General features: G+C 72.5%; 83 protein-coding genes and 1 pseudogene. 39 read left to right on the forward strand and 45 right to left on the reverse strand.

Annotated features, from left to right (window positions below):
• A partial coding sequence (locus E1300_RS09230; RefSeq protein ID WP_131756467.1) for an SDR family NAD(P)-dependent oxidoreductase occupies positions 1-1,822 on the forward strand: 1,822 nt, incomplete at its 5' end.
• A 142-nt stretch (positions 1,823-1,964) separates the two neighbouring features.
• Here E1300_RS09230 and E1300_RS09235 read toward each other — a convergent pair.
• The gene (locus tag E1300_RS09235) at positions 1,965-3,392 is read right to left on the reverse strand and encodes an NAD(P)/FAD-dependent oxidoreductase (RefSeq protein WP_131756468.1); all 1,428 of its coding nucleotides are present in this window, start codon (positions 3,390-3,392) and stop codon (positions 1,965-1,967) included.
• A 759-nt stretch (positions 3,393-4,151) separates the two neighbouring features.
• Between E1300_RS09235 and E1300_RS09240 the strand changes: the two genes are divergently transcribed.
• Together E1300_RS09240 and E1300_RS09245 are read left to right on the forward strand one after the other, a co-directional pair.
• The gene (locus E1300_RS09240; RefSeq protein ID WP_131756469.1) at positions 4,152-4,922 is read left to right on the forward strand and encodes an AfsR/SARP family transcriptional regulator; all 771 of its coding nucleotides are present in this window, start codon (positions 4,152-4,154) and stop codon (positions 4,920-4,922) included.
• Positions 4,923-5,544: 622 nt separating this feature from the next.
• The gene (locus E1300_RS09245; protein ID WP_165502756.1) at positions 5,545-8,319 is read left to right on the forward strand and encodes a helix-turn-helix transcriptional regulator; all 2,775 of its coding nucleotides are present in this window, start codon (positions 5,545-5,547) and stop codon (positions 8,317-8,319) included.
• Positions 8,320-8,356: 37 nt separating this feature from the next.
• Here the strand turns inward: E1300_RS09245 and E1300_RS09250 are convergent, their stop codons facing one another.
• On the reverse strand, positions 8,357-9,346 hold the full coding sequence (locus E1300_RS09250; RefSeq protein ID WP_131756471.1) for a LacI family DNA-binding transcriptional regulator: 990 nt from the start codon (positions 9,344-9,346) through the stop codon (positions 8,357-8,359).
• A gap of 390 nt (positions 9,347-9,736) precedes the next feature.
• On the opposite strand from E1300_RS09250, the gene E1300_RS09255 reads away from it, so the two are divergent.
• Positions 9,737-11,089, forward strand: coding sequence for a glycoside hydrolase family 16 protein (locus E1300_RS09255; protein WP_242619031.1), 1,353 nt, complete (start codon positions 9,737-9,739; stop codon positions 11,087-11,089).
• A 140-nt stretch (positions 11,090-11,229) separates the two neighbouring features.
• On the opposite strand, the gene E1300_RS09260 is transcribed toward E1300_RS09255, so the two are convergent.
• Both E1300_RS09260 and E1300_RS09265 read right to left on the reverse strand, forming a co-directional pair.
• Entirely contained in the window at positions 11,230-12,834 is a 1,605-nt protein-coding gene (locus E1300_RS09260) for an amidase (protein WP_131756473.1), read from the reverse strand.
• 157 nt (positions 12,835-12,991) lie between these two features.
• Positions 12,992-13,621, reverse strand: coding sequence for a TetR/AcrR family transcriptional regulator (locus E1300_RS09265; protein ID WP_242619032.1), 630 nt, complete (start codon positions 13,619-13,621; stop codon positions 12,992-12,994).
• Positions 13,622-13,813: 192 nt separating this feature from the next.
• Here E1300_RS09265 and E1300_RS09270 point away from each other — a divergent pair, with 192 nt between their 5' ends.
• Positions 13,814-14,350, forward strand: coding sequence for a dihydrofolate reductase family protein (locus E1300_RS09270; RefSeq protein ID WP_131756474.1), 537 nt, complete (start codon positions 13,814-13,816; stop codon positions 14,348-14,350).
• A 21-nt stretch (positions 14,351-14,371) separates the two neighbouring features.
• Here E1300_RS09270 and E1300_RS51390 read toward each other — a convergent pair whose 3' ends face one another.
• The 4 genes from E1300_RS51390 to E1300_RS09285 form a co-directional block, all read right to left on the reverse strand.
• Positions 14,372-14,740 carry a response regulator transcription factor gene (locus tag E1300_RS51390; protein WP_207399575.1) on the reverse strand — a complete coding sequence of 123 codons (369 nt, stop codon included), beginning with the start codon at positions 14,738-14,740 and terminating at the stop codon, positions 14,372-14,374.
• A complete protein-coding gene (locus E1300_RS51395; protein WP_242619036.1) occupies positions 14,734-15,600 on the reverse strand; it encodes a sensor histidine kinase in 867 nt (288 codons plus the stop codon). Before E1300_RS51395 ends, E1300_RS51390 begins: the two co-directional genes overlap by 7 nt.
• Before the next feature lie 50 nt (positions 15,601-15,650).
• Entirely contained in the window at positions 15,651-15,968 is a 318-nt protein-coding gene (locus tag E1300_RS09280; RefSeq protein ID WP_131756475.1) for a hypothetical protein, read from the reverse strand.
• Positions 15,969-16,323: 355 nt separating this feature from the next.
• On the reverse strand, positions 16,324-16,926 hold the full coding sequence (locus tag E1300_RS09285; RefSeq protein ID WP_131756476.1) for a dihydrofolate reductase family protein: 603 nt from the start codon (positions 16,924-16,926) through the stop codon (positions 16,324-16,326).
• 194 nt (positions 16,927-17,120) lie between these two features.
• Here E1300_RS09285 and E1300_RS09290 point away from each other — a divergent pair, with 194 nt between their 5' ends.
• The 3 genes from E1300_RS09290 to E1300_RS09300 all read left to right on the forward strand — a co-directional run bounded on the left by E1300_RS09290 (position 17,121) and on the right by E1300_RS09300 (position 18,902).
• A complete protein-coding gene (locus E1300_RS09290) occupies positions 17,121-17,501 on the forward strand; it encodes a hypothetical protein (protein ID WP_131756477.1) in 381 nt (126 codons plus the stop codon).
• A 209-nt stretch (positions 17,502-17,710) separates the two neighbouring features.
• Positions 17,711-18,310 (forward strand): dihydrofolate reductase family protein, encoded by a 600-nt coding sequence (locus tag E1300_RS09295; RefSeq protein ID WP_131756478.1) that lies wholly within the window; start codon positions 17,711-17,713, stop codon positions 18,308-18,310.
• 4 nt (positions 18,311-18,314) lie between these two features.
• Positions 18,315-18,902, forward strand: coding sequence for a dihydrofolate reductase family protein (locus tag E1300_RS09300; RefSeq protein ID WP_131756479.1), 588 nt, complete (start codon positions 18,315-18,317; stop codon positions 18,900-18,902).
• 90 nt (positions 18,903-18,992) lie between these two features.
• Here E1300_RS09300 and E1300_RS09305 read toward each other — a convergent pair whose 3' ends face one another.
• Positions 18,993-19,976, reverse strand: coding sequence for an ArsR/SmtB family transcription factor (locus E1300_RS09305; RefSeq protein ID WP_131756480.1), 984 nt, complete (start codon positions 19,974-19,976; stop codon positions 18,993-18,995).
• A 335-nt stretch (positions 19,977-20,311) separates the two neighbouring features.
• Between E1300_RS09305 and E1300_RS09310 the strand changes: the two genes are divergently transcribed.
• Positions 20,312-21,022 carry a hypothetical protein gene (locus E1300_RS09310; RefSeq protein WP_131756481.1) on the forward strand — a complete coding sequence of 237 codons (711 nt, stop codon included), beginning with the start codon at positions 20,312-20,314 and terminating at the stop codon, positions 21,020-21,022.
• A gap of 49 nt (positions 21,023-21,071) precedes the next feature.
• Here the strand turns inward: E1300_RS09310 and E1300_RS09315 are convergent, their stop codons facing one another.
• Positions 21,072-21,950: an NmrA family NAD(P)-binding protein gene (locus E1300_RS09315; RefSeq protein ID WP_131756482.1), complete on the reverse strand. Its 879-nt coding sequence runs from the start codon at positions 21,948-21,950 to the stop codon at positions 21,072-21,074.
• A 124-nt stretch (positions 21,951-22,074) separates the two neighbouring features.
• Between E1300_RS09315 and E1300_RS09320 the strand changes: the two genes are divergently transcribed.
• On the forward strand, positions 22,075-23,043 hold the full coding sequence (locus tag E1300_RS09320) for a LysR family transcriptional regulator (protein ID WP_131756483.1): 969 nt from the start codon (positions 22,075-22,077) through the stop codon (positions 23,041-23,043).
• Between the two features lie 75 nt (positions 23,044-23,118).
• Here E1300_RS09320 and E1300_RS09325 read toward each other — a convergent pair whose 3' ends face one another.
• The gene (locus E1300_RS09325; RefSeq protein ID WP_131756484.1) at positions 23,119-23,568 is read right to left on the reverse strand and encodes a hypothetical protein; all 450 of its coding nucleotides are present in this window, start codon (positions 23,566-23,568) and stop codon (positions 23,119-23,121) included.
• 367 nt (positions 23,569-23,935) lie between these two features.
• Here E1300_RS09325 and E1300_RS09330 point away from each other — a divergent pair, with 367 nt between their 5' ends.
• The gene (locus E1300_RS09330) at positions 23,936-24,790 is read left to right on the forward strand and encodes a methyltransferase domain-containing protein (RefSeq protein WP_207399577.1); all 855 of its coding nucleotides are present in this window, start codon (positions 23,936-23,938) and stop codon (positions 24,788-24,790) included.
• Between the two features lie 14 nt (positions 24,791-24,804).
• Here the strand turns inward: E1300_RS09330 and E1300_RS09335 are convergent, their stop codons facing one another.
• The 5 genes and pseudogenes from E1300_RS09335 to E1300_RS09350 form a co-directional block, all read right to left on the reverse strand.
• Positions 24,805-26,289 (reverse strand): aldehyde dehydrogenase family protein, encoded by a 1,485-nt coding sequence (locus E1300_RS09335; RefSeq protein WP_131756485.1) that lies wholly within the window; start codon positions 26,287-26,289, stop codon positions 24,805-24,807.
• Between the two features lie 49 nt (positions 26,290-26,338).
• Complete coding sequence (locus tag E1300_RS09340; RefSeq protein ID WP_131756486.1) at positions 26,339-27,160, reverse strand: NAD(P)-dependent oxidoreductase; 822 nt, start codon at positions 27,158-27,160, stop codon at positions 26,339-26,341.
• Positions 27,161-27,191: 31 nt separating this feature from the next.
• A complete protein-coding gene (locus E1300_RS53350; RefSeq protein ID WP_278045350.1) occupies positions 27,192-27,611 on the reverse strand; it encodes an SDR family oxidoreductase in 420 nt (139 codons plus the stop codon).
• Positions 27,612-27,717: 106 nt separating this feature from the next.
• Positions 27,718-27,963: pseudogene (locus E1300_RS53895) on the reverse strand (SDR family NAD(P)-dependent oxidoreductase); the annotation flags it as partial.
• Positions 27,960-28,745, reverse strand: a complete 786-nt coding sequence (locus E1300_RS09350; protein WP_131756487.1) for an SDR family oxidoreductase — start codon at positions 28,743-28,745, stop codon at positions 27,960-27,962. The gene E1300_RS09350 and the pseudogene E1300_RS53895, both read right to left, overlap by 4 nt.
• A 262-nt stretch (positions 28,746-29,007) precedes the next feature.
• On the opposite strand from E1300_RS09350, the gene E1300_RS09355 reads away from it, so the two are divergent.
• From E1300_RS09355 to E1300_RS09365, 3 genes are all read left to right on the forward strand, one after another.
• A complete protein-coding gene (locus E1300_RS09355) occupies positions 29,008-29,751 on the forward strand; it encodes a carboxymuconolactone decarboxylase family protein (RefSeq protein WP_242619037.1) in 744 nt (247 codons plus the stop codon).
• 5 nt (positions 29,752-29,756) lie between these two features.
• Complete coding sequence (locus tag E1300_RS09360; RefSeq protein WP_131756489.1) at positions 29,757-30,422, forward strand: TetR/AcrR family transcriptional regulator; 666 nt, start codon at positions 29,757-29,759, stop codon at positions 30,420-30,422.
• 131 nt (positions 30,423-30,553) lie between these two features.
• Positions 30,554-31,360, forward strand: a complete 807-nt coding sequence (locus E1300_RS09365; protein WP_131756490.1) for an SDR family NAD(P)-dependent oxidoreductase — start codon at positions 30,554-30,556, stop codon at positions 31,358-31,360.
• Positions 31,361-31,387: 27 nt separating this feature from the next.
• On the opposite strand, the gene E1300_RS09370 is transcribed toward E1300_RS09365, so the two are convergent.
• Positions 31,388-31,972, reverse strand: a complete 585-nt coding sequence (locus E1300_RS09370) for a TetR/AcrR family transcriptional regulator (RefSeq protein ID WP_131756491.1) — start codon at positions 31,970-31,972, stop codon at positions 31,388-31,390.
• A gap of 266 nt (positions 31,973-32,238) precedes the next feature.
• Here E1300_RS09370 and E1300_RS09375 point away from each other — a divergent pair, with 266 nt between their 5' ends.
• Positions 32,239-34,230 (forward strand): TolB-like translocation protein, encoded by a 1,992-nt coding sequence (locus E1300_RS09375; RefSeq protein ID WP_207399579.1) that lies wholly within the window; start codon positions 32,239-32,241, stop codon positions 34,228-34,230.
• Between the two features lie 33 nt (positions 34,231-34,263).
• On the opposite strand, the gene E1300_RS09380 is transcribed toward E1300_RS09375, so the two are convergent.
• Together E1300_RS09380 and uxaC are read right to left on the reverse strand one after the other, a co-directional pair.
• Positions 34,264-35,619 (reverse strand): mannitol dehydrogenase family protein, encoded by a 1,356-nt coding sequence (locus E1300_RS09380; protein ID WP_207399580.1) that lies wholly within the window; start codon positions 35,617-35,619, stop codon positions 34,264-34,266.
• A complete protein-coding gene (uxaC, locus tag E1300_RS09385) occupies positions 35,616-37,022 on the reverse strand; it encodes a glucuronate isomerase (protein WP_131756492.1) in 1,407 nt (468 codons plus the stop codon). The genes E1300_RS09380 and uxaC overlap by 4 nt, the downstream gene beginning before the upstream one ends.
• A 100-nt stretch (positions 37,023-37,122) precedes the next feature.
• Between uxaC and E1300_RS09390 the strand changes: the two genes are divergently transcribed.
• Complete coding sequence (locus E1300_RS09390) at positions 37,123-38,349, forward strand: lactate racemase domain-containing protein (protein WP_131756493.1); 1,227 nt, start codon at positions 37,123-37,125, stop codon at positions 38,347-38,349.
• Positions 38,349-39,569 (forward strand): nickel pincer cofactor biosynthesis protein LarC, encoded by a 1,221-nt coding sequence (larC, locus tag E1300_RS09395; protein ID WP_131756494.1) that lies wholly within the window; start codon positions 38,349-38,351, stop codon positions 39,567-39,569. Before E1300_RS09390 ends, larC begins: the two co-directional genes overlap by 1 nt.
• Before the next feature lie 19 nt (positions 39,570-39,588).
• On the opposite strand, the gene larB is transcribed toward larC, so the two are convergent.
• Together larB and larE are read right to left on the reverse strand one after the other, a co-directional pair.
• Positions 39,589-40,344 carry a nickel pincer cofactor biosynthesis protein LarB gene (gene larB / locus E1300_RS09400; RefSeq protein ID WP_306440646.1) on the reverse strand — a complete coding sequence of 252 codons (756 nt, stop codon included), beginning with the start codon at positions 40,342-40,344 and terminating at the stop codon, positions 39,589-39,591.
• Positions 40,253-41,098, reverse strand: a complete 846-nt coding sequence (gene larE / locus E1300_RS09405) for an ATP-dependent sacrificial sulfur transferase LarE (RefSeq protein WP_131756496.1) — start codon at positions 41,096-41,098, stop codon at positions 40,253-40,255. Before larE ends, larB begins: the two co-directional genes overlap by 92 nt.
• Before the next feature lie 232 nt (positions 41,099-41,330).
• Here larE and E1300_RS09410 point away from each other — a divergent pair, with 232 nt between their 5' ends.
• Positions 41,331-42,407, forward strand: a complete 1,077-nt coding sequence (locus tag E1300_RS09410) for a LacI family DNA-binding transcriptional regulator (protein ID WP_207399582.1) — start codon at positions 41,331-41,333, stop codon at positions 42,405-42,407.
• 30 nt (positions 42,408-42,437) lie between these two features.
• Here E1300_RS09410 and E1300_RS09415 read toward each other — a convergent pair whose 3' ends face one another.
• Positions 42,438-42,671 carry a ferredoxin gene (locus E1300_RS09415; RefSeq protein WP_131756498.1) on the reverse strand — a complete coding sequence of 78 codons (234 nt, stop codon included), beginning with the start codon at positions 42,669-42,671 and terminating at the stop codon, positions 42,438-42,440.
• Positions 42,668-43,870, reverse strand: a complete 1,203-nt coding sequence (locus E1300_RS09420; RefSeq protein WP_207399583.1) for a cytochrome P450 — start codon at positions 43,868-43,870, stop codon at positions 42,668-42,670. The genes E1300_RS09415 and E1300_RS09420 overlap by 4 nt, the downstream gene beginning before the upstream one ends.
• Before the next feature lie 130 nt (positions 43,871-44,000).
• Between E1300_RS09420 and E1300_RS09425 the strand changes: the two genes are divergently transcribed.
• Complete coding sequence (locus E1300_RS09425; RefSeq protein ID WP_131756499.1) at positions 44,001-44,594, forward strand: TetR/AcrR family transcriptional regulator; 594 nt, start codon at positions 44,001-44,003, stop codon at positions 44,592-44,594.
• A 33-nt stretch (positions 44,595-44,627) separates the two neighbouring features.
• Here the strand turns inward: E1300_RS09425 and E1300_RS09430 are convergent, their stop codons facing one another.
• The 6 genes from E1300_RS09430 to E1300_RS09455 all read right to left on the reverse strand — a co-directional run bounded on the left by E1300_RS09430 (position 44,628) and on the right by E1300_RS09455 (position 50,758).
• Positions 44,628-45,800: an alpha/beta hydrolase family protein gene (locus E1300_RS09430; protein WP_131756500.1), complete on the reverse strand. Its 1,173-nt coding sequence runs from the start codon at positions 45,798-45,800 to the stop codon at positions 44,628-44,630.
• A 108-nt stretch (positions 45,801-45,908) separates the two neighbouring features.
• Complete coding sequence (locus tag E1300_RS09435; RefSeq protein WP_207399584.1) at positions 45,909-46,667, reverse strand: SDR family NAD(P)-dependent oxidoreductase; 759 nt, start codon at positions 46,665-46,667, stop codon at positions 45,909-45,911.
• Positions 46,664-47,635, reverse strand: coding sequence for a fumarylacetoacetate hydrolase family protein (locus E1300_RS51410; protein ID WP_131756502.1), 972 nt, complete (start codon positions 47,633-47,635; stop codon positions 46,664-46,666). The genes E1300_RS09435 and E1300_RS51410 overlap by 4 nt, the downstream gene beginning before the upstream one ends.
• 13 nt (positions 47,636-47,648) lie before the next feature.
• Complete coding sequence (locus tag E1300_RS09445) at positions 47,649-48,587, reverse strand: VOC family protein (protein WP_131756503.1); 939 nt, start codon at positions 48,585-48,587, stop codon at positions 47,649-47,651.
• A gap of 25 nt (positions 48,588-48,612) precedes the next feature.
• On the reverse strand, positions 48,613-49,743 hold the full coding sequence (locus E1300_RS09450) for an FAD-dependent monooxygenase (RefSeq protein WP_131756504.1): 1,131 nt from the start codon (positions 49,741-49,743) through the stop codon (positions 48,613-48,615).
• A 22-nt stretch (positions 49,744-49,765) separates the two neighbouring features.
• Positions 49,766-50,758, reverse strand: a complete 993-nt coding sequence (locus tag E1300_RS09455; RefSeq protein ID WP_207399585.1) for a cyclase family protein — start codon at positions 50,756-50,758, stop codon at positions 49,766-49,768.
• Between the two features lie 135 nt (positions 50,759-50,893).
• On the opposite strand from E1300_RS09455, the gene E1300_RS09460 reads away from it, so the two are divergent.
• Entirely contained in the window at positions 50,894-51,847 is a 954-nt protein-coding gene (locus E1300_RS09460; RefSeq protein ID WP_131756505.1) for a LysR family transcriptional regulator, read from the forward strand.
• 150 nt (positions 51,848-51,997) lie between these two features.
• Here E1300_RS09460 and E1300_RS09465 read toward each other — a convergent pair whose 3' ends face one another.
• Together E1300_RS09465 and E1300_RS09470 are read right to left on the reverse strand one after the other, a co-directional pair.
• Entirely contained in the window at positions 51,998-54,700 is a 2,703-nt protein-coding gene (locus tag E1300_RS09465; RefSeq protein ID WP_131756506.1) for a beta-glucosidase family protein, read from the reverse strand.
• A gap of 381 nt (positions 54,701-55,081) precedes the next feature.
• The gene (locus tag E1300_RS09470) at positions 55,082-55,777 is read right to left on the reverse strand and encodes a FadR/GntR family transcriptional regulator (RefSeq protein ID WP_242619033.1); all 696 of its coding nucleotides are present in this window, start codon (positions 55,775-55,777) and stop codon (positions 55,082-55,084) included.
• A gap of 143 nt (positions 55,778-55,920) precedes the next feature.
• On the opposite strand from E1300_RS09470, the gene E1300_RS09475 reads away from it, so the two are divergent.
• The 10 genes from E1300_RS09475 (at position 55,921) to E1300_RS09520 (ending at position 67,186) form a co-directional block, all read left to right on the forward strand.
• The gene (locus tag E1300_RS09475; RefSeq protein ID WP_131756507.1) at positions 55,921-57,294 is read left to right on the forward strand and encodes an amidohydrolase family protein; all 1,374 of its coding nucleotides are present in this window, start codon (positions 55,921-55,923) and stop codon (positions 57,292-57,294) included.
• A gap of 23 nt (positions 57,295-57,317) precedes the next feature.
• Entirely contained in the window at positions 57,318-57,677 is a 360-nt protein-coding gene (locus E1300_RS09480; protein WP_131756508.1) for a cupin domain-containing protein, read from the forward strand.
• The gene (locus E1300_RS09485; RefSeq protein ID WP_131756509.1) at positions 57,674-58,672 is read left to right on the forward strand and encodes a cyclase family protein; all 999 of its coding nucleotides are present in this window, start codon (positions 57,674-57,676) and stop codon (positions 58,670-58,672) included. The genes E1300_RS09480 and E1300_RS09485 overlap by 4 nt, the downstream gene beginning before the upstream one ends.
• Before the next feature lie 176 nt (positions 58,673-58,848).
• Positions 58,849-60,432, forward strand: a complete 1,584-nt coding sequence (locus E1300_RS09490; RefSeq protein WP_165502757.1) for a bifunctional 3-(3-hydroxy-phenyl)propionate/3-hydroxycinnamic acid hydroxylase — start codon at positions 58,849-58,851, stop codon at positions 60,430-60,432.
• A 45-nt stretch (positions 60,433-60,477) separates the two neighbouring features.
• The gene (locus E1300_RS09495; protein WP_131756511.1) at positions 60,478-61,314 is read left to right on the forward strand and encodes an alpha/beta hydrolase; all 837 of its coding nucleotides are present in this window, start codon (positions 60,478-60,480) and stop codon (positions 61,312-61,314) included.
• On the forward strand, positions 61,311-62,219 hold the full coding sequence (locus E1300_RS09500) for a dioxygenase family protein (RefSeq protein WP_131756512.1): 909 nt from the start codon (positions 61,311-61,313) through the stop codon (positions 62,217-62,219). The genes E1300_RS09495 and E1300_RS09500 overlap by 4 nt, the downstream gene beginning before the upstream one ends.
• Positions 62,216-63,082, forward strand: a complete 867-nt coding sequence (locus tag E1300_RS09505; RefSeq protein WP_131756513.1) for a fumarylacetoacetate hydrolase family protein — start codon at positions 62,216-62,218, stop codon at positions 63,080-63,082. Before E1300_RS09500 ends, E1300_RS09505 begins: the two co-directional genes overlap by 4 nt.
• Positions 63,079-64,557, forward strand: coding sequence for a CoA-acylating methylmalonate-semialdehyde dehydrogenase (locus E1300_RS09510; protein ID WP_131756514.1), 1,479 nt, complete (start codon positions 63,079-63,081; stop codon positions 64,555-64,557). The genes E1300_RS09505 and E1300_RS09510 overlap by 4 nt, the downstream gene beginning before the upstream one ends.
• Positions 64,554-65,759 (forward strand): CaiB/BaiF CoA transferase family protein, encoded by a 1,206-nt coding sequence (locus E1300_RS09515; protein ID WP_242619034.1) that lies wholly within the window; start codon positions 64,554-64,556, stop codon positions 65,757-65,759. The genes E1300_RS09510 and E1300_RS09515 overlap by 4 nt, the downstream gene beginning before the upstream one ends.
• On the forward strand, positions 65,759-67,186 hold the full coding sequence (locus E1300_RS09520) for a carboxyl transferase domain-containing protein (protein ID WP_131756515.1): 1,428 nt from the start codon (positions 65,759-65,761) through the stop codon (positions 67,184-67,186). The genes E1300_RS09515 and E1300_RS09520 overlap by 1 nt, the downstream gene beginning before the upstream one ends.
• 49 nt (positions 67,187-67,235) lie before the next feature.
• Here the strand turns inward: E1300_RS09520 and E1300_RS09525 are convergent, their stop codons facing one another.
• The 3 genes from E1300_RS09525 to E1300_RS09535 all read right to left on the reverse strand — a co-directional run bounded on the left by E1300_RS09525 (position 67,236) and on the right by E1300_RS09535 (position 70,342).
• On the reverse strand, positions 67,236-68,225 hold the full coding sequence (locus E1300_RS09525; protein ID WP_131756516.1) for a substrate-binding domain-containing protein: 990 nt from the start codon (positions 68,223-68,225) through the stop codon (positions 67,236-67,238).
• On the reverse strand, positions 68,222-69,646 hold the full coding sequence (locus tag E1300_RS09530; RefSeq protein ID WP_165502758.1) for an MFS transporter: 1,425 nt from the start codon (positions 69,644-69,646) through the stop codon (positions 68,222-68,224). The genes E1300_RS09525 and E1300_RS09530 overlap by 4 nt, the downstream gene beginning before the upstream one ends.
• A gap of 96 nt (positions 69,647-69,742) precedes the next feature.
• On the reverse strand, positions 69,743-70,342 hold the full coding sequence (locus tag E1300_RS09535; protein ID WP_131756518.1) for a PadR family transcriptional regulator: 600 nt from the start codon (positions 70,340-70,342) through the stop codon (positions 69,743-69,745).
• A 180-nt stretch (positions 70,343-70,522) separates the two neighbouring features.
• Between E1300_RS09535 and E1300_RS09540 the strand changes: the two genes are divergently transcribed.
• Together E1300_RS09540 and E1300_RS09545 are read left to right on the forward strand one after the other, a co-directional pair.
• Positions 70,523-72,388, forward strand: coding sequence for a serine/threonine-protein kinase (locus E1300_RS09540; protein ID WP_165502759.1), 1,866 nt, complete (start codon positions 70,523-70,525; stop codon positions 72,386-72,388).
• Between the two features lie 239 nt (positions 72,389-72,627).
• Positions 72,628-73,029, forward strand: a complete 402-nt coding sequence (locus E1300_RS09545) for a hypothetical protein (protein ID WP_131756520.1) — start codon at positions 72,628-72,630, stop codon at positions 73,027-73,029.
• 43 nt (positions 73,030-73,072) lie between these two features.
• Here the strand turns inward: E1300_RS09545 and E1300_RS09550 are convergent, their stop codons facing one another.
• The 4 genes from E1300_RS09550 to E1300_RS09565 form a co-directional block, all read right to left on the reverse strand.
• Entirely contained in the window at positions 73,073-73,636 is a 564-nt protein-coding gene (locus tag E1300_RS09550; protein WP_442316420.1) for a DUF7691 family protein, read from the reverse strand.
• A gap of 159 nt (positions 73,637-73,795) precedes the next feature.
• The gene (locus E1300_RS09555; RefSeq protein ID WP_131756522.1) at positions 73,796-74,029 is read right to left on the reverse strand and encodes a chaplin; all 234 of its coding nucleotides are present in this window, start codon (positions 74,027-74,029) and stop codon (positions 73,796-73,798) included.
• 202 nt (positions 74,030-74,231) lie between these two features.
• Positions 74,232-75,470, reverse strand: a complete 1,239-nt coding sequence (locus tag E1300_RS09560; protein WP_131756523.1) for a PucR family transcriptional regulator — start codon at positions 75,468-75,470, stop codon at positions 74,232-74,234.
• A gap of 12 nt (positions 75,471-75,482) precedes the next feature.
• Positions 75,483-76,094, reverse strand: a complete 612-nt coding sequence (locus E1300_RS09565; RefSeq protein ID WP_207399586.1) for a TetR/AcrR family transcriptional regulator — start codon at positions 76,092-76,094, stop codon at positions 75,483-75,485.
• A gap of 178 nt (positions 76,095-76,272) precedes the next feature.
• Here E1300_RS09565 and E1300_RS09570 point away from each other — a divergent pair, with 178 nt between their 5' ends.
• The 4 genes from E1300_RS09570 (at position 76,273) to E1300_RS09585 (ending at position 79,614) form a co-directional block, all read left to right on the forward strand.
• Positions 76,273-77,907, forward strand: a complete 1,635-nt coding sequence (locus tag E1300_RS09570; protein WP_131756524.1) for a carboxylesterase/lipase family protein — start codon at positions 76,273-76,275, stop codon at positions 77,905-77,907.
• Between the two features lie 187 nt (positions 77,908-78,094).
• Positions 78,095-78,775, forward strand: a complete 681-nt coding sequence (locus E1300_RS09575) for a cutinase family protein (RefSeq protein ID WP_131756525.1) — start codon at positions 78,095-78,097, stop codon at positions 78,773-78,775.
• A gap of 147 nt (positions 78,776-78,922) precedes the next feature.
• Complete coding sequence (locus E1300_RS09580) at positions 78,923-79,312, forward strand: hypothetical protein (RefSeq protein WP_131756526.1); 390 nt, start codon at positions 78,923-78,925, stop codon at positions 79,310-79,312.
• Between the two features lie 77 nt (positions 79,313-79,389).
• Positions 79,390-79,614: a hypothetical protein gene (locus E1300_RS09585; RefSeq protein WP_131756527.1), complete on the forward strand. Its 225-nt coding sequence runs from the start codon at positions 79,390-79,392 to the stop codon at positions 79,612-79,614.
• Between the two features lie 83 nt (positions 79,615-79,697).
• Here E1300_RS09585 and E1300_RS09590 read toward each other — a convergent pair whose 3' ends face one another.
• The 7 genes from E1300_RS09590 to E1300_RS09620 all read right to left on the reverse strand — a co-directional run bounded on the left by E1300_RS09590 (position 79,698) and on the right by E1300_RS09620 (position 87,922).
• A complete protein-coding gene (locus tag E1300_RS09590; protein ID WP_131756528.1) occupies positions 79,698-80,852 on the reverse strand; it encodes a DUF5005 domain-containing protein in 1,155 nt (384 codons plus the stop codon).
• A 133-nt stretch (positions 80,853-80,985) separates the two neighbouring features.
• Positions 80,986-82,467 carry a CoA-acylating methylmalonate-semialdehyde dehydrogenase gene (locus tag E1300_RS09595; RefSeq protein WP_131756529.1) on the reverse strand — a complete coding sequence of 494 codons (1,482 nt, stop codon included), beginning with the start codon at positions 82,465-82,467 and terminating at the stop codon, positions 80,986-80,988.
• Between the two features lie 11 nt (positions 82,468-82,478).
• Positions 82,479-84,329, reverse strand: coding sequence for a 3D-(3,5/4)-trihydroxycyclohexane-1,2-dione acylhydrolase (decyclizing) (iolD, locus tag E1300_RS09600; RefSeq protein ID WP_131756530.1), 1,851 nt, complete (start codon positions 84,327-84,329; stop codon positions 82,479-82,481).
• Complete coding sequence (gene iolB, locus E1300_RS09605; protein ID WP_131756531.1) at positions 84,326-85,192, reverse strand: 5-deoxy-glucuronate isomerase; 867 nt, start codon at positions 85,190-85,192, stop codon at positions 84,326-84,328. The genes iolD and iolB overlap by 4 nt, the downstream gene beginning before the upstream one ends.
• On the reverse strand, positions 85,189-86,097 hold the full coding sequence (locus E1300_RS09610; protein ID WP_207399587.1) for a Cgl0159 family (beta/alpha)8-fold protein: 909 nt from the start codon (positions 86,095-86,097) through the stop codon (positions 85,189-85,191). The genes iolB and E1300_RS09610 overlap by 4 nt, the downstream gene beginning before the upstream one ends.
• Positions 86,094-87,044: a 5-dehydro-2-deoxygluconokinase gene (iolC, locus tag E1300_RS09615; protein ID WP_131756532.1), complete on the reverse strand. Its 951-nt coding sequence runs from the start codon at positions 87,042-87,044 to the stop codon at positions 86,094-86,096. The genes E1300_RS09610 and iolC overlap by 4 nt, the downstream gene beginning before the upstream one ends.
• Positions 87,041-87,922 carry a TIM barrel protein gene (locus tag E1300_RS09620; RefSeq protein WP_131756533.1) on the reverse strand — a complete coding sequence of 294 codons (882 nt, stop codon included), beginning with the start codon at positions 87,920-87,922 and terminating at the stop codon, positions 87,041-87,043. Before E1300_RS09620 ends, iolC begins: the two co-directional genes overlap by 4 nt.
• Positions 87,923-88,090: 168 nt before the next feature.
• Between E1300_RS09620 and E1300_RS09625 the strand changes: the two genes are divergently transcribed.
• The 3 genes from E1300_RS09625 to E1300_RS09635 form a co-directional block, all read left to right on the forward strand.
• Entirely contained in the window at positions 88,091-88,828 is a 738-nt protein-coding gene (locus E1300_RS09625; RefSeq protein ID WP_242619035.1) for a GntR family transcriptional regulator, read from the forward strand.
• A gap of 135 nt (positions 88,829-88,963) precedes the next feature.
• A complete protein-coding gene (locus E1300_RS09630; RefSeq protein ID WP_131756535.1) occupies positions 88,964-90,313 on the forward strand; it encodes a phytase in 1,350 nt (449 codons plus the stop codon).
• Between the two features lie 110 nt (positions 90,314-90,423).
• Positions 90,424-90,949: LacI family DNA-binding transcriptional regulator (locus E1300_RS09635; RefSeq protein WP_207399588.1), on the forward strand; the 526-nt coding region annotated here is incomplete at its 3' end.

Raw genomic sequence — 90,949 nt, forward strand, 5'->3', positions numbered from 1 at the left:
GGGGATGGCGGCGGTGCAGATCGCGCGTCATCTGGGTGCGGAGGTGTTCGCGACCGCGAGTCCGGCCAAGCATGCGGTGCTGGAGGAGATGGGCATCGATGGTGGGCATCGGGCGTCGTCGCGTGATGTGGGGTTCGAGCAGCGGTTCCGGGAGGCGACCGGTGGGCGTGGTGTGGATGTGGTGTTGAACGCGCTGGCCGGGGAGTTCACTGACGCGTCCCTGCGCCTGCTGGCCGAGGGTGGCCGGTTCGTGGAGATGGGCAAGACCGACGTCCGGGAGGACCCGGGCGTCTGGTACCGGGCGTTCGACGTGGTGGCGGACGCGGGCCCGGATCAGGTCGGAGTGATGCTCGGGCGCTTGGGCGAGCTGTTCGCCGAGGGCGTGCTCGAACCGCCGCCGACCCGGACGTGGCCGCTCGGACGGGCACGCCAGGCGATGCGCATGATGAGCCAGGGGCTCCACGTCGGCAAGGTGGTCCTGGACGTCCCGGCGGCGTTCGACCCCGACGGCACCGTGCTGATCACCGGTGGGACCGGCGCGCTGGGAGAGGCGGTCGCCGAGCATGTGGTCGGCGCTTGGGGTGCCCGGCACATCGTGCTGGTCAGCCGCCGCGGTGCCGATGCGCCTGGGGTGCGGGAGCTGGTGGACCGGCTCGAAGCCGAGGTGCGGGTCGTGGCGGCCGATGTGGGCGACCCCGCCGCGGTGGCGCGGGTGGTCGCCGGGATCGATCCGGCGCATCCCCTGACGGGGGTGATCCACGCGGCCGGGACGGTCGACGACGGCCTGATCGGTGATCTGACGCCGGATCGGCTGGCGGGTGTGTGGTCTGCCAAGGTGGATGGTCTGGTGAATCTGGATGCCGCGACCGCTGGTGCGCGGCTGGGCTTTTTCGTGGTGTTCTCCTCGGCGGCGGCGACGCTGGGCAGTCCCGGGCAGGCCAACTACGCGGCGGCCAACGCCTACTGCGACGCGTTCATGGCCCGCCGCCGCGCCGCCGGGCTGCCCGGACTGTCGATCGGCTGGGGACTGTGGGAACAGACCAGCGCCATGACCGGCCACCTCACCGACACCGACCTCGCCCGCATCCGGCGGGGCGGGCTGCGCCCGCTGGCGACCGGGCACGCGCTGGCGCTGCTGGACGAGGCGATGCGGGACGGACGCGCCCACCTGGCCGCCTTCGACCTGGATTCCGCCGCGCCGCCGGACGCCGTGCCGGCCGTCCTGCGCGACCTCGCCGCCGGGCCGGTGCGCAGGCGGACCGCGGCGAGCGCCCAGGCGCGTCCCGGAGACCTGGAGGCGGAGCTCGGTGCCCTGCCCCCCGCCGAGCGGGAGCGCGCCGTCCTCGCGCTCGTCCGCACCCATGCCGCCGCGACGCTCGGCCACCCCGACGCCGCCGCGGTGCACCCCGAGACCACGTTCAAGGACCTCGGCTTCGACTCCCTCACCGCGGTCGAGCTGCGCAACCGGCTCGCCGCGGCCACCGGCCTGCGCCTGCCCCCGGCGCTGGTGTTCGACTATCCGGATCCCGCCGCGCTGGCCGGATACCTGCACGGGCGGCTGTGCCCGGACGCCGCGGCGGCGCCCGCCCCGGCCGCCCTCGACGCCGCGCTCGGCGAGCTGGCGAGGCTGGAAGGCGTGCTCGCGGCCCTCCCCGCCGACGTCCTGGACTCCGGGGCGGTCACGGCGCGGCTGGAGGCGCTGCTCGGAACCTGGAAGGCAGGCCGCGGCCGCGCCAACGGCGGCAGCGCCGCCGAACGCCTGGACGAGGCGTCCCCCGACCAGGTGCTGGAGTTCATCGACAACGAGCTCGGGCTGTCCTGACCGGGGCGGGCCCGGAACGCACCTGGTCCGGCAGGCACCTGGTCCCGAACGCACCTGATCCCCGCCATCACCACTCGATGGCGGGGATCGGGTGCGCGTGGGCCGCGCCGGCGCCCGCGTCGTCGCCGGGCCGCCCCGGCTCTCAGCGGGCGCCGCGCAGCACCGGGGACCGCGGTTCCAGGTTCGCGATCGCCAGCTCCTCGGCGCTCAGCGGCGGACCGGCGAGCTCGGGAAGCCGCTCGGCCCGCTGGATCAGCGTGAAGAAGCGGCTGGTGCCGAGCTCGGACTGGGGAGCGCTCATGCTCAGCACGTCGGTGACCACGTCGGACACCTCGCGGGACAGCATCGATCCGCTGGCGACGAGGTCGACGAACTGGTGCACCGCCGACGATCCCAGGTTGAGCCGCGGATCGCTGGAGTGGTTGCGGCAGCCGACGTACTCCAGATCCTTGGACGCCGCCATGAGCCACGGGTCGTCCACGGTCTCGCCGATCGCCCGCTGCAGGTCGTGCGCCGCGCCGGGGCCGAGGCCGCCGCCGAGCCGCCGGTCCAGCACGGCCGCGGCACGGGCGGCGGCGCTCATCCCGTGACCGTGGATCGGGTTGAACGCCGCGAGCGAGTCGCCGAGGACGAGCAGGCCGTCCGGCCACCGGTCGAGCCGCTCGGGATAGAGCCGCCGGTTCGCCCCGATGCGCGACACGAAGACCGGGGTGATCGGCTCGACCGGAGCGATGAGCTGGGCGACGAGCGGATCGCGGAGCGACCGCGCGTAGGGGAGGAAGTCCTCCTCGGTGGTGGGCAGGTCCCCGCCGCGCGTGCAGGAGAGGGTCACCATCCAGCGGCCGCCCTCCTGGGGGAAGACCACCCCGAAGCGGCCCGGCCTGCGCTCCCGGTGGTCGGCGGCGACGTTGACGGCGGGGAAGCCGGCGGTCGCGCCGGGAGGCGCCACGAACTGCCTGGTGGAGTAGGCGATGCCCGCGTCGACGATGTCCACCTCGACGGGCGGGAGGCCGAGTGCCGACAGCCACTTGCGCAGCCCGGAGCCGCGTCCGGTGGCGTCGATCACCAGGTCCGCTTCGAGCACCTCCCGCGCGCCGTCGTCGAGGCCGTGCACCTCCACGCCGGACACCCGGGTGCCGTCGCCGGTCAGGGTGACGGCCTCGGTCCGCTGGCGCAGGGTGATCCGGTCGCTGGCCAGGACCTGCTCGCGGACCGTCCAGTCGAGCAGCGGCCTGCCGCACATGATGACGTACTGCCTCGGCGGGAAGCGGTGCTGCCAGCCGTGCGACGTCAGCGTCACCACGTCCTCGTGGAAACCGATCTTGCGTGCGCCGGCGGCCAGCACCCGGTCGATCGTGCCGGGCAGCAGGCTCTCGACGATGCGGGCGCCGCCCGACCACAGCACGTGGACGTGGCGGGCCTGGGGGAGGCCCTTGCGCTGCGCGGGACCGCCGGGGAGGACGTCGCGGTCCACCACGGTGACGGACTCCAGGTGACGGGCCAGCACGTGCGCGGCCAGCATCCCCGCCCAGCTCCCGCCGAGCACGATCCCATGACGAGGTTCGGTCACGCTGACGTCCCTTCGCTGAGGTGACATGGCATGCCCGCGAGCGAGGCGACGCGGTGTCCGACCATGGTCGCCGGGACCGCTTAAGCGGGACTTGGGCCGGCCGCGCGCGTTCTGTTTTGTCCTGCCAAAGCGCCGCCCGGGGTAATAGGGGTGCCTTCGGAACGTCCACTCGCGCGGCCCCTATCGCGGCCCGCGGGCGACGCCGCCCACCGGTCGGCGGACGAGCCGCCGAGCCCATGCCGAGGCTCGGGATCCCTGGTGGGAACGCTTTCGTGAAGCACTTCCGTCCGGTCACCGAAAGTGACCGCGCGCTGGTCGCGCGGCGGAAATCCGCACTCCAAAGATGATCTTGAAAGGTGTGGAAATCCCATGTCCGGGCCGCGCAAGTGGGTAGGGGGTCACGGCGATTCTACGGGTTGCTCGCGTTCGAGCGGCGACGGGGATAGGGGTTTTTATACGGGTACCAGTCCAGCCTGGTTCCCCGCATTATCGACAATGTGCCGGGGCCGGCGGCAACTGCTCCCTCTTTCACCCGTTGCCGCGCGGCGCAGTGGGCCGAGCCTGGGAAGGGGGGAAGCGACCGGACGTGATGTGGGCCTGATGCCGTTCGCGTCGGCAGAGCGTTTCCCCGGCGGATCGCCTGGAGGCCGGATCGCGGGCCCTCGCACGTCGCCCGACGGGATCCGCGGTACCGAAGTGACGGCGGTGGCGCGGTGCCGGCCCCATGGTGCTGAGCCCGATCCGGAGGAGAAGTGCATCGTGCGGTATGAAGTCCTCGGGCCCTTGCGGGTCGTCGACGGCGACGAGAGCTCCACCATCAGTGCGCGCAAGATAGAGACGGTGCTGGCCGTGCTGCTCATCCGCTGCGACCAGGTCGTGGCGCTCGACCGGCTCATCGACGAGATCTGGGACGACGCGCCGCCGCGGCGGGCGGTGGCGGGGCTGCACGTCTACATCTCGCAGGTCCGCAAGTTCCTCAGCAGGCCGGGACGGGAGGACAACCCCATCGTGACGCAGGCGCCCGGCTACCTGCTGCGCAGGGGCGACGCCGAGATCGACTTCCCCCTCTTCCTCGACGCGGCCGAGCGCGGACGGGCCCTGATGCGGGACCGGCGCTTCGAGGAGGCGGTCGCCTGCCTGGAGGCGGCGCTCGGTCTCTGGCGGGGCCCCGTGCTCGGCGACCTGCGCAGCGGGCCGATCATCGAGGGGTTCGTGACCTGGCTGACCGAGGCCCGGCTGGAGTCCCTGGAACTGCTGATCGAGGGCTGCCTGCGGCTCGGCCGGCACCGGGAGGTGATCGGCCGGCTGCACTCGCTGGTCGCGGAGAACCCGTTGCGCGAGACCTACTACCGCCAGCTCATGCTGGCCTTGTACCGGTCCGAGCGGCGGGCCGACGCGCTGCGGGTCTACCAGGCCGCGCGCACGATGCTCAGGGAGGAGCTCGGGCTGGAACCCTGCCGCGCGCTGCGCGACCTCCAGCAGGCGATCCTGACCGCCGACCAGCGGCTCGACCTCCGTGCCGCCTCGTGACGCCGCGGTGCCGGGCGGGTGCCGGGCACCGGGCCGCGGCCGCGGCGCCGCGCCCCCGGTTTGTGTCGAAATAGTTTCGGCTATCGTCCTAATTGCCTCTTCGTTATCATTCGGTTATGCGCTCGGCGGCGGCCTGCCGCCGGGTGCCGGCTGTCCGGTCCCATGAAACTTCCGCCGGTACCGCGTCTGAATAACGGGTTAAAGCGAAGTCGACGGGGAACGGTCGGCGCGCTCGACGTTCGGTGTACGTTTTGATCTTGCTGGTCGTGGTGTCGATCATGTATGGTCAGAAAGCGGTGGAAAGAATACCGGCTGCCCGTGCGCCCGCGTCGGCGTTCGGTAGTTTCCCGCCGTGCGCTCTTATCCGGCCCTCCTCGCCGAGCACGGTTCCGGCCTTCTCCGCGTCCGCATCGAAGCCCTACCGGCGGCCCGCCTTCCGGGTCCGGGCCGAACCATTCCCCCGGCACTACAACGAGACCGGTCGCGTCAGTCACGGACAAATCAGCGGCTTCACAGTGGCCCGCGAGGATGTAATTATCTATTGCTATCGCCGGTGCGGCGGTGTGTGTTCATGATCGCGTTCCCTCGCGGGGAGGTCCGTGCGATCTGTGGGGAGTTTCCTGTGCTGTTGATCGAGAGGAACGATGAACTGGCGGCTCTCCAGGGCCTGCTCGGAATTTCCCGGCAGGCCGGATACAAGGGCGCGGTGATCAGCGGCGGAATCGGCACCGGCAAGACCGCCCTGCTGCGCGCCTTCACGGACCGGGCGCTGGACTCGGGCGTGCTCGTGCTCTGCGCCGTCGCCTCCCGCGTCGAGCGGAACGTTCCGTTCGGCGTCCTGGAGCAGCTCTTCCGCAGCCCCGACCTGCCGGCCGCCGTGTCCGAGCGCGCCATGCGCTGGCTGGAGAGCGGCGGCTGGAACGCCCCGGGCCTCGACGGGGCGGCCGCCGCGCCGGTCGCCGACCAGGTCCCCACCCTCGTCCTGCGCGGCATCTGGCAGATCCTGCACGAGCTCGCCGACCACCGGCCCGTCCTGATCAGCGTGGACGAGGTGCACTACGCCGACGAGCTCTCCCTCCAGTGCCTGCTGTACCTGATCCGCCGGCTCCGGTCGGCGAGACTGCACGTCGTCTTCACCGAGAGCTCCCAGCTGAACGGAATGAACGCGACGCTGCACGGCGAATTCAACGATGAGGAATTCTTTCACCGGATCCGGCTGGAGCCGTTGACGAAGGCGGGCGTGGCCGAGATGCTCGCCGTCCACCTCGACGAGGACGCGGTGGACGACCTCGCCCCCACGTTCCACGAGGTGAGCGCCGGCTATCCGATACTCGTCCAGGCCCTCATCGAGGACTTCCGCGCCGGTTCACCGTCCCTTCCCGGAGAGATCGCGGCGGGCGAGGAGTTCCGCCGCGCGGTGCTGCGCTTCCTCCACCGGTTCGAGCCGCCGGTCATCGAAGTGGCACGTGCCATCGCGGTCCTGGACAGGCCCGCGCCGGGAGCGCTGCTCGGCCGGCTCCTCGGCATGGACGTGGAGTCGACCGTCCAGGCGGTGAACCTGCTGACGGCGGCGGAGGTCCTGGTGAACGGCTGCCTCAGGCACCCCGCGCTGCGGGCCGCGGTCCTGGGCGGCACACCGGCGACCGCCCGCCGCGCCACCCACGGCCGCATCGCCGAACTGCTGCACAACGAGGGCGTGGCCGCCCCGGAGGTGGCCTCCCACATCGTGGCCGCCGAACGCGTCGACGCGCCGTGGGTCCTCCCGATCCTCCGGGAGGCGGCGGACTACCTGCTGGCGCGCGACGAGGTGGACGAGGGCGTCAGCTACCTGCGGGCCGCCTACCGGATGAGCGACGGGCGGCAGCGCCAGGAGATCGCGTCCAGGCTGGTCAACGCCGAATGGCGGGTCGATCCGGGAACCGTCCTGCGCCGCCTGGACGAGCTCAGCGGGTACGTGCCGGACGACGGGGACGACCTCGCCTCGACGACCTACCTGCTCTGGCACGGGCGCCTGACCGAGGCCCTGGACATCATCGACGGGCACACCGGACGCGAAGAGGCCGAAGGCCTCACCGAGCTCGCCACCGCGGGGCTGTGGGGCGCCTACCTCTACCCCGGGCGGTTCAAGGACGCGCCCATCGAGTGGTGCACCGTCCCCGGCACCGGGCGCCGGCCCTCCGGCGCGGGGCCCGCCGCGCCGGGGCTGTCCCCGGAACTGTACGGCGCCGACCTGCTCATGGCCGAGCTGGCACGCGGCGACCAGCCGACGGCCCTGAACTGCGCCGAGAGCATCCTGGAGGGATGCCGTCTCAACGCCCGCACGCTCGCCCCGCTCACCGCGGCGCTGGCCGTCCTGATCTACAACGACAGGCTGGACGAGGCGTCCGCGTGGAGCGACTCCCTGCTGGCCGAGGCCGCCGACCGGCAGAGCCCGACCTGGCACGCGCTGTTCGCCGCGGAACGGGCGCTGGTCCAGGTCCGGCAGGGCCACCTGGCCGGCGCCGAGAGCCTCGCCGGGATCGCCCTCCAGCTGATCTCCCCGGAGAGCTGGGGCGTCGCCGTGGGGCTGCCGCTGTCCTCGCTCGTCCTGGCGAGGGTGGCGATGGGGAACCTGGCCGGGGCGGCGCAGGTCCTCGACCACCCGCTGCCCGAGGCGATGTTCCAGTCCCGCATGGGGGCGCACTACCTCTACGCGCGCGGCCGGTTCCACCTGGCGACCGAGCGCTACTGCGCGGCGCTCCACGACTTCCACGCCTGCGGCAGGCTCATGAGCGACTGGGGCATCGACCAGCCGGCCGTCGAGCCGTGGCGCAGCGGCGCGATCGAGGCGTACCTGAGACTGGGCGAGGCCGAGGAGGTCAGGCGGCTGGCCGAGGAGCAGCTCCGGCTCGTCCGGCCGGACCATCGCCGGGCCCTGGGGCTGACCCTGCGCTCCCGCGCCGCGACCTGCAGGCTGGAGGAGCGCTCGATGCTCCTCGACAAGGCCGCCAAGCTGCTCCAGGAATGCGGCGACCGGCTCGGGCTGGCGCAGACGCTGACCGACCAGAGCCGCGTCGCGGAATTAGCCGGTGAGCCCGAACGGGCACGGGACCTGGCCCGCGAGGCCCGCGCGCTGGTCCCCGGCGACCGGCCCGCGGTCCTCGACCACCCCCGCGGCGACGACGCCGGCCACGGCGCCTCCCCGGCCACGGCCACCCTGCCGCACAACCACCTGATCACCGAGCTCAGCCGCGCCGAGCGCCGGGTCGCCGCGCTCGCCGCCGCCGGGTACACCAACCGCGAGATCTCCGAGAAGCTCTACATCACGGTGAGCACGGTCGAACAGCACCTGACCAGGGTCTACCGCAAACTCAACGTCAAACGCATCGAGCTGCAGACCGTCCCCCTCGAATACTGACCCCCTTTCCGGCGGTGCCCGTGCCACCGGCGGCGCTTCAGGTGGAGTCGCGGACGATGAGCTCGACGGGGAAGATCACCGGTGTCGTGTCGTCCGCCCCGTCCAGGACCATCCGGACGATGGTCCTGGCGACCTCGGCGATCGGCTGGCGGACGGTGGTCAGCGGCGGGTCGGTGAAGCGGGCGGCGTCGATGTCGTCGAAGCCGACGACGGCGACGTCGTCGGGAACGCGGCGGCCCGCCCTGCGCAGGGCGTACAGGGCGCCGGTCGCCATCAGGTCGCTCGCGGCGAACACCGCGTCGAGGCCGGGATCGTCCTCAAGGAGCTGGGCCATCGCGGCCGCCCCCGACTCACGGGTGAAGTCGCCGATGGCGGCCAGCGACCGGCGGCCGGTACCGGAGAGGATCTCGCGGTAGCCGGCGAGCCGGTCCAGCCCCGCGGACATGTCGGGCGGTCCGCTGATGGTGGCGATGCGCCGCCGCCCCCTGTCCAGGAGGTGCTGCACGGCCGCCCGCGCGCCCCCGACGTTGTCGGCGTCGCAGTACGGGGGCCTGGCCGTGGACACCGGGCGGCCGTGCGACACCACGGGCACGCCCGTCCGCAGGAGGGCCGCGGGCAGGGGGTCCGCCCCGTGCAGGGACAGCAGGATGACGCCGTCCACGTGGCCGCCCGCGACGTACCGCTCGACCCTGGCCTGCCCGTCCGGAGAGGACGGCATCATCAGCACGGCCTGTCTGTCGGCCGTCTCCAGCTCCAGGCACACCGTGCGGATGACCTGGGAGAAGAAGGGATCGTCGGAGAAGACGCGCGCGGGCGGCTCGGAGACCACCAGCCCGATCGATCCCGTGCGCTGCGTGACGAGACTGCGCGCCGCCGGGTTCGGGACGTAGCCGAGTTCCTTCACCGCGCGCAGTACGGCCGTGCGGATGTCGGGGTTCACGGTGTCCGACCCGTTGACCACGCGCGACACCGTGGCGCGGGAGACCCCCGCCCTGGCCGCCACGGCCTCCAGCGTAGGACGCTTCATGCCGATGTTCCCCCGGGTCCGTCGCGGGTGATGCCGTCGTCGACTCGTCCAGAAGCGACCATACGAGACGGCGGTGGGATCTGCCGCATCGCTGCGCTGAACCGAGTATCAGAGAGCGCTCTCACAGAGAGCTCATCTACCTGGTATGAGCGTTGGAAAAACGATCCTTCAAGAGACTCGGTGAAGGGGCGGAAAAGGTATAACGCCTGCTCCGAGGTGCTTCCTGCTTCTGCTGCTGCGAGAGAGCGCTCTCTCAACCTTGACGGGTCTGGGTGGACGGGTGACATTGGCTCCAACCAGAGGGCAGGCACCCCGCGCCTGCTCCACCCAACTCTGGGAGGTCCCCCCGCCATGACCTCATCGAGACGTCCGCGACTCTGGCGTAGATGCGTGCTCGCCGTGGCCACCGCCGTGCTCCCGGCGGCGGTCGCGGCCGCCGCGCTGTCACCGGGAGCCGGCGCGTCCGTCCCACCGCCTCCGGACGGCTGGAGCCTGGTCTGGAGCGACGACTTCAACGGCTCGGCCGGTGCGCTCCCCTCGTCCGCGAACTGGATCATCGACACCGGCCACGCCTATCCGGGCGGTCCCGGCAACTGGGGCACCGGGGAGATCCAGCGGTACACCGCCGACCCCGCCAACGTCAGCCTGGACGGCGCCGGCAACCTGCGGATCACTCCGCTCAGGTCCTCCTCGGGAGAATGGACGTCGGCCCGCATCGAGACCCAGCGCACCGACTTCAAGCCCGCCGACGGCCGCGTCCTGCGCATCGAGGGACGCATCCAGATGCCCAACGTCACCGGCAACCAGGCCCTCGGCTACTGGCCGGCGTTCTGGGCGCTCGGCTCCCCGTACCGGGGCAACTACCAGAACTGGCCGGCGATCGGCGAGTTCGACATCATGGAGAACGTCAACGGGATCAACTCGGTCTGGGGCGTCCTGCACTGCGGCACCAATCCCGGTGGGGCGTGCAACGAGACCAGCGGTCTCGGCGCCAGCCGCGCGTGCCCCGGATCGTCCTGCCAGTCGGCGATGCACACCTACCGCTTCGAGTGGGACCGCAGCGTCAGCCCCAACCAGCTGCGCTGGTACGTGGACGGCCAGCAGTTCCACAGCATCGCCCAGAACCAGCTCGACGCCACCACGTGGGCGAACATGACCGGGCACAACGGCTACTTCCTGCTGCTCAACCTCGCCATGGGCGGCGCGTTCCCCAACGGTGTCGCCGGGCAGGGCACGCCCACCGCGGACACCGTCCCGGGACGGCCCCTGGTCGTCGACTACGTCGCGGTCTGGCAGAGCGGCGGTTCCAGCACGCCGCCGCCGAGCGGCTCCGTCGATGCCCGCTCGACCATCCAGGCGGAGAGCCGCCAGGCCGAGTCGGGCACGCAGCTTGAGACCACGACCGATTCCGGAGGCGGCCAGGACGTCGGCTACATCGGCAACGGCGACTGGCTGCGCTACGACGGCATCGACTTCGGCGGCACCCCGGCGACGCAGTTCAAGGCCAGGGTCGCCTCGGGCGCGGCGTCCGGGATCAGCGGCCTGGTGCAGGTCCGGCTGGACAGCCCGACGGGCCAGGTCCTGGGCAGCATGTCGGTCGGCAACACCGGCGGCTGGCAGAGCTGGCAGACGGTGCCCGCGAACATCTCGGGCGTGACCGGCACCCATACCGTCTACATCACCTTCAGCAGCGGCCAGCCGGCCGACTTCGTCAACCTCAACTGGTTCACCTTCTCCAGCTGAGGACCACCAGCGACCGCCGTCGAGCCGCCGGGGGCTCGACGACGCTCCATGGCCCCAGCCGAGCAGCGGTCGTCGCGCCGACACCGCCGCCTTCGTCCGTGACGGACACGACCGCGACCGGGGCGCACGCGCCCGTTGGCTCAGAAGCCGATGTCGGCAGGACGGTACGTGGGTGGACGGCGGACCCGGCTGGCCTGCTCGTAGGCGTAGGCGAGCCGGAGGAGGGTCGGTTCGCTCCAGGCCGTGCCCATGAAGGTCAGGCCGACCGGCAGGCCGAACGCGAAGCCCGCCGGGACGCTGATCGCGGGGTATCCGGCGAGTGCGGCGGGCGTGGACGCGCCGCCGCCGTAGGTGTCCCCGCGGATGAGGTCGATCTTGGCCGGCGGGCCGGTGGTCGGCATCACCAGCGCGTCCAGGCGGTGCCGCCGCAGGACGGCGTCGATGCCCTCGGCCCGTGACAACCGGTGGTTGGCGGCGAGGGCGTCGCGGTACTCCCGCTCGCCGTAGTCCAGGTCGCGCACGGCCTCCAGCCCGTCCTGCCGCACGTAGCGGAGCTCGCGGTCGGCGTGCGCGCGGTTGAAGGCGATCAGTCCGGCCAGGTCGCGGGGGTGGTCGCCGGGCGCGGCGGCCAGGTAGGCGTTCAGCGCGCGCTTGACCTCGTACGCCTGGACGACCACCGAGCTCGGCAGGTCCTCCAGCCGTTCGGCGGTCGGGATGTCGGCCGGGTCGACGATGGTCGCGCCCGCCTTGCGGAGCGTGGCGATCGCCTGCTCGGCGATCTCGTCGGCGTGGTGGTCGTAGCCGAAGTAGACCGTCCGCGGCACGCCGATGCGCGCTCCGCGCAACCCGTCCGGATCCAGGAAGCGGGTGTAGTCCCGGTGGAAGTGGCCGCGGCCTGCCTCGGTCGCGGGATCGCGGTCGTCGACGCCGGCGAGCACGCCGAGCATGGTCGCGGCATCGCGGACCGTGCGGGCGATAGGGCCGACGCTGTCCTGGCTCGGCACGCCGGGGATGACGCCGCCGCGCCCGACCAGGCCGACGGTCGGTTTCACCCCGACGACGCAGTTCGCCGAGGACGGATCGATGATCGAGCCGTTGGTCTCGGTGCCGATCGCGGCGACGCACAGGCCGGCCGCGGCGGCCGCGGCGCTGCCGGAACTGGACTCGTTCGGCGACCGGTCCAGCTTGTAGGGGTTGCGGGTCTGCCCGCCCCGGGCGCTCCATCCGGCATGGTGGGTGAGCGACATCCCGCCGGCCCACTCGCTCAGGTTCGTCTTGCCGAGAATGATCGCGCCCGCCGCGCGCAGCCGCGCGGCGACCGTGGCGTCCCTGGCCGGCCTCAGCCCCTCCAGAGCGAGCGACCCGGCCGTCGTGCGCATCCGATCCGCGGTCTCCACCAGGTCTTTCAGCAGGACGGGCATGCCGTGCAGCGGCAGCCGGGGACGCCCTCCGGCGTCCAGGCGGCGGGCCTCCTCCAGCGCGTCGGGATTGACCTCGATCACCGCTTTGACCAGCGGATCGATGCGCTTGATCCGGTCGAGGAAATGGCGGGTCAGCCGTTCGGCGTTCAGCTGCCCCCCGTCCATCAGCCGCCGGAGCTCGGCGATACCGAGCTCCTCCCAGCCACCGGCCGCCGCGCCGGTGCGGGCCTTGCCCAGCCACGGCGCGGCCGCCGCCGCCGTCCCGAGCGCGAGCACGCTGCGGCGCGTCGCGGTGAACCGGCCCGCTCGTAATCTCTCAGTCATGCTCCGGGACGCTATAGACGCGGCGGGCGCATTTCGCTACGGCAGCCCCCTCGGCCACAGTGGCACTAGCATCCCCGCGAAACCGGGGGACAGCCGGAGTGCACCCACGCGCGGTCAGCCGGCACCCGATCCGATCGCGGACGACCGCCCATGTCGATCAGCGAGATGACCCCTGCGGGACGTCTGCCGCTCCAGCCGGTACTGGGGTGGAAGCGCGGTAGGCGGCGGTGAAGACGCGGGCAGCGGTGTCGGCATAGTGGTCGAGTTCGGCTGGCGTGAAATGGACGTCCTCACCGCAGAGCATGACCTTGTTCACCGGGATCGAGACGACGAGCCAGGTGAAATGGCTGGCCGCGAGGACGGGTTCGTCGATCCGGAGCAGTCCTCGCTCGGTCAGCTGCTCGAAGGATGATGCCAGCGCGGCGTGCACGCGCTCGGGTCCGGCCTCGAAGTAGGCGCGGCCGAGCTGGGGAAAGCGGCCGGCTTCGGCGATGACCAGGCGGCGCACACGCAGCTGTGAGGGTCGCGTGATGGCGTGGACGAACCTGCGCGCGACCGCCCTCAGCGTGCTTTCGACGTCATCGGTCACCGCCAGCTCCCCGATGGCGTCCCTGAAGAGCTCGTCGATGCCGCCCAGGCGGTCGAGGACGATCTGCTCGAACAGGTTCTCCTTGCGCCCGAAGTGCTTGTAGATCGTCTGCTTCGACGCTCCGGCCGCGGAAGCGATCTCGTCGGTCTTCGCGCCGACGTAGCCGTCGCGCAGGAACACCTCCATCGCCGCGTCCATGATCCGGCGCCGTGTCCGCGCGGCGAGACCCTCCCCGGCGCCCGGCTGCGGAGCTTCGGCCTTCGGCATCGTCGCTTCTCCTGTTTCCGCCTCGACGATCGTTGACATCCCTCGAGAGTGTACCGTACGGTACGGTACCCAGGAACAGTACAGTACGGTACGGTTCATCCCCCCGACATCAGGGAGCATCTGATGCGCAAGATCATCGCTAGCCTGTTCGTCTCGCTGGACGGTGTGGCGGAGGCCCCCGAGACCTGGCACTCCCCGTACTTCAACGACGAGATGGGCGACGCCGTCGGCGGGGCCATGGCCGGCTGCGACGCGATGCTGCTGGGCCGCGTCCAGTACGAGCAGTTCGCCGCGTACTGGCCCACCAGCGAGGACGAGTTCGCCGGCTTCATGAACGACCAGAAGAAGTACGTGGTCACCACCACGCTGACCGAGGCCGCCTGGAACAACACCGAGATCATCGGCAGTGACGTGCCCGGCGGCCTCCGCGCGCTCAAGGCGTCCGAGGGCAAGGACATCGCCGTCACCGGCAGCCTCACCCTCGTGAGGTCACTGCTGGAGACGGGGCTGCTGGACCGGCTCCAGCTGTTCGTCCACCCCATCATCGTCGGCAAGGGCGCACGCTGGTTCGACGGCCTCGACACCATCAAGCTGGAGCTGGCCGCGTCCGAGACCTTCACGACCGGCGTGGTCAACCAGATCTACGTCCCGGCCGGCTGACACGAACCGCCCACGGGGCGGTCAGAGCCGGCCGGCGTCGCGGGAGATGCGGATGGCGTCGATGCGGTTGCGGGCGCCGACCTCGCCTATCGCGCTGGACAGGTAGTCGCGCACGGTGGCCTGCGACAGCGACAGCTCGGCGGCGATCTGGGTCACCGGGACGCCGGTCGCGGCGACGCGCAGGACCTCGGTCTCGCGGGCGGTGAGGGGGCTGCTGCCGGTTTCGAGGGCGGCGGCGACGAGGTCGGGGTCGATGACGCGTTCGCCGCGGGCGATGCGGCGGATGCCGTCGGTGAGGGTCTCGGCGGGGGCGTCCTTGACGATGAAGCCCCGGACGTGGACCTTCAGCGCCCGCAGGAGGTTGCCGGGCTGGCTGAGGCCGGTCAGCACGAGGGTGCGGCAGCCCGGCAGCCTCTGGCCGACAGGCGGGTCTGGACGCCCGCGGCGCCGAGCAGGGCGGTCGCCCCGTCGATCTCGGTGCTCAGCGACACGGCGTGCTCGTCGCGGGTGACGGCGCGGGTGCCGCGCAGCGCCTCCCGGGCCACCTCGGTCAGGCTCTCGATCTCGGCGCGGACGGCGGCGGGGTCCTTGGCGAGCAGCCGCAGCGCCAGATCGCCCTCGAGGGAGATCGCCGGCAGGCTCTGGCCGAGCAGGTCGTGCAGGTCGCGGGAGAGCCGCACGCGCTCCTGCCCGACGGCGCTGGCGGCCAGCTCGGTCCTCGTGGCGTACAGCTCGTTGACCAGCCGTACCAGCCGCGTCCCGCCGATCAGCACGCCCGCGTACAGGACGGGCATGGCGATGTTGTAGACGCCGATGGCGATGACGAGCGTGGTCGTGGATCCGGCCACGGACAGCGCGCCCAGCACGCCGACCAGCTCGCTGATGAGCAGTTGCGCGCCTGCCAGGTCCCACCTGGCCCAGCCGTGCGGCAACATCGCCGAGGCGATGACGAACATGCCCAGCGCCTCCCAGTCCTGCCCCAACCACGGCAGCGGGGCATCGGCCAGAAGGACGAGCGCGGTGAGGGTCCAAGGCCATCCCGCGGGACGCTCTCCGCGGGCGGCATGCAGCCTGTGCCGCAGTTGCAGGGCCCCGACGGCGGCCGCCATCGGAACGGTGAGGAGTGGGCTGTGCCGTGTGCCCTCGCTCAGACCGACGGTCGTGTAGAACGGCGCCTGGGCGGTCCACAGCACGATGAGCGCGACGAGGGGCCAGTGGTGGCGCCGCATCACCCACGCCAGCGGGATCATCGGGCTCACGCGGCCACCTCGATCGTCTCGGACGAGTCGTCGGTGCGCAGTCAAGCTGGACCCGGCCGCCGCGGAAGCAGACCGTGATCACGCACGCGCGGGCCGTGCGGTCGCGCAGCAGAGAGGGTGGCCCTGGCGTCCTCGGACAGCCTGGTCATCTCAGCCGCGAGACGGTCTCGGTCCCCCCGCGCGAGCAGGTCGCGGCTCCGCTCTCCCCGTGCTGCGATCTCCGCCAGCGCGGCACCGAGCGTGGCGCGCAGGTCGTCGTCGATCCGGCGGCGCTCCTGCGCGACCGCCTGCTGCGCCAGTGCCTCGCGGGCCGCTTGCAGGCGGGCGAGCGCCGCCGCCAGCCAGACCAGCAGGAGCAAGGCCGTACTGGCGCACACCAGGCCCGGCCGGCGGTCGGTCGCCGCGTCCCACGGGCCGCGTGCCACAGGTGACGCAGGTGAAGCGGCAGATACGCCGCGGTCGCGGCCAGGCTCCACAGCGCGGCCCGGGTGCCGCCCGGATAGCCGAAGGCGAGGGCCACCTGCACCGTGGGGAACAACGCGCTGCAGGTGACCGCGCCGCCCGGCGCCAGCCGGACGACGCGGTCGAGGTTCCAGCGCTGCCCAGCCCCGTCCACCACCCGGCCTCCCGTCGCGGACGACCAGGGTAGAGGCTGCGGCGGTCCGGCGACGTCCGCCGGCGGCCACAGCCGGGCCGGCACGAGCAGCGAGTTCATCAGGCGACGGACGCCTCGTACCGCAGCACGGCACTGTCGGAGCCGTCGAGCCTGGGGACCTCCGCGAGGCTCAACCGGCCCGACGCGCCGGTGAAGATGGGCGTGCCCGTGCCCAGCGCCGCCGGGCCTACGACCAGGTGCAGCTCGTCAACCAGGCCTGCCTGAAGGAGCGCGTTCCACGTGATCCGGCTGCCGAAGGTCACAAGGTCGCCTTCAGCCTGCTGCTTGAGCTCCTTGACCCGGGACTCCGCGTCCTCGCGTCCGATGACCGTGGTCTGCTCCGACCAAGGCGCGATGTCGTCGCCGGTGAGCGAATCGGAGATCACGTTCACCTTGATCCGCCCGTAGATCGCGCCGAACTCCCGGTTCGCCGCCGAGGCCTCGGGGTTGTCGGCCTGGGCGGGCCAGAACCCCATGAACGTCCGGTACGAGTTCGCGCCGAGCAGGAGGGTCTCGGCCGCCCGCAGACGCTCCAGGTTGTACGCGTCGAACGCGGCGTCCATCTCCAGCACGAGCGGGTTGCCGTCGCTGTCGGCGTAGTAGCCGTCGACGGACATGATGTTGCAGACGACCAGCTTGCCCATGGGGTGCCGTCGAGCCATCAATTGAGGGGGCGGCTGACACGAAGCGGTGTTCTGCCGGTCCGAGGTGCAGGTGGGCGGCCTGCGGGCGGTGCGCGCAGCCTAAACAAGTGTGCACTCACAGGTAAGACGCCGTGGGCCTCAGCCTGCACTCTGGGGGATGCCACATGCCAAGTGGAATCCGTCCGCAGTGAATCGGAAGGGACGAGGGGACGATGAAAATGGTGAAGAGGTTGGGCGCGGTCGCGCTGGCGGCCATGCTGGTGACGAGTCAGGCAGCTCCCGCGTCGGCGGACGATGACCCTTTCAACCTCGTCAAGAACACGGGAGGAGTCGCCATCGGTGCCCTGGCGTCCTTCAACCTGCCTCACAAGAACGGGACCTACGACGACCTGATCCCGTCCGGCCAGTTCTCGGGTTATCGGTTCACCGTGGCGGTCTACATCGGGCCCGGATACTGCCTGAGGGAACGCTATTATATTCGCGGCGAGCTCGGTCCGGTAAGGATCATCCAAGGACCACGGGAGTGGGCCCTCTACAACGGTCAGAGCTACGAGATCCGGGCACTCCCGCAGGGTGACCCTCTCTGTAGGTGACCGGCATCTTCGGCCGTCCGACTTCATCGGAAGTGTCGACGGCCTTTCCGGCTCGCACGGGGGTTCTCGGCGACCATCACGATCAGCCATACTGCTGACTCGGCTCCGGCGCTGGCTTTGCCGTGGTCGCCGGCACCAGCGGGATCGAGGCCCATGAGCACCGGACTCGCCCCGCGAAGGCCCTCGTGTGCACTCGGAAGGATCGGAACGTGGGTAAAGCTGTCTTATACATGTCCATGTCGGTGGACGGGTTCATCGCCGGCCCGAACGTAGCGCCTGGCAACGGGCTCGGTGATGGGGGACAGCGGCTGCATGCGTGGTTCCTGCCGGACGGCGGCGCCGAGCACAGGACGGGCAGCCGCCTGGCGGGCGCGAACCGCGAAATCGTGGACGAGGCGATGGCGACCGGGGCCGTCGTCGTCGGCCGACGGACGTTCGAGCTCGCCGAGGGCTGGGGCGGCGACCACCACGATGGCGTGCCGATCTTCGTTCTGAGCCGACATCAACCCGATCTCGAATCGCAATGGCCCGGGGTCACATATGTCAGCGACGTCGCCGCCGCGGTGAACATGGCCAAAGACGCGGCCGGCGACAAGGACGTACTCGTTCACGGAGCCCGCACCGCCCGGCTGGCTCTCGCCGCGGGCGTTCTCGACGAGCTGCAGATTCACCTGGTCGCCGTCCTTCTCGGACAGGGTGAACCGCTCTTCGACACCATGCCACCCGACCATGTGGAGCTTGAACTGCTCCGGGCTGCCGACGCTCCGGGCGTGACGCACCTGCGGTACCGCGTGAGAACGGCGGGCTGAAGCGATGGCGATCATCCGTCTGTACATGACGATGTCCCTGGACGGCTACGTCACCGGGCCGCGGGACAGCCCGGAGAACCCGATGGGCGTCGGCGGGTTCCGTCTCTTCAACTGGCTCGACCGGCGCAATGATCCGGGGCCGAGCGGCCAGGTGTACGCCGAGGCGCTGGCCACCCGCGCCCTCATCTCCGGCCGCCGTACCTACGAGCACGCCAACGGCTGGCAGGGCGACCACCACGACGGTGTCCCGATCTTCGTCCTGACCCACGACGTTCCGGACGATCCGCCGCCGGGCAGCGTCCGCTATGTCACCGACGTGCATGAATGCGCCACGCGGGCCCGCGCGGCAGCCGGGGACGGCGACGTGATGGTGCACGGTGCCGGGGCGGCCCAGGCGCTGCTGCGAGCCGGGCAGCTCGACGAGCTGGAACTGCACGTGGTGCCCGTCCTGCTCGGGCAGGGACGGAAGCTGTTCGACGGCCTGCCCGCGGAGCACATCGACCTCGAACTGGTCCGCCGGTTGACCACTCCGGAGGCCGAGGATGCCGCGCACCACGTGACACACCTGCGCTACCGCATCCGCCGTCCATGACTTCCGGTGGTGATCCCGAGGCGAAGCGCGGCCGTACCTGGTGGGAGTCACCGAGTGGGCGCTACCGGTGCCGCTGTGGATCCGCGCATCTCAGCGGACACCCTTCTTCGGCCGATGCAGTGAAGCACCAAGCGGTGTCGTGGTGTGCACGACGACGTTCGCGTCCCGGTGGCTGGTGATCAAGCCGGCGTCGCGCAGGACGGCGACGTGGTAGCTCACGGTGGCGGGTGAGATGGCGAGCATGCGCGCCAGCTCGCCGGTCGATCTGCCTGCCCGCGCGGCGGCGAGGATCGCGGCGCGGTTGGCGCCGAGCAACGGTGCCAGGTCCGCGGCGGCATCGCCCCTCTCGGACCTCATTCCGGCGTGTTGGATCGGATAGACCAGAACCGGCGGGAGCTCCGGGTCCGCTAGGCCGATGGGAGTTCCGCGGCAGAAGAACGACGGGATCAGCGTGAGGCCTCGTCCGTCCAGTCGCAGATTCCTGTCGCGTGGATAATCGACTTCCAGGACGGGCCATTGCCAGCGCATCAAGGGCGCGAGTCCCCGCAGCAGACGCTCGGTGCCGCCGTTGAGTAGCGCTTGGCCGCGGATGGCGCGTTCGGCGTCGAAAACCAGGTGGATGCGGTGCCAGTGAGGGCGCAACGCGACGGCGTGATACGTGCGCAGGGCCTGGCCCAGCATGAGCAGGGTCTCGTGCCGTCCCTCGCCGAGGTCTCGCGTCCAGGACGGCAGTGGCTTCAGCGCGGCCAGCGTTCCTAACTCCTCCCGTAATCGTCGGCGCGATGTGCACATCACTGCTTCGATGCCGGCTTCGAGCCCCATCGATGCGTCGAAGGGAGTAAGAAAGTCGGGCACGTAGGGGGCGATCGGCGCGAGGGGGACCAGGTATTCGAGAACCTCGTTCAGCCGTTCGGCGGGGGCGCCAAGAATCTGGCCGCGCCACTCCTTGACCGGACCAGAGCACTGTCGTCCCTGGAGGGCGTGCAGGCTGAGAAGGGTCTCCCAGAGTGGGTCTGGCGCGTGCGCCACCCTTAGGCGCATCAGGTCATCCCGCGTGAAGTGGATTCGCAGCATGATGACGTCTCCTCAGGTCATCGGAGCTGTCCTGTCTCGGAGCGAACCACCGATCGCGAATTGGGAGGCCGCTGTCGACAGCTCTCGTCAGAGTGTGGTCCACGTCCGGCCACCAATCATCTGCGATCGGAACTCGCCCATGGCCCCGGGCGTCGACTATTACTTTGCCGCCGATCCGGCCGGGCCGCCCACATGATGTCCATGGTGACGTGACGCCCGCAGCGAGTGTCGCTGGTCCGCCTGTGGTCCGCTCGCTGGGCGATGTCACCGAGCGGCTGTACCGGGACAGCGGCATCTCGCCTAATGGCGTTGTGATGGCGCTCTAGGATCAGCGGATGCGTGGGCTCCTTGCGGGTGTTCTCGGTGTCGCCGCGGTAGCGCTGACGATGGGCGGCTGCTCGGCGGTGGGTGAGCGGACGTCGGGTGCGCCGTCCTCGTCGAGCGCGTCGGCACTTGAGCGGCTGGAACGGGCGTTGGTCATGCCGCGAGCCACCGGTAAGCCCGACCCGGTCCGGTACGGCGTCGCCTCCGGGCCGTTCAACGATGTCATCGACCAGTTCCTCACCGGGCAGCGGAAGCCGGACGTCTGTCTGTGGAGTCGGACCGCGTCCGGTCAGTTCGAGGCGGTGACGACCGGGCCGGTCACCACCCCGGCGGCGCTCGGCGTGTGGACCGACTCGGCCCGGTCGGTGCTGGTCAGCGAGACCATCGTCGCGGTGCCCGACGCCACCGCGAGCAAGCTGATCGCCCAATCGATCGCGCCGCGATGCCGCGACCGCTCGCTTCGGCTGGACGGACGGGCCGCCCGGCTGCGGATGGAGAGCGACAACGTCCGCACCACCGACGGCAGGACCGAACGACTGACCGACTACCTGCTGACCACCCATGCCGGGACGCAGCCGCAGCAGCAGGTCCTCATCAGGGTGAAAGGCCACGTGGTGTTCCTGGCGCTGTCGCCCGGCGGGAGGTTGCCGGGGCCCGACACCTACGCCGCCCTGGTCACCGAAGCCGGAACACGGGCGATGACCGTACTCGGACGCCCCTGACCGTTTCGCTGTGGCCAACCACCAGGTCAGCGCCGGGAGCGTTCTCCGATCAGCCGAGGACGGCCGGCTTGAGGACGTCCTCGCACCATGTGCGGAAAGTGGTGGGCGTCGTGGACTGCGGGGTGCGCGGCTCTGCGTTGTCGAGGCCGTTGTTCTTGGCTACCGCCATGTCGGCCAGGCCTTGGGTGTACGCCTCGGACACGCCGCGCTCCAGCATGGACGCCTTGAAGGCGTCGATCGACACCCACTGGTAGCGGACCGGCCGTCCGAGCACCTCGGACATGATCCGCGCCATGTCGTTCTGGGACAGGTCCTCCGGGCCGAGGAGCGGCACGTCGCCGCGGCCCGTCCACGACGGGTCGAGCAGCAGCTTCGCCGCGGCGTCGGCGATGTCGCGGACGGCGCAGGTCGGCATCTTGCGGTCGCCGGAGATCGGCGAGAAGAACACCCCTTGGTTCTTGATGCTCTCCACCTGCGTGAGCATGTTGTCCATGAAGGTGGGCAGCGTCAGCGCCCGGTAGTGCACGCCGGTGTCGGCGATGAGGTCGTCCATCGCCAGCGTCGCCGTCACGTGGCCGGCGTTGGGCAGCACCCCGCGTCCCAGGGCGGAGACGCCGACGACCCGCTGGACGCCCTCGCGGACGAACGCTTCGCAGGCCGGACGGGCGAAGCCGGAGTAGACGTCGTCGAGGCTTGCGGCCCGGTGGTCGGGCGGTGCGAGCCAGAAGACGGTGTCGGCACCCGCGAACGCCTTGGTCACGACGTCGAGGTCGCCGTGCGAACCCTCGACCACCTCGGCGCGGTCGCGGACCTCGGCGGGAAGCCGGGCGGCGTCGCGCACGATCACGCGGACCGGCGCGCCGGCGTCCAGGACGGTGCCGAGCAGCCGCCGGCCGATTCGGCCGGTGGGCGTGGTGATGACGATCATCGAGAGAACTCCAGAGGAAGTGCGGGATTCGCTCGGCGCCGGGAGCGGCGCCGATGCCGCCAGTCAAGCCGCCGTCGTTGCGGGGCTGAAGGATCGATCCGGTCCGCGTTGATACCCTGACGGTATGAATGGCCTGGAGTCGCGGCAGCTCAGGTACTTCGTGGCCGTCGCCGAGGAGCTGAACTTCGGACGGGCCGCCGAGCGCCTGGGCATGGCGCAGCCGCCGCTGTCCCGGGCGATCCGCGAGCTGGAACGCGGTCTGGGCGTGCGGCTGTTCGAGCGCACCACCCGCCAGGTCAGGCTCACCCCGGCGGGGGAGGTGCTGCTCCGCGACGCGCGGACCGCGCTGGAGGCGATCAGCGCCGCCGCCCGGCGGGCCTCGCATGCCGGACGGCCCGCGCCGCAGCTGAGGCTCGCGCTCAAGGCCGACTTCGACGCCGGGCTGCTGCCGCGGTTCCTCGCGGCGTACCGGCGCGAGGCCGAGGCGATCCCGGTGGAACTGGTCCTCGGCGGCCGGGGCGACCAGGAGGCGGCGCTGCGCGACGGGCGCGCGGACGTCGCGATCGTCCCCGAGCTGGCCGACACTCGCGGTCTGGACGTCGAGCCCCTGCTGACAGAGCCCCGGCTGGCCGCGCTGGCAGCCTCGGATCCGCTGGCCGCCCGGTCCTCCCTGTCGCTGGCGGACTTCGCCGGCCGGATGCTGCCCGACGGAAGGCTCGCGGATCCGAGCGCGCCCGGCGCGGACGGCGGCGGTATGCCGAGCTCGACCGCCGCACACGGACCGTTCGCCGGGAGCCGGCAGCCGGTCCGGGACCTCGCCGAACTGTTCAGCCTGGTCGAGTTGAGCGATGTGGTCTGGTTCGTGCCGGTGTCGATCGCCCGGCGGCACGCGCGTCCCGGCATCGCCTACCGGACCGTCCGCGACCTGCCGCCGGCGGAGTTCTCCATCGCCTGGCCGCAGGACTGCCGCTCACCGGCCGTCGCCGCCTTCATCCGCGCCGCCGCGGCCGTGGCCGCCGCCGCGCAACCCGCGATCACCGCGCAACCGCTGGAGATCGCGCGGTCGGTCGACACCGCCCAGTCGGTCTTCTAGCTCCGGAGTCGGACGTGCCGGTCAACGCGGTGCCGCGCCCGGCGCGGGCGGTCGGACGAGCCGCCGCCCTTCCGGCTACCTGACCTGCGCGGCGACGCGTTGGATGGCCTGGACGGCGATCGCGGGCTGGTCGACGTAGATGTAGTGCTGGCTCCTCGCGGCGGTGCTCAGCTTGCTGCGGCTGGAGATCGCGAGCCATTCGTGCTGGCCCGCCGACCAGTCCCGCTCCAGGCGCGGCCCGTACACGGGCACCACCGCCAGGTACTTCTTCCCGTGCTGGATCACCTCCACCAAGATGTCTCCGGCGGAGCGGACCTCACCATCGGTGATGGTGAGCTTTTTAGGGTTGTTCCCCGCGTCGACCGCCAGGTCTGCGCGTGCAGTTGGGCCGCGGGACGCGGTCAGGATCTTCTGCGAGTCGGCGATGCTCTGCGGACCCTTCGGCTTGTCGCTCTTGCCCTCACCGAGCCGGTCGTAGACGCAGACCCAGTTCTTCTCGCTCAGTGTCTTCTGGAGAGCGGTCATCTTGTCCATTCCGTCGCCCAGACCGTGCCGGAGTCGTCCTTGCAGCCCGCCCCCGTCACCGCGCAGCAAACGGCGACCACGGCGGTCTTCCTGAGCATGCGAAACACGATGTATCGCGCCCGTCCGTAATGGCGCGGACACGGGGAGAACGCTATGGATTCGGCTGGCCGGGCATCATCCCCGTACGGTGGACATCCACAGGTAGCTCGGACGGGGACCACCACCACGGCGACGCCCACGACCGCGGCTCATGACGGAGACGGCGTTATCGGTCCGGTGGCCGCTGGCCATGTCGGTGCGAATGCGGGAGCAACGTAGGGGAGTCGATGAGGTCGCAGATCTTGGCTTTCCGGCGACAGGGGAAAGTGTGATTCGCCCGGGCGGCGGTGGCCGACCGGAATCGGTAGGCCGGAGTGCCGGGCTCGGTGGGCGGTCCCGTGGGTACCTGCTGGACAACGCGCGTGCCGAGGCGGGCGAGCGGTTCGTCTGGCTGGCCGAGTTGTTCGACGGTGTGACGCGCGGGCACGTCGAGCGGCTGGGGGTCGGGGCCGGTTCGCGCTGCTGGGAGGTGGGCGCCGGCGGCCCCGGGATTCCGGAGGCGCTCGCGGCGGCCGTCGGGCCGAGCGGGTACGTGCTGGCCACCGACATCGATCCCTCGTGGTTGAGGGCGGGCGAGGGGTATGAGGTGCGCCGGCACGACGTCGCGGCTGATCCGCCGCCGGAGCAGGGGACGTTCGACCTGGTGCACGCCCGGCTCGTGCTGGTCCACGTGCCGGACCGGGCCCGGGCGCTGGCGACGATGGTCGCGGCGCTGCGGCCGGGCGGCCGGCTGCTGGTCGAGGACGCCGATACCGCGTTGCAGCCGCTGGCGTGCCTGGACGAGTCCGGCCCGGCGCAGCGGCGGGCCAACCGGCTGCGTAACGCGGTCCGGGAGCTGCTGGCGCGCCGCGGCGCGGACCTGCGCTACGGCCGGACGCTGCCGCGAGCGCTGCGCGAGGCTGGTTTGGTCGATGTCGCCGCGGCGGGCTTCTTCCCGGTCGGCGGGACGGCCTGCGACCGGCTGGAGGCGGCGACGATCCAGCATGTGCGCGGGGAGTTGCTCGCGGCCGGCCTGGCCGACGAGGCCGAGATCGACGCGCACTTGGCCGCCGTCCGCGCGGGCGAGCTCGATCTGACGCTCGCGCCGCTGATCTCGGCCTGGGGACGCCGTCCGGCCGAGTAGCCGCCGGCGATCGCCTAGGTCTCGATGCCGATGTAGACGTTCTTGGTCTGGAGGAATTCGTATAGGCCCTCTTTGCCGCCTTCGCGTCCGTATCCGCTCTGCTTGTATCCGCCGAACGGGGCGCCGGGCGGCTGGCCGGAGACGCCGTTGACGAGGACGGTGCCGGACTGGAGGAGCGGCGTGAGCCGGTGTATCCGCGAGACGTCTCGGGTCTGGAGGTAGGTGCCGAGGCCGTAGGGCGTGGAGTTGGCGAGTTCGACCGCTTCCTCTTCGCTGCCGAAGGGCGTGATCGACAGGACCGGGCCGAAGATCTCCTGCTGGGCGGCGTCGCTCCGCGGGTCGACGTCCGCCAGGACCGTCGGCTCGATGAAGTAGCCGTCTCGGATCTCGGGGACGAGGGCCGACCGTTCGACGCCGCGGCCTCCGGCAACGATCCGGCTGTCCTCACCGGCGCGCTCCATCAGGCCGAGGATGCGGTCGCGGGCGGCTCGGTCGACGACGGGGCCGACGATCGTGCGCCGGTCGAAGGGGTCGCCCACGTGCAGTCCGGCGATGCCCTGGCCGGTCGCCTCCACCACCTGGTCGTAGACGTCGCGGTGGACGAGCATCCGGGTGGCGAGGTTGCAGCCCTGACCGGCCAGGGTGGTGCAGGAGCCGATCGTCAGCGCGATGGCCTGGCGGAGGTCGGCGTCGGGGAAGACGATGTTGGCCGCCTTGCCGCCCAGTTCCAGGACGACGGGCTTCAGGGTGTGCCGGGCGGCGTCCAGGATCTTCTTGGCGGTCGGGATGCCGCCGGTGAAGGAGATCTTGGCGACGTCCGGGTGGCGGACGAGCCTGTCGCCCGCTTCCGGGCCGCCGGGCAGGAGGTGCAGGACGCCGGGCGGCAGGCGCGCCGCAAGGGCGATCTCGGCGAACCGGGCGACGGTGTAGGGGGACTGCTCGGGGGTCTTGACGACCACGCAGTTGCCCGCGGCCAGCGCGGGTGCGATCTTCATGCCGACCGACACGATCGGCCCGTTCCAGGTCAGGACGATGCCGACGACGCCGTACGGTTCCGGGACGGTGTAGTCGAAGCCCCGTCCCATCGCCGGGCTGGGGGGAATCGTGGCCCCTTCGAGCTTGTCCGCCCAGCCGGCGTAGTAGCCGAACCATCCCGCGCAGAGGTTCGCCAGGGCCGCCGACAGGACGGTGGGGGTGCCGAGTTCGAGGGTGGTGAGCCGGCCGAGTTCGGGCACGTGGGCCTCGATCAGCTCCTCCATGCGCTGGAGGATGCGTCGGCGCCTGTCCGGTGACATTTCCCGCCACTGGGGGAACGCCTTCCTGGCCGCGGCGACGGCAGCGTCCACCTCGGATGGGCCGCTCAGTAGGACGGTGCCGTTCGCGCGGGCCGTCGAGGGGTTGATGTGGTCCATCGTGCCTGCGGACGTGCGGTCGAGCCATGCGCCGTCGATGAGCGGTCCGGTGGTGCCCAGATCGTGGGAAAGGGGAGACGTGGTCATGTGAGATACCGCCATTCCCGGGGGACGTCGCCGTCCCGCCGTCGGCTCGTCAAGGACGCCGCCCGAGCGCTTTCAGGGCCGTCTCGGTGAGTTCCGTGAGCGCGGCGGGCCGCGGGACGCCGTTCGCGCGGACGAGGTCGAGCATGATGCCGACGTCCTTGCGCAGGAGCGGCGCGGCCTGCCGCAGGCCGGTGGTGTCGAAGCCCGAGGCGGCGAGGATCGCGGCGGCCCGGCTGCCGCCGCTGCCGTGGGCCAGGACGTCCGCCATCGCCGCCCGGTCCATGCCGAGGGCGTCGGAGAGGGAGAAGGTGTCGAGCGCCATGGCGATCTGTGCGGTGAACACGAAGTTGTTCAGCAGCTTCGCCAGCTGGCCGCTTCCCAGCGGACCCAGGTGGATCACGGGGTCGGCGAAGGCGTCGAAGACGGGACGGCATCGCACGACGTCCTTCTCGGCTCCGCCGACCATGACGAGCAGCCTGCGTTGTGCGGCTGCCTGGCCTCCGCCGCTGACCGGCGCGTCGACCAGGGCGACGCCGCGTTCGGCGGCCCGGTCGGCGAGGCGACGGCAGGTATCGGGGTGGACGGTGGAATGGATCGCGACGACTCCTCCAGGGGACATTCCGGCGAGTACTCCGTCGGGCCGCAGGAGCACGTCCTCCACATCGGCGTCGGCGACGACGCAGACGCCGACCACGTCGCTCGCCGCGCCGAGGTCGGCCGGAGTCGGCGCCACCGAGGCGGCGGTGTCCGCGAAGGGAGCGGTCGACGCTGGACGCCGGGCCCAGATCGTCAGGTCGTGCCGCTCCTGCGCGATGCGGCGTGCCATCGGGCCGCCCTGGCTGCCGAGCCCGATGAAACCGACGCGCGTCATCGAGCGCCTCCCTTCGATGTGGTGCGCGGTCTCACAGCCGCATGACCCAGCCGCCGTCCACGCTGATCGTCTGGCCGTTGATCCAGTCGCCGGCGGGGGAGGCGAGCAGGAGCAGGGTGCCGAGCAGGTCCTCGGCGGGCGCCTGCTTCTTGCCGGGGATGGCCGCCGCGAGCGCGGCGCGCGCGGGGTGGTCGGCGGGCAGGCTCCGCATCCCGGGCTCGTTCTCCACCAGGCCGGGGGCGATGGCGTTCACGTTGATGCCGAGCGGTCCGAGCGAGCGGGCGAGGCCGACGGTGACGCTGACGAGCGCGAGCTTGCTGATCCCGTAGATGCCGCCGCCCATGAAGGCCCCGGCGGACACCTGGTTGATGATCCGTCCGGCGCCGCGCTCGACCATGGACGCCTTGGCCGCCCTCGCGCACAGGATGGCGCCCAGGACGTTGACCCGCATCACCCGGTCGAACCAGTCGGGCGGGAGGTCGAGGAGGTCGCTGGGGGATCTCGGCCATGACGGCGGCGTTGTTGACGAGGATGTCGACGCCGCCGTGCGCGGCGACCGCGGACTCGACCATCGCGGCCGTCGACGCCCGGTCGGTGATGTCGGCCTGCACGGCGGTGGCCTGGAGGCCGTCGGCGGCCAGGGCCGCGGCGGCCCGCTCGGAGCCGTCGCCGTCGAGGTCGGCCAGCAGCACCGCCGCGCCGGCCTCGGCCAGCGCGCGGCCGTAGACCTGGCCGATGGCTCCGGCGCCGCCGGTGACGATGGCGACCTTGCCGTCCAGGCGCAGTCGGTCGAGTGTGCTCATGGCGCTTCCTTGAGGAGATGGGACAGGTAGCCGTCGACGTCGGCTCCGTGCTCGCGGAGCTCGTCGGCGGCCTCGGGCGCGGTGAGGATGAGGAAACGGTCCGCGGCGACGCCGTCGGCGACGATCTCGCCGACGGTTCCGGCGTCGAGGACGGGGAAGCCCGGCCCGTGCGGCGGCGCCGGCTCGCCGTGGAAGGTGATCTGCTCGACGATGTTGGTGGCGACCCCGGCCGGGCACAGGCAGGAGACGCCGATGCCGCGCGGCCGCAGATACAGCGCGAGCGCCTCGGACAGCCCGACGACCGCGTGCTTGGTCGCCGTGTAGGGCAGGCGGTCGTATCCGTAGGGCAGCAGTCCCGCCGTCGAGGCGGTGTTGACCACGTGACCCCGGCCCCGCTCCAGCAGCAGGGGCAGGAAGACGAGGTTGCTGCGGACGATGCCCAGCAGGTTGACGTCGATGACGTGCTGCCACGTCTCGACGGGGATGGCCTCGACCGGGCCGACGGCGAGGACGCCGGCGTTGTTCATGACCAGGTCGACGCGGCCGTGCCGGTCGAGCGCCAGGTCGCGCACGGCCTCAAGGTCGCGGAGTTCGGTGACGTCGCAGGTCGCGCCGGTGCCGCGGGCTCCGAGCTCGGCGGCGACGGTGGCCGCGCGGTCGCCGTCGATGTCGGTGACCACGACGCGCGCTCCGCGTGCGGCGAAGGCGTGCGCGGCGGCGCGGCCGATGCCGCTGCCCGCTCCCGTGATGACCGCGACGGCGTCGTCCAGTTCGATGCTCATAGGCGCTCACCACTTTCGAGGGGCCGGTTCGCGGTCCGGTCACGTGATGCGAGAGGTTCATTGCCTGTTCGGAGAACGTTCCTACCGGCAACGTTTCGCATCACAACATGAGCCGACTCCGAAGTCAAGCGCCTTAATCTGATGACGACGGCTTGAAATGGGGAGTCATGCGACTTACAGTCGGGGCACTCGGATCACCTCCAGGGCCGCAGGGGAGAAGCGCATGGGCGAAACGGTTCCCGAGCGGACGTATCGCGAGGTCATGACGTGTGCGGCGCCCCCGCCCGCGACGCCGCTCCAGGTTGCGGCCCGCGACTTCGTCTTCGGCGCGGTGTGGCCGCGCCCCGGGCTGAGCCGACGCGACCGCCGCTGGGTGACGCTGACCTGCGTCGGCGCGGCGGACGCGCCCGAGCCGATCGACGAGCACGTGTACGCGGCGCTCAACAGCGGGGACATCGGGCTGGAGGCGATGCTCGAATTCGTGCTCCATTTCGCCGTCTACTGCGGCTGGCCGAAGGCGTCGCACATCGAAGGCGTGGTCCGCCGGCAGTGGGCGAGAATCCAGCAAGAGCGCGGTGCGGAAAGCGGAGAGTTCCCTCTGCTGGACGACGCGACGCTCGGCCCCAGCGACTGGACTCAGCGGCTCAAGCGCGGAGTGCAGGAATTCGTCGACGTGAACCTCATTCCGGCACCGAGACCCGAGACTCCCTACATCCATGCCGGCATCCTCAACTTCGTGTTCGGGCACGTCTGGCAGCGGCCCGGGCTCAGCCGCCGCGAGCGGCGCATCATCACCGTGGCCTGCGTCGCCATCGATGACTCGCCCATGCCGTTGCGGTCGCATGTCGGCGCGGCACTCGAATCGGGGGACGTCACCAAGGGCGAGATGGACGAGATCGTGCTCCAGTTCGCCGCCTACTACGGTTTCGCCAAGGCCGAGGCGCTGGGGAGTACCGCGGACGCGATATGGGCTCGCCGCGATGGCCGGTCGGCCGAGCCGGCATGACCGCCATGTCCCTGCCTGCCCCGTCGAGCAAGGCGCAGATCATCCTCGCCGCCGAGCGCCTGTTCGCCCGGCACGGCATCGAGGGGGTGTCGCTCCGCCAGATCGGCGCCGAGGCGGGCAACGGCAACAAGTCCGCCGTGCAGTACCACTTCGGGACGAAGGACAGCCTGCTCCAGGCCATCTTCGAGTACCGGCTGCCGGGCCTCTACGAGCGCCGCAGGATACTCGTCGCGCAGCACCGGCCACACGACCTCCGGGCGTGGGTGCTGTGCTACGTGCTCCCGATCCTGGAGCAGGGGGAGCAGAAGGGCAGCCACTACCTGACCTTCGTCAACATGCTGCGGCACCATGGGCGCCGGGACGTCTTCGAGCGGCTCTCCGACGAGTTCAGGGCGTCGACGCGCGAGTTCTACGAGCAGGTCGCGGCGCTGCTCCCGGACATTCCCGAGCCCCTGCGCGCGCACCGCATCAGCCAGGCGGTCGCCTTCGGCGTGGACTCCGCGTCGAACCGGGAGCACGCCCAGGTCGTCGGCTATCCGGTCCTGCCCTTCGCCGTGCACGTCGCGGATCTCCTGGACGGCCTGGTCGGGTTCCTCCAGGCCCCCGCGTCACCCGTCGCTCGCGCCGTCCTCGACGAGGCGTCCGAGGGGGACGGGCCGCCGCTCCTGTGACCGGTGGTGGCGGCGCTGGGTCGCCGCTATGCTGAACAAGTGTTCAACGTGGTCGGCGAACCATGTGCGTCGGCCGGCGGCCTTCCGGAGCCGAGGCCGGGGCGGCTGCCGCCTGGGAAGAGGAGAGCCCTATGCCCGTCCCTGACGTCTCCGCCAAGCCCCTGGCCGACCTGCTCTCCCTCCGGGGGCGCAGGGCCGTCGTGACCGGCGGGGGCCGCGGGCTGGGCAGGGCGATCGCCGCGCGGCTGGCCGAGGCGGGCGCCGACCTGGTGATCGGAGACATCGACGAGGGCTCCGCGGCCGCCGTGGCGGCGGACCTGGCGGGACGGTACGGCGTGCGCGCGACCGGTGCCGCCATGGACGTCGCCGACGGCAAGTCCGTGGCCGCGGCGGCCGACCGCTCCGTCTCCGAACTCGGCGGGCTGGAGATCTGGGTCAACAACGCCGGTGTCTTCCCGAGCGTCCCCCTGCTGGAGATGAGCGAGGACGCATGGGACGAGGTGTTCGCCGTCAACGCCCGGGGTGTCTTCCTCGGCGCGCGCGAGGCCGCGCGGTGCATGGCCGGTGCGGGCGGTGTCATCGTCAACATCGTTTCGACCGCCGGGTTCCGGGGCAGCGCGCCGGGGCTGGCCGCCTACGTCGCGTCCAAGCACGCCGCGCGCGGCCTCACCCGGGAGCTGGCCCTGGAGCTCGCGCCGTCGGGGATCCGCGTGCTCGGCGTGGCGCCGACGTACGTGCCCACGGAGGGGAACAGGCTCGCCGCCGCGGCCGCTGGCTTCGACCTCGACGACCTCCCGACCGACCTGATGGCGACCGGTCCGATCGGGCGCGGCGGCGTCCCGGACGATATCGCCCGGGTGGTGCTGTTCTGCGCCTCCGACCTGTCGGCCTTCATGACCGGCAGCACCCTGCTGGCCGACGGCGGCGACACCGCCTGACCATGCCCGCACACGCTCGTGGGCCGCCTAGGACGCGGAGGGGGCCTGCTCGATCCGGTCCAGGTACTCGTCTATCAGGGCCAGGACGTCGGTGTGCCCCACGGTCAGTCCCATGGCGTCCTCCATGACGATCGCGCGCGAGACCGTCGATATCAGGACCGTGATCGCCAATGGGGGAAGGTCGATTCCCCGGGCCCTCAGATATTCGCTGACGGCCTTCCGCTGGATTTCGCGCGCCTTCTCCGCATAGGCGATGACCTCGGCGCGGATCGCCTTGCGGTGATTCGACAGCGCGATGAACTCGGTGTTCAGCGCCGCTCCGGCCGGATGGCTGTTGTACTCCCACAGGGAACGGAGCAGCCGCTCGCCGCCCAGCGCCTTCTCCTGCGCCTTGAGCTCCTGCTCGGAGCGCCTGCGCAGCATGGCCACGAAGAGGTCGTCCAGGGTCTTGAAGTAGTACAGGACCAGGGCGGGCGCCACGTCGGCCTCCCGCGCGACACGGCGAATGCCCACGGCGGCGTAGCCCTCTTCGAGCATCAGTCGCTCGGCGATGTCCAGCAGCAGTGCCCGCGTCTTCGAGCTCTCCGTTCCCATGCGGCGTGGTGCGGCCATTCCGGTCTCTCTCCTTGACGCCTGCGAGGCAAGCTGTTAAACAGTCGTTAAGTGCAAAGTCTGATCGGCGTGCGGCGGCGGGAAATGCGTGCTGCCGTCGCTGTGCTCCCGTCGCCCCCCGGACGGTTCGCGAACTGATTATCCGCCTCCTGGCCCCCTGCTCCGGTCACCGTCCGCTGTCGGCCGAACCCATGGTGACCGGCGCGGAGGCGCCCTCCTGGAGGAGGCCGCGTGCAGAGCGGCAACGCCTGGAAGGGACAGCTGTGGTGATCCAACGCCTTGCCGGCCGCAACGGACACTGGCCACGCCGCTGCGCGGCCGCGACGCTGGCCACCGTACTGGGTGCGGGGACTGCCTGGTGGTCGCCCGCGTCCCTAGCGGCGATCACGCCGGACGCGCAGGTCGCTGCGCCCGGCTTCCCGCCGGGGCGCATCTGGCCGCCCGCTCCCAGACCCGAACCCGTCAAGGTCGGCGAGCTGCCCCTCCCACCGGTCGCGCCGAGTACGGCGGCGGGCTCGTGCACCCGTTCGGTCAATCCTCGTGGGACGGGATGCATCGGCGTCTCCACCGGGCTCCAGTCGGGCGGATTCCTCCCCGACGGGGACCATGTCACCGCCACCGTCGCCTTCACCGGAGCGCCCGCCGCTCCGGACCCCGCGAGCGTCTACACCGGCCAGCAGCTGATCATCGTCAAGACCGACGGCGGCGCCTTCCCCGGCGGCGATCCCTGGAAGTGCGTGACCTGCGGTGTTCCGGACGCCAACGCCGCCGGACGCTCGGCCGCGCTCGACTACCCCCAGCCGTTCGCCGATGGGAAGCGCGTGCTCGCCGGGACCAACGTCATCGACTGCTCGCCCTACCGCCTCACCGACCGGGCGTGCACGCCCGGCCGCGTCCACATCCATCCGATTCGCTGGAACACCGCCGCCGACGGCTCCGGTCCAGGCGGCGACATCCGGGAGCTGCGCCTGCACCCCGACAACGAGCATCTCGGGTTCAACAGCTTCACCTACGCCAACGGCAAGCTCGGCCAGTTCGGCTACCTCGGCAGGCTCAGGTTCGATCCGGCGCCGAAGACCGGTTCCCCGCGGGTGCCGCGCTACGACCTGGAGAAGGTCACGCGCCTGTTCGACCCGGACCCGCGAGCGCAGCCGATCAGCGCCGACCCCCGGCGTCCGGGCGAGCTGCGCGTCAACGCCAAGGCGATCTCGGTCGGCGAACTTCGGGGCTTCACCAAGGACGGCAGGGAGGTCATCTACATCGGGCACCCGGCCGAGTCGTCCAACATCGACGTGTTCGCGGCGGACCTGCAGACCGGCAGGGTCCGGCGCCTGACCAGCAACCCCGAGTACACCGACCCGGTCGACAGCTCGCCCGACGACAGGTGGACGGTCGTCATGGACACCCGTGGCACCGACCGGCAGATGTTCCTGGCCGGCATGCGGGACGTCCCGCCGATCACCGACCTGATCACCTCCAGCGCCGTGTCGTCCACCCGCAACAACGGCGCGCGGCGGTTCTTCCAGCCCTACCTCATCGACCGGTACGGCGACCGCGGCTCCTACCAGGGGCAGCGGCTCAACGCCGCCGGGAACGGCGGGCCGGGCGCGGTCAACGACCCCAACTGGAACGGGATGGCCGACCCGCGCTGGTCGCCCGACGGCACCGCCGTCGCCTACTGGCAGGCCCTCGCCGTGCCGCCCGCGTGCGGCGGCGCCAACCCGCTGCCGTGCGAGACCTCGACCGAACCCGGCGGGCGCACGGCCCGCATGATGATCGCCCGGCTGACCGGCCGCGTACCGCTCCGGCCGCGCCGCGTCGCGCCGATCTCCGACACCGTGCCCTGGGGAACCCCGTACGTCCCCGGCACTCCGGTCCCTGACCGCCCCTATCCGCGGCAGGGCACCTACACCCTGCGCGGTAAGGCCTTCGGGTCGGCGAAGGTCACCATCACCGAGAACCCGGCCCGCACCGCGATCAGCACCATCGCCGTCCGCTACACCCGCTACTCCGACGACGCGGTCCACGTCCTCAACGGCACCGAGAGCGTCACGTCGACCAACGCGGGGCCCACGCTGAACAAGCTCGACTGGTATTCCGACCTGGTTCAGACGGGCACCGGGCGCGCGACCAAGAAGACCAGCCCGGACGGGTTCCACCTGACGATCGATGTCCTGACGAACATCTTCCAGGCGACCCGCGCGCTGACCACCACCGTCAACGGCCACGTCTACGAGCAGCCCGCCAACGGAACCTGACACAGGTGGCCGTCGCTCCGGGCCTTGCGCCGGTCACATGATCTGTTCAGCTTGTGTGGTGACGGCTTCGATCAGAGCGGTGTCGTGTCCCAGCCGGACGTCGAGGGCGGTCAAGGCCGAGCGCGCACCGTCCGCGAGGGTGCCGGTGGTCGATGGGGCCGCGGTGTCCTGCACCGGGGCGCCCGCGCCGCGCAGCTGCAGCAGCCAGGCGGCGACCAAGCGGACGCCACCGGACGGCATGGCACCGCGCTCCCGCTCGGCGAGCAGCACCGGGACGACCCGCACGGGCAGCTTCTGGGAGCCGTCCTCGGCGATCTTGGCGAGGGTGTGGCGGATCCGCGGGTTGGAGAACCGTTCGAGCAGCGCGGCCCGGTAGTCCGCCAGCTCCCGGCCGGGAAGGCCGAGGTGTGCGCCGGCCTCCTGCCACCACTCCTCAAGCCAGGCGCGGCACAGCGGGTCCGCCACCGCTTCGGCGACGGTGCCGTGCCCGCGCAGCGGTCCGGCGTAGGCGAGAAGCGAGTGGCCGCCGTTCAGCAGCCACAGTTTGCGGTGCTCGTGGGACGCGATGTCGGTGACGAACCGGGCGCCCGCGTCCTCCCAGGCGGGGCGTCCGGCGGGGAAGGTCCCGCTGAGCACCCATTCGGTGTACGGCTCGGTGACCACCGGTGCGGTGTCGGCCCAGCCCGTGGCGGCCGCCACGGCGGCGGCGTCCTCGGGCGCCGAATAGGGGGTGATACGGTCGACCATGGTGGTGACGTAGGAGGCGTGGGCGGCGGCCGTCCGCCATGGGCCGCCGCCGAGCGCATCGGCCAGCTCGGCGAGTACGTCCGCCGTCAATGGGCCGTTGCCCGGCAGGTTGTCGCAGGGCACGATCGCCACCGGGCCGAGGCCCGACCGCTGCCGCGCCGCCAGACCGGCCAGGACCCTCGCGGCCATGGTCCCGACCGGAGCCGTGGCGTCGGCGCGCAGCGCTTCGAGGTCGGCACAGACCTGCGGCAGCGCGGTGTCGAGATGCCCGCCGGAGCCGCGGGTGTAGCCGGCCTCCGTGACGGTCAGCGTGACCACGGCCAGCTCGGGACGCCGCCAGTGGGCCAGCCAGGCGGCGTGGTCGCTCCCGGGATGCGCCGCCGCGAGCGAACCGACCACCTCGAAGTGATCGTCCGCGGGACCCCGCGTGACCACGGTGTAGAGCCCGTCCTGGGCGGCGAGCCGCGCGGCGAGCGCGGTGCTGCGGCCGGAGAAGGCGGCGATGCCCCAGTCGGCGGCGTCCGGCGCGTGCTCGGTGTACCAGGCCTGGTGGGCTCGGAAGAAGCCGCCCAGCCCGAGGTGGAGGATGCGCACCGCCGCCGCCGGACGGCCGAGCGCCGCGCGGGTGAGGGGCCGCGTCACAGCTTGAAGGCCCTTCGGGGGTTGGCGGTGACCAGTTCGGCCGCGACCTCGGCGGCCTCGTCCAGGTCGAGCCGGTGCTCGGCGACGAGCTCGGCGAGGAAGCCGCAGTCCAGCCTGCGCGACATGTCGTGCCTGGCGGGGATCGAGCAGAACGCGCGGGTGTCGTCCACGAAGCCGGACGTGCGGGAGAAGCCGACCGTCTCGGTGACCGCGCGCTGGAACCGGCGGACGGCGTCGGGCGCGTCCAAGAACCACCAGGGCGCGCCCGCGTAGACCGACGGGTAGAAGCCGGCCAGTGGCGCGATCTCGCGGGAGAACACGGTCTCGTCGACCGTGAACAGGACGAGCTGGAAACCGTGGGCCGTGCCGTACCGCTCCAGCAGGGGACGCAGCGCGTCGGTGAACTCGGCGCGCAGCGGGATGTCGTGACCAGTGTCGGGCCCGTAGCGGCGCAGCGTCGGCGTGTGGTGGTTGCGCCGCACGGCCGGGTGCAGCGTCATGACGAGACCGTCCTCGCATGACATCCGGGCCATCTCCAGCAGCATGTGGCGGCGGAATGCGGTGGTCTCGGCCTCGGTGGCTCGCCCGGCCAGGGCATCGCGGTAGATGCGGGACGTCTCGGCCTCGGTCAGCGGGTCGGTGCGCGGATCGGCATGGCTGTGGTCGGCGGAGGTGGCGCCGTGGTCGATGAAGTGGCGACGCCGAGCCTCCACAGCGTCGATGTACCCCCGATAGCCGGACGTGTCGATCCCGGACACCTCGCCCAGCCGCATCACCGCGTCCCTCCAGCCCTGGTCACCGGGCTCCAGGTAGCGGTCCGGACGGAAGGTGGGGAGGACCCGTGCCGTCCAGGCGGGGTCGTCGGCCAGGGCCCGGTGCGCTGTCAGGTCGTCGCACGGGTCGTCGGTGGTGGCCAGCACCTCGATGCCGAAGCGCCGGAACAGCGCGCGGGGACGGAAGTCCGGTTCGGCCAGCCGCGCGGCGATCGCGTCATAGGTGGCGTCGGCGGTCGCGGACGAGAGGCGGTCGGTGACGCCGAAGATCTCGGCGAGCTGCGCTTCCAGCCAGGAGGCGACCGGTGTCCCGCGGAAGATCGTCCAGTGCTCGCAGACCCTCCGCCACACCTGCCGTGCCTGCCGCTCGTCCAGGCTTCCTTGCCCCACGCCGAGCTCGCCCAGCGGGACGCCGTCGGCGTGCAGCAGCCGGGTGACGTAGTGGTCGGGCGTGACCAGCAGGGTCGCCGGATCGGGGAACGGCCCGTCCTCGGCCAGCAGCCGCGCGTCTACATGGCCGTGCGGCGACACGATCGGCAGCGCGCGCACGGACCGGTACAGCTCGCGGGCGACGGCGCGCACCCGCGGATCGGCGGGCAGGAGCCGGTCGGGATGGGGCTGGGACGGCATGACCCGCATGCTGGCCTGCACCGGACCGCCGTGGCAATCGGTTGCCAAGTGTTGCCGCGCCGACTTGCCGCGACGGTCGCCGCCGTGATGGCGTGGCGGCATGACGCAGCGGATCGGAGACGCCGGGACGGTGCTCGGCGGGGAGGACGTCCGGGCGTTCGTCGCCGCCCGGCTGGCCGCCGAGGACCTCGACGGCCGGAGCGTCTGCGTGATCGTGCCCGACGCGACCCGGACCTGCCCGCTGCCGCTGCTCCTGTCGGCGGTGCACGGGGCGCTGCACGGCCGCGTCACCCGGCTGACCGTGCTGGTCGCGCTGGGCACGCACGCCCCCATGAGCGACGCCGAGCTGGCGGCCCACGCTCCGGCCCTGCCGGGCATGACCGTGCTGAACCACGCCTGGTGGGAGCCGTCCACGTTCGTCTCGGTCGGGACGATCGGCGCGGACCGGGTGGCCGAGCTGTCGGGCGGGCTCCTGCGCCAGGACGTGGACGTGCGGCTCAACCGGGCGGTCGCCGAGCACGATGTGGCGCTGGTCGTGGGCCCGGTGTTCCCGCACGAGGTGGTCGGGTTCTCCGGCGGCAACAAGTACTTCTTCCCCGGTGTCGCCGGGACCGAGATCATCGACCTGTCGCACTGGCTCGGCGCGCTCATCACCAGCGCGGAGATCATCGGGACGCGCGGCACCACCCCGGTCCGGGCGCTCATCGACGAGGCGGCCGCCCTCGTCCCCGCGCGGCGGCTGGCGTTGTGCGTGGTGGTCCGCTCCGGCTCCGACGAGCTGCACGCGATGGCCTTCGGGACGCCGGAGGAGGCCTGGGCCGAGGCGGCCGAGGTCTCGGCCGCCGCCCATGTGCGCTACCTGGACGCGCCGGTCGAGCGGGTCGTGTCGGTGATCCCCGAGAAGTACGGCGACATGTGGACGGCCGCCAAGGGCTTCTACAAGGTGGAGCCCGTCGTCGCCGACGGCGGCGAGGTGGTCCTCTACGCGCCGCACGTCACGACCATCTCCGCGACCCATCCGGAGATCGAGCGGGTCGGCTACCACTGCCGCGACTACTTCACCCGGCAGTGGGACCGCTTCAAGCACCTGCACTGGAGCGTCCTGGCCCACTCCACGCACCTGCGCGGAGCGGGCACGTACGATCCCGAGCACGGCGAGCGCTGCCGCGTGACGGTCACGCTGGCGACGGGTATCCCCGAGGATGTCGTCCGCCGGGCCAACCTGGAGTACCTCGATCCGGCCGGAGTCGACCTCGACGTGCTCGCCGCCGACCCCGGCACCTTCGTCGTCCCGCAGGCCGGCGAGGTCCTGTTCCGGCTCCGCTGATGCGCGCCGCGTGGATCGACGCGTCCTGCGGCGTCGCCGGCGACATGCTCCTCGCCGCGCTCCTCGACGCCGGCGCCGGGCTCCCGGCCGTCCGCGCGGCGGTGGACGCGGTCGTTCCCGGCGAGGTAAGGCTGATTCCCGAGCAGGTGCGGCGCGCCGGGATGCGCGCGACGCTGGTCCGGGTGGTCCCCGAGCGCCGTGACCACGCGCACCGGACGTGGCGCGACGTGAAGGCGCTGCTCGCCGCGGCGGCGCTGCCCGGACCGGTGCGCGAGAGCGCCGTCGCGGTTTTCGCCCGCCTCGCCCAGGCCGAGGCACGCGTCCACGACACCGATGTGCAGGACGTCCACTTCCACGAGGTCGGCGCATGGGACTCGATCGCCGATATCGTCGGCGTCTGCGCGGCGCTGCACGATCTGGGCGCGACGGACGTGTCCGCCGGTCCGGTGGCGGTCGGATCGGGACGGGTCGCCACCGCGCACGGTCGGCTCCCGGTGCCCGTGCCCGCCGTGGCGGAGCTCGCGGCCGGATGGGACATCTTCGCGGGCGGCGAAGGCGAGTCGGCCACCCCGACCGGCATGGCGCTGGTGACCGTCCTCGCCGGGCGGTGCTCCCCGCTGCCCGCCATGCGCCTCCACACCACCGGCGTCGGCGCGGGCAGCCGCGACACCCCGGGCAGGCCGAACGTCGTCCGCGTGCTCCTCGGCACTCCCACGGCGGAACCGGGCACCGCCGAGGCCGTGGTGCTGGAGGCCAACATCGACGACCTGGACCCGCGTGCCTGGCCGGGCGTTCTGTCCGCGCTCCTGGAGGCGGGAGCGTCCGACGCCTGGCTCGTGCCGATCCTGATGAAGAAGGGCCGCCCCGCGCACACCCTGTGCGTGCTGTCGCCGCCCGGACGGGCCGATGCGCTGCGTGCGGCGATGTTCCGCCTGACCAGCACCTTGGGCGTCCGCGAGCATCCGGCCCGCAAGACCGCGCTGGAGCGGGGCTGGGCCCACACCGACGTCCTCGGCGCCCGCCTGCCGATCAAGATCGGCCATCTGGACGGCGCGATCGTCCAGGCCACCCCGGAGTTCGAGCACGCCGCGCGGCTGGCGGCCCGCCACGACCTGCCCGTACGGGCGGTGCTGGACGCCGCGGTCGCGGCGGCGCACGCGGCGGGCCTGGCGCACGGCGCCCCGGCACCTCCGGACCTGGCGACGGACCCGCCCGCCTGACCCGCCCGCGCCGACCGGGTCAGGGCGCGGCGATCTGGGCGGCGAGGTGGCCCGCGCCGTAGCCGTTGTCGATGTTGACGACGGCCACGCCGGGCGCGCAGGCGTTCAGCATCGACAGCAGCGGCGCCAGGCCGCCGAAGGCCGCGCCGTACCCGACGGACGTGGGAAGGGCCACCACCGGAGCCGGGATCAGCCCCGCCACCACGCTCGGCAGCGCCCCGTCCATCCCCGCGGCGACCACCACGGCGCGGGCGGCGCGCAGCGGTTCCAGCACGCCGAGCACCCGGTGCAGCCCGGCCACGCCGACGTCCGCGAACAGCTCGCACGGGCGGCCCAGGTAGCGGGCGGTGAGCTCGGCCTCCCGGGCCACCGGCAGGTCGGACGTGCCCGCGGCCAGCACGACTACCCGGCCTCCGGAGGGCTCGGGCGGGGCGGGCGGCCAGGCCAGCAGCCGCGCGTCCGGCTCGCTGCGGGCCCCGGGCAGCTCCTCCAGGATCACCCGGGCGTGCTCGGGACCGGCTCGGGTGAACAGCGCCACCGCGTCGCCGCGTTCGCGCAGCGCGGCGGCGATCGCCCGCACCTGGCCGGCCGTCTTCCCCTCGCAGTAGACCGCCTCCGGATATCCGCGGCGCGCCACCCGATCATGATCCAGGCGTGCGAAGACGTCGGGCGGACGCCACCGCTCATCCACGCCGGACCTCCACCAGCGGCAGGGTGAAGGCGCCCGACTGGACGCCGGCCAGATCGACGGCGACCATGCGGAAGCCCGCGCCACGCACCGCGTCCAGGACCTCCTCGCGCGACTCCCCGGCCAGCCGCGCGATCTGCGAGACCGGCACCTCGATCCTGGCGATCTCGCCGTGGTGCCGGACCCTGCACTCCTCGAAGCCCAGCTCCCGCAAGGCGTGCTCAGCCCGCTCCACCTGCGCCAGTTTGCGCGGAGTCACCTCGGAGAAGTGCGGGACGCGCGAGGCCAGGCACGGGGCGGCGGGCTTGTCGGCGCAGGGGAGGCCGAGCGCCGCCGCGATCCGGCGCACCGCCGCCTTGTCCAGCCCGGCGTCGGCCAGCGGGCGCAGCACCCCGTGCTCCACGGCCGCCCTGGCGCCCGGACGGTCGGGACGCTGGACGTCGTCGGCGTTCTCTCCATAGGCGACCGCGGTGATGCCGTGCGCCGCCGCGACCTCGGTGGAGATGCGCACGAACAGCTCGTTCTTGCAGTGGTAGCAGCGGTCGGGGCCGTTGGCGCGGTAGGCGGGCAGTTCCCCCTCGTAGGTGGCGACCTCGATCAGCCGGGCACCGATGTGCGCGGCGACACGATGGGCCCCCACCCGCTCGTCCTCGGCCAGGCTGGGCGAGACGCCCAGCACCGCGATCACTCGGCCGGGGCCCAACGTGCGCACCGCCAGCGCCAGCAGCACCGAGGAGTCGACGCCGCCGGAGAAGGCCACGGCCAGCCGTCCGGGCGTGCGCAGCGATGCGCCGACACGGTCGGCCGTCTCGGCGTCTTCGCCGGTCAGAGGCGCAAGCATGGTGTACTCCCACTCCGCCGGCCCGGGCGCCGGCACGACGTCCTCGGTCTCCCGCGGCGACGAGCCGCGCCATGCCGGACTCCTTACCCAGGACCGCACGCGCGAGCGACCCCCGCTTCTCCCGGACCACTCCAACCAACCGCCCGGTCCCGACCGGCGGCAAGCGGTTGCCATCTGTTGCCGCCGAGCGCCTTACCCTGATGGCGGACCGGACGAGGGCGGGGGAGGGCGCGTGGCCGATCGGAAGCGCGAACCGGCCGCCCGGGACGTCCCGTCCAGGCCGCCGACGATCTACGACGTCGCCGCGGCGGCCGGGGTCGCCGCCTCGACCGTCTCCCGGGCCTTCTCCCGGCCAGGCCGGGTCAACGCCGCGACCGCCGAGCGGATCCGGCAGGTCGCCGCGGACCTCGGCTACCGGATGAACCCGCTGGCCTCGGCGCTGCCGACGGGCCGCACGTCGCTGCTCGCGCTGGTGGTGTCGGACGTGACGAACCCGGTCTACGCCGAGATCATCCGGGGCGCGGAGGCCGCCGCGGCCGAGGCGGGCCTCGTCGTGCTGCTCCTCGACGCCCACGAGAGCGACCGGCGCGAGCGCGACGGCCTGGAGCGGGCACTGCCGATCGTCGAGGGCGTCATCCTGGCCGGGACCCGCATGTCGGACTCGGCGATCCGCATGACGGCCAAGCAGCGTCCCACGGTGGTGCTGAACCGGCAGGTCGCGGACGTGCCGAGCCTCGTCCAGGACAACGCGCTCGGCATGCGCCTCGTCGTCCGGCACCTCGCCGAGCACGACCACCGCGCCCTCACCTACGTGGCCGGACCGGAGGCCTCGTGGGCGGACGGCATGCGCTGGCGCCGCCTCCGCGAGGCGGCCGCCGAAGCCGGACTACGGGTCCAGCGCACCGGCCCCTTCCCTCCCACCATCGCGGGCGGGCAGGAGGCGGCGACCGCCCTCGGCCCCGAACCGCCGACCGCCGTCGTGGCCTACAACGACCAGGTCGCCATCGGCCTCATGCTCGCCCTCCAGGCCGCCGGGCACAGCGTGCCCGAGGAGATCAGCGTGGTCGGCCACGACAACATCCTCCCCGCCCAGCTCGTCACTCCCCGCCTGACCACCGTCGCCGCTCCGCTGCGCGTCCAGGGGCGTGACGCGGTCAACGCCGTCGTCGCGGCGCGTGCCGGCGCCCCTTCGCGCACCGGACCGGGCGTCCCGCTGCCGGTCAGGCTCGTGGTCCGCGACTCCACCGCCCGCCGCCGCCATCCCCTGTCGGCGAGGCCCGCGCGCACGGCGACGACGGATGCCAGATGATCACCGTGACCCGTCTCGTGGGCGCCGCGCTCAGGACTCCGGCGGGAAGAGCGGTTCGCCGGTCTCGGCGTCGCTGATGGCGATCGCCTCGACCGGGCACGATTCGGCGGCCTCCATGACCTCGTCCGACCCGGCCGTCGTCTCGGCCCGGGCATGGCTCTGCCCGGTCTCGTCCAGCTCGAACTGGGCGGGTGCGGAAGCGGCGCACAGGCCCGTGCGGGCGCAGACGCGCCGGTCGACGCTGACGTTCCAGCGGCCGCTCATCGGCGCGTCCCCTCGACGACCAGGGGCAGGGTCTTCCAGCCGCGGACGGTCGAGGTCTGCGCGAGCTCGGCGGCGTTCCAGTCCACGTCCCAGTCGGTGAACCGCTTGAGGATCTCCTCCGCCGCCACGCGGCCCTCCAGCCTGGCCAGCGCCGCCCCGAGGCAGTAGTGGGCGCCGACCCCGAAGGTCATGTGCTGGGTGACGCGGTGGATATCGAACCGGTCGGGGTCGGGGAAGCGCCGGGGGTCGCGGTTGGCCGCGGCCTGCACGAAGAGGATGGCGCTGCCCGCCGGGACGGTCCGGCCGTGGAACTCGGCGTCCTGGACGACGTAGCGCGCGGTGAACGGGCCGGTCGGCTCGAACCGCAGGATCTCCTCGATGGCACCGGGGATGAGCGACGGATCGGCTGCCAGCTGGCGGCGCTGCTCGGGATAGCGGGCCATGAGCGCGCCGAACCAGCCGATCAGGCGTCCGGTCGTCTCGTTCCCCGCACCGGCGACCACCGTGCAGTAGGTGAGCACCTCCTCGTCGGTGAGCGTGCGCCGGACGCCGTTCTCGTCCTCGAACTCGGCGTTCATGAGCTCGGTCATGAGGTCGTCGGACGGATGCTCCTTGCGCCACTGGATGTAGTCGCGGAACTGCTCGGCGCCGAAGTCCTCCTTCTCGCGCACCTCCATCCTGCCGCGCCCTTCGGTGCTCAGCGCGGAGTCGGTCCGGTCGCGGAAGGCGGGCTGGTCGGCCTCGGGGATGCCGAGGAGCATCCCGATCACGCGCATCGGCATCTCGGCGCCGACGGCCTCGACGAGGTCGAACCGGTCGGCGCCGGTCACCGGTTCCAGCGCCCGCCGGCAGAAGGCGCGCACCTGGGGTTCGAGGGTGGCGATCCGGCGCGGGGTGAAGACGCGGGCGAGCAGGCGGCGGTGGACGTCGTGGACCGGCGGGTCCTCGAAGATGAGCGTGCCCGGGGGAAGCTCGACACCCGACTGGATCAGTTCGAGGATGTCGCCGCGCGCGGACGAGAAGGTCCGCCAGTCGGCCAGGCCGCGCTGGACGTGGGCGAAACGGGTCACCGCGTAGAAGTCGTACCGCTCGTTGCGGTAGACCGGCGACTCCTCGCGCATCCGGTTGAACAGGGGATAGGGGTCGACCACGAAGGAATGGTCGTAGGGGTCCCAGTACAGCTCATCGGCAGCGTTCACGCACGACACCTCCTGCGACGGACGGCCTCGTCACGGACGGGCCTCGCCCGGGTGGACGTTTAACGACTGTTCAAATGCTGAACAAGTGTTTAACATCGCTCCGGGGAGGCCGTCAAGGGAGGATGGGGGCATGACATCGCCCGGCCGCAAGGCCACCGGGAGCGCCGAGACCCGCCGCCGCCTGCTCGACATCGCCGAACGGCTGATGCTCGACGAGGGGTACGCCGCCGTCGGGATCCGGCGGGTGGCGCGCGAGGCCGGCGTCACGCCGCCGCTGGTCCTCTACTACTTCACGACCCTGGACGAGCTGTACCTGGCCGTTCTGCGCCGGGGCGCCGACGAGGAGATCAGGCGGCAGCGCCGCGCCCTCGCATCCCCGAACCCCCTGCGCGCCCTCTGGAAACTCGGCAACCGCCCCCGCGCCGCCCTGATCACCGAGGAGTTCATGGCGCTGAGCAACCACCGCAAGTCGATCCGGGCGGAGATCGCCGCCCAGGCCGAGCGCTACCGGCGGGCGCAGCTCGACTCCCTCGCCGAGGCGGCCACGGAAGGACGCATCGACCTCCGCGGCCTCTCGCCCATGGCCGTCGTCGTCCTGACCACGATGCTCTCTCGCGTGCTGGTGATGGAGAAGGCCATGGGGCTGACCGTCGGCCACGCGGAGACCGGCGAGCTGGTCGAGCAGATCCTCCGCCGTTTCGACGACCCTGCTGACGACGCCTGAACCGACCGGGTCGTCGGGTGCGCGGCGGGGCGTTCAGGAGGCCGCCTTGCCGAGTTCGGTGAACGTGTCGGTCACCCAGTCGGCGATGAAGGTGCTGACGTGGGGGAGGTGGTCCAGGCCGATGTGCTCGGTGGCGCCCTCCTCCGGGGTGAAGATCCGCAGCTCGCGTTTCGGGGAGTTGACCGCCTGGTCATAGGAGCGGTGGGCGTACCGGACGGGGATCTGCCGGTCGTTCGCGCCGTGGGCGATGAGGAACGGCGCGGTGATCCGCTCGACCGCGCCGTCGAGGTGGACGCCGTCGGCGAAGTCGATGAACTCGCGCAGGTCGGTGTGGCCCCACACCCACAGGACGTGCTCCCAGTAGTGCGGCACGGGCCGCTCGCCTTCGCGTTCGAGGCGGCGGCGCTGGACGGCGCCCCAGTTGTGGTTGGCGCCCCACGCGACGACGAGGGCGTACCGGTGCTCGAAGGCGGCGACGCGAGGGGCGTAGTAGCCGCCGAGCGACCAGCCGACGATGCCGATGCGGGCGGAGTCGACGTCGGGACGGGCGGCGAGCCAGTCGAACGCGGCCGAGCCCCACGCCTCGGCGTCGATGCGGGCGGTCAGCCCTTGCAGCCGGAGGGCTTCGCCGCTGCCGGGCTGGTCGAGCATGAGGCAGGAGATGCCGCGGGCCGCGAGCTCCTCCCAGTGGCCGGAGGAGTACTGGTGCTCCTTCGTGGAGTCCAGGCCGTTGACCAGCACGATCGCCGGCGCGGGACCGTCCGCGGTGGCGGGCGCGGCGCTGAAGTACGCCGGAAGGGCGGTGCCCTCGTAGGGGACGGCGACGCGGGTGACGCGTCCGCCGTCCTTGAGGTCGAAGGCCTTCTGCTGGAGGTCGAGGACCCGCCGGTAGGCGGGCAGGCGGTTCGGGTCGGAGTTGGACAGCATCCGCTCGGCCTGGCACAGGTAGTTCGTCGCGCGCGCGTAGAGCCGCCCCGCGGTGCGGGTGTGGCCGGCCTTCTCGGCGGCTTCGGCCTGGGCGGCGAGCTGGTCGGTGAGCGCGGTCCAGGCGCGCAGGAAGTCCGCGGTGCCGGCGTCCTCGCCCCGGGCGGCGGCCTCGCGGATCGGCCGGCAGGCGCGGTCGACCTCGTCGATGAGGCCGCCGGAGTTCAGCGTGGCGACCACGCCCAGATTCCAGACGTAGTTGCCGGGGAAGTACTCGAACACGGTCGTCCTTTCAGCAGGTGGCGGGCTCAGCGAGCCCGGTGACGTGGGAGGCCTCGTCGGAGGCCGGGAACAGTGCGCACCGGGCGATCTCGCGGGCCGGGCGGGCGGTCATGCCGGGCCCCGTACCGCGTCGCTGATCGACCGGACGCCGCCGTGGGCGGTCAGCCCGCCGTCGACGGGGATCTCGGCGCCGCTGATGAACGAGGCCTCGTCGCTGATCAGGAACAGCACCAGCGGCGCGACCTCCTCGGCGGTGCCGGTGCGGCCGAGCGGGGTCTCGGCGACGTTGGCGTCCCGGAACGCGGGCGCGGCCGAGGCGGTCATCGGCGTCTCGATGTAGCCGGGGTGGACGGTGTTGACGCGGATCCCGCGCGGGCCGAGTTCGAGGCAGGCGGCCTTGGCCAGGCCGCGCAGCGCCCATTTGCTCGCCGTGTAGGCGGCGGCGTAGTGCCCGGTCAGCGCGGCGACCGATCCGACGACCACGACCGAGCCCCCGGCGGGCATCAGCGGCGTCAGCGCCTGGACGCCGAGCAGTGTCCCGGCGACGTTGACCTCGGTGACGCGCGCCAGGTCGGCGGGGTCGAGGCCGGTCACGCGGGCCCGGTGGGTGATGCCGGCGTTGGCGACCAGCCCGTCGACGCGGCCGTACCGGGCGCCGAGGTCGGCGGCGAGCGACGCCCAGCCGGCCGCGTCGGTGACGTCGAGCCGCCGGTACTCCGCGCCGGCCAGGTCCTCCGCCGGTCCGGGGGTGAGGTCGCAGCCGATGACGGTGGCGCCTTCGGCGGCCAGCAGGCGCGCCTCGGCGGCGCCCTGCCCCCGGCCGGCCCCGGTGACCACGACGACCTTGCCCGCGGTTCGTCCGCTCACGGCTCGCGCTTCCGGTGTCCCGGCCGGGGCCTGGCGGGACGGACGGGCGGCAGGTCGTCGCCCGCCACGACGCGGTTGCGGATGGTGCCGATGCCTTCCACGGTCATCTCGACGACGTCGCCCGGCTGTAGCGGCGGTGGGTCCAGCTCGCCTCGGCGGCCCCAGAGCTCGGCCAGGCATCCGCCGTTGCCGCAGGTGCCCGAGCCGATGACGTCGCCCGCGCGGACCTGGGTACCGCGGGACGCGTAGGCGACGAGGTCCTCGAACGGCCAGCCCATGTTGCTCAGCAGGTCCTGGCCGACCTCGGCGCCGTTCACCGAGACCCGCATGTCGAGGGCGAGGAACCCGTCGGCGTCGCGGCGGGACTCCAGCTCGTCGGCGGTGACCAGCCACGGGCCGAGGGTGGTCGCCGAGTCCTTGCCCTTGGCGGGCCCGAGGTTGACCTTCATCTCGCGGGCCTGGAGGTCGCGGGCGGACCAGTCGTTCATGACCGTGTAGCCGAAGACGTGCTCGCGGGCCTGCTCGGGGGTGAGCGACGCGCCGTCGCGTCCGATGACGGCGGCGACCTCCAGCTCGAAGTCGAACCGCTGTGATCCGGGCGGGACGGGCACATCGTCGAACGGGCCGGTGACGGCGTAGGGGTTGGTGAAGTAGAAGGTCGGGGCGTCGTACCACTCCGGCGGGACGCCGCCGACCCCGTCGATGCTCTTGCGGACGCCTTCGACGTGCTCCTCGAAGGCGACGTAGTCGCGCACGGTCGGCGGCATCAGCGGCGGCAGAAGCCGGACGCGGTCGTCCAGCGGCACGGCCGGCCCGTCCAGGGCCGCGGTCCCGGCCCGCAGGGCGGCGGGGAGCCCGGCGCGGACGAGGCCGAGCACGGTCGTGCCGTCGGGGAGCGGGTGCAGGCCGGCGCCGCTGACGGCGCCCGCCCGCACGCGTCCGCCGGATTCCCAGGTGGCGAAGCGCATGGTCCGGCTCCGATCAGACCGGCGGAGCCACGAACAGGCCCTTGTCCGGGTCGTTGAAGGACCGCTGCGCGACGAACTCGTTCATCGCGTTCGCCGTGCCCCACTGGTCGGACACCTCGGGCTGGGAGAAGTCATAGAGGTGGGGGTGCCAGGTGTCCTCGTCGACGCGCTCCAGCTCCGTCGTGTACTCCATCGTGTTGCCGGACGGGTCGAGGAAGTAACTGAAGGTGTTGTTGCCGGCCAGGTGGCGGCCGGGGCCCCAGATCTTCTCCACGCCGGCGCGCAGCACCCGGCCGGTGCCGCGCATGTACTCGTCCAGGCCGCGGAGCTCGAAGCTGGCGTGGTGCAGCGAGGGGTGCGGGCCGCGCGCGATCGCCAGGCTGTGGTGCCAGCTGTTGATCCGCATGAACCACATCATCTCCCCCATGCGCGGGTGCATCAGGGTGTCCGACAGCGCGAAGGCCAGGTGCCTCTCGTAGAAGGCGCGGGTGCCCTCGGGGTCCGCGGAGTTGATGACGACGTGCGAGAGGCGGACCGGGACCGACTCGCCCTCCTCGATCGTCCGGTGGGTGCGGACGGCGACGTCGGAGGAGATCTCGACGGTGCGGCCCTCGTTGTCGAAGAACCGGAAGCCGTAGCCGCCGCCGGGCGTCCGGAGCGTCGCGGGCTCGCTGACGAGGCGCACCCCGTCCGCGGCCAGGCGGGCGGCCAGGGTGTCGACGTCGGCGGCGCTCGCGGCGCCGAAGGAGATGAGGTCGACGCGCTTGTCCTCGGACGCGCGCAGCCGCACGACGTACTGCTCCGGGCTGCCCTCGGCGGCCAGGAACGTCACGCCGGTGTCGTCGTGCTCGGCCTTCAGGCCCCAGGTGCCGGTGTAGAAGTCGAGCTGCGCGCGGTGGTCGGGCACGGCCAGGGCGACGTGCCGCAGGTGGGTGATCAGTCGTTCGGGCATGGTTCTCTCCTGTGCGGGAGCGGGGTCACGCGGGCCGGCTGACGAGGTCGGCGATGCGGTGCATGAGGGCCGGGACGTCGCCTGGCCGATGGTCGAGCTGCCATTGGGCGAGCTGGTTGGACGCGTCCACGACGGCCCGCGCCCGGGGGACGCGCCGGTCGTGGAAGGCGTCCCAGAGGTCCTGGTCGACGGCCTGCCGCTCGGTCAGCAGCTCGGCGAGGACGGCGGCGTCCTCCAGGGCCTGCGCACCGCCCTGGGCCAGGGTCGGCGGGCAGGTGTGCGCCGCGTCGCCGATCAGGACCACCCGGCCCCGGTTCCACGGCGCGGGGAGCACGTGGGTCTCGAACCAGGTGTAGTTGACGCGGCCGGGATCGGTGAGCGTTGCGCGGATGTCGTCCCAGGGACCGTGGTAGGCGGCGGCCAGCTCCCTGAGCGTGGCGAGTTGCTCGTCCGGTGACAGCGTGGAGCGGTCCTGTGCCGGTTCGACGATGTAGGCGTAGAGCGAGTCCTCGCCGGTGGGGCAGTACCCCGCGATGAACGAGGGACCGCCGTAGTAGAGGTCGGTGCGGGTGACGGCGGCGGGCCGCGGGCCGAACGCGCGCCAGATGCCCATGCCGACCGGCCGGGTCTCCAGGTCGATGCCCAGCGCGCGCCGCGTCCACGAGCGGATGCCGTCCGCGCCCACGACCAGGTCGTAGCGGCCGGTCGAGCCGTCGGAGAACGTCACGTCCACGCCCGCGCCGTCCTGCCGAAGATCGGTGTGGGTGATCCCGTAGCGGACCTTGACGCCGACGGCGGTCGCGCGGTCGAGCAGGATCCGGGCCAGCTCGGGGCGGGGCATGCCCAGCACGGCGGGCAGGTCGGGCCCGCCGGTCCTGGCGTCGGGGATCTCGGCGAGGACGGTGCCGTCCGCGTCGGGCGCGCGGATGCCGGTGACGTCGAAGGCGTAGCCGTTGCGCCGCACCTCCTCGAAGACGCCCAGCGAGCGGAGCTCGCGCAGGGCGTTGCCCTGGAGCGTGATGCCGGAGCCGAGCGCGGCGGCCTGCGGCTTGATTTCGATCAGGTCGACCGCGACGCCCCGTGCGGCGAGGTGGACGGCGGCGGCGGTCCCGGCGAGGCCGCCGCCGACGACCAGGACGGTGCTCACAGCGGGCATGGGGACTCCTTCGTCCGGGCGGTCACTTGACGGCGACGGGGTTCAGCGGGGCGCCGACCGCCCCGGTCACCGGCAGGGGAGCGGCGGCGAGGAAGAACTCGTAGACGCCGTCGGACGCGCAGTCGGCGGCCAGGGCGTCCAGGTCCCACATCTCGCCGATGAACAGGCCGATGTTCGGGATGCACACCTGGTGGAGCGGCTGGAACGCGTCGTCGAACTCGTTGGGCCGCACCTCGAATCCCCAGGTGTCGGTGGCGATCCCGGCGATCTCGGTGCCGTGCAGCCAGTCCGCGGTCGTGAACGACAGGCCGGGCGACGCGCCGCCGGCGTAGTCGCCCCAGCCCTCCCGGCGCGCCCGGGCCAGCCGCCCGGTGCGCACGCAGACCAGGTCGCCGCGGCCGACCCGGGACGTGCCGCCCTGGGCGGCGATGGTCGCCTCCAGGTGCTCGGCGGTGATCGCGAACCCGTCCGGCAGCTCGCCGTCCGTGCCGACCGCCGCGCCGACGTCGAGCAGGACGCCCCGTCCGACCAGGTGCGCCGCGGCCGTCTCGATGCCCGTGACGAGATCGCCGTCGCTGGTGACCACGTCACCGGCGCGGCGGCCGTTCCAGGCCCGGCCGTGGTCGAAGATGTGGCCGAGGCCGTCCCACTGCGTGGACGCCTGGAGCGGCATGAAGACCACGTCGTCCGCGCCGCCGAGCCCGTGGGGGAAGCCCTGCGTGCCGCGCTCGGCGTCCGTCCCGGTGTCGAGCATGGTGTGCACCGGGTTGGTGCGCCGCCGCCAGCCCTTCTGCGGCCCGCCCATGTCGAACGACTGGGCCAGCGAGAACGCGGCGCCGCGCCGGACGAGCGCCGCGCCCTCCCGGCGCTTGGCGTCGTCGAGGAAGTTGAGCGTGCCCAGCACGTCGTCCTCGCCCCAGCGGCCCCAGTTCGAGCACCGCGCGGCGGCCGCGGCGATCGCGCCCTCCGGGTCGGTGCGGTCCAGCGCCGCCGCGGGCCCCGCTCGCTCGGCCATGCGATCTCCCTCCGCCCGGTCACCGCCGGATGTCGCCGCGGTCACGTCCCGATGACCCCACCCTTATGGCCCAGATCACTATTCGGAAGGCCAATCCGTTGATGGCTCCCATAGATGAAACCTATGGTTGGGCGCATGACGGTCGACCGCCTGCTGATCAACCTCGATCTGAACCTGCTCGTCACGCTGGACGTCCTGCTGCGCGAGCGGAACGTCACGTGGGCGGCCGAGCACCTCGGATGCAGCCAGCCCACGGTCAGCACCGCCCTCGCCCGGCTGCGCCGCCACTTCGGCGACGAGCTCCTCCACCGGACCGGCAGCCGCTACGAGCTGACCCCGCTGGGCGCCCAGCTCGCGGCCCGGACGCCTCCGGCGGTCGAGGGGGTGCGCCGCGTCTTCGACGTCCGCGCCGAGTTCGACCCGGCGACGGTCGAGCGGGAGTTCACGATCATCACGTCGGACTACGCGGCGGCGCTCCTCGGCCCGATCGTCGCGCGGCTGGCCGCCGAACGCGCGCCGGGCGTCCGGCTGCGGCTGGAGCAGACCACCCCGCACGCGGTCGACCACGCCGCGGACACGCTGCGCACCGCCGACGGCCTCATCCTGCCGCACGGGTTCCTCACCGACATGCCGTACACCGACCTGTACGAGGACCGCTGGGTCTGCGTCGTCGCCCGCGACAACCCGGACGTCGGGGAGCGGCTCACCCTGGCCCAGCTCAGGACGATGGGCTGGGTCGTGCTGTTCCACCGGCCCACGGCCTTCGCCCCCGCGGCGCAGCAGCTGCGCATGACCGGCGTCGAGCCGCGGGTCGAGATCGTCGTGGACGGGTTCCTGCAGATGCCGTTCCTCGTCGCCGGCAGCGACCGCGTGGCCCTGATGCAGGAGGGGCTGGCCCGGAAGGTCGCCGGCGCCACCGGCGTCCGGGTCCTCGACTGCCCCTTCGACGTGGTGCCGCTCGCCGAGGCGTTCTGGTGGCACCCGATGTACAGCGGCGACCCGGCCCACGCCTGGCTGCGCGACCTTCTGGTGGAGGCGAGCCGCGAACTCCTGGCCGACCGAGAACCCGAAGGCGGCGCCCTTCCGTGAGACTCCGCTCAGGAAGACGTGCTCGTCGGCGTGGACGTGCGCGTGCGGCCGTACATGGTCCCGGCGGTGAAGTTCCCGGTGTACGGCCGGACATGGCCGGGAGACCGCCGCGGCCGTCGTGGCCGCGGCGATCTCCCATTTCTTGTCGACTTAGCGGACGCGGACGGTGGTGCTCAGGGGCAGGTCGGTCGAGGAGGCTCCCGCTTGGACGGTGCGCTGTCCGGTGCCGCGGACCCAGGTGTTCTCGGGAGTGGACCAGGAGGACAGTTCACGCGCCGGGACGTGCAGGGTGATGGTCCGGGAGGCGCCGGGCCGCAGGGTGACGCGGTCGAAGCCGGTCAGCTTGCGCTTGACCTGCTGGATGGTGGAGGGGAGGTCGGGGGAGGGGCCGAGGTAGATCTGCGGGACGGCCGTCCCGGTCCGGCGCCCGGTGTTGCGGACGGTCAGCCGCACGTCGAGGCCGCCGTCGCGGGCGGCCGTGGCGCGCAGGGCGGAGTAGGCGAAGGTGGTGTAGGAGAGTCCGTAGCCGAACGGGTAGAGCGGGGCGACGTTGTTGGTGGTGTACCAGCGGTAGCCCGACTGGAGCCCCTCGGTCCAGGTGATCTTGCCGTCCTGGCCGGTGGAGCGTTCCGGGTGGCCGGTGAACGGGGTGGTCGCGGCGGGGAAGGTGATGGGCAGGCGGCCGCTGGGGTTGACCGCCCCGTACAGCACGTCGGCGGTCGCCGTGCCGCCCTCCTGGCCGGGGTACCACATCTCGACGACGCCCTTGACCTGCTTTAGCCAGGGCATCTGCACCGGTCCGCCGGTGTTGAGGACGACGACGGTGTCGGGGTTGGCGGCGGCGACGGCGCGAACGAGGTCGTCCTGGTCGGCGCCGAGGGTGCCGACCTCGCCGGCCGTCGTGGTGGTGTTGGCGTCGTCGACGAACACGACGGCGGTCTTCGCCTTGGACGCGGCTGCGGCGGCCGCGGCGATGCCGGCCTGGACCGGCGACCAGGCGAACCGGAGCGTCGGCTTGGCGGCCGTGTCGGCGGCGGGGGTGTAGGTCAGGGTGATGCGGTGCTTGCCGGGCGCGAGCTGGAGCTTGGTGCCGGCGTTGGTCAGTCCCAGGTACTGGCCGTTGACCGTGGGGCCGCCCGGGTAGGTGTTGGGCAGGATCGTGGACGGCTGGGTCAACGTGCGCGCGGTGCCGTCGACCGACAGCGAGACGGTTCCGGTCGCTCCGCTGCCGGACCCTTGGGCGAGGCCGGGATTGATGCCCTTGTTGTAGGCGGAGGCGTTGCCCGAGGAGGTGCCGATCGGGCGCTGCGTCCACAGGTTGTAGGTGTCGGCCGTGGTGATGTCGACGTAGCCGTCCCAGGTGTAGCTGTTGCCCCGGGTCAGGTCGTTCTGGTCGCCGGCGAGCGTGGCGTCCACCTTGGTCCCGATGACCGCGCCGGACGGGTCCTTCTCGGTGCGGGTCAGCCCTCGGGCGCCGTCGGTGGTGGTGAGGGCGGTGGACGGGACGGTGGTTCCGACGCGGTCGAGGCCGGGGGCGAGGGTGGCGCGGGTGCCGGTCCGGGTGCGGACGGCGTCGTAGGGGCTGATGCCGTTGCGGTCGCCGAAGCCCCGCGAGCGCTCGCCGCCGGGGCTGGAGGGCAGCAGGTCGGCCGTCGGACCGATCAGCGCGACGCTGTTCCCGGCCTTGAGGGGCAGGGCGCCGTCGTTCTTGAGCAGCACGGCGGCCTGGCCGGCGAGTTCGCGGCTGGTGGCGATGCCGGCGTTCTTGTCGACCTTGGACGGGGCCCTGCCGATCGGCTTGACGTGCGTCTTGGCCTGCCGGGGGTAGGTGGAGTCGTCCAGCAGCCCGAACCGCTGGTACTGGTAGAGGATCCGGGCGACCGCGGTGTTCAGGGCGTCGGCGTAGGTCTTGCTGTAGGTGGCCGACGCGGGGTCGACGAGCGGCTTGAGGTTGGCCGATGAAAGGTTGCTGGTGATGAACTCCTGGTCCATGCCCGCCAGCAGGTCACTGGTCGCCTTGGAGGCGGTGTAGTCGGAGGTCACCCACCCCTTGAAGCCCCACTGCCCCTTGAGGACGGTGTTGAGCGCGCCGCTGTTCGAGCAGGCGTAGTCGGGCTTGGACTCCAGCGGCGTGATCTGGAAGGTGGCGTAGGAGCACATCACCGAGCTGACGCGCCCCTCCTTGACCGCGGTCTCGCTCGGCCGCAGGTAGAGCTCGTGCGCGGTCTGCGCGTCCACGACCGACGGGACGCTCTGGTTCTGCCCGTTGTACATGGTGAAGTGCTTGACCTGCGACAGCAGCCCGGTCGACTGGATCCCGTTGATCTCCCGGTCGACCATCTCGGACGCCAGGTAGGGGTCCTCGCCGAGGCTGGTCATGTTGCGGCTCCAGGTGGGGAGCCGCGCCAGGTCGACCTGCGGGCCGTAGAGCAGGTCGGTGTCGAGGGCGCGTCCTTCGGTGCCCACGATCCTGCCGAACCTGGAGAAGGCGCCGCGGTCGAACGAGGCGGCCAGGCCGAGGCGGGTGGGGTAGGCGGTCGCGTCCTTGTAGACGTTGATGCCCTGCGCGTCGGCGTGCCGGACGGCGGGGACGCCCAGCCGCGGGATGCCCTGGATGTAGCCGGCCGTGCCGTGCGGGTCCGGGTCGGTGCCGCCGCGGACGAGGAGGAGTTTCTCGTCCACGGTCAGCCGGCCGACCAGCCATTTCACCGTGCCGGTCCACGGCGCGTCCGCCGCGATGGGCGGTGAGCCGCCCTGCCCGGCGAGGGCCGCGCTCTGGCCGGTGCTCGCCAGTGACAGTCCCAGGCTCACCGCGGCGGCGGTGGCCAGGACCCTTCGTCGGAATCTGGGCATGGCGAATCCCTTCGGGGGGGTGGGAAGGCGAGATCGCTCGCGGGTCCGGGCGCCGTCCGGGCAGAGGAATGCCCGGGACGGAGAGGCGATGATCAGCGGGGTGGGTGGGGGACGGCGCGCTCGGATGTCGACATGCGGGTGCGGGGCGGAGCCGCGGGACCGTCACGTCTGACGTTCACCAGGCTCGATGTGTGCGCTGCGCAAACCGGAGTTAAGACGCAGCGCGGCCCTCTCGTCAAGGGTCTCGCGGAGTCGAAGTTTGTCGTCCCGTGCGTCAAACACATGGGCCAGAGCGCGTTCACGCAGTTCAGGTCGGGTTTTGTTGATCGCGCCAACAAAGGTGGCCGAGTTTGGAGCGCGCCGGAACGGCGGTGGGACGCGTCAGGTCGCGGTGTCGAGGAGGCCGCGGTGGCGTTCGGTGGCAGCGGCGGTGCGCTCGATGTCGCCGGCGGCGATGGCCTCGACCAGCTCGGTGTGGATCTCCACGCGCCGTTCGAGGTAGCCCTCGGGGCGCTCGTCCTGGTCGGGGTCGGCGTGGGTGGCCAGGTCGGCGATGCAGTGGGTCATGCTGAGGTACACGGCGCGGGCGAGATGGTTGCGCGTGATCTCGGCGATGCGCTCGTGCAGGGCCCAGTTGGCCCGCATGAACCGGTCGGTGCTGGTCGCGGACCGCTTGAGGCGGTTGAGCAGCTTGCGCAGCGCGGCGATGTCCTGCGGGGTGCGGTGCCGCGCGGCGTCGGTGGTGATGAGCATCTCCAGCGCCTCGCGGACGGCGATGGCGTCGGCCACCGTTGTCGGCTCCTGCCGGACGGTGAGCAGGGTGTGCCGCAGGCGGACGACCGGGTTGGGGTCGGCGACGAACAGCCCGCCGCCGCGTCCGGGCCGGATCTCGGCGGTGCCGCGGTCGCTCAGCAGCCGGACGGCCTCGCTGATCGTGGCGCGCCCGAAGCCCGAGCGGTCACGGAACTCGTCCATGGTGCCGATGAGGTCGCCCGGTGCGAGTCCCCGCTCGGCGATCATCTTCTCGATGTCCGCGGCGAGGGCCTGCGCCCGGGTCTGGGGAGCGCCGCTAACCACCCGAACGAATCTACCAGATACGCCGCTCTTGACCTGAGGCGCCGGGACCGGCGAGAGTAGGGAAACATTCGAAAGGTCCGGGTATTTAAACAAGCTCGTAAGCTGTTCGACCAGCGGGTTCGCCGCTGTCGAGGAGGACAGTGATGGAACGTCTGCTCATCAAGGGCGGCACGGTGGCGACCATGGAGCCGGGCGACCGCCCCCGCCCGGCCGACGTCCTGGTGGAGGACGGCGTGATCGCCGCCGTCGAGCCGGCGCTGACCGCCGACGCCGAGGTCGTGGACGCCGACGGGTGCATCGTGCTCCCCGGCCTGGTGGACACGCACCGGCACGTGTGGCAGGCGGGCCTGCGAGGCCTCACCGCCGACGCGGTGCTGAAGGACTACTTCCGCGGCATCCGTTTCCAGGCGTCGGCGCTGTACCGGCCGGAGGACATCGAGGTCGGGAACCTGGCGGGCATGCTGGAGGCCATCGACGCCGGCGTGACGACGGTGCTCGACTTCTCCCATGCCATCAGCACCCCCGACCATGCCGACGCGGCGATCGACGGCACCCTGGAGTCGGGCATCCGCAGCCAGTTCGCGGTCGGGTTCAGCGATGTGCCCGGCCAGGACGAGGCCCTGTCCAGCGCCGAAGGCCGGCTGGCGCTCGCCCGCAGGCTGCGGGAGGGGCGGCTGTCGGCCGATGACGCGCTGGTCACGCTCGGGATCGCGCTGTCGGACCTGCCCGAGGTCGGCATCGAGCGGATCCGCGAGGAGCTGACGGGGGCGCGGCGGCTCGGCCTGCGCAGCACCACCAACGGTCTGGCGATCCTGTTCCACGACCCGGTGGACGACCTGGCGGTGTTCGACGAGGCCGGCCTGCTCGGCCCGGACCTGGTGTGGGTGCACCTGAACTACGCCACGACCGAGCAGCTGCGCAGGGTCGCCGACACCGGCGGAGCGGTCGCCACGTGCACCGAGGCCGAGATGGCGATGGGCATGGGACGTCCCGCGACCGAGCGGGTGCTGGAGGCGGGCGGGCACTGCACCTTCGGGTGCGACGTGACCACCTCGGTGTCGGGGAACCTGCTCCAGCAGGCGCGCACCGCGATGCAGGTCGCCCGGCTGCTGGGCGCGGACGAGCGGATGGCGGGCGGCCGCGCGCCGGAGTCGGTGCCGCCGTCGTGCGAGACGATGCTCAAGGCCGCGACGGTCTGGGGCGCCGAGGCGCTCGGCCAGGCCGACCGGATCGGCAGCCTCCGTCCGGGCAAGCAGGCCGACGTGATCGTGGTGCGCGGCGACGCGGTCAACACCGCCGCCGTCCACGACCCGTACGCCACGGTGATCAGCCAGGCGCACCCCGGCAACATCGACACCGTCGTCATCGCCGGCCGGATCCGCAAGCGCGGCGGCGTGCTGACGGCCGACTGGGAGTCGGTGCGCCGGCGGCTGGAGAAGTCCAAGGAGTACATCGCCGCGGCCGTGGCCGAGCGCGGGGGCTTCTTCCCCCGGCCGCCGCTCGACCTACCGTGGTGACCTGCCGACCGGAGAGGACAGCCGTGCACGTCGTACGTTCGGACGAGGCGGTCGCCTACCGGCCGCCGGGCCATCACCACGTCGCCGCGCGACGGCTCCAGGGTGCGGAGGCCGGCGGGCCGGACGGCCTGACCGTCGGCATCTCGCACTATCCGCCGGGCGCCACCGTCGATCCGGCCGCGACCGCGGGCGACACCGTCTACGTGGTCCTGGCGGGGCGGCTGACGCTCACCTCCCACGATGACGGGCGCACGCTGGCCCTCGGCCGGCACGACTCGGTCCACCTGCCGGTGGGGGAGGTGCGGTCGCTGCGCAACGAGGGCGATGACGACGCCGTCCTGCTGGTGGTGATGAGGCCGCCCTCGGAGGGGAGCGCCGGATGAGCGATCGGACGTCCGCCGACAGGACCGAAGGGGCGGCGGACGTGAAGCTGCCCAGCTACGACGAACTGCCGTCCGCGCCGGACGGGGGACGCAGCGGCTGGGGCGTGTTCGGCGCCGACGACCAGCTCGGCCTGGTCAACCTGCTCATCCCTGAACGGGCCGCCGCGGCGGCGAAGCTCGTGCGGCGCGGGGTGAGCTTCCCCCTGGACGCCCCCTGGGGGATGTTCTCGCCGCCGCTCAACAGCAACAGAGGCAACCCGCGGCACCACCTGATCGCCCAGCCGGGCGGGATCGGGTTCGACGACGTCTGGGACAACGTGTATCCGCAGGCGGGCAGCCAGTGGGACTCGCTCGCCCACATCGGCTACAGCCGCGAGGTCTACTACAACGGCGCGACGGCGGACGACATCCGCGCCGGGCGCCGCAACACCGTCGACCGGTGGGCCGAGCACGGCATCACCGGACGCGGCGTCCTGCTGGACATGCCCGCGGCCATGCGCGAACTCGGCCGCCCGTACGACCCGGGCACGACCGTTGAGTTCGGGCGCCGGGAACTGGAGGTGGCGCGCGAGATCGCGGGCGTCGAGTACCGGCCCGGCGACATCCTGCTGCTGCACACCGGGTTTACCGGCTGGTACGCCGACCAGGGCGACGACGTCCGCAAGCGGCTGCCGCGCGACCTGCGCGCGCCGGGTCTCGAACACACCGAGGACGTGTGCCGGTACCTGTGGGACTCCCACGCGGCCGCGATCGCCTCCGACACCTTCGCCGTCGAGGCGTGGCCGGCCGACACGACACCTGAGGCCGCGCCGTTCGGCTTCATCCACCAGATGCTCATCGGCAGCTTCGGCATGGCGCTGGGCGAGCTGTGGTGGCTGCGCGACCTCGCCGAGGACTGCGCGGCCGACGGGGTCTACGAGGGGATGCTGGTCAGCGTCCCCGCGCGGGCCCCGGGCGGGATCGCGTCCGCGCCCAACGCGGTGTTCCTCAAATAGGCGAACGTGCCCTTGACGTCCGTCGACGTGACTTGGCACACTTCTAAAACACCCGAACCTTTAGGGACTTATCGCCGGTGTCGCATCCCGGCGGGCAGCCCGGATCCGCACCGCCCTCGGGGCGGCCCACCCCCACCCCGGCGACCGCGGCCGCCGCCATCGCAGAGGAGAGACCAGTGCCAGAGCTGTATGACGTCGCGATCGTCGGCTACGGACCCGCCGGAGAGGTCGCCGCCTCGACCCTCGGCGCCGCGGGCCACCGGGTCGTGGTGCTGGAGAAGCACCGCGAGCTCTACCCCCTGCCCCGGATGGTCACCTTCGACGGCGAGGCCTGCCGGACCGTCCAGGCCACTGGGTCATCGATCGACCGGGCCCTGAGCACCGCCGTGGTCCTGGACGCCTGCCACTTCGGCGACGCGTCCGCCGAGCCGCTGCTGACGATCGACTGGAGCGGCGAGCAGTGCGGCTTCCCCGCGCACAGCTCCGTCTTCCAGCCGGACGTCGAGAAGGTCGTGCGCGAGAAGGTCGACACGATGCCGAACGTCGAGGTCCACCACGGCGCCAAGGTGGTCGGGCTCGTCCAGCGCGACGGGCACGTGGAGCTGACCGTCCGGCCCAAGGGCGTCGCCGGCTCCGCGCAGGACCGGTCGATCGGCGCGCGCTACGTCATCGGCGCCGACGGCACCAACAGCTTCGTGCGCGGCGCCGCCGGCATCGGGATGCGCGACTACGGCCTGCACGAGCGGTGGCTGAACTTCGACATGAACAAGCTGCGGGACCTGCCCGAACGGTTCAACCGGCTCATAATGATCATGGATCCGCGGCGGCCGCACATGTACATGCCGCTCGGCACCACCAGGCAGCGCTTCGAGATCCGCCTGCACGAGACCGAGGACGAGACCCGCATGTACGAGCCGCAGGTCGCCTGGGACTTCCTCGGCGAGGAGCACGGCCTCGGCCCGGAGGAGATGTCGATCTGCCGCCAGGTCGTCTACCACTTCTACACGCGGGTCGCCGAGCGGTGGCGCGACGGCCGGGTCTTCCTCGCCGGGGACGCCGCCCACACCATGACCCCGTACATGGGGCAGGGCGGCTGCTCGGCGATCCGGGACGGCCGCAACATCGCCTGGAAGCTGTCGATGGTGCTGTCCGGCGCGGCGGGCGACGACCTGCTGGACACCTACCAGGCCGAACGCGAGCCGCACGTGTCGGCGATCGTGTTCGCCAGCGACGCGCTGTCGAAGCTGGTCAACATCGTCGACCCGGACGAGGCCGAGAAGCGCAACCACGCGATGCGCAACAACCTCGCCCCGCCGCCGCCCCCGTTCCCCAAGCTGGAGCACGGCGTCCTGCACCGCGAGCCCGACGGCGCCATCGCCGCCGTCACCGGCTCGCTGTCGCCCCAGGGCCGCCTGGCCAAGGGCGGCCGGGAGGGGCGCGGCGACGACCTGCTCGGCCACGGCTTCCAGCTCATCAGCAGGCGCCGTCCCGGCCTCACCGAGGCCCAGCGCGCCGCACTGAGCCGGATCGGCTGCGCCGTCGCCGTCCTGGGCGACCCCGCCGACCCCGACGCGGTCACCGACCTCGACGGCGTGTACCACGCGTTCCTGGACGAGCACGGCGCCGACGCCTACATCACGCGTCCGGACTGGTACGTGTTCGGCGTCGCCGCCGGCGGCGCCCTTCCCGCGCTCGTCGACGAGCTGATCACCCGCCTGGCGGTGCCGGACGGCGAGCCGAACCTGCTCGCCGCGACCTGAGCACGCCGCCGGGCGCCGCTCCCTCTCCCACTGGAAGGCAACTACGTGACCACGGTCCATATCGAGTCCGACATCGAGTTCGCGGTGGCGCAAGGAACGCCACTGAAACTCGACATCTACCGGCCGGACGGCCCGGCGCCGGTGCCGGTCGTCCTCTACCTGCACGGCGGCGGCTGGCAGGTCGGAGACAAGACCGACGGCGCCGACGAGAGGCTGCGGGCGATCGCCCAGTACGGCATCGCGGTCGCCTCGGCCGACTACCGCTTCGCGGCCGAGGCGACCTACCCGGCCCAGGTCCATGACGTGAAGGCCGCCGTCCGCTGGCTGCGCGCCCACGGCCACGAGCACGGCCTGGCGGTCGGCCGCATCGGCGTGTGGGGCGCGTCGGCCGGGGCCTACCTGGCCAGCATGGTCGGCCTGACCGCGAAGGACGCCGAGCTGGAGGGCGCGGTCGGCGGGAACCTGGACCAGTCCAGCGCGGTGGACGTGGTGGTCCACTGGTTCGGGCAGAGCGACCTGCTGGCCAACTCGCGCCGCACCTGGCTGGAGAAGGAGATCCTCAACCCGCCCTTCGAGGGCCCGCTCCTCGGCCTGGACGACGTGGCCGCCGATCCTGAGCTCGCCCGGGCGGCCAGCCCGCTCAACCGGGTCACCGGCGACGCGCCCCCGTTCCTGATCGTCCACGGCGACCGCGACCGCGTGGCGCCCGCCGCCGAGAGCCTCGCCCTGCACGACGCCCTGGTCCGCGCGGGAGCGGAGTCGACGATGGTCCTGCTGGGCGGCGCCGGGCACGAGGGAGCCGAGTTCGACCGTCCCGACCACCTCCGGCTGACCGCCGCGTTCCTGCTCAGCCACCTGACCGACGACGGAGGTGCCACGTGAGCACCGCACCCGACACCCGACTGCTGAAGCAGGTCCTCGCCACCGTCGACGGCGACGACCCCCGCCTCAAGCAGGTGGTCTCCGCGCTGGTCACCCACCTGCACGCGTTCGTCAACGACGTCCGGCCGACCGAGCAGGAGTGGCTCGCCGGCCTGGACTTCCTCATCGAGACCGGTCAGCGCTGGTGCGGACCGCACCGCAACGAGTTCATCCTGCTGTCGGACATGCTCGGCCTCACCACGGCCGTCGATGACGTCAACCACCGCGGTCCCGACGGCATGACCCCCTCATCGGTGGAAGGGCCGTTCCACTCGCCCGCGCCGCCGCGTGAACTGGGCGACTGGATCAGCTCTGGTCCCGAACGCGACCGGGCGACGCCCACCGTGGTGCACGGCCGCGTCCTGGACTGCGACGGCACCCCGCTGCCGGGCGCCGTCATCGACCTGTGGCAGGCCAACGACACCGGCCTGTACGACTCCCAGGACGACTCGCAGGACCAGGGCAACCTGCGCGCGCTGCTCACCACCGACGCCGAGGGTAGCTACTGGTTCCGGACCATCCGTCCCAGCAGCTACCCGGTCCCCACCGACGGCACCGCCGGACGCCTGCTCAAGGCCATCGGCCGCCACCCCATGCGCCCCGCGCACCTGCACGTCAAGGTCACCGCGCCCGGGTACCGGACGCTGACCACGCACGTCTTCCTCGCGGAGGACCCCTACCTGGACTCCGACGCCGCCTTCGCGGTCAAGCCCGAGCTGATCTGCGTCCCGCGGAGGCGCGAATCGCCCGGCGACCAGGAGCGGTGGCGGATGGACGGGCCGTTCGAGGAGATCGAGTTCGACCTGCGGCTGGTCCCGCTCGACTGGACGGCCGACGACGGCGAGCAGACGGAGGAGCGGCAGTGAAGCTTGTGGGAGCGCGCCTGCCGGGCGAGGACGCGGTCCACATCGCCCGCTGTGACGGCGGTGGCGACGATGCCCGGATCCACCCGATCACCGATGTGGACCAGTTCTGGGCCGATGCCCAGCGCTGGACGGCCAAGGCGGCCGAGCTCACCGGGGAGGGCATGCCCGCAGGCACGGTGCGCCTCGTGCCGCCGGTCCCGTCCTCGGCCCGCGTGATCTGCATCGGCCTCAACTACAAGGCGCACGCGGCCGAAGGGTCGTTCCAGGTCCCGGACCACCCGACGCTGTTCGGCCGCTGGACGGCCTCCCTCAGCGTCGGCGGCGTCCCCGCGCCCGTCCCCGCCGGGGAGGCCGGGCTCGACTGGGAGGGCGAGGTCGCCGCCTACGTCGGCGCCCCGCTGTGCGACGCCGACCCCGACACCGCCCGCGCAGCCGTCCTCGGGTACTCGACGTTCAACGACCTCACCTCGCGGCGCGCGCAGAAGCTCACGTCGCAGTGGACGCTGGGCAAGAACGGCGACCGCAGCGGTCCCCTCGGCCCGCTCGTCACCGCCGACGAGGTCGGCGACCTGCGGGACGGCCTGCGCGTCCGCACGCGCGTCAACGGCGAGACCGTCCAGGACGGCGACACCCGCGACATGATCTTCGAGCTCGGCGCGGTGCTGTCGCTCATCAGCCGCACCCTCACGCTCCGGCCCGGAGACGTCATCGCCACCGGCACGCCCGAGGGCGTCGGCTACGTCCGCAACCCGCCGTGGCTGCTCGGACCGGGTGACGTCGTCGAGGTCGAGGTCGACCGCCTCGGCGTCCTGCGCACCCCGATCGTCGGCGCCGCCGGCCGCACCGAGTCTGGAGAGGCATGATTCAGCACTGGATCGACGGCAAGCCCGCCCCGGGCACCGGCGACCGCACCGCACCCGTGACCAACCCCGCCACCGGCGCCGTCACCGGCCGGGTCGCGCTGGCCTCCGCCGAGGACGCGGCCGCCGCGATCGCCTCGGCCGCCGCCGCGTTCCCCGCCTGGCGCGACACCTCGCTGGCCCGCCGCACCCGTGTGCTGTTCGCGTTCCGGGAGCTGCTCAACGCCCGCAAGCACGAGCTCGCGGAGATCATCACCGCCGAGCACGGCAAGGTCCTCTCCGACGCGCTCGGCGAGGTCAGCCGCGGGCAGGAGGTCGTGGAGTTCGCCTGCGGGATCCCGCACCTGATCAAGGGCGAGTACACCGAGAACGCCTCCACCAGGGTCGACGTGTCCTCGGTCCGCCAGCCGGTCGGCCCGGTCGCGGTGATCAGCCCGTTCAACTTCCCGGTGATGGTGCCGATGTGGTTCTTCCCCATCGCGATCGCCGCCGGCGACACCGTGGTCCTCAAGCCCAGCGAGAAGGACCCCTCCGCCGCCCTGTGGCTCGCGGAGCTGTGGGCCGAGGCCGGGCTGCCCGACGGCGTCTTCACCGTCCTCCAGGGGGACAAGGTCGCGGTCGACGCCCTGCTCACCAGCCCTGACATCAAGGCCGTCTCCTTCGTCGGCTCCACCCCGATCGCCCGCTACGTGTACGAGACCGGCACGGCGCACGGCAAGCGGGTCCAGGCCCTCGGCGGCGCCAAGAACCACATGCTCGTCCTGCCCGACGCCGACCTCGACCTGGCCGCCGACGCCGCCGTCAACGCCGGGTACGGCTCGGCCGGCGAACGCTGCATGGCCATCAGCGCCCTCGTCGCGGTCGGCGACATCGCCGACGCGCTGATCGAGAAGATCGTCGAGCGGACCGCGACCCTGCGCGTCGGCGACGGCACCACCGACGTCGACATGGGACCGCTGGTCACCCGGGAGCACCGCGACAGGGTCGCCGCCTTCGTCGACGCGGGCGTGGCGCAAGGGGCCAGGCTCGTCGTGGACGGCCGTACGGCCGACGGCGGAGGCGACGGCTTCTGGCTCGGCCCCACGCTCTTCGACCGGGTCACGCCGGAGATGAGCATCTACACCGAGGAGATCTTCGGGCCGGTCCTCAGCGTGCTGCGCGTCCGCACCTACGAGGAGGGGCTGAAGCTGATCAACTCCAACCCCTACGGCAACGGGACCGCCGTCTTCACCCGCGACGGCGGCGCGGCCCGCCGCTTCCAGAACGAGGTGGAGGCCGGCATGGTCGGCATCAACGTGCCCATCCCGGTGCCGATGGCCTACTACTCCTTCGGCGGCTGGAAGAGCTCCCTGTTCGGCGACACCCACGCCCACGGGCTGGAGGGCGTGCGCTTCTTCACGCGCAACAAGGTCGTCACCGCCCGCTGGCCGGATCCCAGCCACGGCGGCCTCAACCTCGGCTTCCCGGAGAACGCGTGAGCATCCCGCACCCCCTCGAACAGGCGGACGGCCCGCTGGCCGGAACCATTGTCACCGACCTCAGCAGGGCCCTGGCCGGCCCGCACGCGGCGATGATGCTGGGCGACCTCGGCGCCACGGTCATCAAGGTCGAGAACCCGGGCGGCGGGGACGACACGCGAGGTTGGGGCCCTCCGTTCGTCTCACCGCTCGGCACCGACGAGGAACGGGAGTCCACCTATTTCCTGTCGGCCAACCGCAACAAGCGGTCCATCAGCCTCGACCTCAAGTCCGACGAGGGCAGGCAGACTCTGGACGGCCTCATCCGCCGCTCCGACGTCCTGATCGAGAACTTCCGGACCGGCGTCCTGGACCGGCTCGGGTACGGCACGCAGCGCCTGGCCGAACTGAATCCGCGCCTGGTCGTCCTCAGCATCACCGGGTTCGGGCATGACGGGCCCGAAGGCGGCCGTCCCGGCTACGACCAGATCGCCCAGGGCGAGGCCGGGCTGATGTCCCTCACCGGCTCCGGCCCCGAGGACCCGCAGCGCATGGGCGTGCCCATCGCCGACCTTCTCGCCGGGATGTACGGGGCGTACGGCGTGCTCGCCGCGCTGCTGGAGCGCGCACGGACGGGCCGGGGGCAGGTCGTCCGCACCTCCCTGCTCGCCGCGACGGTCGGCGTCCACGCCTACCAGGGCACCAAATGGACGGTCGCGGGAGAGGTCGGGCGGGCCCAGGGCAACCACCATCCCTCGATCTGCCCCTACGGCCTGTTCCGCACCCGCGACGGCGCCGTCCAGATCGCCGTCGGCAGCGAGCCGCTCTGGAAGCGCTTCTGCGCCGCCTTCGACATCGACGCCGACGCGGACGGGATCGCGACCAACCCCGAGCGCGTCGCCAACCAGGCCGCCGTCATCGACCTGGTGACCGACCGGTTCGCGCACCACGACACCGACACGCTGCTGCGCTTGCTGGCCGATGCGGGAGTCCCCGCGGGGAAGGTCCGCGACCTGCGGCAGGTCTACGAATGGGAGCAGACCCGCAGCCAGGGCCTGCTGGTGGACGTGCGGCACCGGACGCTCGGCGACATCACCCTGCCCGGGCCCCCGCTGCGCTTCTTCGCTCCCGACGGCACCGAGACCACCCGTACCCGCCACCTGGCCCCGCCCGTCCTCGCAGCCGACACCGACGCGGTCCGCGCGTGGCTGGAAGCGGTCTGATGCGGGCTCGCGAGCTCATTCACACGCTCCTCGACGAGGGCACCTTCCGCTGCTGGGACGGGCCCCTGCCCGACGTCCGGACGAGCAGCGGCTACGCCACCGAGCTGGCCGCGGCGCGCGAGCGGACCGGGCTCGACGAGTCGGTGACCACCGGAGAAGGGCGACTGCTCGGCGCCCGGGTCGCCGTCATGGCGTGCGAGTTCGCGTTCCTCGGCGGCTCGATCGGGGTGGCCGCCGGGGAGCGGCTCACGGCGGCGGTGGAACGTGCCACAGCCGAGCGGCTGCCGCTCCTCGCGCTGCCCGCCTCGGGCGGCACCCGCATGCAGGAGGGCACGACCGCGTTCCTCCAGATGGTCAAGATCACCGCCGCCGTGGCCGCGCACAAGGCCGCGCACCTGCCCTACCTGGTGTACCTGCGCCATCCCACCACCGGCGGCGTCTTCGCGTCCTGGGGCTCGCTCGGCCACCTCACCCTGGCCGAGCCGGGCGCGCTCATCGGCTTCCTCGGCCCCCGCGTCTACGAGGCGCTGCACGACACGCCGTTCCCCAAGGATGTCCAGACGGCGGAGAACCTCCATGCCCACGGCCTCATTGACGCGGTCGTCCCGGTGAGCGGCCTGGCGCGATTCCTCGGCACGGTACTGAGCGTGCTCAACGCGCGGGCCCGGCCAGGCAGCGAAGAAGCCCCTGCCATGGTCGATGAGACTCCGGCGTGGGACTCGGTCCTGGAGTCGCGGCGTCCGGGCCGCGCCGGTGTGCGCGACCTGCTTCGGGTGGCGGCCACCGACGTGGTGCGGCTCAGGGGAACCCAGACGGTGACCGCCCTGGCGCGCTTCGGCGGCAACCCCTGCGTCCTGGTCGGCCAGGACCGTGACGGACCGGCCCCCGGCCCCGGAGCGCTCCGCCTCGCCCGCCACGGGATGCGGCTGGCCGCCGATCTGAAGCTCCCGCTGGTCACCGTCATCGACACCCCCGGCGCCGAACTGTCCCAGCGGGCCGAGGAAGGAGGGCTCGCGAGCGAGATCGCGCTCTGCCTGACCGATCTCATCACCCTCCCGGCCCCCACCCTCTCGCTGCTGCTCGGGCAGGGGACGGGAGGCGCCGCGCTCGCCCTGCTGCCGGCCGACCGGGTCCTGGCGGCCCAGCACGCGTGGCTGTCACCGCTTCCTCCCGAAGGCGCCAGCGCGATCGTCCACCGCGGCACCCTGCACGCCCCGGAACTGGCCGCCGCTCAGCGGATCCGCGCGAGCGACCTGCGCGCGGACGGCATCGTGGACGACGTCGTCCCCGAAGACCCGCACGATCGCGACCAGATCAGCCGCGCGGCCGGCCGAGCGCTCGCACGAGAACTCGCCCACCTCATCGCCGCTGACGGCGAACAACGCCTCCGGCTACGTCGGCGCCGCTACCGGCACGTCGGTCTCTGAAACCGATGGCACCGCCGCGATAGCGCCATCGCGTCCCGACGTGACTGGATCAGAGGCGGAAACCGTCGTCGGCCTGGGCGAGCACGATCTCCTCCGCCGTGCGGGGCCGGGCGGCCAAGCCCTGCTCGGCGGAGTAGCGGGCGAAGGTCTCCAGCACGTGCCGGTTGCGCTCCAGGCCGTAGTCCCAGTACCCGGCTCCGAGCGCCTCCAGCGTCTCGGCCAGGTGCTGCTCCAGCCACGGCAGCATGACCTTCAGCGCGTTGCGCTGCGCCAGGTCGGTGTAGGCCAAGTCCAGCGCCTGGATGAACGCCTTGGTCAGCGACCGGGCGATCCACGGGTGCCGCTCGTACACCTCGCGGCGGATCACGACCGTGTGCATGATCGGGAAGATGCCGGTCCGCCGGTAGTAGTCGCGCTCCTCGGCCTGGAAGTCGGGGAACAGGCGGCCGAGCCGCGGGTCGGTGCCGAACCCGGCGGGCGTCCCCGGGCAGTACACGGCGTCCAGCTCCCCTTCGGCCAGCATCGCCGAGAGGGTCTGGTCGGGCCCGATGGGGGTCACGCTGATCTTGGGCGGCAGGTCCAGGCCGATCTTCTCGATCCTGCCCGGCTGGCTCAGCCCGCCGGTGAAGTAGCGCACCGACTCGACCGGGACGCCGTAGTGCTCGGCCAGGATGCCGCGCTGCCACACGCACGCGGTGAGCTGGTACTCCGGCAGGCCGACCCGGCGTCCGCGCAGGTCGGCGGGGCCGGTGAGCCCGGCCGCGGTGTTGACGTAGACCGACTGGTGCCGGAAGGACCGCGACGGGAAGACCGGCAGCGCGACGAACGGCGGCGACGGCCGGTCGAGCGTGAGCAGGTAGGTGGACAGGCTCATCTCGCTGACGTCGAACTCCCGGTACCGCGCCTGCCGGTAGAAGGTCTCCTCGACCGGCAGCGCGACGACGTTCAGGTCGATGCCCTCGGGGACGACGCGGCCGTCGCGCAGCGCGCGGATCCGGTCGTAGTCCTCGCAGGCGAACGACAGGCTCAGACGGGTCACGCGGGTGCTCCTTCGACGGTCGTGGCGGGGGCGGCGGAACGGAGCCGGCCGAGCGGCGCGCAGAGCAGCAGGGCCAGCAGCGCGCAGGCTCCGCAGACGGCGAAGCCGGCGACGTAGGCGCTGAGGGCGGGCTTGCCGGACGGCCCGGTGAGGGCGGTGAACAGCACGCCGAAGACGGCGCTGCCGACCGAGTTGCCGACCGCGTACATCACGACCGACAGGCCCAGCGCGATCCCCGACTCGTGCGCCGGGACGGCCCGCACCACCAGCAGCTGGGTGGCGGCCAGCGTCACCGCCAGCCCGCAGGAGTCGAGGGCCAGGGCGGGCAGCGTGGCCCCGGCGTGCGCGTGGCCGAACGCGTAGGCGGCGAAGCCGGCCACGATGAGCGCGAAGCCGATGGCCGCGGCCGAGACCAGGCCGCGCCGCCGGGCCGTCCGCAGCACCACGATGCCGAGCACGCTGCCGATGGCCTGCGGCAGGGCGTACCAGCCGGCGCCCAGGGCCGTCCAGCCGTACCCGAACCCCGAGGCCTCGGGCGTCTGGGCGAGACGGGTGATGGCCGACAGCGACCCGTAGATCCCGACGGCGATGAGGAAGGTCATGGCGTACGGGAGGCCGACGTCGCGGCGCAGCAGGTAGGACACGTCGATCAGCGGCTTGTCGGCGGACCGCTCCCGCAGCCACCACAGGACGCCGAGCACGGCCCCGCCGGCCAGCAGCCCGGCGACGCGGCCCGAGCCCCACCCCCAGGCCGGACCCTGGCTGAGGCCGAGGAGGAACGCGACCAGCGCGAGCGTGAGCAGCAGCGCGCCGGGAAGGTCGAGCCCGCCGGCGGCGCGGGCGTCGGAGTCCCGCACGAACGCGACGGTCGTGACCAGGGCGAGCAGCGCGGCCACCGCGCTGATCACGAAGAACAGCCGCCAGTCGCCCGGATGCGCGCCGACCAGCGCGCCGAGCAGCAGGCCGCCCGCCACGCCGAGGCCGGTTCCGACGTGGACGCTGAAGATCGCGGTCTGCGCGCGGCGCGGCGACATCGTGTCGCTCGCGATCGCCTCGGGCAGCGCCAGCATCGGGAGCTGGGCCCCGATCAGGACGCGGCCGACGATCATCACCGCCAGGCTCGTGGCGAGGGCGCAGACCACGCAGCCGGCCAGTACCAGCGCCATGGCCAGCAGGATCACCGGCCGCTTCCCGATCAGGTCGGCCAGCCTGGTCAGCACCGCCAGGAACACCGCCCCGGAGATCAGGCCCGAGGTCAGGATCCACGCGGTCCCCGCCGTCGAGGCGTGCAGCGCGCCGCCGATCGTCGGCAGCAGCGGCAGCAGGCCGACCTGGACGAGCTGGAGCGCGAACCCGAGATAGGTGAGCGTGACCACGGCCGCACGGCCGTTGACCTCTCTCGCTGTGGCCGGGGTGGGCATGGGACCTCCTGGGGATACGTTCCGCCGGCTCGGCGGCGACGTGAGGCGGCTCACGCTAACCACGAGGACCATGTGTGTCAATGTTTACGTATCTGCTTACATAAATCCGTCGCGCTCCAGCTCGTCCACGAGGGCGAGACCCCGCTCCGCCCAGGCCACCTCGGCCCGGGCGCGCTCGGCCATGCCCTCGTACACGTGGACCTTGTAGGCGACGATGGCCGCGTGCCGCTCCTTCGGCGCCTTGGCCAGCCGCCGCTGCATCAGATCGGTGCCCCGCGCCCGCAACTGCTCGACATGCCACTCCCAGCGCCGCAGCTGCTCGGCGTGGTAGGCGCGGTGCGCCGCGAACTGCTCCCGCGCCGCGTCCGGCGGCGCGTACTCGAAATAGGTCGCCTTCAGATGGGCGACGTCCCGGGGCAGCGTCGGCTCCTCCACCGTGGCGACCCACCGGCACAGCTCCTCGCGGCCTGCCTCGGTCACCGTGTAAGCCCGCTTGGTGGCCTTGCCTTGCGTCCCGCGCGGCTCCTCCTGGGCCACCACCAGGTTCTCCCGTTCGAGCTTCCGCAACTCGGTATAGATCTGCGGATGGGTGGCATGCCAGACCCGATTGGCCGACTGGTCGAACGTCTTGGCCAGCTCGTAGCCGGTCATCGCCCCCGCGTCGAGCGTCGCCAGCAGCGCATGTCGTAGTGACATCCCGGTGCAACCCCTATGTCTCCCGTTACGTACGTACGAACCTAGTCGCCCGCCCGCACCGAAACGGGCCGTCCGGTCCGCGGGAGCGGAAGGGGCGGCAGTCTCGGAAACGGTATGTGGTCGTCCGGTCACGCGTTAGATTCGGGTCTGCGGGTCTTCGGTTCGAGGACGGGAGGCGAGGTGCGCGCGGGAACGGAGATCAACGGTCGCTACCTGCTGATCAGCCGGCCCCTCCGCGGCGGGACCGGTGAGGTGTGGGTGGCTGAGGACCTGATGCTGGGCCGCCGGGTCGCCCTGAAGCGGGCGCTGCCCGGCGATGGGGCGATGAGCTCCGGCCGCCTGCGCGCCGAGGCCCGCGCGCTGGCACGGTTCAGCCACCCGCACGTCGTCGTGCTGTATGACACGGTGCACGTCGCCTCGGCGGCCGGGGACACCTGCTGGATGGTGATGGAGTACGTCCCCGGCGGCAGCCTGGACCGGCGCCCGCCGATCCCGCCGCGGGACGTGGCGCACATCGGCGCGCAGATCGCCGACGCGCTGGGGGCGCTGCACGCCGCGGGCATCGTCCACTGCGACGTCAAGCCCGGCAACATCGTGGTCACCGATGAGGGGACCGCCAAGCTCGCCGACTTCGGCGCCGCCTACCGCGTCCCCGGGAGCGACACCCTCACCCCGCGAGGGCCGATCAGCCACACTCCCGCCTACGCCGCTCCCGAAGTGCTGGACGGACGTCCCGAACCCGCCTCCGACACCTTCTCGCTCGGCGCCGCGCTCTGCGCCCTCGTCCTGGGCGGCCCGCCCCGACGGCCCGCAGCCGGGGGACCGGTCGACATCCCGGCCGGGACCGGGCCGCTGCGCGGCCTACTGGTCGCGATGCTGCGACAGGAACCCCACCGCCGCCCCGGCATCGCCGATGTACAGCGAACCTTGCAACACCTGGCCCATCAGACCGCGGACGACGCCGACCCGCTTCCCGCCGACAGCCCGGTCCCACCGGACACTCGCAGCGATCCCCAGCCCAGCGGCGACGTCCGGTCCGGGCATGAGCGACGCGACCGGAGGCAGCGCCTGCGCAGCTGGTCCCAGCGTCATCGAAGGACGGTCACAGTCGTCACCGTGGCCGTTCTGATGATCACTCTGACGGCGCTGAGCGGCAGCGCATGGGACCGGCTGCGGCACCGCACCCAGCGCCCCGCGGCCGCTTCGTCGATCATCGCGGAGCCGCGCACCGCCGATCCCTGCGCCCTGGCCGACCCCGCGGCGCTCGGCCGCTTCGGCACCGCCGAGCTCGTCGACGACTACGGCAACTTCGACCAGTGCGACGTCATGCTCACCTCGCGGCCGGCCGGCCTCGTGGACGTCAAGGTGGACCTCAACCGCGCGCCGGCACCCGAGTCCGGCGGCCCGGCCCGGCAGATCGGCAGGATCCGCCTGCACTCGCAGCGCCCGGACGGCCGCATGTGCAGGCGGACACTGCTGCTGCCGTCCAGCGACCCCGACACCTACGTCCTCATCCTCGTCCAGCAGCTCGGCCGCGCGGTCGCGCCCCTGTGCGCCATCGCCGACACCGCGGCCGCGAGCGCGATCGCGGTCCTGAACCGGGGACCGCTCGCCCGCCGTCCACCACCGCCGGCACGGTCACTGGCCATGCACAACCCCTGCACGCTCCTGAGCCCCCGAGCCCTGAACGCCGTGCCCGGCATCGACGCCGGCCACCAGGACATCGGCTTCGGCAGCTGGTACTGCCGCTGGCGCAGCACCACCGAGGACCTCCAGGTGGTGTTCCGCTTCGACCGCGGCGAACCCCTCACCGCCAGCGACGGCGCCATCGTCCAGCTCGACCGGCACCAGGCCTTCGTCGAGCCCGACGGCAACGGTCCGAAATCCTGCCTGACACGAGTGGTCTACCGCACCTACATCGACCGGAACGGCCGCGAAGCGATCGAGATGCTGCACCTGACCGTCAAAGGCGCCCGCCCCACCACCTGGCTCTGCACCACCGCCACCGACCTCGCCCGCGCCGCCACGACCGCCCTGCCCCCGTGACGCCCGCCCTCCACACCCGGGCCAACGCCCGATGCCCGCGACGTTCGCCACTGGTGAAGCGCCATGCGACCGGTGCTGCGAGCCCCCGGATCAGCCGCCCGACGGCTCGTCCCACCGGCTAGGGACGGACGCCGTCTCAAGATCACAAAGGACTTGCCGAGCTATATGCTGACCCGCGCGACTTCGCCTAGCAGGATCGAACAGGGTGACGGGACAGGATGCCGACTCACGAGTGGACCATGGCCGGTGATGACCACGGCTCGCGCCGGCGTCCCAGGTGGAAGACCTACTTGATCGTCGCCTTGGGTTCGGCGCTGCTGCTGGGAGTGCTCGCCGTGCTCTACCTGGACGGGGGGCGAGGAGGGAGCGCCCCGTCCCTCGGCGCGAAGAGCTACCGCGCCGACGTCGACTGCCAGGTGAACACCAGCGGATCGCAGGGCACGGTGACGATCAACGGAACGATCACGGGGGACGCGACGCGCTACTCGGTCACCGTCGAGGTCGTGGACGCCGCCTCGGACCGGCGGATCGGCCGCCGGACGTTCGAGGTCCGAGGCGCGAACACCTTCGGCGGAACCACCGCGGCGCAGGCTCCGATCGGATCCGGGGGCATCAATTGCAAGATCGTCAAGGTCGCCTGAGACGCGCCGCCGTCCGGCATCGAGGCCCGCACCATGCGGATGGTCAGCTGTAGAAGGTGACCAGGTCGAAGTCGTCTTCAGCGGACATGCACCAGTCCAGCCAGCCGCTCACCTGCCGGATCGCGGCGACCACCTGCGGGTCGTCGATCGTCGACAGGTCCGCGGCGCGCAGCTCCTCGGCGCGCTGGGGCATCGCGGCGCGCGGCACGTGGCCGATGCCTGGGAAGTCGTCGATGGGCGGCAGGGACACCGGGGGTCCCGAGAAGACCAGGCCGAGTAGATCGAACCGGCCGCCGGCGCGGGTGAGCTCCTCCTGCACACGGTCGAACCAGCCGAACCGCATCGAGGCCCACTGGTCGCTGTCGAGAAGTGCGCCGAACCGCATGCACAGAGCTTCGAGGGTGTAGCCGTAGACGGCACCCTGGTCGCCGTCGACGTCGCTGAGATCCTCGGCGTAGAAGAGCCGCCGCATCGACTGGGGGGTGGGGGCGAGCTCGTCTCCGGTGCAGTACAGGTCCTCCAGCCAGGCCAGGAACTCCGCCGGGTCGGCGGTGAACGCGTGCGGTGTGCGCAGGTGCTCGACGTTCACCGCGTACGGCATCAGCATGTAGCTCAACCTGACCCACCTCCGGCTGCCGTGGCTCGCTTCCTGTCCGCACTATGGCACCCGGCACCGACGCTTCAGGCGCTCGCGACCCCGGCGGCGATGCTCGGCCGGTGTGACCAGCGCGCTCGGAGGTGAGCGCGCTGGTCGTCGCCGTTCGGTCTACACGTCCTCGCAGACGTTGCCGAAGGTCGGGTTCAGGGCACCGACGACCGTGATGGTGTTCCCGCAGGCGTTGACCGGCACGTCGACCGGGGCCTGGACGAGGTTGCCGGACACGATGCCTGGCGAGTTCTTCACCTCGACGTCGACATCGGCGCCGGCGGGGACGGTCGTGGTGGCGACCGCCGCGGCGGCGGCTCCCATCATGATCATGGCCTGGACGATCCTGCGCATGGGGGGTTCCTCTCTTGGCCCCGGCTTGCCCGGGACTCACAGTATCTGGGTGGCTGCGAACAGTTATCACCGCTGATTGGGTTGTTGTTACGTGGTGGCAGCGGCGTTCCCGGTGTCCGGGACGGGCGGTTGCCTCTGGCGTCCGCCGGGTGTCACGGCAACGGGAGACGGAACGGTCGGCCGGGACCGGTGGCGCTCCTAGTCAGGTGTTCGCGGTCGCAGGTGCGGGGAGCAGCCGGTGGGCGCGGATGGCGAGTTCCATCTCGAACCGCCATGCGGGGTCATGGAGCTGGTCTCCGAAGAGCTCGTCCAGGCGGCGCATGCGGTAGCGGACGGTCTGGGGGTGCAGATGGAGCCGGGCGGCGGCCTGCGCCTGGGAGCCGGTGCTCAGCCAGGCCAGGAGGGTTTCGAGGAGCCTCCGGCGTGGTTCGGGTGCGAGCCCTTCCAGTGCGGCCATGCGGTGTTCCACGAGCCGGCGTGCCAGGTGCTCGTCGTTGAGCAGGAGCAGGGTGGAGAGGTGCTCGTCGCAGCGGACGTGGTCGGCGCCGGGGAAGGTCCCCTGACGGAGAAGTGACAGGGCCTGCTCGGCGGTGCGCAGCGATTGCGTCGCCTCGGCCACGCTCACCCGGGTGCCGACGGCGAAGCGCGTCCCCTGGAGCCCGCGGCGCAGCCGGTCGATCCGGCCTGGACGGTCCGGTTCAGGGAGGATCAGCCGGGGTTCGGGGTGGCGGAGGTCGCTGAGCACGTCGGGGTCGAGGGCCGGTGACAGGCGCTCGCCGGCCTCCCACGTCCGGTCGAGGACGACGCAGGCGATCGTACGCGGGACGGTCCACCGCGCCGCGTGCGCCGCCCGCGGCAAGACGCCCGGGTCGAGGGTCCCGCGCTCGGCCAGGATGACTCGCAGCAGGCGTCGCCGGTTCGCGTGCAGCGTGTCGGTGGTGTCTTCGGACAGCTCCCGGTAGGAGGCGAGCGCATGGCCGGCGAGCTCTTCGGCGGACGCGAGGACCGCCTCGGTGACGCACTGGAGCTGGCCGGCGGTCGCCCCGGACCGCCGGACGGCCTCGGCCAGCCGGCGCCAGGCGAAGCGTGCGCCGGCCTGGTAGGCGCTTTGCAGGAGGGCGGGGCCGACGCCGTGCAGGTAGGCGCTCCGTCCCAGGACGCGGTGCATCCTCGCCCGGTCCTCAGGGGATCTTCCCGGGTCCGCGATGTTCCTGACGAACGCGCGCAGCCTCCGGTCGATGGGGGGCGGGTCGTCGCGACCGGGGGAGTGCGGCGAGGTCCGGGCGATGTCCGGGATCGACCGCCAGACGTCCTCCAGGACCCTCTCCGGCAGATCCGGCAGCCGGGACTGGAAGTACAGCGCGAGCGACTGACCTCCGAGGCCACCGGCGGTCTCGGCAGAGGGTGAGGGTGCCGATGCCGTAGGGAGGGAATCGTTCATCCGCCGTGCTCCTTACCGCGCCGCGATGGACGGACCTATCGCCCCGATGACGGCGGACACCGTCCGCACCAGCCGGTCGGCGAGCCCTTCGGTGTCGAGGGGGTCGTCGCCTTCCACGATCCAGGTGTTGATCAGCGCCGCCCAGCCGCCGGTGAGGAAGGCCGCGAGATCCTCGGCCTCCTGCGGCGCCAGCTGCTCGCCCCAGAGGAGCCGGACGGCCTGCCGGTTGTGCGGCAGGAAGAAGACGGTCAGCGCCCGGTTGACCCCGAAGGCGCAGGAGCTGGTCAGGATCGCCCGGTAGAACGGCCGGTGCTCCCCGAAGTGCCCGACCACGGCCGCCGCCACCGCGTGCGGGTCGGAGGTGCCCGGCAGGTCGGCCAGTCCGGGCAGCAGCTCCCGGCGCAGCAGGTCGAGCGCGGCCTCCAGCAGCAGCTCGTCGCGGCCGCCGAACTGCTGGTACACCACCTGCCGGCTCACGTCCGCGGCCTCGGCGATCTCCGAGAGCGGGACGGCCGCCGTCCCGCGCGCCGACACCAGGTCGATCGCGGCGCGGACGAGGGAGGCCCTCGACCGGCGGACCCGGCGGTCCAGAACGGGGGCGGTCGGCATCGGCTCGGCTTTCACGCCGACGATAGTGGACAAGTGTTAATAAAAAAGCAAGTGTCCATTCAAGGTGCCAGGTCAGGCCGGTCGACTGTCGTGAACGCGACAACCCGGACGCCTCCGGTACTCGGATCCGCGCGTGGTCGCCCGTCCCGGGGGCCGCCTATGGTCGGCGGACCCGTGGACCAGGAGAGTGATCATGGAACCGTTCCGCCGGTGCCCGAAACGTCTCGCCACCAGCGCGCTCGCCGTGCTCCTCGCCGTGCTCCTCGCCGTGCTCCTCGCCGCGCCGGCCGCCGTCCCGGCGCCCGCGTCGGCGGCGTCCCCCGGCCGGGGCCCGGTGGTCCGCGTCGCCGGCGGCGCGGTGCGCGGCAAGGCCGATTCCGCCGGCCGGACCTTCCTCGGCATCCCGTACGCGGCGCCCCCCACGGGCGCGCTGCGGTTCAGGCCTCCGGCCCCGCCCCGGGCGTGGACGGGCGTCCGCGACGCCACCGAGCAGGGGCCGCTGTGCCCGCAGTCGGTCCCGCTGGGAAGCACCAGTGAGGACTGCCTCAACCTCAACGTCTACGCGCCGCCCGGCGCCGCCCACCGCAGGCTCCCGGTGATGGTGTGGATCCACGGCGGCGCCTACATCCTCGGGTCCGGCGCGGGGTACGATCCGGCCCCGCTCGTGGCCACCGGCCAGGTCGTCGTCGTGTCGATGAACTACCGGCTCGGGCCCCTCGGGTTCATGGCGCTGCCCGGACTCGCCGGCGAGTCCGCGACGACCGGGAACTACGGGCTCCTCGACCAGCAGGCGGCCCTCCGCTGGGTGCGCGCCAACATCGGCGCCTTCGGCGGCGACCCCGGCAACGTCACGGTTTTCGGCGAGTCCGCCGGCGGCAACAGCGTCTGCATGCAGCTGATCTCCCCGGCCGCGCGGGGGCTGTTCGACCGGGCGATCTCCGAGAGCGGGGGATGCGTCGGCACGCCCCTGGGGCCGAGGCCCCTGGACGCGGCGTACCGCATCGGCCGGAGGTTCGCGGACTCCCTGGGGTGCACCGATCCCGGCACGGCCGTCGCGTGCCTGCGCAGCCGGCCCGCGAGCAGGTTCACCGGCGACTTCGGCGGCCTGTTCAGGCTGGACGACGTGAGCTGGGAACCGGTGATCGACGGCAGCGTGGTCACCGAGGACACCGCGTCGGCGCTCAAGGCCGGCCGCTATCACCGGGTGCCGCTCATGGTCGGGAGCAACAAGGACGAAGGCCGCCTGTTCACGGCCCTGGGCTATCACCTCCAGCTGTTCCGGCGCGCGACGGCCGGCGACCTGGACCGGGCGATCGACCTCAGGACGCCCGCCGCCGCCCGGGCGATGCGCGCCGCCTACCCGCCGGCGTCGGCCGGCGACGCCGATCTCGCCCTGTCCGCCTACACCACCGACGGCCTCTTCGCCTGCCCCGCCCATTTCACCGCGCAGGCCGCGGCAGCGTCCCGGTCCCAGCGGGTCTACCAGTATGAGTTCGCCGACCCCGAGCCGCCGCTGGCGGGCATCGACCCGATGATGCCCCTGGGCGACTACCACGCGTCCGAACTGTTCTACCTCTTCGCGACGGTGCAGAACCTCCCGCCAGTGCCCGGCCTCAACGCCGACCAGCGACGCCTGTCGCGGCAGATGCTGAGCTACTGGACGGCCTTCGCCCGGACCGGCGACCCCAACGGCTCCGGCACCCCCACCTGGCCGGCCCTCCGTCCCGGACCGTCACCGATACAGCGCCTGACCTCCCAAGGGACCGGGGCGTTCACCACGTTCGCCCGGGACCATCGCTGCGACATCTGGGCCGAGGCCACCGGCTGAGCCGGTCTCCCGGAGACGGGACGCTGAACACCGACCGGGGCCCCGGAGGTCCGTGCCGGTGGGTGATTTCACCGATGCCCGCAGGCGGGGGCAGTGCCTACGGTGGCGATCCCCGACCGGAAATCGGCTCGATCGTGAGCTCCCACTTCCACCCCCCGGCGCGGAACGCGCAGGAAAGAGGCACTCGATGACCCTCTCCAAGCGGACGACTCCCTCCACGTACCTGCGGCGGCTGACGGCGGTCGCGGTCGCCGGCGCCGCCGGCGCCGCGGGCCTGACCGCCGCCTCCGGCGTCACGACCGCCGCGTCCGCGGCGTGCTCCGACGTCGACGTCGTGTTCGCCCGCGGCAGCGGCGAGCTCCCCGGCCTCGGCATCGTCGGGACCCCGCTGGTCAGCGCGATCAAGGCCGATCTGCCGGGCAGGTCCGTCAGCTCGTACGCGGTGAACTACGCCGCCGACCTCGCGCAGACCAGCGCCGGCCCCGGGGCGACCGACATGAGCAACCACGTCAGGTCCGTCGCCGCGTCCTGCCCCAACACGGTGTTCGTCCTGGGCGGGTACTCGCAGGGCGCGAGCGTCACCGACATCGCCATCGGCATCCCGACCCTGCTCGGGGTCGGCGGCACCATTCCCACGAACCTGGCGCCGCGCGTCAAGGCCGTGGTGGTGTACGGCAACCCGCTCCGCCTGTACGGGCAGACCATCAACAGCGCCAGCCGGCTGTACGGGTCGAAGGCCAAGGAGTTCTGCAACCTCGGCGACCCGGTCTGCGCCAACGGCGTCGACATCAGCGCGCACCTCACCTACCCGATCAACGGGACCGTCCCGCAGGGCGCCCAGTTCGCCGCCGACAGGGTGAAGGCCTGAGCCGGTCCGGCGGGCTGAAGCCCCCCTGACCAGCCGCGACGCCCGCCGACCAGGTCCCCCGTGGTCGGCGGGCGCGTGGACTGGGTGAGCAAGTACTGTCACGCATCGCACTTACATCGCTACGCACGGTGATGTAGTGTTCGTGCTGTGCGAGAGGTCTGGCTCCAGCAGGGACCCGCCCGGTCATGGCCCCGGGTGCTGTTCGTCCTGCTGGCGCTGGTCACCGCGCTGACCATGCACGCGGACGTCACCGCGGCCGTCGAGCCGGGCGGGACGGTGAACGTTCATTCCGTCTCGCCGGGCTGCGGCGACGAGGACGACGACCTCAGCGGCCGGAGCGACCCGTCCGCGGTCCGTCCGGGCAGCGCCGTGCCGGGGCGCCCCGCCAGTGTCCGGCTTCCCCGCACGTTCACCCGCGAGTTCACCCCCGTCCTGCCGCGGCCGGCCCTCGTGCCGCGCGCGACCACCCCGGTCGCCGCGGACGGCCGCGCGCCCGGCGCCGGCGTCCTCATCGCCCTGCGCGTCTCCCGTACGTGATCGTTCTCCCGCGGCCGGCCCGTCCCGGGCCGTCCGCACGCGCATCCACACACGCATAGGACGATGCGGAGGACGCCATGCGCGTCGAGGACGTTCACACCAGCAGCCAGCGATGGCGTTTCTACTGCCAGCGCTGCGTCTGGACCTGGGAGCAGATGTTCGAGGCACACCAGAGCGGCACCCATACCACCTGGTATCACTACGGGTTGCCCAGCCAGCCGCCGTGGATCGAGCCGGGATGCCCCGCCTGCGGGGCGTCCGCCAAGGCGTTCCCCGGCGGCGCGCAGGTCTCGCCGCCCTAACCGCCGCCGGACCCGTCTCGAAGGCCGCGCGCGGCTGGATCCTCGGCCGCGCCGGCCGAGCCGGTGCCGCGCACCCGGGCGGGTCAGTTGAAGACGACCTTCTGGACGCGGATCTCGCCGCCGTTGTTGCCCTTGGGACGCGCGTAGGTGATGTAGAGGGTCTTGCCGGCGCCGTACTCGGGGTGGGCCAGGCCGAAGTAGTTGTTGCCCGTCGCGGCCGGGACGGTGTCGAACAGCTTGGCCTCGTCGGACCAGGGGCCCCACGGTTGGGCGGCCGTGCGGTAGAAGACCTGGTCGTAGCCGTACACGGCCATGTACTTGCCGAGGTAGGTGTTGTAGAACATGCTCGTCGAGCTGGCGCCGTCGAAGACCGGGGCCGCGTCGGACGCGGAGGCCGACCACTGCCCGCCGGCCGTGTAGAACCGCCAGGCGCTGCGGGTGAGGATGTCAGCCAGCGGCACGCGCGCGAGCGAGCAGTGGAAGACGACGAAGTCGCGCACGCAGCCGAGGCTGTAGACGTTGGACCCGACGGTGACCGCGGGGATGTAGCTCGTCTCCTGACCGTGGAACATCACCCACTTGTCCCAGGACGCGCCACCGGGAACGGGGCCGGTCTCGGGGCGGGTGACGGTGCCGGACGCCGCGTCCCAGACCGCGAACCCGGTGCCCCAGTACTCGCCGAACGGGTCGGTGACCGCGCCGCCCCTGATCCCGGTGGTGAACGAGTAGACGACCCGGTTGCGGGCCGGGTCCGCGACCGGCTGCGCCGGCCACAGGAAGTACTGCTTGCCGCAGTCGCCGACGCCCGGCTGCCCGCACCGCGCGGGGTCGTTGGAGTAGTTGAAGAAGCTCTCCCACTGCGAGAACGGCAGGTACTCGGTCGGGGCTCCCGTGCCGTCGGTGTGCTCCCGGCCGCTGGGCGCGACGAGCGAGATCCCGTCGGCGGCGTTCAGGTCGGTCGTCACCGCGGCGGTGTTGTCGGCCCAGTGGTCGCCGTCGGCACCGGGGACGGTCATGCCGGTGTCGCCGAACATCCAGGTCGCGCTGTTCCCCCACTTCACCGAGAATCCCGCGTCCCGTCCGAGGATCCGCGAGTCCCAGGTGACCGGCCCGAGGTCGGTGGTGGACTGGACCGTCCCCACCGGCGGCGCGGCCGACGCGGACGGTCCGGCGGCCACCCCCAGCGCGGCGGCGAGCACGGCGGCGACGGCGGCGGCAGCGGATCTGCGGAGCATCATGCGGGAGCCCTCTCCAGTGACTCACCACAACGTGACCGCGCCGCCCGTCCCCGGCAAGCCCACCGGCCACTCCTGACCCGAAGCGGCCACCGTTGACTGGCAGCGTCGCCCGCGTCGGGCCGCGCGATGCCGGTCAGTTGGACGTGGGGAAGGCCATCAGGGACGTGTCGGCCGGGGTCGTGGGGGTGGGCCAGCGGGATGTGACGGCCTTGGCCCGCGTGTAGAAGCGGACCCCTTCCGGGCCGTGGACGTGGGTGTCGCCGAACAGGGACGCCTTCCAGCCTCCGAAGGAGTAGAACGCCATCGGCACCGGGATGGGGACGTTGACGCCGATCATCCCGACGTGCACGGCGCGCTGGAACCGCCGCGCCGCCGCGCCGGACGCGGTGAAGATCGCCGTGCCGTTGCCGTAGGGGTTGGCGTTGATCAGGTCGATCGCCTCGTCCAGCGTCGCGGCGCGCAGCACCAGCAGGACGGGCCCGAAGATCTCCTCCCGGTAGGCGGCCATGTCGGTGGAGGCGCCGTCGAGCAGGCAGGGGCCGACGAAGAAGCCGGGGCCGGGCAGGTCGCGCCCGTCCACGACGACCTTCGCGCCGGCCCGTTCGGCGGCCGTCACGTGCCCGGTGACGCGGTCGCGGGCGGCGGCGCTGATCACCGGGCCCATATCGCTCGCGGGGTCGGTGCCCGGCCCGACCGTGATCGCGCGGGCCCGGTCGGCGAGCCGCTCGATCAGCGGGTCGGCGGCGGGGCCGACGGCGACGGCGACGGAGACCGCCATGCAGCGCTGGCCCGCCGACCCGTACGCCGCCGCGGTGATCTGGTCGGCGGCCAGGTCGAGGTCGGCGTCCGGCAGGACGACCGCGTGGTTCTTCGCGCCGCCGAGCGCCTGCACCCGCTTGCCCGCGGCGCCCGCCGCCTCGTGGACGTGCCGCGCGACGGGCGTCGACCCGACGAACGACACCGCCGCCACGCCGGGATGCGTGATCAGCGCGTCGGCGGTCTCGCGGTCGCCGTGCAGGACGTTGTACACGCCCTCGGGCAGCCCGGCCTCCGCGTACAGCTCGGCGATCAGGTTGGACGCCGAGGGCACGCGCTCGCTGGGCTTCAGCACGAAGGTGTTGCCGCACGCGATCGCGATCGGGTGCATCCACAGCGGGACCATCACGGGGAAGTTGAACGGGACGACCCCCGCGCACACGCCGAGCGGCTGCCGGAACGAGAACGCGTCCACCCCGGACGACACGTGGTCGGAGTACTCGCCCTTGAGCGCCTGCGGGATGCCGCAGGCGAACTCGACGACCTCGCGCCCGCGGACGACCTCGCCGCGCGCGTCGTCCAGGACCTTGCCGTGCTCGGCGGTGATCAGCCGGGCCAGCTCGTCCTCGTGCCGTTCCAGCAGGTCGCGCAGCGCGAACATGATCCGTGCGCGCCGGGTCAGCGACACCTCGGACCACGTGCCGAACGCCCGCGCGGCGGCGGCCACCGCCGCGTCGACCTCGGCGCGGCGGCCGAGGAGCACCTCGCCTGAGGGCCGTCCGGTCGCGGGGTCGTGGAGCGGGGCCGCGGTGCTCCCGCCGACCGGGGCACCGTCGATCCAGTGCTGGATTGAACGCATGAAGTTCCCTTTCACAGGTAGCGGCGCTGGGCCTTCTTGGCGGCGTCGTAGCGGGCGCGGGCGTCCCTGGTCGGCTCCAGCGCCGACACCTCGGCGACGGGGACGTCCCACCACGCCTCGCTGTCCGGGCCCGGGACGAGGGGGTCGGTCTCGACGTGCACGACGGTCGTGCGGGGCGACTCGATCGCCTGGCGGAGCGCTTTGCGGAAACCGTCGGCGTCGGCGGCGCGGATGACGTCGGCGCCGAGGCTCGCGGCGTTGGCGGCGAGGTCGACCGGGATCGGGTCGCCGTCCAGCCCGGTGGGGGTGCGGACGCGGTGGCGGGTGCCGAAGCGCTCCGCACCGACCGACTCCGACAGGTTGCCGATGGAGGCGTAGCCGTGGTTCTGGACGAGCACCACGACCAGCTTGATCCCCTCGGCGACCGCGGTGGTCAGCTCCTGCGCCATCATCAGGTACGAGCCGTCGCCGACGAGCACGAACACCTCGCGGTCGGGCGCGGCCATCTTCACGCCGAGGCCCCCGGCGATCTCGTAGCCCATGCAGGAGTAGCCGTATTCGACGTGGTAGCCCTTGGGGTCGCGGGTCCGCCACAGCTTGTGCAGGTCGCCGGGCATGGATCCGGCCGCGCAGACGACGACGTCCCGCGGGCCGGCTTCGGCGTTGACGATCCCGATGACCTCGGACTGCGCGGGCGGCGTCCCGTGCCGGAGGGCGAACGCCGCGTCCACCGTGGTCTTCCAGGCAAGGGCCAGTTCTCGGGTCCGCGTCCGGTGCGCCTCCGGCACCGACCAGCCGCCGAGCGCGCGGTCGAGGGCGTCGATGCCCTCGCGGGCGTCGGCGACCAGGGTGGCGCCGCCGAGCTTGACGGCGTCCGGGCGCGCGACGTTGACGTTGACGAACCGCACGCCGGGATGCGCGAAGAGGCTGTGGGACGCGGTAGTGAAGTCGCTGTACCGGGTCCCGATCCCGATCACGACGTCGGCCTCGCGCGCCAGCGCGTTCGCGGCCACCGTCCCAGTCGCGCCGACCGCGCCGACGGCGCAGGCGTGGTCCCAGGGCAGCGCGCCCTTGCCCGCCTGGGTCTCGGCGACGGGGACGCCGGTGCGCTCGGCGAAGTCCCGCAGGCGGTCGGTGGCGGCGGAGTAGATGACGCCGCCGCCCGCCACGATCAGCGGCCGCCGCGCGCCGCGCACGATCGCCGCGGCCTCGTCGAGGGCGGCGGGCTCGGGCACCGGGCGGCCGATCCGCCAGACCCTGGGGGCGAACAGCTCGTCCGGCCAGTCGAACGCCTCCGCCTGGACGTCCTGCGGCAGCGCCAGGGTGACCGCGCCCGTCTCGGCCGGGTCGGTCAGGACGCGCATCGCCGCCAGCAGCGCGCTCGGCAGCTGCTCGGGACGGTTGATCCGGTCCCAGTACTTCGACACCGGCTTGAAGCAGTCGTTCACCGACACGTCGTAGGACCGGGCGTCCTCCAGCTCCTGGAGGACGGGGTTGGCCGGACGGGTCGCGAAGACGTCGCCGGGCAGCAGCAGCACCGGGAGGCGGTTGATGGTCGCCAGCGCGGCCCCGGTCACCATGTTGGTCGCGCCCGGCCCGATCGAGGTGGTGCAGGCCATCGTGGCGAGCCGGTCGGCCGCGCGGGCGTAACCGACGGCGGTGTGCACCATCGCCTGCTCGTTGCGCGCCATGAGGTACGGCAGGTCGTCCGCGTGCTCCAGCAGGGCCTGGCCGATCCCGGCGACGTTGCCGTGCCCGAAGATCCCCAGGCATCCGGAGAAGAAGGGCCGCCGCCGCCCGTCGCGTTCGCTGTGCTGCGCGGCCAGGAACCGCACCAGCGCCTGTCCCACCGTCAGCCTCATGGCCGTTCCTCCGTGGTCGTCAGGGGGAGCCGGGAGTCGACCGCCTGCCGGTCCCAGGTATCGCGGACCCAGGCGTGCGCCGGGTCGTCGCAGATCCGCCACGCCCGCTCGGCCGACGGACCGGCCATCACGTTCAGGTAGTAGAGGTCGTAGCCGGGCACCGCCATCGACGGGCCGTGCCATCCGCCCGGGACCAGCACCACGTCTCCGGTGCGCACCTCGGCCAGCACGTCGGCCGGATGGCCCGGCGACTCGTAGACCCGCTGGTAGGCCATGCCGGATTCGCCGGAGATCTCGAAGTAGTAGATCTCCTCCAGCACCGACTCGCCGGGCCGGTCCTCGTCGTGCTTGTGCGGCGGGAACGACGACCAGCAGCCGCCCGGCGTCAGCACCTCGCACGCGATCAGCTTCTCCGCGAACGGGAAGCCCTCCGGCGTGCCGAACCCGTTGACCTGGCGGCTCGCCTGCCCGGCGCCCCGGAGCTCCACCGGAACCGCGCCGGCCAGCCCGTAGCGGGGCCGCAGCCGGGTCCCGCACCGGGCTCCCGCCAGCGCGAACCGGCCCCGTCCGCGGACCGTGACCTCCGCGTCCCGCGGCACGTAGGCGAAGTCGCTGACGCGCCGGAACACGCCGCCGCGGCCTTCCAGCTCGAATCGCTCGCCGTCGCACTCCACCGCGCACGACCCGGCCAGCGGCAGGACGATCATCTCGAGCTCGCCGGTCGCGAACCGGTGCGCGCCGCCGTCCGGCAGCTCCAGGATCCGCAGTGACGAGTACGACCAGCCCGCCGACTCCGGCGTCACCACGACCCCGTATGGGTCGTCGCTCGTCGTACCGGCGGGTAGGTGCAGCTTCCCGTTCACAGGACCTCCACGGCGGCATCGACCGCGGCGGCGACGTCGCCGTCCGGAGGGAAGAGGAGGGAACGGCCGACGACGAGACCGCGCACGTTCGGAATCCGCAGGGCCCGGCGCCAGCCCCGCAGCGCGGCGCGCGGATCATCGGGGACCTCGCCGCCGAGGAGCAACGCGGGCAGCGTGGACGCCGCCATCACGCGCTCCATGTCGGGGACGACGGGCACCTTCAGCCAGGTCCGCGCCGAGGTGGTCCCGAGACCGGACGCGATCGCCATCGCGCGCATCATCGCCTCGGGCGCCAGGTCGTTGCGGACGCGGCCGTCCACGCGGCGGGCGACGAACGGCTCGACCATCGCCATCAGCCCGTGCCCGGCGAGCTCCGACACCGCCCGCGCGCAGCCCTCCAGCGTCCGCGCGGTGGCCGGGTCGTCGTCGACCACGCGCAGCAGCACCTTGCCGCCGTCCAGCCGGGACGCGGCGATCGCCCCGGCGCTGTAGGCGGTGAAGCGGTCGTCGATCTCGAAGGACGTCCCGGCGAGCCCGCCGCGGTTCATCGAGCCGATCACGACCTTGCCGTCGAGGACGCCGAGGAGCAGCAGGTCCTCGATGATGTCGGGAGTGCCGAGGACGCCGTCCACCCCGGGGCGTTCGAGCGCGGTGCAGAGCCGGTCGAGCAGCGCGCCCCGGTCGGCCATGGCGAGCGGGTCGCCGCCGGCGGCCAGGGCGCCGCGGGCCGGATGGTCGGCGGCGATGAGCATGAGCCGCCCGGACGCGGAGAGCGGCGACGGGCGGCGGACGCGGTGGGCGGCCGTCTCGGCGATGGCCTCGGGGCGCAGCGCCCGCGTCTCCGCCAGCGCCGCGATCCGCTCCGTGCGGGACCCGGCGGGCGTCACCGGCAGGTCGAGCGTCATGCGGCCACCCGCCCCGCCGTCGCCGCCACCTCGTCGGCCGTCGGCATCGCCGCCGAGCACGCCAGCCGGGACGCGACGATCGCGCCGGCCGCGTTGGCGAAGCCGAGGACGCGCGGCAGGTCCCAGCCGGACAGCAGCCCGTGGCACAGCGCGCCGCCGAACGCGTCGCCGGCGCCGAGGCCGTTGACGACCTCGACCGGGACGGGCGGCGCCTCGGCCGTGCGGCCGTCCGCGTGCGCGGCGAGGACGCCGTCCGGACCGCGCTTGACGACGGCGAGCCCGACGCCCCGGTCGAGCAGCGCGCGGGCGGCCCGCATCGGGTCGGTCTCGCCCACGGCCACCTCGCATTCGGCGGCGTTCCCGACGGCGACGGTCGCGTGCCGGAGGGCCTCGCCCGCCCAGCGCCGCGCCTCGTCCCGGGAATCCCAGAACATCGGCCGGTAGTCCAGGTCGACGACGGTGAGGCCGGTGCGGCGGCGGGCTTCGAGCGCGGCGAGCGTCGCCGTCCGGGACGGTTCGGCGCACAGCCCCGTCAGCGTGGTCCACAGCACCCCGGCCGCCTCGATCGCGGGACGGTCCAGTTCGTCGGCGCGGATTTCCAGGTCGGGCGCCTTGGGGAAGCGGTAGAAGTAGAGCGGGAAGTCGTCGGGCGGGAACAGCTCGCAGAACGTCACGGGCGTCGGCAGGCCGGGGACGTCGGCGACGAACCGGTCGTCGACGCCGTATCCGGCGAGGGCGCGGCGGACGAAGCGGCCGAACGGGTCGGCGCCGGTCCGGGTGATCACGGCGGCGGTGCGGCCCAGCCGGGCGGCGGCGACGGCGACGTTGGTCGCGCTGCCGCCGAGGAACCGGGTGAACGTCTCGACCTCCTCCAACCCGACCCCCGACTGAAGGGGGTAGAGGTCCACGCCGACGCGGCCCATCGTGATGACGTCGAATCCGGTCATGCGGCAAGCCCGGCGAGGAAGTCGACGCAGGCGCGCACGTCGGTGATCGGGCCGGCGTCCGGCGCGGGCTCCGCGTCGAGGACCACGTCCTGCTCCAGGACGTACCAGCCGTCGTAGCCGGCGCCTTCGAGGGAGCCGACGATCCCGGCGATGTCGACGTCGCCCGCGCCGAGCGGGCGGTAGACGCCCGCCCGGACCGCCTCGGTGTAGGAGGTGGCGCCCTTCCGCACGGCCTCGGCGAGCCCGGCGTCGACGTCCTTCAGGTGGACGTGCGCGATCCGGCCGGGGGCGTGCGCGGCGAGGCCGGCCGGGTCGGTGCCGCCGATCAGGAGGTGGCCGGTGTCCAGGCAGAGCGGGATCGACGACCCGTCGAGGACGCGCCGCACCTCGTCGGACCGCGCCACCATCGTCCCCACGTGCGGGTGCAGCACCGCGCGGACGCCGGCCTCGGCCGCGACCGCGCCGATCCGGTCCAGGTTGCCGAGCAGCGCCGCCCAGCCGGCGGCGCCGAGCGCGGGCCGCGCGTCGTAGCCGTCCAGGCCGTGCACGGCCGCGAGGACGAGCGTGAGGCGCTGGTTGGAGCGTTCCAAACCGAACCCGGAGAGGATCCGCCGAACCTCGGGCAGCGGGTCGCGGTCCGGATCGTGCAGCACGACCGGCGCGAAGCCGCCCACCGGGCGGAGGCCGTGCCCGTCGAGCAGCGCGGCGCGCTCGGCGGGGGAGGAGGGCAGGAAGCCGTCCGGCCCGAACTCGGTGGCGGCGAGCCCGAGGGCCCGCATCTCCGCCAGCACCCGGGCGGGCGCCAGCTGGTGGCCCCAGCCCGGCACCTCGCACACTCCCCAGGAGATCGGGGCTCCCGCCACGCGGTCTTCGATCATCGGCTCACCATCTCTCGCACGGACGCGCCCGGCGCCGGAACGCGGCGCCGCCTCGCCGAGTGTGCTGAAGGCACCGATCACCTGTCAACACTTTGTTAGGACATTATGAGGTAATAGGTTATGCACAGCGCGGCGGGTACGATCGGTCGGGACGGAAGGAGGCCCCGGGTGTACCGACCGCGCGTGACCGTGGACCGCAGTAGCCCCGTGCCGCTGTACTACCAGCTCGCCCAGCAGCTGGAGGCGGCGATCCGGGCCGGTGAGCTGGCGCCGGGCACCCGCCTGGAGAACGAGGTCGAGCTCGCCGACCGCTGCGGGCTGTCCCGCCCGACCGTCCGGCAGGCCATCCAGCACCTGGTGGACCGCGGGCTGCTGGTGCGCAAGCGCGGCGTCGGCACGCAGGTCGTGCAGTCGGAGATCCGCCGCCCGATCGAGCTGACCAGCCTGCACGACGACCTGGCGGCGGCCGGCCGCGAGCCGCGCACCCGGGTCCTGGAGCTGGGGTCCGCCCCCGCCGACGACGCGGTGGCCAAGGAGCTCGGCGTCCCGCCCGGCACCGAGGTCGTCCGGATGCGGCGCATCCGCTGCACCGGCGACGAGCCGCTCGCCCTGCTCACCAACTTCCTGCCGTCCGGCCTGCTCGTGATCACCGAGGCCGACCTCGCCGAGCACGGCCTGTACGAGCTGCTCCGCGCGACCGGCGTCAACCTCCGGATCGCCAACCAGACCATCGGCGCCCGCGGCGCGACCGCGGCCGAGGCGCGGCTCCTGGACGAGCGGCGCGGCGTCCCGCTGCTGACCATGACCCGCACCGCCTACGACGACAAGGGGGTCGCGATCGAGTACGGGAGCCACGTCTACCGCGCCGACCGGTACTCCTTCGCCCACACCCTCGTCGAGCGGTAGCCGCCATCGGGCGGTGGCCGCCGAGCGCGGCCCGGCGGCCGGGGAAACTTCATGATCGATTAGAGCGCTCTATTGAATTAGAGCGCTCTAATGCTTACGGTGCAGGCGTCCGCACCACGCATCAGGAGGAACCGGATGCAGCTGAGACCCACCCCCCACCTCCGGCTGTCCGCCGCCGCGGCGGCCGTCGCGCTCACCGCGGCCGTCCTGCCCGCGGCGCCCGCCGCGGCCGGCGCCGACACGCTCGCGCAGGTCCGCGCGACGCTGGAGACGCCCCCCAACTTCGACGACGCGGCGGGCGGCGACGCCAACGCCGACGACCCGGCCATCTGGAGCCATCCGGACGACCGCGGCGGCGACCTGGTCGTCGCCACGCTGAAGCAGGGCGGCCTCGCGGTGTACGACGCCGCCGGCCGGCAGATCCAGCGGCTGCCCGCCCCCGCCCCGCCCCGGCCCGGCGACGAGCCCGGCCGGTTCAACAACGTCGACCTGGTCTACGGCTTCCAGCTCGGCCGCCGGAAGGTGGATCTGGCCGTCGTGTCCGACCGCGGCCGCGACACCGTCCGCGCCTACGCGATCGACCCGGCGAAGGCCGCGGCCCACCGGGCCCCGCTCGCCGACGTCACCGACCCCGCCGCCGCGCCCGTCTTCTCGTCCTCGCCCGACGAGGTGAACGAGCAGGCGACGGCGTACGGACTCGCGTCCTGGACGGACGCGCGCGGCACGTCCTACGCCGCGGTCAGCCAACGGCACACGTCCCGGATCGGCGTCGTCCGGCTGGAGGCCACCGCCGCGGGCACCGTCACCTACCGGCACGTCCGCGACGTGGACCTGCCGGTCTCGTTCGCGCTGCCCGGCGGCGGCACCTGGGCGCCCTGCGAGGATCCCGGCGAGGGCCCCCAGGTCGAGGGCATGGTCGCCGACCCCGAGAACGGCGCCCTCTTCGCGGCGCAGGAGGACGTGGGCATCTGGCGCGTCCCGCTGGGCGGCGGCTCGCCGCGGCTCGTCGACAAGGTCAAGGACTTCGGCGTCCCCGCCACCTACGACCCTGTCACCGAGGAGTGCGCTCCGAGCGGTCCCGACCCGGGCGTGGGCGGCAAGCACCTCACCGCCGACGCCGAGGGCCTCACCATCTACCGGCAGGACGACGGCGAGGGCTACCTGCTCGCCTCCAGCCAGGGTGACAACACCTTCGTCGTCTACGACCGCGAGAGCCCGGAGCGGTACCTCGGCCACTTCCGCGTCGCGCCCGGCGCGACCGTGGACGGCTCCGAGGTCTGCGACGGCGCGATGGTGACGAGCGCCCCCGTCGGCCGGTTCGAGGACGGCCTGCTGGTCGTCCACGACGGCGTCAACACCCCCGAGGCCGTGGACGGCAGCGGCGAGGTCCGCGAGAACACGAACTTCAAGTACGTCGACTGGAAGGATGTGGCCGACCCGCTCGACCTGGAGATCACGCCCGGCGACTGGGACCCGCGCGACTAGCAAGCACCTATCCGACCCACCGAACCGACCCACGGAACCGAATCGACCGCACGATGCGGGCCGCCGCCGTCGTCCACGGCGGCGGCCCGCCCGCACCTGGAGATCACCGCATGGCCCACCCGACCCTGGAGGACGTCGCGGCGCGCGCCGGGGTGTCGCGCGCGCTCGTGTCGCTGGTGATGCGCGGCTCTCCGAAGGTCGGGAAGGAGCGCCGGGAGGCGGTGCTCCGCGCCGCCCGCGAGCTCGGCTACCGGCCCAACATGATGGCGCGCGGCCTCGCGGCCGGCCGGACGGGGCTCGTCGGCGTCCTGCTCGCCGACCTGCGCGACCCGTGGTGCGCCGAGGTCCACGAGGGGCTGGCCGACGAGGCGGTCCGGCGCGGCGCCCGTCTGCTGCTGACCACCGGGCGCGGCCGTGCGGCGCGCGAACGGGCCGCGCTCGACGACCTGCTCGGCCTGCGCCCGGACGGCGTCGTGCTCGCCTCGCCGGGAATGCCCGCCGCCGACATCGAGCGCGCCGCCGCCGGCTGTGCCGTAACCGTCGTCGGCACCCCGCACGAGGACCTGGGGGAGCAGGTCACGGCGTTCGTGGTGGCCGACGGCGTCGCCGAGCGGCAGCTCATCGACTTCGTGGCCG

Source organism: Actinomadura fibrosa (assembly GCF_900659615.1).
GTDB classification, from domain to species: Bacteria; Actinomycetota; Actinomycetes; order Streptosporangiales; family Streptosporangiaceae; genus Spirillospora; species Spirillospora fibrosa.

Bases quoted from the DNA above. Each gene is read 5' to 3' on its own strand.
- E1300_RS09305 (WP_131756480.1), bottom strand. From the start codon at position 19,976: ATGCTGCGAATCCACTTCACGCGGGATGACCTGATGCGCCTAAGGGTG.
- E1300_RS09455 (WP_207399585.1), bottom strand. From the start codon at position 50,758: ATGGCCGAGCGAGCGGGGCCCGCGGCGGCGCTGGACCGCACCGACCCG.
- larC (WP_131756494.1), top strand. From the start codon at position 38,349: ATGCGCGCCGCGTGGATCGACGCGTCCTGCGGCGTCGCCGGCGACATG.
- E1300_RS09290 (WP_131756477.1), top strand. From the start codon at position 17,121: ATGAAAATGGTGAAGAGGTTGGGCGCGGTCGCGCTGGCGGCCATGCTG.
- E1300_RS09315 (WP_131756482.1), bottom strand. From the start codon at position 21,950: ATGATCGTCATCACCACGCCCACCGGCCGAATCGGCCGGCGGCTGCTC.
- E1300_RS09510 (WP_131756514.1), top strand. From the start codon at position 63,079: ATGATTCAGCACTGGATCGACGGCAAGCCCGCCCCGGGCACCGGCGAC.
- E1300_RS09300 (WP_131756479.1), top strand. From the start codon at position 18,315: ATGGCGATCATCCGTCTGTACATGACGATGTCCCTGGACGGCTACGTC.
- E1300_RS09530 (WP_165502758.1), bottom strand. From the start codon at position 69,646: ATGCCCACCCCGGCCACAGCGAGAGAGGTCAACGGCCGTGCGGCCGTG.
- E1300_RS09560 (WP_131756523.1), bottom strand. From the start codon at position 75,470: ATGAACGATTCCCTCCCTACGGCATCGGCACCCTCACCCTCTGCCGAG.
- E1300_RS09570 (WP_131756524.1), top strand. From the start codon at position 76,273: ATGGAACCGTTCCGCCGGTGCCCGAAACGTCTCGCCACCAGCGCGCTC.
- E1300_RS09620 (WP_131756533.1), bottom strand. From the start codon at position 87,922: ATGATCGAAGACCGCGTGGCGGGAGCCCCGATCTCCTGGGGAGTGTGC.
- E1300_RS09325 (WP_131756484.1), bottom strand. From the start codon at position 23,568: ATGACCGCTCTCCAGAAGACACTGAGCGAGAAGAACTGGGTCTGCGTC.
- E1300_RS09545 (WP_131756520.1), top strand. From the start codon at position 72,628: ATGGCCGGTGATGACCACGGCTCGCGCCGGCGTCCCAGGTGGAAGACC.
- E1300_RS09265 (WP_242619032.1), bottom strand. From the start codon at position 13,621: ATGGACGCGGCGATGGAGGTGTTCCTGCGCGACGGCTACGTCGGCGCG.
- E1300_RS09390 (WP_131756493.1), top strand. From the start codon at position 37,123: ATGACGCAGCGGATCGGAGACGCCGGGACGGTGCTCGGCGGGGAGGAC.
- iolC (WP_131756532.1), bottom strand. From the start codon at position 87,044: ATGACCGGATTCGACGTCATCACGATGGGCCGCGTCGGCGTGGACCTC.
- E1300_RS09270 (WP_131756474.1), top strand. From the start codon at position 13,814: ATGCGCAAGATCATCGCTAGCCTGTTCGTCTCGCTGGACGGTGTGGCG.
- E1300_RS09450 (WP_131756504.1), bottom strand. From the start codon at position 49,743: ATGCCCGCTGTGAGCACCGTCCTGGTCGTCGGCGGCGGCCTCGCCGGG.
- E1300_RS09445 (WP_131756503.1), bottom strand. From the start codon at position 48,587: ATGCCCGAACGACTGATCACCCACCTGCGGCACGTCGCCCTGGCCGTG.
- E1300_RS09575 (WP_131756525.1), top strand. From the start codon at position 78,095: ATGACCCTCTCCAAGCGGACGACTCCCTCCACGTACCTGCGGCGGCTG.
- E1300_RS51410 (WP_131756502.1), bottom strand. From the start codon at position 47,635: ATGCGCTTCGCCACCTGGGAATCCGGCGGACGCGTGCGGGCGGGCGCC.
- uxaC (WP_131756492.1), bottom strand. From the start codon at position 37,022: ATGCCGTCCCAGCCCCATCCCGACCGGCTCCTGCCCGCCGATCCGCGG.
- E1300_RS09520 (WP_131756515.1), top strand. From the start codon at position 65,759: ATGCGGGCTCGCGAGCTCATTCACACGCTCCTCGACGAGGGCACCTTC.
- E1300_RS51395 (WP_242619036.1), bottom strand. From the start codon at position 15,600: ATGATCCCGCTGGCGTGGGTGATGCGGCGCCACCACTGGCCCCTCGTC.
- E1300_RS09355 (WP_242619037.1), top strand. From the start codon at position 29,008: ATGACGTGTGCGGCGCCCCCGCCCGCGACGCCGCTCCAGGTTGCGGCC.
- E1300_RS09320 (WP_131756483.1), top strand. From the start codon at position 22,075: ATGAATGGCCTGGAGTCGCGGCAGCTCAGGTACTTCGTGGCCGTCGCC.
- E1300_RS09630 (WP_131756535.1), top strand. From the start codon at position 88,964: ATGCAGCTGAGACCCACCCCCCACCTCCGGCTGTCCGCCGCCGCGGCG.
- E1300_RS53350 (WP_278045350.1), bottom strand. From the start codon at position 27,611: ATGCGGGTCAACGTCCTGGGCGCCATCCTGTGCGCGAGGGCGGCCAAG.
- E1300_RS09555 (WP_131756522.1), bottom strand. From the start codon at position 74,029: ATGCGCAGGATCGTCCAGGCCATGATCATGATGGGAGCCGCCGCCGCG.
- E1300_RS09475 (WP_131756507.1), top strand. From the start codon at position 55,921: ATGGAACGTCTGCTCATCAAGGGCGGCACGGTGGCGACCATGGAGCCG.
- E1300_RS09425 (WP_131756499.1), top strand. From the start codon at position 44,001: ATGACATCGCCCGGCCGCAAGGCCACCGGGAGCGCCGAGACCCGCCGC.
- E1300_RS09610 (WP_207399587.1), bottom strand. From the start codon at position 86,097: ATGACGCTCGACCTGCCGGTGACGCCCGCCGGGTCCCGCACGGAGCGG.
- E1300_RS09365 (WP_131756490.1), top strand. From the start codon at position 30,554: ATGCCCGTCCCTGACGTCTCCGCCAAGCCCCTGGCCGACCTGCTCTCC.
- E1300_RS09460 (WP_131756505.1), top strand. From the start codon at position 50,894: ATGACGGTCGACCGCCTGCTGATCAACCTCGATCTGAACCTGCTCGTC.
- E1300_RS09360 (WP_131756489.1), top strand. From the start codon at position 29,757: ATGTCCCTGCCTGCCCCGTCGAGCAAGGCGCAGATCATCCTCGCCGCC.
- E1300_RS09465 (WP_131756506.1), bottom strand. From the start codon at position 54,700: ATGCCCAGATTCCGACGAAGGGTCCTGGCCACCGCCGCCGCGGTGAGC.
- E1300_RS09340 (WP_131756486.1), bottom strand. From the start codon at position 27,160: ATGACGCGCGTCGGTTTCATCGGGCTCGGCAGCCAGGGCGGCCCGATG.
- E1300_RS09415 (WP_131756498.1), bottom strand. From the start codon at position 42,671: ATGAGCGGCCGCTGGAACGTCAGCGTCGACCGGCGCGTCTGCGCCCGC.
- E1300_RS09535 (WP_131756518.1), bottom strand. From the start codon at position 70,342: ATGTCACTACGACATGCGCTGCTGGCGACGCTCGACGCGGGGGCGATG.
- E1300_RS09310 (WP_131756481.1), top strand. From the start codon at position 20,312: ATGCGTGGGCTCCTTGCGGGTGTTCTCGGTGTCGCCGCGGTAGCGCTG.
- E1300_RS09260 (WP_131756473.1), bottom strand. From the start codon at position 12,834: ATGACTGAGAGATTACGAGCGGGCCGGTTCACCGCGACGCGCCGCAGC.
- iolD (WP_131756530.1), bottom strand. From the start codon at position 84,329: ATGAGGCTGACGGTGGGACAGGCGCTGGTGCGGTTCCTGGCCGCGCAG.
- E1300_RS09595 (WP_131756529.1), bottom strand. From the start codon at position 82,467: ATGCGTTCAATCCAGCACTGGATCGACGGTGCCCCGGTCGGCGGGAGC.
- E1300_RS09585 (WP_131756527.1), top strand. From the start codon at position 79,390: ATGCGCGTCGAGGACGTTCACACCAGCAGCCAGCGATGGCGTTTCTAC.
- E1300_RS09590 (WP_131756528.1), bottom strand. From the start codon at position 80,852: ATGATGCTCCGCAGATCCGCTGCCGCCGCCGTCGCCGCCGTGCTCGCC.
- E1300_RS09285 (WP_131756476.1), bottom strand. From the start codon at position 16,926: ATGGCTCGACGGCACCCCATGGGCAAGCTGGTCGTCTGCAACATCATG.
- E1300_RS09350 (WP_131756487.1), bottom strand. From the start codon at position 28,745: ATGAGCATCGAACTGGACGACGCCGTCGCGGTCATCACGGGAGCGGGC.
- larE (WP_131756496.1), bottom strand. From the start codon at position 41,098: ATGCTTGCGCCTCTGACCGGCGAAGACGCCGAGACGGCCGACCGTGTC.
- E1300_RS09485 (WP_131756509.1), top strand. From the start codon at position 57,674: ATGAGCGATCGGACGTCCGCCGACAGGACCGAAGGGGCGGCGGACGTG.
- E1300_RS09550 (WP_442316420.1), bottom strand. From the start codon at position 73,636: ATGCTGATGCCGTACGCGGTGAACGTCGAGCACCTGCGCACACCGCAC.
- E1300_RS09370 (WP_131756491.1), bottom strand. From the start codon at position 31,972: ATGGCCGCACCACGCCGCATGGGAACGGAGAGCTCGAAGACGCGGGCA.
- E1300_RS09250 (WP_131756471.1), bottom strand. From the start codon at position 9,346: ATGAAGCGTCCTACGCTGGAGGCCGTGGCGGCCAGGGCGGGGGTCTCC.
- E1300_RS09335 (WP_131756485.1), bottom strand. From the start codon at position 26,289: ATGACCACGTCTCCCCTTTCCCACGATCTGGGCACCACCGGACCGCTC.